At 47.5% G+C, this 115,343-nt stretch carries 103 protein-coding genes, 1 tRNA gene and 1 pseudogene (1 of these 105 running past the window's edge); 69 read left to right on the forward strand and 36 right to left on the reverse strand.

Annotated features, from left to right (window positions below; all coding sequences use genetic code 11):
• Positions 1 to 180: 180 nt before the first annotated feature.
• Both M4D81_RS03300 and gyrA read right to left on the reverse strand, forming a co-directional pair.
• Positions 181 to 1,293, reverse strand: coding sequence for an HD-GYP domain-containing protein (locus M4D81_RS03300; protein WP_260064456.1), 1,113 nt, complete (start codon positions 1,291 to 1,293; stop codon positions 181 to 183).
• A 172-nt stretch (positions 1,294 to 1,465) separates the two neighbouring features.
• Positions 1,466 to 3,961 (reverse strand): DNA gyrase subunit A, encoded by a 2,496-nt coding sequence (gene gyrA / locus M4D81_RS03305; RefSeq protein WP_071219296.1) that lies wholly within the window; start codon positions 3,959 to 3,961, stop codon positions 1,466 to 1,468.
• Positions 3,962 to 4,371: 410 nt separating this feature from the next.
• On the opposite strand from gyrA, the gene M4D81_RS03310 reads away from it, so the two are divergent.
• A complete protein-coding gene (locus M4D81_RS03310) occupies positions 4,372 to 5,184 on the forward strand; it encodes a YheC/YheD family protein (RefSeq protein WP_260064457.1) in 813 nt (270 codons plus the stop codon).
• A gap of 135 nt (positions 5,185 to 5,319) precedes the next feature.
• On the opposite strand, the gene gyrB is transcribed toward M4D81_RS03310, so the two are convergent.
• From gyrB to dnaA, 6 genes are all read right to left on the reverse strand, one after another.
• Positions 5,320 to 7,230, reverse strand: coding sequence for a DNA topoisomerase (ATP-hydrolyzing) subunit B (gene gyrB, locus M4D81_RS03315; RefSeq protein WP_071219298.1), 1,911 nt, complete (start codon positions 7,228 to 7,230; stop codon positions 5,320 to 5,322).
• 26 nt (positions 7,231 to 7,256) lie between these two features.
• The gene (gene remB, locus M4D81_RS03320; protein ID WP_071219299.1) at positions 7,257 to 7,508 is read right to left on the reverse strand and encodes an extracellular matrix regulator RemB; all 252 of its coding nucleotides are present in this window, start codon (positions 7,506 to 7,508) and stop codon (positions 7,257 to 7,259) included.
• Positions 7,509 to 7,521: 13 nt separating this feature from the next.
• On the reverse strand, positions 7,522 to 8,634 hold the full coding sequence (gene recF, locus M4D81_RS03325) for a DNA replication/repair protein RecF (protein ID WP_260064459.1): 1,113 nt from the start codon (positions 8,632 to 8,634) through the stop codon (positions 7,522 to 7,524).
• Between the two features lie 56 nt (positions 8,635 to 8,690).
• Positions 8,691 to 8,906 carry a S4 domain-containing protein YaaA gene (gene yaaA, locus M4D81_RS03330; RefSeq protein WP_009591516.1) on the reverse strand — a complete coding sequence of 72 codons (216 nt, stop codon included), beginning with the start codon at positions 8,904 to 8,906 and terminating at the stop codon, positions 8,691 to 8,693.
• Between the two features lie 38 nt (positions 8,907 to 8,944).
• On the reverse strand, positions 8,945 to 10,087 hold the full coding sequence (gene dnaN / locus M4D81_RS03335) for a DNA polymerase III subunit beta (RefSeq protein WP_071219301.1): 1,143 nt from the start codon (positions 10,085 to 10,087) through the stop codon (positions 8,945 to 8,947).
• Positions 10,088 to 10,290: 203 nt separating this feature from the next.
• Positions 10,291 to 11,637, reverse strand: coding sequence for a chromosomal replication initiator protein DnaA (gene dnaA / locus M4D81_RS03340; RefSeq protein ID WP_269468904.1), 1,347 nt, complete (start codon positions 11,635 to 11,637; stop codon positions 10,291 to 10,293).
• Positions 11,638 to 12,194: 557 nt separating this feature from the next.
• Here dnaA and M4D81_RS03345 point away from each other — a divergent pair.
• A complete protein-coding gene (locus tag M4D81_RS03345; protein WP_260064464.1) occupies positions 12,195 to 12,491 on the forward strand; it encodes a hypothetical protein in 297 nt (98 codons plus the stop codon).
• A 272-nt stretch (positions 12,492 to 12,763) separates the two neighbouring features.
• On the opposite strand, the gene gntK is transcribed toward M4D81_RS03345, so the two are convergent.
• The 4 genes from gntK to gnd all read right to left on the reverse strand — a co-directional run bounded on the left by gntK (position 12,764) and on the right by gnd (position 17,636).
• A complete protein-coding gene (gene gntK / locus M4D81_RS03350) occupies positions 12,764 to 14,311 on the reverse strand; it encodes a gluconokinase (RefSeq protein WP_260064465.1) in 1,548 nt (515 codons plus the stop codon).
• Positions 14,312 to 14,400: 89 nt separating this feature from the next.
• Complete coding sequence (locus M4D81_RS03355; RefSeq protein WP_260064466.1) at positions 14,401 to 15,762, reverse strand: GntP family permease; 1,362 nt, start codon at positions 15,760 to 15,762, stop codon at positions 14,401 to 14,403.
• A gap of 162 nt (positions 15,763 to 15,924) precedes the next feature.
• The gene (locus M4D81_RS03360) at positions 15,925 to 16,602 is read right to left on the reverse strand and encodes a GntR family transcriptional regulator (RefSeq protein WP_100541339.1); all 678 of its coding nucleotides are present in this window, start codon (positions 16,600 to 16,602) and stop codon (positions 15,925 to 15,927) included.
• A 134-nt stretch (positions 16,603 to 16,736) separates the two neighbouring features.
• On the reverse strand, positions 16,737 to 17,636 hold the full coding sequence (gene gnd, locus M4D81_RS03365) for a phosphogluconate dehydrogenase (NAD(+)-dependent, decarboxylating) (RefSeq protein WP_071219307.1): 900 nt from the start codon (positions 17,634 to 17,636) through the stop codon (positions 16,737 to 16,739).
• A 452-nt stretch (positions 17,637 to 18,088) separates the two neighbouring features.
• Between gnd and rpmH the strand changes: the two genes are divergently transcribed.
• The 12 genes from rpmH to M4D81_RS03425 all read left to right on the forward strand — a co-directional run bounded on the left by rpmH (position 18,089) and on the right by M4D81_RS03425 (position 30,929).
• Positions 18,089 to 18,223 (forward strand): 50S ribosomal protein L34, encoded by a 135-nt coding sequence (gene rpmH / locus M4D81_RS03370; RefSeq protein ID WP_006207379.1) that lies wholly within the window; start codon positions 18,089 to 18,091, stop codon positions 18,221 to 18,223.
• A gap of 235 nt (positions 18,224 to 18,458) precedes the next feature.
• The gene (rnpA, locus tag M4D81_RS03375; RefSeq protein ID WP_009591465.1) at positions 18,459 to 18,809 is read left to right on the forward strand and encodes a ribonuclease P protein component; all 351 of its coding nucleotides are present in this window, start codon (positions 18,459 to 18,461) and stop codon (positions 18,807 to 18,809) included.
• 75 nt (positions 18,810 to 18,884) lie between these two features.
• Entirely contained in the window at positions 18,885 to 19,772 is an 888-nt protein-coding gene (locus M4D81_RS03380) for a YidC/Oxa1 family membrane protein insertase (protein ID WP_071219308.1), read from the forward strand.
• Positions 19,769 to 20,557: an RNA-binding cell elongation regulator Jag/EloR gene (jag, locus tag M4D81_RS03385; RefSeq protein ID WP_071219309.1), complete on the forward strand. Its 789-nt coding sequence runs from the start codon at positions 19,769 to 19,771 to the stop codon at positions 20,555 to 20,557. Before M4D81_RS03380 ends, jag begins: the two co-directional genes overlap by 4 nt.
• A 189-nt stretch (positions 20,558 to 20,746) precedes the next feature.
• Entirely contained in the window at positions 20,747 to 22,123 is a 1,377-nt protein-coding gene (gene mnmE / locus M4D81_RS03390) for a tRNA uridine-5-carboxymethylaminomethyl(34) synthesis GTPase MnmE (protein ID WP_260064467.1), read from the forward strand.
• Positions 22,124 to 22,233: 110 nt separating this feature from the next.
• Positions 22,234 to 24,120 carry a tRNA uridine-5-carboxymethylaminomethyl(34) synthesis enzyme MnmG gene (mnmG, locus tag M4D81_RS03395; protein WP_071219310.1) on the forward strand — a complete coding sequence of 629 codons (1,887 nt, stop codon included), beginning with the start codon at positions 22,234 to 22,236 and terminating at the stop codon, positions 24,118 to 24,120.
• Positions 24,121 to 24,123: 3 nt separating this feature from the next.
• Entirely contained in the window at positions 24,124 to 24,846 is a 723-nt protein-coding gene (rsmG, locus tag M4D81_RS03400; protein ID WP_260064468.1) for a 16S rRNA (guanine(527)-N(7))-methyltransferase RsmG, read from the forward strand.
• A gap of 1,479 nt (positions 24,847 to 26,325) precedes the next feature.
• Positions 26,326 to 27,144, forward strand: coding sequence for a nucleoid occlusion protein (gene noc / locus M4D81_RS03405; RefSeq protein ID WP_071219312.1), 819 nt, complete (start codon positions 26,326 to 26,328; stop codon positions 27,142 to 27,144).
• A 266-nt stretch (positions 27,145 to 27,410) separates the two neighbouring features.
• Positions 27,411 to 28,172 (forward strand): ParA family protein, encoded by a 762-nt coding sequence (locus tag M4D81_RS03410; protein WP_071219313.1) that lies wholly within the window; start codon positions 27,411 to 27,413, stop codon positions 28,170 to 28,172.
• Positions 28,165 to 29,004 carry a ParB/RepB/Spo0J family partition protein gene (locus M4D81_RS03415; RefSeq protein ID WP_260064470.1) on the forward strand — a complete coding sequence of 280 codons (840 nt, stop codon included), beginning with the start codon at positions 28,165 to 28,167 and terminating at the stop codon, positions 29,002 to 29,004. The genes M4D81_RS03410 and M4D81_RS03415 overlap by 8 nt, the downstream gene beginning before the upstream one ends.
• Positions 29,005 to 29,241: 237 nt before the next feature.
• Positions 29,242 to 30,390: an aminotransferase class V-fold PLP-dependent enzyme gene (locus M4D81_RS03420; RefSeq protein WP_260064471.1), complete on the forward strand. Its 1,149-nt coding sequence runs from the start codon at positions 29,242 to 29,244 to the stop codon at positions 30,388 to 30,390.
• 38 nt (positions 30,391 to 30,428) lie between these two features.
• Positions 30,429 to 30,929 (forward strand): DUF4446 family protein, encoded by a 501-nt coding sequence (locus tag M4D81_RS03425; RefSeq protein WP_194540272.1) that lies wholly within the window; start codon positions 30,429 to 30,431, stop codon positions 30,927 to 30,929.
• On the opposite strand, the gene yyaC is transcribed toward M4D81_RS03425, so the two are convergent.
• Positions 30,904 to 31,509, reverse strand: coding sequence for a spore protease YyaC (yyaC, locus tag M4D81_RS03430; protein WP_194540271.1), 606 nt, complete (start codon positions 31,507 to 31,509; stop codon positions 30,904 to 30,906). The genes M4D81_RS03425 and yyaC overlap by 26 nt on opposite strands.
• 239 nt (positions 31,510 to 31,748) lie before the next feature.
• Between yyaC and M4D81_RS03435 the strand changes: the two genes are divergently transcribed.
• The 4 genes from M4D81_RS03435 (at position 31,749) to M4D81_RS03450 (ending at position 33,423) form a co-directional block, all read left to right on the forward strand.
• The gene (locus M4D81_RS03435; RefSeq protein ID WP_397376655.1) at positions 31,749 to 32,024 is read left to right on the forward strand and encodes a putative Se/S carrier protein; all 276 of its coding nucleotides are present in this window, start codon (positions 31,749 to 31,751) and stop codon (positions 32,022 to 32,024) included.
• A 16-nt stretch (positions 32,025 to 32,040) separates the two neighbouring features.
• Positions 32,041 to 32,937: a mechanosensitive ion channel family protein gene (locus tag M4D81_RS03440; protein WP_260064472.1), complete on the forward strand. Its 897-nt coding sequence runs from the start codon at positions 32,041 to 32,043 to the stop codon at positions 32,935 to 32,937.
• 67 nt (positions 32,938 to 33,004) lie between these two features.
• On the forward strand, positions 33,005 to 33,226 hold the full coding sequence (locus M4D81_RS03445; RefSeq protein ID WP_071219319.1) for a DUF951 domain-containing protein: 222 nt from the start codon (positions 33,005 to 33,007) through the stop codon (positions 33,224 to 33,226).
• A 106-nt stretch (positions 33,227 to 33,332) separates the two neighbouring features.
• Positions 33,333 to 33,423 (forward strand) — tRNA-Ser (locus M4D81_RS03450).
• A 578-nt stretch (positions 33,424 to 34,001) separates the two neighbouring features.
• On the opposite strand, the gene M4D81_RS03455 is transcribed toward M4D81_RS03450, so the two are convergent.
• Entirely contained in the window at positions 34,002 to 34,196 is a 195-nt protein-coding gene (locus M4D81_RS03455; protein WP_071219336.1) for a YjzC family protein, read from the reverse strand.
• Positions 34,197 to 34,434: 238 nt separating this feature from the next.
• Here M4D81_RS03455 and rpsF point away from each other — a divergent pair, with 238 nt between their 5' ends.
• The 20 genes and pseudogenes from rpsF (at position 34,435) to M4D81_RS03555 (ending at position 56,605) form a co-directional block, all read left to right on the forward strand.
• On the forward strand, positions 34,435 to 34,719 hold the full coding sequence (gene rpsF, locus M4D81_RS03460) for a 30S ribosomal protein S6 (RefSeq protein ID WP_009591503.1): 285 nt from the start codon (positions 34,435 to 34,437) through the stop codon (positions 34,717 to 34,719).
• Positions 34,720 to 34,768: 49 nt separating this feature from the next.
• Positions 34,769 to 35,263: a single-stranded DNA-binding protein gene (gene ssb, locus M4D81_RS03465; RefSeq protein WP_071219337.1), complete on the forward strand. Its 495-nt coding sequence runs from the start codon at positions 34,769 to 34,771 to the stop codon at positions 35,261 to 35,263.
• Between the two features lie 21 nt (positions 35,264 to 35,284).
• Positions 35,285 to 35,557 (forward strand): 30S ribosomal protein S18, encoded by a 273-nt coding sequence (rpsR, locus tag M4D81_RS03470; RefSeq protein WP_006207333.1) that lies wholly within the window; start codon positions 35,285 to 35,287, stop codon positions 35,555 to 35,557.
• Positions 35,558 to 36,369: 812 nt separating this feature from the next.
• Positions 36,370 to 37,044, forward strand: a complete 675-nt coding sequence (locus M4D81_RS03475; RefSeq protein ID WP_260064473.1) for an SOS response-associated peptidase — start codon at positions 36,370 to 36,372, stop codon at positions 37,042 to 37,044.
• Positions 37,045 to 37,765: 721 nt separating this feature from the next.
• Positions 37,766 to 39,529, forward strand: a complete 1,764-nt coding sequence (locus tag M4D81_RS03480; protein WP_260064475.1) for an ABC transporter substrate-binding protein — start codon at positions 37,766 to 37,768, stop codon at positions 39,527 to 39,529.
• Positions 39,530 to 39,595: 66 nt separating this feature from the next.
• Positions 39,596 to 40,558, forward strand: a complete 963-nt coding sequence (locus tag M4D81_RS03485; protein ID WP_220687052.1) for an ABC transporter permease — start codon at positions 39,596 to 39,598, stop codon at positions 40,556 to 40,558.
• 12 nt (positions 40,559 to 40,570) lie between these two features.
• On the forward strand, positions 40,571 to 41,494 hold the full coding sequence (opp4C, locus tag M4D81_RS03490; protein WP_260064476.1) for an oligopeptide ABC transporter permease: 924 nt from the start codon (positions 40,571 to 40,573) through the stop codon (positions 41,492 to 41,494).
• A gap of 11 nt (positions 41,495 to 41,505) precedes the next feature.
• On the forward strand, positions 41,506 to 42,480 hold the full coding sequence (locus tag M4D81_RS03495; protein ID WP_071219342.1) for an ABC transporter ATP-binding protein: 975 nt from the start codon (positions 41,506 to 41,508) through the stop codon (positions 42,478 to 42,480).
• The gene (locus M4D81_RS03500) at positions 42,480 to 43,445 is read left to right on the forward strand and encodes an ABC transporter ATP-binding protein (protein ID WP_216534863.1); all 966 of its coding nucleotides are present in this window, start codon (positions 42,480 to 42,482) and stop codon (positions 43,443 to 43,445) included. The genes M4D81_RS03495 and M4D81_RS03500 overlap by 1 nt, the downstream gene beginning before the upstream one ends.
• Before the next feature lie 213 nt (positions 43,446 to 43,658).
• Positions 43,659 to 44,630: a D-alanyl-D-alanine carboxypeptidase family protein gene (locus M4D81_RS03505; RefSeq protein ID WP_260064477.1), complete on the forward strand. Its 972-nt coding sequence runs from the start codon at positions 43,659 to 43,661 to the stop codon at positions 44,628 to 44,630.
• A 239-nt stretch (positions 44,631 to 44,869) separates the two neighbouring features.
• Entirely contained in the window at positions 44,870 to 45,856 is a 987-nt protein-coding gene (locus M4D81_RS03510) for an LCP family protein (RefSeq protein WP_071219345.1), read from the forward strand.
• 223 nt (positions 45,857 to 46,079) lie between these two features.
• Positions 46,080 to 46,514, forward strand: coding sequence for a CBS domain-containing protein (locus tag M4D81_RS03515; RefSeq protein ID WP_071219346.1), 435 nt, complete (start codon positions 46,080 to 46,082; stop codon positions 46,512 to 46,514).
• Between the two features lie 261 nt (positions 46,515 to 46,775).
• Complete coding sequence (locus tag M4D81_RS03520; RefSeq protein WP_174819218.1) at positions 46,776 to 47,078, forward strand: MazG-like family protein; 303 nt, start codon at positions 46,776 to 46,778, stop codon at positions 47,076 to 47,078.
• Complete coding sequence (locus tag M4D81_RS03525) at positions 47,075 to 48,001, forward strand: DUF2232 domain-containing protein (RefSeq protein ID WP_235613045.1); 927 nt, start codon at positions 47,075 to 47,077, stop codon at positions 47,999 to 48,001. Before M4D81_RS03520 ends, M4D81_RS03525 begins: the two co-directional genes overlap by 4 nt.
• A gap of 11 nt (positions 48,002 to 48,012) precedes the next feature.
• Positions 48,013 to 50,012: pseudogene (locus M4D81_RS03530) on the forward strand (DHH family phosphoesterase).
• Positions 50,009 to 50,452: a 50S ribosomal protein L9 gene (gene rplI, locus M4D81_RS03535; protein ID WP_071219349.1), complete on the forward strand. Its 444-nt coding sequence runs from the start codon at positions 50,009 to 50,011 to the stop codon at positions 50,450 to 50,452. Before M4D81_RS03530 ends, rplI begins: the two are co-directional and overlap by 4 nt.
• Before the next feature lies 1 nt (position 50,453).
• Positions 50,454 to 51,818, forward strand: coding sequence for a replicative DNA helicase (dnaB, locus tag M4D81_RS03540; RefSeq protein WP_071219350.1), 1,365 nt, complete (start codon positions 50,454 to 50,456; stop codon positions 51,816 to 51,818).
• A 376-nt stretch (positions 51,819 to 52,194) separates the two neighbouring features.
• Positions 52,195 to 53,484 (forward strand): adenylosuccinate synthase, encoded by a 1,290-nt coding sequence (locus M4D81_RS03545; RefSeq protein ID WP_260064478.1) that lies wholly within the window; start codon positions 52,195 to 52,197, stop codon positions 53,482 to 53,484.
• A gap of 593 nt (positions 53,485 to 54,077) precedes the next feature.
• Positions 54,078 to 54,764 (forward strand): hypothetical protein, encoded by a 687-nt coding sequence (locus M4D81_RS03550; protein WP_260064479.1) that lies wholly within the window; start codon positions 54,078 to 54,080, stop codon positions 54,762 to 54,764.
• A gap of 272 nt (positions 54,765 to 55,036) precedes the next feature.
• On the forward strand, positions 55,037 to 56,605 hold the full coding sequence (locus M4D81_RS03555) for a M23 family metallopeptidase (protein WP_260064480.1): 1,569 nt from the start codon (positions 55,037 to 55,039) through the stop codon (positions 56,603 to 56,605).
• Positions 56,606 to 56,901: 296 nt separating this feature from the next.
• Here M4D81_RS03555 and M4D81_RS03560 read toward each other — a convergent pair whose 3' ends face one another.
• Positions 56,902 to 57,171 (reverse strand): hypothetical protein, encoded by a 270-nt coding sequence (locus M4D81_RS03560; protein ID WP_260064481.1) that lies wholly within the window; start codon positions 57,169 to 57,171, stop codon positions 56,902 to 56,904.
• A 657-nt stretch (positions 57,172 to 57,828) separates the two neighbouring features.
• On the opposite strand from M4D81_RS03560, the gene yycF reads away from it, so the two are divergent.
• The 5 genes from yycF to M4D81_RS03585 are packed head-to-tail and all read left to right on the forward strand — an operon-like array spanning position 57,829 to position 63,262.
• The gene (yycF, locus tag M4D81_RS03565; RefSeq protein WP_071219355.1) at positions 57,829 to 58,560 is read left to right on the forward strand and encodes a response regulator YycF; all 732 of its coding nucleotides are present in this window, start codon (positions 57,829 to 57,831) and stop codon (positions 58,558 to 58,560) included.
• The gene (walK, locus tag M4D81_RS03570) at positions 58,560 to 60,389 is read left to right on the forward strand and encodes a cell wall metabolism sensor histidine kinase WalK (protein ID WP_260064482.1); all 1,830 of its coding nucleotides are present in this window, start codon (positions 58,560 to 58,562) and stop codon (positions 60,387 to 60,389) included. The genes yycF and walK overlap by 1 nt, the downstream gene beginning before the upstream one ends.
• The gene (locus M4D81_RS03575) at positions 60,386 to 61,666 is read left to right on the forward strand and encodes a YycH family regulatory protein (RefSeq protein ID WP_260064483.1); all 1,281 of its coding nucleotides are present in this window, start codon (positions 60,386 to 60,388) and stop codon (positions 61,664 to 61,666) included. Before walK ends, M4D81_RS03575 begins: the two co-directional genes overlap by 4 nt.
• Positions 61,667 to 61,701: 35 nt before the next feature.
• A complete protein-coding gene (gene yycI, locus M4D81_RS03580; protein WP_071219358.1) occupies positions 61,702 to 62,451 on the forward strand; it encodes a two-component system regulatory protein YycI in 750 nt (249 codons plus the stop codon).
• 7 nt (positions 62,452 to 62,458) lie between these two features.
• On the forward strand, positions 62,459 to 63,262 hold the full coding sequence (locus tag M4D81_RS03585; RefSeq protein ID WP_071219359.1) for an MBL fold metallo-hydrolase: 804 nt from the start codon (positions 62,459 to 62,461) through the stop codon (positions 63,260 to 63,262).
• A 225-nt stretch (positions 63,263 to 63,487) separates the two neighbouring features.
• On the opposite strand, the gene M4D81_RS03590 is transcribed toward M4D81_RS03585, so the two are convergent.
• Entirely contained in the window at positions 63,488 to 63,751 is a 264-nt protein-coding gene (locus tag M4D81_RS03590; protein WP_194540257.1) for an alpha/beta-type small acid-soluble spore protein, read from the reverse strand.
• A gap of 1,123 nt (positions 63,752 to 64,874) precedes the next feature.
• Between M4D81_RS03590 and M4D81_RS03595 the strand changes: the two genes are divergently transcribed.
• The 3 genes from M4D81_RS03595 (at position 64,875) to M4D81_RS03605 (ending at position 68,130) form a co-directional block, all read left to right on the forward strand.
• Positions 64,875 to 66,242: a S1C family serine protease gene (locus M4D81_RS03595; protein ID WP_071219360.1), complete on the forward strand. Its 1,368-nt coding sequence runs from the start codon at positions 64,875 to 64,877 to the stop codon at positions 66,240 to 66,242.
• A 416-nt stretch (positions 66,243 to 66,658) separates the two neighbouring features.
• Positions 66,659 to 66,826, forward strand: coding sequence for a CxxH/CxxC protein (locus tag M4D81_RS03600; RefSeq protein ID WP_006207301.1), 168 nt, complete (start codon positions 66,659 to 66,661; stop codon positions 66,824 to 66,826).
• A 269-nt stretch (positions 66,827 to 67,095) separates the two neighbouring features.
• Positions 67,096 to 68,130, forward strand: coding sequence for a GTP-binding DUF697 domain-containing protein (locus M4D81_RS03605; RefSeq protein ID WP_260064486.1), 1,035 nt, complete (start codon positions 67,096 to 67,098; stop codon positions 68,128 to 68,130).
• A gap of 107 nt (positions 68,131 to 68,237) precedes the next feature.
• Here the strand turns inward: M4D81_RS03605 and M4D81_RS03610 are convergent, their stop codons facing one another.
• From M4D81_RS03610 to M4D81_RS03620, 3 genes are all read right to left on the reverse strand, one after another.
• The gene (locus M4D81_RS03610) at positions 68,238 to 68,531 is read right to left on the reverse strand and encodes a hypothetical protein (RefSeq protein ID WP_071219362.1); all 294 of its coding nucleotides are present in this window, start codon (positions 68,529 to 68,531) and stop codon (positions 68,238 to 68,240) included.
• A 108-nt stretch (positions 68,532 to 68,639) separates the two neighbouring features.
• Positions 68,640 to 69,092, reverse strand: coding sequence for a HEAT repeat domain-containing protein (locus tag M4D81_RS03615; protein WP_397376658.1), 453 nt, complete (start codon positions 69,090 to 69,092; stop codon positions 68,640 to 68,642).
• A gap of 57 nt (positions 69,093 to 69,149) precedes the next feature.
• Positions 69,150 to 69,311, reverse strand: a complete 162-nt coding sequence (locus M4D81_RS03620; protein WP_074961815.1) for a DUF3934 family protein — start codon at positions 69,309 to 69,311, stop codon at positions 69,150 to 69,152.
• A gap of 264 nt (positions 69,312 to 69,575) precedes the next feature.
• Between M4D81_RS03620 and M4D81_RS03625 the strand changes: the two genes are divergently transcribed.
• The 5 genes from M4D81_RS03625 to M4D81_RS03645 all read left to right on the forward strand — a co-directional run bounded on the left by M4D81_RS03625 (position 69,576) and on the right by M4D81_RS03645 (position 73,003).
• A complete protein-coding gene (locus M4D81_RS03625; protein WP_113058505.1) occupies positions 69,576 to 70,154 on the forward strand; it encodes a TetR/AcrR family transcriptional regulator in 579 nt (192 codons plus the stop codon).
• Between the two features lie 77 nt (positions 70,155 to 70,231).
• Positions 70,232 to 71,356, forward strand: a complete 1,125-nt coding sequence (locus tag M4D81_RS03630) for a cytochrome P450 (RefSeq protein WP_260064488.1) — start codon at positions 70,232 to 70,234, stop codon at positions 71,354 to 71,356.
• 269 nt (positions 71,357 to 71,625) lie between these two features.
• On the forward strand, positions 71,626 to 72,105 hold the full coding sequence (gene rlmH, locus M4D81_RS03635) for a 23S rRNA (pseudouridine(1915)-N(3))-methyltransferase RlmH (RefSeq protein ID WP_071219366.1): 480 nt from the start codon (positions 71,626 to 71,628) through the stop codon (positions 72,103 to 72,105).
• Between the two features lie 171 nt (positions 72,106 to 72,276).
• Positions 72,277 to 72,735: a hypothetical protein gene (locus M4D81_RS03640; RefSeq protein ID WP_260064489.1), complete on the forward strand. Its 459-nt coding sequence runs from the start codon at positions 72,277 to 72,279 to the stop codon at positions 72,733 to 72,735.
• A gap of 49 nt (positions 72,736 to 72,784) precedes the next feature.
• On the forward strand, positions 72,785 to 73,003 hold the full coding sequence (locus tag M4D81_RS03645) for a hypothetical protein (protein ID WP_260064490.1): 219 nt from the start codon (positions 72,785 to 72,787) through the stop codon (positions 73,001 to 73,003).
• 198 nt (positions 73,004 to 73,201) lie between these two features.
• On the opposite strand, the gene M4D81_RS03650 is transcribed toward M4D81_RS03645, so the two are convergent.
• From M4D81_RS03650 to M4D81_RS03700, 11 genes are all read right to left on the reverse strand, one after another.
• Positions 73,202 to 73,567 (reverse strand): hypothetical protein, encoded by a 366-nt coding sequence (locus tag M4D81_RS03650; RefSeq protein WP_260064491.1) that lies wholly within the window; start codon positions 73,565 to 73,567, stop codon positions 73,202 to 73,204.
• Between the two features lie 373 nt (positions 73,568 to 73,940).
• Positions 73,941 to 75,590: a recombinase family protein gene (locus tag M4D81_RS03655; RefSeq protein WP_260064492.1), complete on the reverse strand. Its 1,650-nt coding sequence runs from the start codon at positions 75,588 to 75,590 to the stop codon at positions 73,941 to 73,943.
• A gap of 2 nt (positions 75,591 to 75,592) precedes the next feature.
• Positions 75,593 to 77,146, reverse strand: coding sequence for a recombinase family protein (locus M4D81_RS03660; protein WP_260064493.1), 1,554 nt, complete (start codon positions 77,144 to 77,146; stop codon positions 75,593 to 75,595).
• Between the two features lie 9 nt (positions 77,147 to 77,155).
• Positions 77,156 to 77,320, reverse strand: coding sequence for a hypothetical protein (locus tag M4D81_RS03665; RefSeq protein ID WP_260064494.1), 165 nt, complete (start codon positions 77,318 to 77,320; stop codon positions 77,156 to 77,158).
• A gap of 41 nt (positions 77,321 to 77,361) precedes the next feature.
• A complete protein-coding gene (locus M4D81_RS03670; protein ID WP_260064495.1) occupies positions 77,362 to 77,835 on the reverse strand; it encodes a JAB domain-containing protein in 474 nt (157 codons plus the stop codon).
• Complete coding sequence (locus M4D81_RS03675) at positions 77,832 to 78,218, reverse strand: hypothetical protein (protein ID WP_260064496.1); 387 nt, start codon at positions 78,216 to 78,218, stop codon at positions 77,832 to 77,834. Before M4D81_RS03675 ends, M4D81_RS03670 begins: the two co-directional genes overlap by 4 nt.
• A 249-nt stretch (positions 78,219 to 78,467) precedes the next feature.
• Positions 78,468 to 81,503 (reverse strand): bifunctional DNA primase/polymerase, encoded by a 3,036-nt coding sequence (locus M4D81_RS03680; protein ID WP_260064497.1) that lies wholly within the window; start codon positions 81,501 to 81,503, stop codon positions 78,468 to 78,470.
• Positions 81,504 to 81,616: 113 nt separating this feature from the next.
• Positions 81,617 to 82,639 carry a hypothetical protein gene (locus tag M4D81_RS03685; protein ID WP_260064498.1) on the reverse strand — a complete coding sequence of 341 codons (1,023 nt, stop codon included), beginning with the start codon at positions 82,637 to 82,639 and terminating at the stop codon, positions 81,617 to 81,619.
• A gap of 218 nt (positions 82,640 to 82,857) precedes the next feature.
• On the reverse strand, positions 82,858 to 83,814 hold the full coding sequence (locus M4D81_RS03690) for a helix-turn-helix domain-containing protein (RefSeq protein ID WP_260064499.1): 957 nt from the start codon (positions 83,812 to 83,814) through the stop codon (positions 82,858 to 82,860).
• 286 nt (positions 83,815 to 84,100) lie between these two features.
• Complete coding sequence (locus tag M4D81_RS03695) at positions 84,101 to 84,787, reverse strand: hypothetical protein (RefSeq protein WP_260064500.1); 687 nt, start codon at positions 84,785 to 84,787, stop codon at positions 84,101 to 84,103.
• Positions 84,788 to 84,832: 45 nt separating this feature from the next.
• Entirely contained in the window at positions 84,833 to 86,410 is a 1,578-nt protein-coding gene (locus M4D81_RS03700) for a hypothetical protein (protein ID WP_260064501.1), read from the reverse strand.
• Positions 86,411 to 86,835: 425 nt separating this feature from the next.
• On the opposite strand from M4D81_RS03700, the gene M4D81_RS03705 reads away from it, so the two are divergent.
• Complete coding sequence (locus M4D81_RS03705; protein ID WP_260064503.1) at positions 86,836 to 87,201, forward strand: helix-turn-helix domain-containing protein; 366 nt, start codon at positions 86,836 to 86,838, stop codon at positions 87,199 to 87,201.
• A gap of 406 nt (positions 87,202 to 87,607) precedes the next feature.
• On the opposite strand, the gene M4D81_RS03710 is transcribed toward M4D81_RS03705, so the two are convergent.
• Both M4D81_RS03710 and M4D81_RS03715 read right to left on the reverse strand, forming a co-directional pair.
• Positions 87,608 to 88,645 (reverse strand): hypothetical protein, encoded by a 1,038-nt coding sequence (locus M4D81_RS03710; protein WP_260064504.1) that lies wholly within the window; start codon positions 88,643 to 88,645, stop codon positions 87,608 to 87,610.
• Between the two features lie 87 nt (positions 88,646 to 88,732).
• A complete protein-coding gene (locus tag M4D81_RS03715) occupies positions 88,733 to 89,611 on the reverse strand; it encodes a hypothetical protein (protein ID WP_260064505.1) in 879 nt (292 codons plus the stop codon).
• 303 nt (positions 89,612 to 89,914) lie between these two features.
• On the opposite strand from M4D81_RS03715, the gene M4D81_RS03720 reads away from it, so the two are divergent.
• The 4 genes from M4D81_RS03720 to M4D81_RS03735 all read left to right on the forward strand — a co-directional run bounded on the left by M4D81_RS03720 (position 89,915) and on the right by M4D81_RS03735 (position 98,475).
• A complete protein-coding gene (locus M4D81_RS03720) occupies positions 89,915 to 92,698 on the forward strand; it encodes a class I SAM-dependent DNA methyltransferase (protein ID WP_260064506.1) in 2,784 nt (927 codons plus the stop codon).
• Positions 92,695 to 94,779 carry a DEAD/DEAH box helicase gene (locus M4D81_RS03725; RefSeq protein ID WP_260064507.1) on the forward strand — a complete coding sequence of 695 codons (2,085 nt, stop codon included), beginning with the start codon at positions 92,695 to 92,697 and terminating at the stop codon, positions 94,777 to 94,779. The genes M4D81_RS03720 and M4D81_RS03725 overlap by 4 nt, the downstream gene beginning before the upstream one ends.
• On the forward strand, positions 94,780 to 95,961 hold the full coding sequence (locus M4D81_RS03730) for a GIY-YIG nuclease family protein (protein ID WP_260064509.1): 1,182 nt from the start codon (positions 94,780 to 94,782) through the stop codon (positions 95,959 to 95,961).
• A 297-nt stretch (positions 95,962 to 96,258) separates the two neighbouring features.
• Positions 96,259 to 98,475 carry a hypothetical protein gene (locus M4D81_RS03735; RefSeq protein WP_260064511.1) on the forward strand — a complete coding sequence of 739 codons (2,217 nt, stop codon included), beginning with the start codon at positions 96,259 to 96,261 and terminating at the stop codon, positions 98,473 to 98,475.
• Between the two features lie 344 nt (positions 98,476 to 98,819).
• On the opposite strand, the gene M4D81_RS03740 is transcribed toward M4D81_RS03735, so the two are convergent.
• A complete protein-coding gene (locus M4D81_RS03740) occupies positions 98,820 to 99,371 on the reverse strand; it encodes a sugar O-acetyltransferase (RefSeq protein WP_260064512.1) in 552 nt (183 codons plus the stop codon).
• Positions 99,372 to 99,733: 362 nt separating this feature from the next.
• Here M4D81_RS03740 and M4D81_RS03745 point away from each other — a divergent pair, with 362 nt between their 5' ends.
• Positions 99,734 to 100,138: a VOC family protein gene (locus M4D81_RS03745; RefSeq protein WP_260064514.1), complete on the forward strand. Its 405-nt coding sequence runs from the start codon at positions 99,734 to 99,736 to the stop codon at positions 100,136 to 100,138.
• 471 nt (positions 100,139 to 100,609) lie between these two features.
• Positions 100,610 to 101,272, forward strand: coding sequence for a DUF998 domain-containing protein (locus tag M4D81_RS03750; protein ID WP_260064515.1), 663 nt, complete (start codon positions 100,610 to 100,612; stop codon positions 101,270 to 101,272).
• Between the two features lie 253 nt (positions 101,273 to 101,525).
• On the opposite strand, the gene M4D81_RS03755 is transcribed toward M4D81_RS03750, so the two are convergent.
• Positions 101,526 to 102,062 carry a dihydrofolate reductase family protein gene (locus tag M4D81_RS03755; protein WP_260064516.1) on the reverse strand — a complete coding sequence of 179 codons (537 nt, stop codon included), beginning with the start codon at positions 102,060 to 102,062 and terminating at the stop codon, positions 101,526 to 101,528.
• A 195-nt stretch (positions 102,063 to 102,257) separates the two neighbouring features.
• On the opposite strand from M4D81_RS03755, the gene M4D81_RS03760 reads away from it, so the two are divergent.
• Positions 102,258 to 102,617, forward strand: a complete 360-nt coding sequence (locus M4D81_RS03760; RefSeq protein ID WP_397376659.1) for a winged helix-turn-helix transcriptional regulator — start codon at positions 102,258 to 102,260, stop codon at positions 102,615 to 102,617.
• Between the two features lie 523 nt (positions 102,618 to 103,140).
• On the opposite strand, the gene M4D81_RS03765 is transcribed toward M4D81_RS03760, so the two are convergent.
• Positions 103,141 to 104,247 (reverse strand): PRK06851 family protein, encoded by a 1,107-nt coding sequence (locus tag M4D81_RS03765; protein WP_260064518.1) that lies wholly within the window; start codon positions 104,245 to 104,247, stop codon positions 103,141 to 103,143.
• A gap of 310 nt (positions 104,248 to 104,557) precedes the next feature.
• Here M4D81_RS03765 and pnuC point away from each other — a divergent pair, with 310 nt between their 5' ends.
• The 5 genes from pnuC to M4D81_RS03790 all read left to right on the forward strand — a co-directional run bounded on the left by pnuC (position 104,558) and on the right by M4D81_RS03790 (position 108,764).
• Complete coding sequence (pnuC, locus tag M4D81_RS03770) at positions 104,558 to 105,235, forward strand: nicotinamide riboside transporter PnuC (RefSeq protein ID WP_260064519.1); 678 nt, start codon at positions 104,558 to 104,560, stop codon at positions 105,233 to 105,235.
• The gene (locus M4D81_RS03775) at positions 105,232 to 106,266 is read left to right on the forward strand and encodes an AAA family ATPase (protein WP_260064520.1); all 1,035 of its coding nucleotides are present in this window, start codon (positions 105,232 to 105,234) and stop codon (positions 106,264 to 106,266) included. The genes pnuC and M4D81_RS03775 overlap by 4 nt, the downstream gene beginning before the upstream one ends.
• Before the next feature lie 54 nt (positions 106,267 to 106,320).
• Positions 106,321 to 107,205 (forward strand): NUDIX domain-containing protein, encoded by an 885-nt coding sequence (locus M4D81_RS03780; RefSeq protein ID WP_071219374.1) that lies wholly within the window; start codon positions 106,321 to 106,323, stop codon positions 107,203 to 107,205.
• A 3-nt stretch (positions 107,206 to 107,208) separates the two neighbouring features.
• Entirely contained in the window at positions 107,209 to 107,760 is a 552-nt protein-coding gene (locus tag M4D81_RS03785) for a riboflavin biosynthesis intermediates N-glycosidase (protein WP_260064521.1), read from the forward strand.
• Between the two features lie 224 nt (positions 107,761 to 107,984).
• A complete protein-coding gene (locus M4D81_RS03790) occupies positions 107,985 to 108,764 on the forward strand; it encodes a hypothetical protein (protein WP_260064523.1) in 780 nt (259 codons plus the stop codon).
• A gap of 181 nt (positions 108,765 to 108,945) precedes the next feature.
• Here M4D81_RS03790 and M4D81_RS03795 read toward each other — a convergent pair whose 3' ends face one another.
• Positions 108,946 to 110,121, reverse strand: coding sequence for an ROK family transcriptional regulator (locus tag M4D81_RS03795; RefSeq protein WP_260064524.1), 1,176 nt, complete (start codon positions 110,119 to 110,121; stop codon positions 108,946 to 108,948).
• A gap of 329 nt (positions 110,122 to 110,450) precedes the next feature.
• Between M4D81_RS03795 and M4D81_RS03800 the strand changes: the two genes are divergently transcribed.
• The 5 genes from M4D81_RS03800 to M4D81_RS03820 form a co-directional block, all read left to right on the forward strand.
• Positions 110,451 to 111,035, forward strand: a complete 585-nt coding sequence (locus M4D81_RS03800) for a YdcF family protein (protein WP_194540231.1) — start codon at positions 110,451 to 110,453, stop codon at positions 111,033 to 111,035.
• 194 nt (positions 111,036 to 111,229) lie between these two features.
• Positions 111,230 to 112,705 carry an ABC transporter substrate-binding protein gene (locus M4D81_RS03805; RefSeq protein WP_260064526.1) on the forward strand — a complete coding sequence of 492 codons (1,476 nt, stop codon included), beginning with the start codon at positions 111,230 to 111,232 and terminating at the stop codon, positions 112,703 to 112,705.
• Between the two features lie 106 nt (positions 112,706 to 112,811).
• The gene (locus tag M4D81_RS03810) at positions 112,812 to 113,762 is read left to right on the forward strand and encodes a carbohydrate ABC transporter permease (RefSeq protein WP_260064527.1); all 951 of its coding nucleotides are present in this window, start codon (positions 112,812 to 112,814) and stop codon (positions 113,760 to 113,762) included.
• A gap of 29 nt (positions 113,763 to 113,791) precedes the next feature.
• Entirely contained in the window at positions 113,792 to 114,628 is an 837-nt protein-coding gene (locus M4D81_RS03815; RefSeq protein WP_071219381.1) for a carbohydrate ABC transporter permease, read from the forward strand.
• Positions 114,625 to 115,343, forward strand: the 5' portion of a protein-coding gene (locus tag M4D81_RS03820; RefSeq protein WP_260064529.1) for a Cof-type HAD-IIB family hydrolase. Its footprint extends 43 nt past the window's final position; the window shows 719 of its 762 coding nt (coding positions 1-719); the start codon lies at positions 114,625 to 114,627; the stop codon falls past the right edge of the window. Before M4D81_RS03815 ends, M4D81_RS03820 begins: the two co-directional genes overlap by 4 nt.

The following is a 115,343-nucleotide window of genomic DNA, read 5'->3' on the forward strand; positions in this document are numbered from 1 at the left end:
TGTTACTGGCGAATCTCGTTCGCACTAGCAACTCTTATAATATATCACATTCTCAATTATTTAGCAAGCTTTTTTTTGAAGACTTTTATTTCATTGAAAGCTGCGATATATTCCCGCTCAGAAGCGGCAAGAAATAATATATCACAGCATTCCTATGTAGGTCAACCCTTTTTTTGAAAATCAATAAATAACTTCTTCTATATAGAGCTGGCGCTGTTGCATCAGGTTAATGATCTCTCCCTGAACCGATACCATCGGTCTCGTTGGATGCTGGGCGTCCGTAAATACGATTTCTCCCGAAGTGCCATTGCTCAACCGGACTCGAGTACCTGAATGCAAGGCCGTTACCTTTTGGATAAAAGTCTGAACGATCTTTGGATCCAGCTTGCCAAAGGCCTCTAGTTGAATTTGTTCCAGCACAACATAAGGAGATTGAGCATTCCGATAGAACTTATCCAGTGTCATCGCATGAAAGATATCCGTAACAGCAACAATCTTGGCGTAGATATGAATCTTGTTCCCTTCCAGCCGCAATGGATACCCCGAGCCATCTACTTTCTCATGATGCTGGAGAGCTGCGAGCCGAACTCCTTCATTCACCGCCGCAACATTCTTGAGAATCTGATAACCGTAGGTCGTATGCTGACGTACTTCTTCGTTCTCTTCTTCGGTAAGTTTGGAAGGTTTGTTCAACACAATCGGATCAATCTTGGCATTTCCGATATCATGCAGCAGTCCTGCAAAGGCAACCTGCATCCAATCTTTCTGCGGGAGCCCCACCCATTGTGCCAGCTTATAGGAGGAAAGGGCACATAGCACGGCACTGTGATACCGATAATCATGGCGATTGGTCATGCGAGGAATGAATTTAAGGATATGATACTCATGTTGGTGTTTTAATAAGTTGTCCATTTGATTACGAACTTCATACATTCGCAGTTCGCCCGTTATGGCGGACTGGTAACAGTTTTTGACCAGGATCATGGTCTTGTCGTATTCCTCATGCAAGGCCAAGTCTTTTCGGACAGGCGCCTCTTCGTTCCCACTGCCCTGTTGATTCCCCGTAAAGATCAGCGACGGCTTCTTTCCGGCAGATTTTACGGTCGGTATTCTTGTGCTATCTGCTTCAACGGATTCTACAATTACATGGTCCACCATGAAAGCTTTCAATACCTCTAGATCCCGGGGAAGCAAAACCTTCCCTTTTTGAAGCAAAAGGCCCCCCAGAGGTGTATGCACATCTTTGGCCAGCTTCACACCAGCCACCACTTCATTCACGGCTTTGATCGTCATGATCAACCCTCTCCATCTATTAAGCTGCGTCACGGCAGCAAACTTCACCTTATATTATATATATTATAGTTTGTCTTTCGCGGCCTGTACAATACCATTTCCCTGAATTTGTAATCCGGTAAGACAAAAAAGAGCATGAATGCAAATCTGCATTCATGCTCGATACTATCGTTTACTCTTCTGTCGGCTCAACCGGCTCTGTGCCGTCTTGACCTTCTTCTTCCTCTTCACCCGCTTCAGGCTCATCGCTCTTGTCCGCACGGCACACGGTACCGACGGAATCATCCTCACGGATGTTGATCAGCTTCACGCCCTGAGCATAACGGCCCATGGTAGAGATGCCCTCCATGCTCGTACGGATGATGGTGCCGCTAGCGGTAATAATCATGAGATCCTCTTCCGATTTCACGACCTTAAGTGCCACAACCGGTCCATTTTTCTCCGTAATATTGATGGTCTTGATCCCTTTGCCGCCACGGGTCTGACTGCGGTAGTCGCTTGCAGGCGTCCGCTTGCCGTAACCTTTGGTCGTTACAATAAGGATATCAAGCTCCTGGTCCACCACGTCCATGCCAATGACTTCGTCATCGTCATCGAGCGTAATCCCTTTAACTCCAGTCGCGCTTCTTCCCATCGAGCGAACATCGCTCTCCTTGAAGCGGATGGACATGCCTTGTGCCGTTCCCATGATGATCTCCTGCTGACCATCTGTCAGCTTAACCTCGATCAGGGAATCATCATCGCGCAGGTTGATCGCAATCAGACCGCCCTTGCGGATATTGACATAATCCTCAAGCGGAGTTTTCTTAACGACACCCTGGCGCGTGGCAAAGAACAAGAAATTATCGCTGTCAAAGTTCTCCACCGGGATCACGGCATTGATCGACTCGCCCTGTTCAATCTGAATCAGGTTGATGATCGGCGTTCCGCGGGCGGTACGGCTAAGCTCTGGAATCTCATAGGCTTTCAACCGGTACGCCTTCCCTTTGTCCGTGAAGAACATCAGGTAGTGGTGGGAATTCGTGACGAAGAGATGCTCGACAAAGTCTTCGCTCTTCGTATCCATCCCCACAACGCCGCGGCCGCCCCGCTTCTGGCTGCGATAGGTGTTCGCAGGCAGACGCTTGATGTAACCGGTATGCGTAATGGTGATGATCACTTCTTCCCGTGGAATCAGATCCTCATCCAGGATGCTGTCTTCCCCGACCGTAATTTCGGTACGGCGTTCATCCGAGAAGCGCTCTTTAATCTCTTGGAGCTCATCATTGATAATTTGAAGCACAAGATGCTCATTAGCCAAGATCTCGCGCAATTCCGCGATTCTGGCAAGCAATTCTTGGTACTCGTTCTCAATCTTCTCGCGTTCGAGTCCGGTCAGGCGCTGCAAACGCATATCCAGAATGGCCTGCGCCTGCTCATGACTGAGACCGAAACGCTCCATCAAGCCTTCGCGAGCTGCCTCTGTAGTCTGCGACGCGCGAATGAGGGCAATAACCTCATCGAGATGATCCAGCGCAATCCGCAAACCTTCGAGAATATGAGCGCGAGCTTCCGCCTTCTTCAGTTCAAACTCGGTCCGGCGACGGATAACGATGACCTGATGCTCCAAATAGTAGAACAGCACGTCGCGCAGGTTCAAAATTTTCGGCTCATTGTTTACGATGGCCAGCATGTTAATACCGAAATTAGACTGCATAGCCGTATGCTTGTACAGGTTATTCAAAACGACATTCGGGTTAACATCCCGGCGCAGCTCAATAACAATCCGCATACCGTTACGGTCCGACTCGTCGCGGAGATCCGTAATGCCGTCAATCCGCTTATCGCGAACCAATTCCGCGATCTTCTCAACCAGTCGAGCCTTGTTCACCTGATACGGAATCTCGTGAACGACAATGCGCGCCTTGTTGTTATTCTCTTCTATGGTCGCTTTCGCCCGCATCGTAACGGATCCACGGCCCGTACGATATGCTTGACGAATCCCCTCACGTCCCAGAATATATCCCGCTGTCGGGAAATCCGGTCCTTGAATATATTCCATCAGCTCCATCGGCGTGATATCAGGATTTCGAATCATCGCCTGAACGCCATCGATAACTTCACCGAGATTATGAGGCGGAATATTGGTAGCCATACCTACTGCGATCCCGGAAACGCCGTTTACCAGCAAGTTAGGATAACGCGCAGGAAGAACGACCGGTTCCTGTTCCTCACCATCATAGTTAGGAGCAAAGTCTATCGTCTCTTTATTAATATCACGCAGCATTTCCATAGCAATCTTCGATAAACGAGCCTCGGTATAACGCATAGCCGCTGCCATATCACCGTCAATGGAACCGAAGTTTCCGTGTCCATCAACAAGCATATAACGCATGGAGAAGTCCTGCGCCATCCGAACCATGGATTCATAAACTGCGGAATCACCATGAGGATGGTACTTACCGATAACCTCGCCAACAATTCTTGCCGATTTCTTATGCGGTTTATCCGGGGCCATTCCAAGTTCAGACATCGCATATAAAATACGACGGTGTACTGGCTTCATTCCGTCCCGTACATCCGGCAAAGCCCGGCTGACAATGATACTCATCGCGTAGTCCATAAAGGACTCGCGCATCTCGGTACCAATGTCACGATCTTTGATTTGGGAGAAATTTTCTTCCGCCATGCTGGACCTCCTTCATTTTCCTATCAACCATGCCTTGATCTATGTGAAAAAAGCAGAATAGTGATCAGAAACCTAAAAACGCACTAACCTTTATTATATTACTTTCACAAACCGTGCACAATTAAACACGGGATGGATCAAGTGAAAGAATGATTTTTGCCCGGAAACCGGGATATACGCCCTGTCCTCCGTGCCCCTTTTCACATACAATGCATTGCACAGGACTTTTCGTAGCATCACATCTTTATATTATACCACTGTTTGTCATACTTGTCCTATGTTTTCCGGGTTTAAGCTCTCTTGCTGGAGATGCCCCGATTCTTTCAAATCAACCGGATGGACACGAGTTTGTTAACGAGACAGGCCAAATCCTGTCACTCCCATCATACAGCTGGAAAGGATGAAGATGGTTGACTATCCAACGTGTTGCAAGCAAGTGGGCGAAAACGAAAATACTCTTGAAGAATAAAGGTCTCGCCTCATATGTTCCCTCTACCCGCCAGTATTCATTGGAGGCGCTTGGTGACATGCTGGGCACACATACGCTTGTGTATATCAAGCCTGACCGGGGGACCTATGGCGTCGGCGTCATGTCAGTCGAGCAGCTCCAATCCAAAATCGGTGATGCCGACGAAACCACGACCACTTCCTACAAGCTTCGTTATGAACAGAAAACCGAAATATTTACCTCCCTGGAGAGTCTCGATAAAACACTGAGCTCTTTGTTTCAGGGGAAGGAATATCTCATTCAGCAAGGCATCCATCTGCTTCGCCATAAAGGCCGCCCCTTTGACCTACGTGTACTTACTCAGAAGAGTCCTTCTGGCCAGTGGGTGAGCACAGGAATAATCGGGCGGGTAGCGGCCAAGAATAAAATCATTACCAACCACCATAGCGGTGGGGTAGTCCAGCACTATAAACCGCTGATGACCGAGCATATGACGGCGGAAGAGGCAGAGAACATCCGTAAAGAGCTGAATGTGCTTGGGGTGAATGTCGCATCGCAGCTGCAGAAATCCTATCCCAAGCTGAAAGAAATCGGCCTCGATATTGCCATCGACGGTCGCTGGAACATCTGGATCTTGGAGGTTAATACCAAACCTGCTCTGTTCCCGTTCAAGAAATTTTTCAAGGATCCCAGCATCTACAATCAAGTAAGAAAATATGCAACCGCTTATGGGCGTAACTTAACCGGCAAGAAAAAAGCCAAAAAGACCGGTTAGCCTATGCGATATATAATTTAATGCCTAAATTCAGGATATATGGCGAACACACCAAATCGCATCAATCGTAAAAATAAAGGGGCAGTCCCTGAGGCCTTCTCAGACCTTGGGATGCCCCTTTTTGGATTATTAACTTTATACGTCCAGATTACGGACTGACTTCGCATGCTCTTGAATGAAATCCCGTCGCGGTTCAACGTTATCGCCCATCAGGGTATCAAACAACGTATCAGCCATGATCGCATCTTCGATGGTCACCTGAAGCATGGTACGGCTCTCTGGATCCATCGTCGTCTCCCACAGCTGTCCGGCATTCATCTCGCCGAGACCTTTGTAACGCTGTACGTTAATTTTGACGTTCTCACCGAATTCCTTAATGATCTCGTCGCGTTCTTTCTCGCTGCCGGCATAACGAATCACCTTATTGCGCTCGATCTTGAAGAGAGGCGGTTGGGCGATATAGATATAACCCGCTTCCACCAGCTTACGCATGTAACGGTAGAAGAACGTCAGCAGCAAGGTACGAATATGCGCGCCGTCAACGTCGGCATCGGTCATAATAATGATTTTGTGATAACGGGCCTTGGACAGATCAAAATCTTCCGCAATCCCCGTGCCCAGCGCCGTAATGATCGCCCGGATCTCCGCATTGGAGAGGATGCGGTCAAGCCGCGCCTTTTCCACGTTGAGAATTTTACCCCGAAGCGGCAAAATGGCTTGGAAATGCCGGTCGCGTCCCTGCTTGGCGGATCCGCCGGCAGAGTCGCCTTCGACGATGTACAGCTCACTGATGGAGGCATCCTTGGAAGAGCAGTCTGCCAGTTTACCTGGCAATGCGCTGACTTCAAGCGCACTCTTCCGGCGTGTCATCTCGCGGGCTTTACGCGCCGCTTCACGAGCACGTGATGCCTGGAGCGCCTTCTCCAGGATCCGACGGGAAACCGACGGATTCTCCTGCAGGAACTCCTGCAGCTTCTCCGCGAACAAGGATTCCACAATACCGCGCACTTCACTGTTGCCGAGCTTGGTTTTGGTTTGTCCTTCGAACTGCGGCTCCGGTACCTTGACCGAGATGATTGCCGTCAATCCCTCACGCACATCGTCACCCGACAGGTTGTTGGTGTTATCTTTGATCAATCCCGTTTTGCGGGCATAGTCATTGATAATCCGAGTGAGCGCACTCTTAAAGCCGGATTCATGCGTTCCGCCTTCGTGCGTGTTGATATTATTTGCAAAAGAATAAATATTCTCGGTATAGCTGTCGTTATACTGGAGCGATACTTCGACCTGAATATTATCCCGTGAGCCCTCAACATAGATAGGGTCTTCGTGCAGTGCTTCCTTCTTCTCATTCAGGAACTTGACGTATTCAATGATTCCGCCCTCGTATTTGAAATAGTCGGAGGCACCTGTACGTTCATCCGTCAGCGTAAGCGCAATGCCCTTATTCAGGAACGCCAGCTCACGAATCCGTGTAAGCAGCGTGTTGTAATCATATTCCGTTGTTTCCGTGAAAATCTCCGGATCCGGCAGGAAGGTTACGGTTGTACCCGTATCGTCGGAATCCCCGATGACCTTGATATCATATTGAGGTACGCCGCGATGATACTCCTGTTGGTAGATGTGCCCGTCACGTTTGACTTGAACCACGACTTTCGAAGACAGTGCATTCACGACCGAGACACCAACACCATGCAGACCGCCGGATACTTTATATCCGCCGCCGCCAAATTTACCGCCGGCATGAAGGACGGTCATAACGACTTCCAGCGTCGACTTCTTCAGCTTGGCGTTCTCGCCGACCGGAATTCCGCGCCCGTTATCGACAACGGTAACACTGTTATCCTCATGGACAATGATTTCGATATGGTCGCATATTCCCGCCATCGCTTCGTCAATACTATTGTCCACAACTTCCCATACCAAATGATGCAAACCCTTGGCACTGGTAGACCCGATATACATCCCGGGACGTTTACGAACGGCTTCCAATCCTTCCAGTACCTGAATCTGATTCTCATCATATGTCGGTTGATTCATAGACATGCCTTCACCTACTTCTACAGATTCTGTTATGCCTGAGCTACAAAATGATTTGCTCGTTTCTTAAGCGTTGCAGAGGAGATCGGAGAGTAATAAACGATCGACTTCGTCACCACAATGGATTTCGGATCCTCTTCGCCAATCATCTCCACGACTTTATGCTGCTGGGCATGCGTGACGAACTGCTTGGAGATTTTTGAAGATTTCTCTATCGAGATATCAAAAATCCCAACCAGCTCCGACGAACGGATGATCTTCTCTCCGCCCAAATGAATATACATATGGAATCACTCCTTAAGAGCCCACCTGTCCGTCATGGACATGAAAAATGCTGGCACCCTTCAATTTGTCGGTATTCAAACTCTCAATGCCCGTCGCCGTGATGAATGTCTGCACTTTGCTCTGGAATGTCTCGATCAATTGTGTCTGCCGGTACGGATCCAATTCAGAAAGCACATCATCCAGAAGCAGCACCGGATATTCACCGATCTCTTCCTGTATCAGCTCGATTTCAGCCAGTTTCAAAGATAGCGCCGTCGTCCGCTGCTGACCTTGAGATCCATACGTTTGGACTTCTTTGCCATTAATATAAAAAGCCAGATCATCTCGATGAGGACCTGCCAATGTCATACCACGCCGTATTTCTTGCTCTTTCATTTGTGATAATTTTATCATAAATGTCTCAAATAAGACAGCTTCATCTTCTTCCTCCGCGTCAGCAAAGGACGGAAGGTAGTGCAAAGAGAGATCTTCAAGGCCGTTGGTGATCCCCTGATGAATGCTCTCAGCCCACTTTTGCAGCTTTTTTATAAATTGTTTCCTCTTCTTGACGATTTTAACACCATGTTCTGCCAATTGGCTGTTCCAAATGTCCAGCATCGCTTGTTCGGCGCTGCCCTTCCCCCATAATTGCTTCAGCAGATTGTTGCGCTGCACGAGCACCTTCTGGTATTGCTGCAGATGAAACAGATAGCTTGGCGCGACCTGCCCGATCTCCATGTCAAGAAACCGGCGGCGAACCCCCGGCGTGCCTTTGACAATCTCCAGATCCTCGGGCGCAAACATCACGACATTGAGCGAGCCGATGAAATCGCTAAGCTTCCGCTGCTCGAGTCCGTTGATTTTTGCCTTCTTCCCCTGCTGAGACAAACTCAGCTCCAGCCTCAAAGGGCCGTACTTGCGATCAATCTCGGCTGATATATGTGCACTGGACTGCTCGAATCCAATCAATTCGCGATCCTTGGAGGTACGATGGCTCTTCGTTAAAGCAAGCACAAAGAGCGCCTCCATCAAATTCGTCTTTCCTTGGGCATTGCGTCCGATGATCAAATTGACATCGCCAAACGCCTCAAGCTGCAGCTTCTCGTAATTTCGATAATGCTGCAGGCTGACATTTTTGACAAACAAGCTTATCCTCTCCCTCGTCTTCCGCGCTTAGCGCCAAAGCGGCTGCGGGAGGCTGTCTATTGTGCTGCCACCTGAAACGTCCCGCAATCCTCTACCTTGACGATGTCGCCGGGAACCAGTTTGCGTCCGCGCCGCTCTTCCTTCTCGTCGTTGACCAGAACCGCTCCTTCCGCAAGCAGCGCCTTCGCCATCCCACCTGTGGATACGCAATCTGAAAGCTTCAAGAACTGATCCAGCTTGATATATTCACTGTGGATAAATATTTGTTTCATGACCTCGTCCTTTCATCCCTATCAACATGGGGATAACTTTAATTGGCCGTACGGTACGGCAGAATAATATATTGGCTCTTGCTGTCGTCGAGCGGTTTAAGAATGATCGGGCTCATAACCCCCATGAAAGCGATCATCAGCTGTTCGCTTTCAACCACCTTTAGCACGTCCAGCATGTATTTGGAGTTAAACGAGATGCGCAGCGGCTCCCCTTTGAAATCGATCAGATCCAATTCTTCACGCACTTTACCAAGCTCGGAGGAGCTGGAAGAGATCTCAATGCCGCCTTGTTCCATCGTTTGCAGGAGAACAATGTTCGTTTTCTCCTCTTTGGAGAGCAGGTAGGCGCGGTCGATCGACTCGCTTAATTTTTTTGTGTCCAAAACGAGTTCTGTTTTATGCGATGTTGGAATAATTCTAGAAGTATCGGGATAAATGCCGTCCAGTATACGGGAATAGAACAGAACACGGTCAATTTTAAATAATACCTGATTATCGGCCACAACGATATCCACCAGCGTATTTTGGTCCGGAATAATTTTGCTCAGCTCATTCAGCGTTTTACCCGCAATGACGACATTGTTGAACGAAATATCCTGTGCATTGTCCAGCTGTGCGGAGCGAGTTGCCAATCTGTGGCGGTCTGTTGCGGTAAATTTCAATTCATTATCGTTCAAACTCCATAATACCCCGGTCAAAATAGGCGTTGTTTCATGGGTGGAAATGGAGAATACCGTTTGCTTGATCATGTTTTTCAGCAGATCTCCAGGCAAAGAAACGGTTTGGCTGTCTTCAATGTTAGGCAGTACCGGGAATTCTTCGGGGTCCAAGCCCACCATCTGAATTTCCGTAGCTCCCGAAGAAATAAAGGTATGGAAGTTCTCTTTTACCTCCATCTGGATTTCTTGGGAAGGGAGTTTCTTGATGATTTCAACAAAAAATTTGGCCGGCAGCACAACGCTACCAGGCTGCTCTACCTGGACGATGGTGTGCTTCTCATCTTCCGCAGGAATAAACGATTGAATGGAAATATCAGTATCGCTAGCAGTTAGTGTGACACCCGAATACGTGACATCCAGTTTAATGCCGCTGAGGATCGGAATCGTAGTTCGGCTGGAAATCGCCTTGGATACGTGTTGAATGGATTCGTTTAATACATTTTTTAATATGCTGATTTTCATCAATTTCACTCCTTACGGAAAAATGAGAGGGGTTTTTTCACCTTGGCGAATGCCAAGAGGATCCCCCTCTTTATGGTTAAATTATTTATTAATTATTATTAGTAATAGTAATAGGGGCACTGAATATGTGGATAAGCCCCAGAAATGCCATAAAATTAAGCCTATCCACATGTGTATAGATTGTGCATAGGCTTTGAACTTGTTCAGGTTGGATTTTTGATTTTCTCCGTAATATTATTGACCACTTTAAACAGCTCCTGGTCGTTTTTCAGAGATTGGGTAATCTTCTCATGGGCATGGATGACAGTGGTATGATCCCGGCCTCCGAATGCTTCTCCGATCTTGGGAAGGGAATAGTCGGTTAATTCGCGGGACAGGTACATGGCAATTTGCCGCGGAAATGCGACGGCTTTGGTTCGCTTGCGGGCTTTGAAGTCTTCCAGCCTGAGGTTGTAATACTCGCCGACCTTCTGCTGGATGTCCTGAATCGTAATCATTCGCGGCCGGCTGGACGGGATGATATCCTTCAGGGCTTCGGCTGCCAAATGCGTTGTTACGTCCTGATTGGTCAGGGAGGAATAGGCAACGACACGGATCAAGGCACCTTCGAGTTCACGAATGTTCGTATCGATCTGATTGGCGATATACATCATGGCTTCGTTCGGAATATCCAGATTCTCGGCCTTCGCTTTCTTGCGGAGAATGGCAATCCGCGTCTCCAGATCCGGCGGTTGAATATCGGTGATCAATCCCCATTCGAACCGGGAACGGAGCCGTTCTTCCAGCGTCGGAATCTCCTTGGGCGGACGGTCACTGGATATGATAATCTGCTTCCGCTCTTCGTGCAGGGCGTTAAACGTATGGAAAAATTCCTCCTGCGTCGATTCCTTGCCTGCCAAGAACTGAATATCGTCAATGAGCAGAATATCGACGTTGCGGTACTTGTTGCGGAAGCTTTCAGCGCGGTTGTCCCGAATGGAGTTGATGAACTCGTTGGTGAATTTCTCGGAGGAAATATACACGACTCTGCTGCTGGGATTGTGCTCCAAAATATAGTGGCCGATGGCATGCATTAAGTGGGTTTTTCCAAGTCCAACTCCACCATATAGGAACAATGGGTTATACGCCTTAGCCGGAGCTTCGGCAACAGCGAGCGAGGCAGCATGGGCGAACCGGTTGCCTGAACCGATGACAAAGGTATCAAACGTATACTTCGGATTCAGCATATGAGACTGAATTTCTTCCCCGGATATTTCAAGCGGCGGCGAGATCTGCTGCGGCACAGGTTCGTGTCCTTTGGCCTCCTCAATGACGAAGCGGACATCCACCTGCTTGCCCACCACCTCCAATACGGTTGCACTAACCAGCTTGGTGTATCGGCTCTCCAGCCATTCCACAGCAAACGTTGTCGGTGCGGAAATGACGACGGAGTGATCGGTAATGGTCAATGCCTTGGTAGCTTTAAACCAAGTGTCAAAACTCGGTTTACTCAGCTTGGTTTGTATGATCGATAATATTTCTTGCCATAATTCGGAAGTATGGCTTTCCAAAACTGTCACTCCTTTAAATCTTCCAAATGTGGCTAGAGCCATGTGTGGAATTGTCGAAAGAAAATGAATGATGTCTAATTATCCCCAGAACTAACTCCTGTGGAAACAAAAAAATATGGATAAATTGAAATTGTTCACAACTTTATCCACAGCCTGTTGATAATATTATAGCTTCATTCACATATTCACAACCAAAAGTAATATCATCATAGCAAAAGAAGGCCTTATTTTCAATGTATGTCGCTAATTTATCCACAAATTCAATACGTTGTGCATAATTTTTATTCACACCACTATATATTGTTTATAATTTGTTTAGCCTTCGACATCATTGGCCTCAAAGCGCAAAAAATTATTCACAGGTTGTCCGATTCGCAAGCAGAATTTTCTTCTCTCACCATCTGTTCATAACTTATGGTTGAATGTTCTAGCAGTCAATAAATCGACCAAAGGTGAAAAATGACTGTGGATAGTCTTCAATTGGAATCGATAGATTGCCAATTGAGGACTTTTTTTCGGAGCGGGGGGAACCACGGATGCGGACGGAAGGGAAGTCCATGAGTTGGAGAAGAATAGGGGTACTACTCGCTCTTGCCGCCACTTTGGTTCTTATTACCGTGTGGGCCCAGGGCTATTATTCGAAGAAAGTGTTTCATATGGAGGGACTAAAGTACGCAAATATGCCGATTCGGGAAGCGGGAGCATCGAATATAGGGCTTCATTTGGCCGCGGCGAGCCGATTTATGTTCATACTTATGAAGATGAGAAACGGGTTGAGAATGTGGGCTAGGTATATGAAATCCGGGCATATGGAAAGGAATCAGGCCTCGAAATGGATATATGATAATCCGTAGCACAGCGATTTCTACTTTTTTATGTGTAAGGCAGCGGGAATTTTCGGTATGGGATTCTCACTGTGGATATTTTTTTCTCAGGCATTAAGACAAAAAAAGCCCGTTTTCGCAATGGATCGGATCCATCGAAAACGGGCTTTTTTTAATAGATTTCAGAAAATATAAACCTCGAAGCATGACCTACCTTATATCGCAAGAAAAACAATATCTTCACGAGGTCTGCTTCTTCTAAGAATATTCGTCGAATCGAGGTTTTTCCTTCTATAGTAATCTTACGATTGCTCGAATCGGCGCTGGAATTCGGTAATGGCTTCATAATCTTCTTCCAGCTTCCGCGAAATGCGGATAAAGATCGGCAGCAGAGCCTTATAAACATCAGAACTTTCCTTCACAGGCTGGTGTTCATGCGTACCGCCGACCATCGTCTCTACAATGTCGAGCGAATCCGCTCTTCCTGTAGCGTACAGACCGAGGACTACGGCGCCAAGGCAAGAGCTCTCGTAGCTCTCCGGCACGATCACCTGCTGGTCAAAAATATCCGCCATCATCTGCCGCCAGATCGGTGAACGGGCGAAACCGCCGGTGGCGTGAATTTTGGCCGGTCGGCCGATTTGTTCCTCCATCGCCAGCAGAACGGTATACATATTAAAGATCACGCCCTCCAGCACGGAGCGGATCATATGCTCCTTTTTATGATTCAGGGTTAAGCCAAAGAACGATCCGCGGGCATTCGGATCCCATAACGGCGCGCGTTCTCCGGTTAGGTACGGGTGGAATAGCAGCCCGTTCGAGCCTGGCGGAATACGGTCCGCGATTTTGGTCAGTACATCATAAGAATTGATGCCGAGCCGCTTGGCGGTTTCGACCTCAGAGGCGGCAAATTCATCGCGAACCCAGCGGAAAATCATGCCGCCGTTGTTAACCGCGCCGCCGATTACCCAGCGCTTCTCCGTTAATGCGTAGCAGAAAATACGACCCTTCGGATCGGTCATCGGCTTGTCGACAACCGTACGGATCGCACCGCTCGTACCGATGGTAGCGGCAACGACTCCCGGCTTGATGGCATTCACGCCGAGGTTCGACAGGACGCCGTCGGCAGCTCCAAGCACGAAAGGTGTGGAAGTGGAGAGCCCCATGGCTGCGGCATACTCGCTTTTCAGGCCTTCCATGATATGTGTAGTTGGTACTATCCTAGATAAATGGTCCTCCGTGATGCCAGCGAGCTCCAGCGCCTGCTGATCCCAAGCCAGTTCCTCAAGGTTCATCATCCCGGTACTGGAGGCAATGGAGTGGTCTACAATATATTGGCCGAATAGTTTGAAATAAACATATTCTTTAATCGAAATGAATTTGGCTACTTGATTAAAGAGGGAGGGCAGCTCATGACGCATCCACATCAGCTTTGTCACAGGTGACATCGGATGGATCGGAGTTCCGGTTCTAAGGTACAGCTCCATGCCGCCGAGTTCTTTTTTGAGCTTCGCAGACCAGGCAGCACTGCGGTTGTCGGCCCATGTAATGCAGCGAGTCAACGGGCTGCCTTGGCTATCAACGGCGATGACGCTGTGCATGGCCGCGCTGAAAGAAACGAATAGAACTTGAGCAGGATCTATCCCGCTCTCCGTCATGACCCCTTGAACAGAGGAAATGACAGTCTGAAAGATTTGCTCCGGATCTTGCTCCGCCGTAGAGGGAGTAGGGGTGAGCAGCGGATATTCACCGCCGGCCTTGGCTACAACCTCACCATTCTCTTTGAAAAGGACGGCCTTGGTGCTGGTTGTTCCGATATCGACACCGATCATATAGTTCTGAGTACTCATGAGACATACCTTCTTTCTACGTAAGGGCACCCGGTTCGCAACTTAAAATATCAGCATTCCAAGGAGCCCCCATGTGTCTTATTGCTTCATTATACAATTACATTGAGAACGAGAGCCAACACGAGTCCGGTCAGGGACAGGATCGTCTCCATTACGGTCCAGGACTTCAGTGTCTGGGCTACCGTCATGTTAAAGAATTCTTTTACCATCCAGAAGCCGGCATCGTTCACGTGGGACAGTACGATGGAGCCTGCTCCGGTAGCGAGCACCACTAGCTCAACGTTGGCGCCGGGCGTCATCGCGAGCACAGGAGCAACGATTCCTGCGGCGGTTGTCATGGCTACGGTTGCAGAACCTGTTGCGATCCGAATGAGTGCCGCGACAAGCCACGCAAACAGGATCACGTTGATATTTGCACCGGTTGCAATTTCGGCGATGGCATTGCCGACGCCGCTGTTGATCAGAACCTGCTTGAAAGCGCCGCCTGCGCCGATGATCAGAATGATCGTAGCGATTGGAGCGAGACATTCGCTGGTGAAGCGGGACAGATCATGTTTGTTAAAGCCGCGGGCGAATCCAAGCGAGAAGAAGGAGAAGACCGCAGCAATGAGCAGGGCAATGATTTCATGGCCGATAAATTTGCAGAACAAGGAAATGAAGCTGGTAGATTCCGGATCGATAATATCAGCTGCGGAACCGATAAGCATCAGTATGACCGGCAGCAAAATGGTAAACAACGTGATGCCGAAACCTGGCAAACCGCGCTCTGCTTTGCTTGAAAACTGCTCGGCAAGTTCCTCGGGCGGTTCGGTTCGGATTCGTTTGCCGATGAATTTGCCGAACACCGGGCCGGCTAGTATCGCTGCGGGGATCCCGACCAGGAACGAGTAGAGAATCGTCATGCCAAGGTCGGCATCATAAGCTTCAATAGCAATCATTGGAGCAGGATGCGGTGGTACCAAACCGTGAACGGTGGACAATCCGGCCAAAATCGGAATGCCGATGTGCAGCAGGGACATTTTCGTTTTCCGTGCAACTGTGAAGACAATGGGAATCAACAGGATGACCCCAACCTCGAAAAATACGGGAATACCGACAATAAAGCCTACAATCATCATGGCCCAGTGGACGCGCTTCTCGCCGAAGCGGTCCACGAGGGTGGTGGCGATTTGTTCAGCGCCGCCGGATTCGGCCATCATTTTTCCGAGCATGGTACCTAGGGCGATAACGATTGCAATCGTTCCAAGCGTTCCGCCAAGACCACCGGTTATCGAAGTAATCACATCCGCAGGCTGCATACCCGTCAATAGACCAAGGATCAGTGCGGAGATCAATAAAGTTACGAATGGATTCCATTTATATTTGGAAATCAGCACGATCAGGAAGACGATCGTCAGCAGTGTCCAGATCATTAAGGTAGCATTATGACTGAGACCGAATAGTGAATTCATATCTTGCTTCCTCCTAAAGATTACCCATTTTGAATTGGGAAATGGTTAATATCGAGCTGTTCTGCGGTAGTATACCCAAAACAAAGGCGAATTCTATTGTATACTTGTCGACAACTTAGAGCATGCACAGTGTTTCGTAAGACGGAGGAAGGGAGGATTAAGCTAACCCTCCGGAAAACTAAGATGAAGCGTCTGACGGGAATCATCGAAGTAATGTTGAACCGCCGTTTGGATCCGTGCCGGATCCAGGGATTCCATCTCTGCAATTAGCTGAAGATGCTTGTCCATGACATACCGAATCTTGGTGCCTCCGCCACCAAACACCTGACGGGTCGTAATTAACATGACTGTGATTACGATAGGGCGAATGCTCTTCCACAAATGAAGAATCCGTTTATGGTTCGCCTCCGTAATGATCCGTTCATGAAAAGCCAAATCCTGATAGGAGAATTCAACCGGGTCCTGATGTTTGGCTGCAAGCTCCATCCGATCGACGATTTGTTTTAAATGCTGGATTAATTCCGGCTGGGGATTCGCAAACACCTGGCCTTGTACAAAGCTCTCGATAAGGAAACGAACATCGTATAATTCCTCTACTTCTTTAAGCGATAAGCCCATGACAACGGCGCCCATGCGCTCCAATTGGATCAATCCTTCGCTGGACAGCGTTTTCATTGCTTCCCGCACAGGAGATCGGCTGGTGCCGAATTCACCTGCAATCCGATTCTCGGACAGGATTTCTCCGCGCTTGATGGTGCCACTAATAATCTGCAATCTCAGTTCACTGGCGATGGCCTCTCCTAGAGAGGCTCCCTGAAGCCATGTTGAGGGAAATTTCATAGCATAATTCTCCAATCCGTACTGATTCTAATTTTCTCTAGTGGTAATGATACCACATCGAAAGGAGAAGGGACCATGATGAGGCTATGACATGATGCCCTTAAGAAGCAGCAGGTTATAGAAGAGAATCAACGTTATTCCGACTTCTCAACCGCATGGCCGCCGAATTCATTACGCAGCGCTGCAACGACTTTGCCGTGGAACGTATCTTGGTCAAGGGAACGATAGCGCATAAACAGCGACATGGCGATAACCGGTGCGCTGGCTTGTACCTCAAGTGCCGTTTCTACGGTCCACTTTCCTTCGCCGGACGATTTCATCACGCCTTTGATGCCATCCAGCTTCGGATCCTTGGAAAATGCGTTTTGCGTCAGCTCCATGAGCCAGCTGCGAATGACGGATCCATTGGACCATACCCGGGCGACATCCTCATAGTTGAAGTCGAATGCGCTTTTTTCCAATACTTCAAAGCCTTCCGCAATGGATTGCATCATGCCGTATTCGATTCCGTTATGGACCATCTTCAGAAAATGGCCGCTGCCGCTTTCACCGGCATACAAGTAACCGTTCTCGACAGCCATATCCTTAAACAGGGGCTCAATGCTGGTGAATATGTCGCGATTGCCCCCAATCATAAAGCAGCCACCATGATGGGCGCCTTCCATGCCTCCGGAAGTGCCGGCATCAAAATAATGAATGCCTTGGTCCGCCAGACGTGCTGCACGGGTTTTGGAATCCTTATAATGCGAGTTGCCGCCGTCAATCAGAATATCACCGGACTCGAGGAGCGGAGTGAGAGAATCAATGACGGAATCCACGATATTTCCGGCAGGCACCATCATCCATACGATGCGGGGTTTATCCAGTTTCGCAACGAGCAATTCAGTTGATGCTGCGGCTTCGGCACCGCACTGGGCAGCCTGATCGACCAATTGCGTATTTAAGTCGTAAGCTACGACCTGATGCTGATGATGAATCAGATTCTGAACCAGATTGAGGCCCATTTTCCCCAGACCGATCATGCCTATTTTCATAAAACAATGCAGCTCCTTCTTAGGTGTATACTTGTATACAACTTAAATTCAATTATTTATACTACTCCTTTATAGCTCTTGTGTAAATAAGGGGCATGCGAGGGATGAAAGGCGTTACATGGATCGAAAAATGCATCCACAACGTGTTCAAATAGGTTATCCCCATGTGGATAATTCAAAACTAGCAATAATGACTACTTGTGGAAAACTTAAGTGCTTGCCGAGGTCAAGTAAGGTTTGACTTTTGGGCCTGAACGTGATTAAATGTATAAAGGCATTTTCTGTGAAGATGAGAACATTATCCGCTACCATTTAGCGGTCTGTTTACAAGAGATACGTCCATAGACGTCGGTTCAACAAATCGCGGTCTATTCTTCCGTGAAAGTGCGTCGATTGACGTTATGATCTTAAAATATGGGTAAGACATATTCCTGTAAGGGGGTGCATTAATCATGAGACCGACTTTCAAACCGAATGTAAGCAAACGTAAAAAGGTACATGGCTTCCGTAAAAGAATGAGCACGAAGAACGGACGCAAAGTATTGGCTAACCGCCGTCAAAAAGGCAGAAAAGTACTGAGCGCGTAATATTGTGCCACGAAGACCACCGAGGTGGTCTTTTTTTCGTAATATCTCCTACAGTGTGAGGAGTTTCCTTATGAAAACGGCGGAATATAAGCTAAAGTAGGCTTAAAGTATTCCAATTGGAATGTTTATCGCGGTTTTGGCATGACTATACTATTATAATAGAAGAGATGCCGAAGAGGCTTATGATGAGGCTTATGATTATTGAACTTGATTAACGGCAGGGCGGGAGAAACTTGTGCATAGAAAACTTCGTTTACGGAACCGCGCTGATTTCAGCCGGGTATATCGACACGGAAAGTCCTTCGCCAATCATCAATTTGTTGTATATTGGTCACGCAAAAAAGAGGTAGAGCAGTTTCGCGTTGGCGTTTCATGCAGCAAAAAGATCGGCAATGCGGTTGTCCGCAACCGGATGAGACGGCTGGTTAAAGAGATTGTCAGGCACCATCAGCACCAGATTATCGAGCATATCGACCTGATCTTTATCGTTCGAAAGGGAGCGCTCGACAAGTCTTACCAGGAGCTGGAGAAAAGCGTGCTTCATGTATTGAGGAAATCGTCCCTTCTGAAAGCGAAGAGGGGCTGAACCATGTGTTTATTTGTCCATATAAATATGTTATGATTTACCGTGGAATGGAATGGCGAAGAGAGGGGTTTTGAAGTGTCGTTCATGAAGACAAGACGAGGAAAATGGTTCCTCCTCACCGCTGTAATACTTGCAGTGGCCGTTATATCAGGTTGTGCGCCTGGAGCTGACCAAACGCGTACCATTGAAGACTTGAAAAATGGAGGCTTCTGGCAGAGCAACGTTGTTTATTACTTTACATGGGCACTTGATACGTTTGCTACATGGTTTAACGGTGAATACGGATTGTCCGTACTCGTGATGGTGCTTATCGTCCGTACCTTGATTTTACCGCTGACTCTGAAACAGGTCAGAAGCTCGAAGGCAATGCAGGCCATTCAGCCTGAAATTCAGAAAATTCGCGAGAAATATAAAGATCAACCTGAAAAAGTTCAAATGGAAACGATGAAGCTCTTCCAGGAGAATAAGGTTAATCCGATGGCGGGATGTTTGCCGCTGATCGTACAAATGCCGATATTTATCGCACTCTATCATTCGATTTACTATAACAATCTCCTTCGTGATCACGAATTCCTGTGGCTGCAATTAGGTCAACCGGACAAGCTGTTTATTTTGCCGGTGCTTGCCGCTGCAACGACTTATTTCCAAACGAAAATGATGATGAAGATGAACCCGTCTCCACAAATGGGGATGATGCAGTTCATGCTGTTCGTTTATCCGATTCTGATCTTTGTAATGTCCTTCCAGTTCCCTTCAGCACTTCCGTTGTACTGGTTCTACAGTAACCTATACACCATCGTGCAGAACTACTTCTTGTACCGCAACAATGACAAGGCTGCTGTCGTGGCAAGTGTTGCCAGCGCAACCGACGGTCAGAAGAGTAAGAGCGGTAACAAGGGCGGGAAAAAGAGTGGCAGCAAAGGCGGGAAAAAAGGTTCGAAGGGAGCCAAGAAGTCGAGATGAGTAAAATCGTCGCAACAGGAAAAACCATTGAAGATGCTGTCGCACAAGGGCTGGCCCGATGGGGTGTAAGTCAAGACCGTGTATCGGTTCAAGTATTGAGTCAGCCATCAAGAGGATTCCTGGGCCTGTTTGGGGTCAAGGAAGCGAAAGTCGAACTAACGCTCCTGCCTGACGGTGCCGGCGGCGATTCATCTGTGAAGGAAGTACTTCCTACAAACGCGCAAGCTGTTCCGGCCAAAGTGGTTCAGGTCTCCAATACCTCTGTCATGACGCAGGAAGTTCCTGCTGTCAGCAGTGATATAGAGAACCCTGCCACAGCTTCGTTTGAAGGCAAGGATCCTTACCAGGAAGCCATCACCTTTCTTGTTGATACCGGACAAGCCATGGGGCTAGATATTTCGGTTGAGGTTGAGAAGGGGAGAGACTTTACCACGCTTCAAATTTCTGGCGCCGGACTCGGACTTATGATCGGGCGTAGAGGTCAGACTCTGGATGCCCTTCAGTATCTGGCGAATATCGTAGCTAACCGTTATTCCAACAGCTATCTTCGCATCGTACTGGATGCGGAGAACTTCCGAGACCGTCGCAAGAAGACGCTGGAGGATTTGGCGGATCGGTTAGCGGGACGGGTACTGAAGACACGTAAAGAGATTGTGCTTGAGCCTATGCCTGCTGCTGAGCGGAAGGTGATTCACGCTAAACTCCAGTCACATGGAGCCGTGAAGACGTACAGCAAGGGCGAAGAACCGAACCGGCGGGTTGTCATTACACCCAAGTCGTCCTAAATGAGTTGAAGAGTATATATAAACAATGACTCCTTAAGCTTCAAGAGGGAGTCATTGTTTTTTAAAGAGACCTATAGGGAAAGACCCCGTTGGAGGTTTTCCTTTCAAGTTGATAGATGTAGCAGCCGGATTGTACATGGTATGGCTGTAATTCTGATGTTTTTTACAAAGAAAGAGGTGAAGGAAACGATGTTTAGTGATACGATTGCAGCTATTTCAACAGCTGTCGGTGAAGGCGGCATTGCGATTATTCGCGTCAGCGGGCCGGACTCCGTTCAGGAAGTGGAGCGTATATTCAAAAGTAAAAACAAGTTAACACAAGTGGATTCCCATACCGTTCATTACGGTCATATTGTGGATCCAAAAACGGGAGAAAACCTCGAAGAGGTTCTCGTAACCGTGATGCGTGCTCCTCGATCGTTCACGACTGAGGATGTCGTCGAGATCAGCGCTCATGGCGGCGTTATCTCCGTAAAACGCGTCATGGATCTGTTGCTTCAATTAAACATCCGTTTGGCGGAACCCGGTGAATTTACAAAGAGGGCTTTCTTAAACGGCCGGATCGATCTGTCCCAGGCGGAAGCCGTTATGGACCTGATTCGTTCGAAATCCGATCGCGCCTTCTCCGTTGCGCTCAAGCAGGTCGAAGGAACGTTATCCCGTAAGATCAACGAGCTGCGGCATACCCTAGTCGAAACTCTGGCCCATATCGAAGTGAATATCGATTATCCTGAGCATGACGTGGAGTCGCTTACTTCAGAATTCATTAAAGAGAAAAGCCAGCTTGTCATGGGTGAAATTGATAAGCTGCTGAAGACCGCGCAAGAAGGGAAAATCCTGCGTGAAGGGATTACGACAGCTATTATCGGTCGCCCCAATGTGGGCAAATCTTCGCTTCTGAACACGCTGGCCCAGGATAATCGGGCGATTGTCACGGATATACCCGGTACGACTCGCGATGTGATTGAGGAATTTGTCACCATTAACAACATTCCGTTGAAGCTGCTTGATACCGCGGGTATCCGGGAAACGATGGATGTGGTCGAGCAGATCGGCGTTGAACGATCCAAGCATGCGGTTAACGAAGCGGATCTCATTCTGCTCGTGCTGAATGCCAACGAACCGCTGCATCAGGACGAATTGGAATTGATGGAACAAATACGCGGTAGACAATGTATTGTCATTATGAATAAAATGGACTTACCGTCTAATCTCGATCTGGACATTCTCCATCGATACTATCCCGATGAGTTGATTGTTCCGATGTCGGTGAAGGCGCAAGAGGGTATTGACCGGCTGGAAGAGGCCATATCCAACTTGTTCTTCAGCGGCCAGATTGAAGGCGGAGATCTGACGTATGTGAGCAATGTGCGACATATCGCTTTGCTGAAGAAATCCAAGCAGTCGCTGCAGGATGCATATGATGCGGCTGAACAGCTCATTCCGATCGATATGATCCAAATCGATGTGAGAATGGCCTGGGAGCAGTTAAGTGAGATATTGGGTGAAGCGGTTGGCGATTCGCTCATTGATCAGATTTTTTCACAGTTTTGCTTGGGTAAATAAGCTTCAAGCCTTACTATATATAGTAGGAACAGCTCAACAATTTCAGGGATATCCGAGGTGGAATCCCTTTGATTACGTATATAAACACAATTAGAACAGGAGGGTGAGCTATGAGTTATATGGGTGGCACTTATGATGTGATTGTAGTCGGTGCAGGACATGCCGGCTGTGAGGCTGCACTCGCATCTGCACGAATGGGTGCTGAAACGTTGATGGTTACGATCAACCTGGATATGGTTGCTTTTATGCCATGTAACCCGTCCATTGGAGGGCCTGCAAAAGGCCATGTCGTTCGCGAAATCGACGCACTGGGCGGAGAAATGGGACGCAATATCGATAAAACCTTCATTCAAATGAGAATGTTGAATACAGGTAAAGGTCCGGCTGTCCACGCGCTGCGTGCTCAAGCGGATAAGTTTTCTTATCAGCATACCATGAAAGAGACGATGGAGAAAGAAGAGAAGCTTACCCTTCGTCAGGGTATGGTGGATCAGCTGATCGTAGAAGATGGCGTATGCGTGGGGATCGTGACGCAGACGGGTACGGAATATCGTGCGAAAGCCGTTGTGCTGACAACCGGTACGTATTTGCGCGGTAAAGTCATTATGGGTGAATTGATGTACGAGAGCGGTCCGAATAATCAACAGCCGTCGGTAAAACTGGCGCACAACTTGCGCGAGCTTGGATTCGACCTTGTTCGATTCAAGACAGGTACACCACCGCGGGTGCATAAGGATACGATTGATTTCTCCAAGACCGAAATTCAGCCTGGGGATGAGAAGCCTAAGTTCTTCTCTTATGAAACAAAATCCTCCGACAATGAGCAGCTTCCTTGCTGGTTGACGTATACGTCGGTGGATACACATCAGATTATCAATGACAACCTTCACCGCGCACCGATGTTCTCTGGTGTTATTGAAGGTACTGGACCACGTTACTGCCCGTCTATCGAAGACAAAATCGTTCGTTTTGCCGACAAGCCGAAGCATCAGATTTTTCTTGAGCCTGAAGGTAAAAATACGAAAGAATACTACGTGCAAGGGCTATCCACCAGCATGCCTGAGGATGTTCAGCTTGCGGTTCTTCGTTCCATTCCCGGAATGGAGAAGGTAGAAATGATGCGTAACGGGTATGCTATCGAGTATGATGCGATGGTGCCAACGCAGCTGTGGCCGTCTCTGGAAACGAAAAAGCTGCCGGGTCTGTTCACGGCTGGACAGATCAATGGAACCTCGGGATATGAAGAGGCAGCAGGTCAAGGCATTATGGCGGGTATCAATGCGGCACGTAAAGTGCAGGGCAAAGAGCCTGTTATATTGGATCGCTCCCAGGGTTATATTGGAGTGCTGATTGATGACCTGGTGACCAAAGGGACAAATGAGCCTTATCGTTTGCTCACCTCCCGTGCAGAATACCGTTTGCTGCTTCGCCATGATAATGCCGATTTGCGTCTTACCGAAATCGGCCATAATATCGGACTGATTTCGGAAGAGCGTTATGCCAAATTCGTGCTGAAGAAGCAGCTCGTTGAGCAGGAGATCGAGCGTCTTCGCCAAACGAAGGTGAAGCCGGTTGAAGTAAATGCGATGTTGGAAGCAGCTGGATCAGCACCCATTGTGGACGGAAGCAATATGCTGACGATTCTGCGCCGTCCGGAGATTACGTTTGCGATGATTGAGTCGCTCTCCCCGTCTCCATACGAGCTGGATGAGGAAATGAAAGAGCAAGTCGAAATTCAAATCAAATATGCGGGTTATATTGAGAAACAGCTGGGACATGTGGAAAAGCTGCAGAAGATGGAGAAAAAACGGATTCCGGAGGATATCGTTTATGACGAGATCAACGGACTGGCCATGGAAGCCCGGCAGAAGCTGAACAAGATCCGTCCGATCTCCATCGGTCAGGCATCGCGTATTGCCGGCGTAACACCGGCGGATATTTCGATACTTCTCGTTTACCTGGAGCATTATAACCGGGTAACCGCAGCGAAAGGATAAGGAATGGACGACATTCAGAAGGCTTTTGTTGACCGGCTCGGAGAGCACGGGATCACGATTGATGAGAAACAGCTCCAGCAGTTCGAGATGTATTACGAAATACTGGTGGAGTGGAACGAGAAAATGAATTTAACTGGAATTACGGAACGGGAGCAAGTCTATACGAAGCATTTTTACGACTCGATTACGCTCGCCTTTTATGTGGATATGACCCAAATCGGCAATCTGGCGGATATCGGATCAGGTGCTGGCTTCCCGGGTATTCCTCTGAAAATATGTTTCCCGCATGTGCACCTGACGATTGTGGATTCACTTAACAAACGGATTAACTTTCTGAAGCATGTCGTGGATACGATTGGCCTGACGGGGGTTGAACTGATTCACGGGCGTGCGGAAGAGGTTGCTCGCAAGCAGGGATACCGTGATGGGTTCGATCTGGTCACAGCGAGAGCGGTTGCTCGCATGGCTGTGTTAAACGAGTTCTGCCTACCTTTTACGAAGGTAGGGGGGCGATTCGCAGCGATGAAGGGCAGTGACCCTACGGAAGAGGTGAAGGAGGCAGCTCGCAGCTTGAAAGAGCTGAGAGGGGCTTTGAACAAGGTTCACTCATTCTCCTTACCCGTAGAGGAATCAGGCCGGCATATCGTGGTGATCGATAAAAAGGGAGCCACGCCTTCCAAGTACCCCCGTAAGGCGGGTACGGCCAGTAAAACGCCGATCGTGTAAGCATTTTGCCATCGATCTAGATACTGTCAATCACGCCGGTCTCCCTTGCAGAGACAAGCTTTGCTAGAAGACATGCAAACCATTCAAGAGAAGGACTCTATGGAGTCCTTCTCTTTTTTATTGTCTTTGTAGATTTGCCTTTAGAGGGAAGTGGGGACGTTAATACTAGTTTTATTTACAATTGAAAAATATAGAAAAGTGATTTGTTGTATTTTCGTTGATTAAGCCCCCTCTTATCGACTGTCATTATTTTAATAGAGAGGTGAAACAAGAAAATATACATCTCAGATTACCGACTGAAAGGAAACCCTTAAGGATTCTCGTAAGAAGCTTTATACGACTCGATGGCACGCTCACTTTTTACGTTTTCTTATCAAATGGAACCGAGGGTTACCTCTAAAGGGAGTGGGTTGATTAAAGCTGAGCTTTTAAACAAGAATGGACATCCACGCTGTGAATGTATCTGATAAACTTTGAATGTTTCACGTGAAACATTTGAAGCATGTTGTGAGTTATAAGTTAGGTATCTTTTATGGAAGCATTATATTCTTTGACAAATTATTATGATAACAACCATGTTATCTAATTTGAATAATGAAGAATGAAAACCTCATGAATAAAGTTAGTGTGCAACTATCCATCACATTCATGCACTGGACAGGGGAACTTGCAGGGAGCAGTGAACCATCATGTGCATCATTCGAGTGAATCTACTAGCCAATTTAGATTCGTTCTTCTTAGACTTTGGTGATAATGGTTGTTCAACAGATTTAATCTATTGGCAAATCCTACAATTATTCTGAATCTAGAATCTCAAGAAAGGCTGCTGGGTAGATGATGTGGCTCAATAACATGATTTCGACGCCAAAACTTTGGAACTGTGCACAAATCATGTATAAAGCAAACGAGAAATGAAGGAAAAAAGGTGATATTGGAGAATAGAGTTATAGGACAAAAAGTGGTAGAATAGAATCGTAGTATCCATTTGGACAGAAGGGCCGGTTTGCCCGTTCTTTAATTGGATGAAAGAGTATAAATCCTGGTTTGGTCACTTTTCCATCCTTGCTTCGTGCAGTCATCAACTTTGATCGTTGTGGCTGCTGTTTTTTGGAAGGTACCATGCCATCCCATGGGATCATGGCCTTAAGCGAAATAGAAAAAGATATATACCACTTGTGAGATATCGATCGATCGTAAGCATCATGATAAAACCTCCTGTTATATCTCTCAAGAAGCAACCGCTTCATGCAGCGGTTTGATCAGAGAAATACGGCAATGATCACCATAGGCGTTTTTCTCCGATCAGCATGAAATCTGTTTTTGCAGGGAAATGCCTGGCACCACAGTGGATTTTAGCGCCAATGGATGGTTGGACTATCCGTGTATGACTCCATGTTGTGGTTATCCAATCGTATAACCGATTCCGGGATATTCGGAGGCTTATCCGTGCTATCATGAAATTAGGTGGTAATATACGGAATGAAAGAACAATTTTCGAGATTGTTTGGCTTAGCGGCAGAGCGGAACCAAGGGGATGAAGTGAAACAAATCCCGGTAAACGAGGTTGTCAGCAGCCCATACCAGCCACGGACGATTTTTGATGACGAGAAGATTGATGAATTGCTTCAGACAATTAAAACCCATGGAGTCATTCAACCTATTGTCGTTCGTGTCCGAAATGGCATGTATGAGATCATTGCAGGGGAACGCCGCTGGCGTGCGGTTAAGAAGCTGGGTCTGGACACGATTCCGGCCATTGTTCGGGAGTTCAACGATTCACAAGCTGCCTCCATTGCGTTAATCGAGAATCTGCAGCGTGAAGGCCTTACTTCGATTGAAGAGGCAGTGGCTTATCAGAAGTTGATTGATCTTCATCAATTGACGCAAGAGAGCTTGGCACAGCGGCTAGGCAAAAGCCAGTCCACGATTGCAAACAAGATTCGTTTGCTGCAGCTGCCGGAAGCAGTCAAGGTGGCATTGATGGAACGCAAGGTGACGGAACGCCATGCGCGTGCGCTGCTTTCATTGGATAATGAAGAAACCCAGCTTAAAGTGCTGGACGAGATCATTACCAAAGAACTGAATGTGAAGCAGACAGAGGCACGAATTGCCTTTTATAAAGAAGTAACAACAATGAAGAAGGCCAAGCGTATATCGTACAGCAAGGATGTTCGCCTGGCTCTGAATACGATCCGCCAATCGATCGATATGGTCTCAGGCTCTGGGATGGCTATTAAAACAACAGAGAATGATCATGAAGATCACTATGAAATCGTTATAAAAATACCTAAACGTTAAGATATGGTGTGAAGCGGTATGCATCGTACCGCTTTTTCTGTTGATCAAGAGATAATGCTCTGCAGCGGTCTATGTTGCTTAACGAAGGGTTTTAGTTTGATGTTGCAGATGAGAAACATGTAATTTATTATTACTCATTTTCATCGCCGATATATCCTGGGCATCCCGAGATCATCGGGATCGTTCGCTTATTACATATACAGCCGATGCTGTATATCATCTATTGCGACTACTTAGAAGAGTCTTCCTACATTGAGGTGAAATGAGTGTCAAAGATAATTGCCATAGCAAATCAAAAGGGCGGTGTCGGCAAAACAACGACTTCCGTCAATCTGGGAGCTGGATTGGCTTCGCTTGGCAAACGGGTGCTTTTGGTGGATATTGACCCCCAAGGTAACACGACGAGTGGGGTTGGCATTAATAAAGCCGATGTTGCAAATTGCATTTACGATATTATCATCAATGAAGTACACCCGAAGGACGCCATCTGTGGGACTAACATCGAAGGCCTGGACATCATTCCGGCAACCATTCAATTGGCTGGTGCTGAGATTGAGCTTGTTCCTACGATTTCCCGTGAAGTACGATTGAAGAAATCACTTCAATTAGTCAAACCCCAGTATGATTATATTTTGATTGATTGTCCTCCATCGCTTGGCATTTTAACGATCAATTCATTGACCGCAGCCGATTCCGTGATCATCCCGATTCAATGTGAATACTACGCACTGGAAGGTCTGAGTCAGCTGCTAAATACGGTTCGCCTTGTTCAGAAACATCTGAATACATCGCTTAAGATTGAGGGTGTATTGTTGACGATGCTGGATGCGCGCACGAACTTGGGCATTCAGGTAATTGAAGAAGTGAAAAAGTATTTTCAGGAAAAAGTGTACAGAACGATTATACCTAGAAATATTCGTTTGAGTGAAGCACCATCTCATGGACAGTCGATCATTACTTATGATCCTCGATCTAAGGGAGCGGAAGTATACTTGGAGCTGGCAAAGGAAGTGATCTCGTATGAGTAAACGATTGGGAAAAGGGCTGGATGCGCTTATTCCATCTTTGTCTATTCATGATGATGACAAGGTAGTGGAAATTCCGCTTAGTCAATTGCGAGCGAATCCGTATCAGCCGCGCAAGACATTTAACGATGAGGCTATCCAGGAATTGGCGGAATCGATCCGCCAACATGGAGTTATCCAACCGATTATCGTCCGCAGTGTGCTGAAAGGGTATGAGATTATTGCCGGGGAGCGCAGATTCCGGGCATCTCAATATTGCGGCAAAGCAACGATACCGGCAGTGGTTCGATCTTTCAGCGATCAACAAGTCATGGAGATTGCCCTGATCGAGAACCTGCAGCGGGAGAACCTGAACGCCATGGAGATTGCTGTAGCTTACCAAGGTCTGATGGAACAATTTTCCTTAACGCAAGAAGAGCTGTCATTGAAGGTGGGTAAGTCTCGTTCACACATCGCTAACTTTTTGCGGTTGCTGTCTTTGCCTGAAGAAGTGAAGGACAATGTTTCACGTGGAACATTATCCATGGGACATGCCCGGGCGATCGTTGGAATTAAGGATCCCATTGTTGTTAAACAGTTGGCAAAACAGTGCGTGGAGCAAGAGTGGAGTGTCCGTGAATTAGAGGAAGCGGTTAAGAATCTGGATCGTAAACCAACGGATAAAGCAAAGCCTAAGGTTAAGAATAGAGATCCTTATATCGATCATCTGGAAGAGGATTTAAGAGAACGTTTTAAAACTACGGTCAAAATTAAGCACAATAAGGATAAAGGGAAGATTGAGCTTAATTACTATAGTAAACAGGACCTGGAGCGATTGTTGGAACTTCTTCAATAAAGAGCCGTGATTCTGTTGAAGAAGAAACTATCATACGTAATGGGTTGAGTCACAAACGGTTGAACAGCAAATGAGTGCGATTAAAAACCAAAGACATGTCGACGTTCCTGTAAGGGGAATGAGATATGTCTTTATTTAACTAAACATGAAGCCATAGCCTTGATACTCCGAACTTGAAAATATTTGAACATATCCTGTTAAGAGACACCAATACGGCAAAGATGAAGGTGAAGTATCATGGACCCGATCGTTTATCTTGATCATGCAGCCACTTCGTGGCCAAAGCCGCCTGAAGTATTTGAGGCGATGAGAAAGGCGATGGAAGAGGCGGCTGCAAACCCGGGACGTGGGAGTCACCGGATGGCGGTGAAAGCTTCTCGTGTGCTCTATGGAACACGGAGGGCGCTCGCAGACTTGTTTGGGGTAAAGAATCCTAATGATATTGCGCTGACATCGAATACTACAGAAGCGTTGAACTTAGCGATCAAAGGGTATTTGCGTGAAGGCGATCATGTGATTGCAACCATGATTGAGCATAATTCAGTGCGCAGACCGTTAGAGTATTTGAAACGCACCCGAGGGGTACAAGTAGACTATATTCCTGTCGATGAGGAAGGTCAGCTTGATGTGCAACTAATAGAGGGAGCATTTCGTTCTAATACTAGGCTTGTTGTGTGTAGTCACAGCTCCAACCTTCTTGGTTCCATCATTCCTCTCGTTGAAATCGGTGAACTGGTGAAGAGAAAAGGGGCTGTACTGCTCGTGGATGCTGCCCAGAGTGCCGGTATGCTGGATCTTCATGTGGAGGAGATGCATGTAGACATGTTGGCTTTTCCGGGGCATAAAGGGCTTCTGGGGCCGCAAGGAACAGGCGGGTTGTATATCTCGCCTGATATTGATCTGGAACCATTACTGCACGGAGGCACAGGAAGTCAATCAGAGGCTGTTGAACAGCCGACGGTACGTCCGGATCGATATGAGGCAGGGACGCCTAACACGATTGGATATGCGGGACTGCAAGCGGGTGTGAAGAAGGTGCTTGAATGGACACCGCAGCATATTTACCAACACGAATGGGAGCTAACCCAATATATGATTGAGGGTCTGCAAGAGGTAGGAGGCCTTCGTATATTAGGTCCTGCACTTGGTCAAGCGAGGACAGGTATCGTAGCTTTTGTGTCAGAGCGATACAGCGCGTCCGAGTTAGCTTTTCGACTGGACCGGGAATATGGGATTGCCGTGCGTGCTGGTTATCATTGCACACCGCTTGCTCATATGGCATCAGGCACGGAACAGACAGGTGCAGTCAGAGCGAGTGTGGGGATATCTACTAGCCGTGACGAAGTAGAGCTCATACGAAAGGCGATTGCAGAAATTCATAGATAATCAAATAGATCAAGATGGAGAAGAGGAAGGAAGAAAGCATGTCTGAATTAAATGAATTGATCATGGAGCAGCTTCATTGGTTTGTCGTCGGAATGGTCATGATCATCTTGATCTTATGGATAACTTTAATTGTTCAAGGGACAAAACTGCGTAAAATGAAGCGTCGTTATGATGCGATGATGGCAGGCAGTGGGGTAGAAGATATTGAATCACTGTTGGTCCAACTGAAAATCCAAATGGATGAGATTGAAGAGGGCCATGCCCATCATCAAAAAATGCTGGATACGATCAGCGGCAGTTTGAAAGGAATGAAGTCCAAGGTTGGTATCGTACGATACAATGCGTTTGGCGAGCGGGGGAACGAAATGAGCTTCTCCCTGGCTATTCTCAGTGAACAAGAGGAAGGGATCGTGCTGACCGGTCTGCATAACCGGGAGAGCTCCTATGTGTACGCTAAACCACTGAAGGATGGGCAGTCCAAATATCCATTGTCTCCGGAAGAAAAAGAGGCCGTCACTCTTGCGCTGCAAGAAGGGTAGAACGGTTCCACTCTTTAATGCCTGCAAATAGGCAGGTTGCAATAATATCGGACAACCGCATGACCAAGCTTAAGCGAGTGTTCTGCAATACGAAGTATTCCATAAAGCCGCCGACATTGACGATGCCCGTTACGTGGATATCGCCGACCGGCGGTAATTCTTTATGTACGCCAGCTCCTGGCTTTAGAGGGCCATCGGATATCTGGATAGAGCCTACACTTGATGATTGCCCCAAACACGCGTCAATGCCGATCACAAAAGGGTTGTCGAATTTTTCATATATCGCCGTTAGTGTATCCTTCAGATTCATGGCGTGGACAGGCTCGTCCAGCGTGCCATAGAGATGAAACAGGGGACTGTTGTAGCGTGCAAGTGAGGTGCCGACAAGGGGTCCCAGACAATCGCCGGTAGAACGGTCGGTACCGATGCAGACAATGACAAGCGGACGATGCTGAATACGGGCGTCAGAGAGATGGAAGAGCAGGCGATGTATAATAGCAGAATGGATATTAGGGTCCGTGTGTGGTATTTTTAAGCTGGAAGCCTCCGGGCGAGACGTGATTTTAGATAGACGGTTCATAGAATCTTCCTTTCGTCTGCATTTGGTAGTATCAGTATATGGATGAAAGACTGTTTTTATACTTTGGGATTCGCTTAAAATGTGATTTAAATTCAACTCGGACAGAAGAATGTTCTCAGGATAAGGAATGTGCCTGGACAGAATGAGGTATATGAATATACTTGATCTATGAAAAGGTTTATATAAAACTCTTAATCATTGGGAATGATGATGAGAAGAAATAAGAGGAAATGATAGCCATGATGGAGGGAGACGGGGCAGTGGAAGGCGCGATGTTGATCGCATTTGATTCCACCCAGCAGGCGCTGCGTGCAGAAATGCTGCTGGAGTACGCGGATATCGAAATTGATCTTTTTCCTACACCAAAAGAGATTACGGCTGGCTGTGCATTATCGATTCAATTCCCGCCTGATGCGTTAAATGATGTTCAAGCGATCATCCGACAGGAGCATGTGGAGATCCGGGGCATCTTTGCGTTGGATAACAACGAGAAGTATATCAACATCGAAGAGTAAGGGGAGGACATCAGGGATGAGGGGCTTTAGTTACTTATCTGGGGAAACAGACGGAGTCGATTTGGGGAGTATGACTAAGGAGGCTAAGGGTTTGAAAGATCAGATATGGAGATGGTTAACGAATGAAGAGATGTGGATGAATGTTCTGTCATCCGGCATTCGGGTCATTATCATTTTTATTCTGACGCGTCTCGTAATACGAGTTGTGTATAAGATGATTGATCAGTTTATCCTTAGGCAGGAGAAGAGCCGAATTCAAGTGAACTCAAGACGGTTTGTCACGGTAGGGGAGCTGCTAAAAAATGTAACCTCTGTTGTGTGCAACTTTGTCATGATTTTGATCATTCTCTCAGAGTTCAACTTCGAGTTAGGACCACTGTTAGCCGGTGCCGGGGTACTTGGCCTTGCAATAGGTTTTGGTGCACAGAGTTTAGTGAAGGATGTTATTACCGGATTCTTCATTATATTCGAGGATCAGTTTGCAGTAGGCGACGTAATCAAGAGTGGTGAGTACCGGGGAACTGTCGAAATGATCGGACTTCGCACATCGCGAGTTAAGGGATTGAATGGGGAGACCTATATTATTCCGAACGGAATGATTACCAGCGTCACGAATTACTCCCTTTCCAATTCATTAGCCATTGTAGATTTACCCGTAAAGAACGACCAGCAGGTGAAGGATACGATTACGCTGATTCAGTCGGCCCTTACGGGAATCATGGACCGTCGCCCAGAGGTCCAGCGGACACCGGATGTATTAGGAATCCAGTCATTGAATACTTCTGAATATGTTGTTCGTATTGTGGCCGAATGCAATCCCAATGCAAGGGAAAACGTGGAGCGCCAGATATTTACGGATATCAAACAGGCTATTGAAGCACGGGATATGGGACAAGAACGCGTTCAGGCTTGATCTAATCGGTTATCCAATGATATATAATAGATAGAAGAAGTAATAGAAGTAAAAGGGAGCGATAGCCATGGAGCGCAAGGTATTTCAGTTAGGGGATATCGTTCAGATGAAGAAGCCTCATCCCTGTGGAAATAATGAGATGGAGATTATTCGCATGGGGATGGATATTCGGATCAAATGTACCAAGTGTCAGCACAGCGTGTTGATCCCCCGTGTAAAGTTTGAGAAGAATATGAAGAAGGTTTTGCGTTCGGCTCAGGAGACGGAAGGGGCAGGAGATACACCGTAATATCTCCTCTCCTAAGCGTTCCAAACGGTCATTGAAATCCAAGGAACAGTGAGATCGACAAGCTATTGACCAGATAACGTTTCCATGATATAATCAATTCTGCTGTGGAAAGGTACCCAAGAGGCCCAAGGGGGCTGACTCGAAATCAGCTAGGCGTCGCAAGGCGTGCGTGGGTTCGAATCCCACCCTTTCCGCCACCAATCGTTTAAAGTTCCGCTGTTATGGATATAAACGATGCTTGATACATAAGTTAGGGTTTAAGCTGTAAAGCGCCCTTGAATAAAACACCCTCATGCAGACGATCTCTGCGGGGGTGTTTTTCGTTGCTAACCAGCTTGAGCTAAGCCCCGAGCTTTGAACGAAAAAAGAAGGGCCCGATTGGGCCCTTCTTTCTGGGTAGGCGGTGCTTGTGAATTGGAATCATTTTATCAGCACTTCTGCGAACCTTGTCAATAGCTTCACTTGTCCAAGCGGTCAAGCATTCGGCTCATTTCCTCAGCTTGCAATCCGTGTGACGATCAGAAACCTCATGCGTCGTTCTGCTGCAACGTTCAACGGAACCACACCTCTCTCATGCACCGCCTGATTATAATGTGCGCATAAAGGTCGGTTTGTATACATGCGAATTTCACTGGATAAAAATCCCAACTTCGAACGTTTAGTTTTCATGGATTAGCTGACAGTTTTCAAGCAATGCTCTGATAATTCCCTGCGCAGAAGATGCGGTAAGCACGATGTACAAAGCTCCTTTAAGCTGATTGATCCATTCAGGCGATTACTTAGGCTGCACTCGGCGTTTGTTTAACCATACACGATCGTCATTTTGGGTTTCGGGGAAGGTATCGCCTTTGCTCATTTTAATTTGACGCGGGTTTTCGATCCCCATGATGTGGTCTCTGACACCCACTTCCATATAAATGCCGTTGTTTGGGGCTTTGTCACCCGCACGAAATTCGGACTGTTCTCCCATTGTGGAATTCCTCCTCATTATGATGGATGGACTGCATGTATTATCATGCGCCATTGGACCCTAAATCATTGCAGGGAAAGTGAGAAAGGCGCGGGAATAAAGGGAAGAGCACAGATTCAGCACCGAAAAGAAACTTGCATCCGATCACCCGTTCTGATATAGTATTATGGTGCGAGTTAGACTCGCTCCTTGCTCTCAACAGAGATTGAGGGCCGAAGTCCATAAGGAGGTGAAACATATGCGCAAATATGAAGTGATGTACATTATTCGTCCTGACATTGAACAAGAAGCTGTTCAAGCTGCAGTCGATAAATTCCAAGGCATCATCTCCAACGGCGGAGAAATTACAAAGCATGACGTAATGGGTAAACGCCGTCTTGCGTATGAGATCAAGAAATTCCGTGATGGCGTCTACGTTCTGGTAAACTTCAACGCAACACCTGAAGTTGTAGCTGAGCTTGAGCGTCTCATGAAGATTTCTGACGAAGTTATTCGTTATCTCATCACGAACGACGTTGCTTAATACGTGTAAAAAACTTTGTAATTGATTTCGTTCTAAGGAGGGGATTGGATTGTTGAACCGTGTCATTTTGATTGGCCGACTGACTAAGGATCCCGAGCTGCGATATACTCCTTCAGGTGTTGCTGTAACGCAATTTACACTTGCTGTCGATCGTCCGTTTACCGGACAAGGCGGGGAGCGCGAAGCGGATTTCATTCCGGTCGTGACCTGGAGACAGCTTGCGGAGACTTGTGCAAACTATCTGCGTAAAGGCCGTCTGACGGCTGTAGAAGGGCGCATTCAAGTGCGGAATTACGAGAATAACGAAGGTAAGCGTGTATACGTCACCGAAGTCATTGCCGATAATGTTCGCTTCTTGGAGTCAAACCGTGAAACAAGCGGTGGCGGAGGAAATCGTGAGGAATCATCGTTTAGCGGAGGAAGCAACAGCAATAGCAGTGGCGGAAACCGCGGGAACAATAACTACTCGCGAAACAACAATCAGGATCCTTTTTCCGATGAAGGAAAACCGATCGATATTTCGGATGATGATTTGCCATTTTAATACGGAAAGGACTGACAACACATGGCTTTTAAACAAAGAGAAGGCGGAGACAACGACAAAAGACCGGCACGCCGCGGCGGCCGCAACAAGCGTCGTAAAGTATGTTTCTTCACTGTGAACAAAATTACTCACATTGACTATAAAGATACAGACCTGCTCAAGAAATTCATCAGCGAGCGCGGAAAAATCTTGCCTCGTCGTGTAACAGGTACTAGCGCTAAATATCAGCGTGCTCTGACGATTGCGATCAAACGCTCCCGTCAAATCGCATTGCTTCCATACACAACTGAGTAATCATTTGTGTCAAAGCGGACCAGCCTAATCATAGGCTGGTCCGCTTTTTTATTATGGAAGAGCCCAGGGTTGGCTTAATGAGAGATGTGATGAGAATTGTTAGAGACGAGGGCCATATAAGTAAAACCAAGCGTACCTCACAAGTATGAAAGCTCAGGGCTTTGAAGCAATATTCATTTCGGCATTAAACGGGATCATCCAAATGTTGGGACACATAATGTCTCCACGGAAGAATCGTGTCTCCCCACAGTGTACACTGAGGAAGAAAAATAGCCGTCGACAAATACAAGCCTGGTGTAAAGCTTTCCAGTTTTAAAGCCCTGAAATCATGTCTGCTTCAAGCGGACAATGTCTATTGTAAGCAATACAATTCTATACATAGTGGAGTACTTCCTGTAAGAAATAAAAAACCGGTTATGAAGGCGGAAAAAGAAGCAATCTGAAAAAATTCCTTCTATTATATATAGGTATGTATCAGCTCATCAAATGAGCACTGGGACGATCTTCACTTTGAAAGTAATATACCCTCCAAAGATGCCTCAACAAAGAGAACGATTTAAACAGATCTCCCATACTTACACAATCGAGAATGATGTCTATCGTATACAAACATGATAGAAGAACATTGCCACGACAGAGTGGCACAGAAAATTTAATATTGTGATTACATAAAACTTGCAGAAACCTTTCAATTATATGATGTCCACTCCAGGGATACAAGCGTACAAGCAGTGGAAGCTCCATGTTGTTAGTCTTATTATGCATATTCCGCCTCCATTATCCAAACGATAAAGGAAAAAGGAGGTAGTTATATGTGTAGACGATTCTCGCTGTCCGCAGGGATCGATGAAGTGAATCAACGCTTTGGCATTAATCGGGTAATGTATTACTACAAGAGCCGGTACAACATTAGCCCTACCCAAACCATGCCGGTCATTATACAGGAACAGGGAGAACGAGTGCTCGATGAGTATCGATGGGGATTAGTGCCCTATTGGGGTAAAGACGCAGTCAATGCTGATATTACAACGGTTGATCAAAATCCCACTTACCGTAAAGCGATTGACACAAGACGCTGTGTGATCCCTTGTAACGGTTTATATTACTGGCGAACGGTTGGTAAACGGAGTTATGCGGTACGGACCGTAATCGGGGATCATGACATATTCGGTATGGCTGGTTTATACGAGACATGGCGGGATGCCAGGGGAAATGAAATGAGAACATGCACGGTTCTAATGACAGAGGCCAATGAAGCGATTCGAGAGTTCGAAACACGAATGCCGGCGATTTTATCAGAGGAAAACTTGGAAAAGTGGCTGGATCCGGAGATCCAAGGGAGACATGCGGTGCATCCGCTGCTTCATACGTATCGCGGGCAGATGCGAATGTACCCGGTGACGCCGTTAGTAGCTGACGATACGCATGATCACCAGCAGTGCATTGAAGAGATGGATTTAAAGCTTGCTTGGGTAAAGAATCTGTAGTTCGCAAGTATGAAAGTGTAAGGTTGATTTATCTGACATGGAATTCAACATAAAAGCAATCCGGACCACAGTCCTGGATTGCTTTTTTTAAGCGTTAACGCTGTAGGAGGCTAAACTATGAGAAAGCAGAACCATAAATACACGTCATCTAATACCGAATTGAAGCATAACGTAAGGATAATATATAACATAAAAATAGTTTCTAGTTGTAATCAAGGAAGACAACGTCAGTATACGTAAAATAATATAACATATACATAACTTACAGAACCCAACGAATGAATAAGTAGATGAAATTTTAGATCTCGTGTAATAAAATATTACACAGACCCTATTAAACCACAAGTGATTTTAGTTATAAATTGTAAATAAATCTTGATATTACATACATTTTCAGTAAACTAAGGATATACAACGGAGATAAACTTAATTATTAACCTCAAAAACGACGTTAAAAACATGATTTTTGAGAAATATGAAAAAAAGTAATTGACGTTACCTAAATTTACACGTATCATAACATTAATTTTATAGGCAAGAAGATTTTGCTAGAGACTTTGGCACTAATTGACCAATGGTATATTTTCTGTAAAACTTTCAAATTATTTCACATCATGCCATGACATCCTGGAGAACTTCAATCCGAAATTATTTAAGGATGATTTCAATATTCGTCCTGATAATTTATAATGCAACAACATTTTTTAAGAGGAGGATTCGCATGAAGAAAAGAATGTCACTCCTGCTTGCAATCATGCTTTTGGCCATCACGGTACTGGCAGCATGTTCGAGCGGAGGAACAGCAGAACAGCCAAGTCAAGGGGAGCAAACAGAGCAAACACCACCAGCTGAAGGCGACAAAGATACTACAGAACCGCCGGCTGAAACTGGAGACGACAGCCAGGGTTATTTCGAGGCAACAGATCCATCTGCTAATCCCGCGACTGCGTTGGCACGTAAAGACACACTCGTGGTTGGTATGACAGCACCTAAAGGGGTATTTAGCCCATTCTACTGGCAAACAGCGTACGACCGTTATGTTGTAGACGCAATTTTCGATTCTTTTTTCGCTCTGAATGGGGATGGAACTTACAGTAATCGCCTGGCTGAGAGCGTTGAAGTGTCGGAAGACAAATTAAAATACACGTTCAAATTGAAGCCGGGTGTGACATACTCCAATGGCGATCCGGTTACTGTAAAAGACTATGCTTTCGCCATGAAAGTTTTACATGACAAAAGCTATGACGGACAATCCGACATTCTGTCTGTTAACATTAAAGGCGGAAAAGATTATTACGATGGTAAAGCTGACGAGATTTCCGGTATTAAAATCATCGATGACAATACCGTTGAAATCGAAGTTACAGAAGCAAATGCCATGACCAAGGATAATCTGGGTACTGTATATTTTGTTCCAGAATCCGTTTATGGCAAAGATTACAAGCAAGGAAACCTGGAGTACATGAAAGACCTGCATGCCAAACCAGTCGGCAGTGGTCAATATGTACTGAAAAGCTTCTCTCCTGGACAAGAAGTAGTATTGGAAGCTAATCCCAACTATTTCTTGGGCGCACCAAAAATTAAGAACGTCATCTACAAGACTACAACCGACGAAACCAAATTGGCTATGTTCCAATCCGGTGAAATCGATATGGATATGATTTCGGTGAGCGAAGATAACGTAGAAGCTGTTAAAGAAATGGGCTTCTTGGACTATAACATGTTCCCATACAATGGTTACGGCTATGTTGCACTTAACCATAAAAATCCTAAATTCCAAGATCCTAAAGTTCGACAGGCTTTGATGTACGGTTTGAATCGTGCTGAAGCTGTTGAAATCATCTATGGTAAATATGCGAACGTAATTAATATTCCACAATCCAGCGAATCATGGGCTTACACGAATGAAGGTATTGAGCCGTACGAGTTTGATATGGAGAAAGCGAAGCAGCTTCTTGATGAAGCAGGCTGGGCTCCAGGTGCTGACGGAATCCGCGAGAAAGACGGCGAGAAATTCGAAATTCATTTCTCAGCAACTGCTGACAACCCGGTAATTGATGCTTTGATTCCGATTATGACAACGAACTACCAAGAGCTGGGCATCAAATTGACAGCTGAAACTTTGGACTTTAATGCAATCATGGATAAGAAGGATAAAGGCGAGTTCGATATGTTCTTTGCTGCTTGGGGCTTGACTCCAGACCCAGACTCCACGGTGTATATCACAGATGGACAGCAAAATGACCTCGGATATTCCAATCCTGACTATGATGCAGCTATGAAGAAAGGTCTGAATGCCTTTGATTTGGAAGAGCGTAAAGCGGCTTATGCGGAAGCATACCAAATTCTGAACAAGGACGTTCCAGATCTACCGATCTACCAAAGACGTGATATGTGGGCAATCAACTCCAGATTGAACGGCATTGACATCACACCTTACAAAAACTTCGTAGTTGACCTGTACAAAGCAGAAATTCAACAATAGCATCAAGAAACATATGCTCAGCTCGCAAGAGCTGGGCATATGCACTTATAAGCCGGGAGGAATATTATGAAGCAGTACATTATCCGGAGGCTGCTGCAGATCATCCCGACCATGATCGGGATTTCGATTCTCATATTTGCTATATCATCTTTGGTACCAGGTGATTATATCACTGCAGTGAACAACCCGACGATGACTGCTGAGAAAGCAGCTCAGCTTCGGGAAATTTATGGTTTGGATAAGCCGCCTGTTGAGCGTTATCTTACATGGGTCGGTAATATGTTAAAGGGTAATCTCGGAGATTCCCTTGTGCACAAACAACCTGTCACAACCGTAATGAATAATTACGTATGGAATTCCTTTTTTGTTGCGATTTTCAGTTTAATATTGAGTTGGATTATAGCTGCTTTTGCTGGCGTGTTCTCAGCGAAGTTTCAGTATTCGTTGTTTGATAAGATCGTAACTTTATTAGTCTTCTTGTGTATGTCACTGCCGTCTTTCTTTATCGGACTCTTACTTATCAAGTTGTTTGCCTTGGATTTAGGGTGGTTTCCTGTTGGCGGAATGAAGACTTCAGGACTGAACGGAAGCACATGGGATCAACTCATCGATATTGCATGGCATATGTTCTTACCAGTTACCGTACTTACGATGCTGAGCACAGGTAGTTTGACGCGGTATTTCCGTACAAGCATGCTGGAGGTTATTCGTCAGGATTACATCCGCACAGCCCGTGCAAAGGGATTGAAGGAACGTACGGTAATATTTAAGCATGCGCTGCGCAATGCGATGCTTCCTGCTATTACTCTCATGGGTTTTGAGCTCCCATCCTTGTTTGGTGGAGCCATCATCATGGAGAAAATTTTCATCTGGCCCGGGGTCGGTCAAGTTTATTTGGAATCGATCAGTATGCGGGACTATCCGTTCATGCTTGGGTTCACAGTATTCATATCCGTACTGACACTTCTGGGCAACCTGTTGTCTGACGTTCTATATGGAGCTGCAGATCCAAGAATTCGCTTAAAGTAGGAGGAGATTCACTTGTCCGCAGAGACTGCACCATTAAAAACGAATCTACCAGTTCCGAAGAAGCGGCCGGATTCCCCATGGCGAATTGCTATTCGTCGTTTTTCCAGAAACCGTCTCGCTGTCATCGGACTTTTCATAATTGTATTTATGTTTTTACTGTGCTTTATTGGCCCTGTCTTTTCACCTTATTCCTTATATGATTACAGTGTGCTCGACAAGAATTTGCCTCCAAGCTCGAAGTACTGGTTAGGAACCGATAAACTGGGACGCGACATTCTCCTGCGCATGATGCTCGCAGGTAGAATATCCCTTACTGTTGGACTTGTAGCCACAGGTATTTCCATTATTATCGGTGCTACCCTTGGCGCTTTGGCAGGATTTTATCGTAAATGGGTAGATACGCTGATTATGCGTATGGCCGACATCTTTATGGCATTGCCTACGCTCCCAATCCTAATCATCTTGGGCGCTATTTTGTCAGACTTGAAGGTAGAACCGTCAGATCGTATCTATTTCCTGATGTTAATTATCGGGGTACTCGGCTGGAGTAGTATATCCCGTCTCGTTCGCGGTCAAATTTTGGGGCTCCGCGAGCAGGAGTTTATGCAAGCGACCGAAGCTTTGGGACTTAAAGATCGCCGAAAAATCTTCCGCCATCTGCTTCCTAATACGATTCCAATCATCATTGTATCTGCAACCCTTGGTGTAGCAGGGGCTATCCTGTATGAATCGGCACTGAGTTTCCTAGGAATTGGGGTTGTTCCACCAACACCATCCTGGGGAAATATGATTTCTGCGGCAAACAACTTGATTGATTTCCGGAAGAGACCATGGCTATGGATTCCGCCAGGTATGTGTATTCTGGTTACCGTAGTTGCAATCAACTTGATCGGTGACGGGCTTCGCGACGCACTTGACCCGAAAATGAAGAAGTAGGAGATGCGAATATGGCAAAAGAATTAGTTGAATTCCGCAATTTAAAAACGCATTTTCAAACCTCCGCAGGCACCGTGAAAGCCGTCGACGATGTAAGCTTCAAAATCCGTGAGGGTGAAACACTGTGCGTGGTGGGTGAGTCGGGCTGTGGTAAAAGCGTAACAGCCATGTCTCTTATGCGTTTAATTGATACACCTCCAGTAGGAGGAGAGATTCTATATGAAGGCAAGGACCTGTTGAAGATGAGCAAGCGCGAAATGAGTTTGATTCGCGGTAACGATATCGCCATGATCTTCCAGGAACCGATGACCTCACTGAACCCGGTATTAACGATCGGGGAACAGATTGTAGAGCCGATTCTGCTGCATCAGCTCGTAAACCGCAAAGAAGCTAAACAACGTGCCATCGACCTCATCAATCTGGTAGGAATACCGCGTGCGGAGAAGATTTTCGACTCCTATCCGCATGAGCTCAGCGGCGGTATGCGCCAACGGATTATGATCGCGATTGCACTTAGCTGTAATCCCAAGCTTCTGATTGCTGACGAGCCAACAACAGCGCTTGATGTTACAATTCAGGCCCAGATTTTGGATCTGATGCGCGACATCAAGGGGAAGTTGAATACATCCATTATGCTGATAACGCATGACCTGGGTGTCGTAGCGGAGATGGCGGACTATGTTGTTGTTATGTATGCAGGAAAAGTTATTGAGGAAGCCCCGGTCATTGAGCTCTTCAAGCAGCCGAAGCATCCTTATACCAAGGGGCTTTTGAAAGCTAAGCCCATCATTAATCAGACCCAGGAACGTCTGTATTCGATTCCGGGTCAGGTACCCAATCCGGTAGATCTTGGAGACAACTGTCATTTCCATGATCGCTGTGAATCATGCATGCAGATTTGTAGAGAGAAGACGCCTCCGCTCGGTACGGATCCTAACGGCCATAAGGTCGCTTGCTGGTTGTATGAAGAGGAGGGGAAAGCGTAATGAGTCAAGCACTGATCGAAATCGATGGATTGAAGAAATACTTTCCCATCACCGGCGGCATATTGCAGCGGACGGTGGGTAATGTAAGAGCAGTTGACGGAGTCAGCTTTTCCATTAACAAAGGTGAATCCTTCGGGCTTGTAGGTGAATCCGGCTGCGGCAAAAGCACCATTGGCCGAACCATTCTCCGTCTGCTGGAGAAAACGGAAGGTAAGGTTATCTTTAATGGTCAGGATATCCATACCTTGTCCAAAGAGAAAATGCGTGCACTGCGTCCGAAGATGCAGATCGTGTTTCAGGATCCTTTCAGCTCCCTGAACCCAAGAATCAAGGTTGGCGAAGCGATCGGCGAAGCACTCATTGACCATGGCTTAGTGAACCGTAAGGATCTTAAGGCTCGCGTGATTGAAACACTTGAGATTTGTGGCCTTGCTGCCTATCATTATGATCGTTATCCGCATGAATTCTCCGGTGGACAGCGTCAACGGATCGGGATTGCCCGCGCATTGATTCTGAATCCAGACTTTATTGTAGCGGATGAGCCGGTTTCCGCGCTGGATGTATCGATTCAAGCACAAATCATCAACTTGCTTAGTGATTTGCAGCGGGATAAACAGTTGACCTACTTGTTCATTTCACATGATCTCAGTGTTGTAGAGCATTTGTGCAACCGAATTGGGGTAATGTATCTGGGATCGATGGTGGAAATGGCCAGCAAGGAAGAATTGTTCCGCAACCCGCTGCATCCATATACGAAAGCCTTGCTATCGGCTGTGCCAGTACCGGATCCAACGCTGAAGCGCGATCGGATCGTACTGCAGGGAGACATCCCAAGCCCGGCGAACCCGCCTTCCGGCTGCAAGTTCCATACTCGCTGTCCGCTGGCTTCAGACCTGTGCAAGCAGGAGATTCCAGAGTATCGCGATATGGGTAACAATCACTTCGTTGCTTGTCATTACGCATAATATGACTCTTCATATCTAAGGTTTCTGACAGCAACCAGAGCGATTATTAGATAAAAATTTCTAGGGGGACTTCCTCCGTCTGCGGACGGGTGGGGGTCTTTTTCATTTCAGAGGACCAACGGACCATTTTACAAAAATTCCTAAATAAAATTTTCGAAAAAAAGCAGACCAAAAGCCCTTTTTATCCGTCTATTATTATGGAGGGCTAATTCTATGAAAAAACGGTGGCTTTGGTTGGTCATGATGTTGTTAATAATCGTCCCGATTGGGGCGGTTGTCATAGGAAATATAGAACGAGCGGGGTTTAAACCGAAGGTGGACGCGCGAGCGGTTGTCTTGATGGATTTAAACACCGGGCGTATTTTGCTCAGCGAAAATGGCGATGTACCCTTACCGCCTGCAAGCATGTCCAAGCTGATGACCGAGTTGGTCATCTTGGATGATATTAAGACCGGAAAGAGATCCTGGGACGATGAAGTCAAGATAAGCGATACGGCAAGCGACGTAAGCGGCGTTAAAATCGCCTTGAAATCCGGTGAAATTGTGACGGTACGCGAATTGTTCCAGAGCATAACGGTTTATTCGGCCAATGATGCGTCCGTAGCGCTTGCTGAGCATTTTGCAGGCTCCGAGGAAGCGTTTGTCCGAAAAATGAATGCCAAGGCAAAAGAGATTGGCTTATCCAGCGCGACACGATTCGTGAATGCGTCGGGAGTCGAGCGAAACACAGCCAACGATCAAGCCTGGTCATCGGATGGAGAAACGGCGATGACCGCGGAGGATACGGCCAAGCTGGCAGCGCATTTGATTCGAAGCCATCCGGATATTCTTAGCACCTCCAGCAAGACCCAAACCAAGATCAGCGGACGGAATTTATATTTAAGCAATACCAATTGGATGCTGCCATCGGTAGGAGGTCCTTATTCCTATGAAGGCACTGACGGATTAAAGACAGGGTATACGGCAAATGCAGGATACTGCTTCACGGGTACTGCGGAGAAACAAGGCAGTCGGCTTGTTGCCGTTGTCATGGGTACCGAGTCCAAAGAAGCAAGATTTGAAGAGACGCGCAAGCTATTTGACTACGGATTCGCCAAAACGTTAACATGGAGAGAGCGGCTGGATGACTGGTTTCAATATTCGGGGATCTCAGCCGCTCTTACGCATGATAAGAGACCTGTTTAGGAGATCGCTGTAGATTTGGTAGATTTATAGAACTGCCCGCGAAGGGTTCACATTTGACAATAATCTGGTTTACAATAGATGATGTGCGAAACTGGCCTACTGATATGAAGTGAGTCAAGGGGAGGAGTTCCCGTTTAATAAGGAGAGGAGGGGGAGCCAAGTAGCTTGGGGTGCAAGCAAGGACCTTTAACGATGACTTATCTATTAATTTATTTTATAATAAAGAAGGAATTGAACTCATGAAGAGGAAATCAATATATATTACTCTTGCTTTGGTCATACTGCTTGGCTCAACCGCATTTTTGTTCAGAACGCAGCTAGCGGTTGTTGCATTTGATCTGTTTATGGCAAAGGATGTAGAGGAATCTTTACAGAAATCGTATAAACCGCTCCAGAGCGACAAGACACCCGAACCTGTCGTACTTCAGAGCGAGCCGTTCTCGGTTATGCTGCTCGGGAGTGACCAGCGTGAGGATGAACCTGCGCGTTCGGACACGTTGATCTATGCGGTTGTGCGTCCCATGGAATCCAAAGTGCTCTTAATTTCGGTTCCAAGGGACACGTATGTCGATATTATTGGCAAGGACAAGAAAGATAAGATTAACCACGCGTTTGCATTTGGCGGTCATCAAATGGCCAAAGATACGATGGAGGCATTTTTCGAAGAAGAACTTGATTATTATGCTTCCATTAATTTTCAGGGCTTGAAGGATGTTGTTGATGCCATTGGGGGCGTGGAGCTGCCGATCGGCAAGGATATCGTCAACAAAGGCAGAGACCATGAGAAATTCACGATTGAAGCCAACAAACCGATTTATAACGGCGAAGAAGCTTTGAATTATGTCCGTTATCGGGAAGATAGCGACTTTAATCGTGCGAAGAGACAGCAAGTGTTTTTGGACGTAGCGGCCAAGCGGGTGATGAAGCTTGATCAGATCGGCAAGGTGCCTGAATTGATTGAGATCATGGGTGATAATTTCCAGACCGATATGCAGCCTAAGTTCATTATTGACCTGGCGAAGCAGATGCTGACTGGTGGCAAAGTGGATATGACCAGCTATACGATCATGGGGGAAGGCATGAAAATTGGCGGCGTCTATTATAACGAGCCCGACATGGAAGACGTGCAGGAAGCCCGGGATCTAATTGACAACTGGATGAACCCCGATACGCCGGCTGATCAACTGCTGCAGCCCAAAGATGCTGAGAAGCAAAAGTTGAAATAAATAAATACCGGTACACCCGGATGATGTCATAGTACGTTGCTTCATCTCAATCAGCAGTCGGATGGCTGCTGATTTTGTGCCCTATATAAGGAATCAGAATGGCGAAGTTAACGTATGTATGAGTATGGATAGGGGAAGGAGTAACCTGCATACCTAGGCTTTAAATCAGGAAGGTTACTTAACATGACTTCAGAGGTTGGAGTCATAAGGAGGATAACGCATTATGAATATCGCTTTTTTTCTGTTACCGAAGCAGGAAGTGATCTGTTTAACACTGGATTCTACGCTCAGGCAGACGCTGGAACGGATGGAGTTTCACCGATATACAGCTGTGCCCGTACTGGATAAGAACGGTCAGTACGCAGGGACTGTAACGGAAGGTGACCTGTTATGGCATATGAAGAATTCGGAAGGCAAAATCACTTTTGAGAACGCTTCGAAATTTTTGCTGAAGGATGTTCCTTTTCGTATGGATATCAAGCCGGTGTCGATTGACGCCCGGATGGAGGATCTGATCAATCTGGCCAAGGTGCAGAACTTTGTACCTGTCGTGGATGATATGAACCGCTTTATCGGAATTGTACGCAGAAGCCTCATCATTGAGTACTGTGAACGAATTGTCTCCAAGGAGACGATGGAGTCCCACGGGGCATCATAATCAAGCGGGCTTGAAAATAAACAAGGGCGTGGGACCACGATGACAATGTGGGTAACACGCCCTATTTTTATCGAAACGAGCTGCAGCGAAAAAGCGGGGAGGAATAACCGGGGCCCGAACGGAGTACAAAGAGAAGGTGGGTTACCGAGTGCCAACTGGGACTAAGGATGTACAGGGTGCATGGGCCTTTGTGTGGGCGGCTTTTTTTTATGCTATAATGGAGAATAAAGCTGTTTTCAGGGAGAGATGGATATGCCAAATATGCCGAAGGACTTGGATGTAGCTAAACGTGCCAAAGTGATTGAATGGCTCAAAACCGAAGTAATTGACAATGTATCCCGCTTATTCAAAGCTCTATGGGAAGGCAGCACTACAAAGGTTGGAGACAGTTTGGTAAGCCTGATGATGAGCTCATACATACTGGGCCGAAGGCTCGGCTTGACCTATCGGGATTTGGACGATCTCTTGTTAGAGAAATTGAAAAAGCATAAGCAGGAAGGACATCAGCTGGAAGATTGGTACCAGGATATTTCCGCGCTCGAAGAACATTTGCGTAAGAGGTGAACATATTGAAACTGCGCTGGACTACGGCGGTATGGAGCGTTATTTATTTGCTTCTGCTGCTATCATTACTCACACCCTTTTCGATCGTAACGGCTTTCTTGTTAGTTCTACCGGTTGCGATTCTGTTTACGGCTTTGAATACAAAATCATTTATCATGCATGTGGTGCCAGTGTGGCTGATCGCGCTTCTGATTCATCCCATTTATGTGTTATTTGCGATCTATTTTGCCATTCCGGGGATTGTCATGGGGTATTTGTACCGGAAGCGGAAGGCAGCTATGCAGGTATTGAAGTATGGAATGGCTGTCATGCTTGTGGAAATGCTTCTTCTGCTCATGATCAGCACCGCCTTCTTCCAATTAAATCTGTCGGAGTATGTGGATGAGATTGTGAAGATGACGACGGCTCCGCTCACGGAGATGGGTGTAGAAGGAGGCCTGGGAGGACAGTTCCTTGGTACCGAACTCGATACACAGTTAATAAAAGATCAAACGATGCGCTTGGTTCCATTTGCGATGATTATCAGCTCATTCCTCATGACGGTGGTAACCCATGCTTTGGCTCGTCCTACACTGGGCAGTATGGGCTTGACCGTGCCGCGCCTGAAGCCAGCTAGAGAATGGATGCTGCCGCGTTCCCTGATCTGGTACTACTTGCTCATCTTCTTCATCAACATAGCAACCGTTAATTCGGACAATACCTTCATGAAGATGATCGTGGCAAACGCTACGCCTTTGCTGCAGATCTGCTTCATGATTCAAGCGCTGGGGTTCTTCTACTATCTCACTCACGAACGGAAGTGGCATCCGATTGTACCGCTTTTGACGGCTATACCGATTGTTCTGTTCCCGCCGGCTATGATTATCGGAATCCTGGACCTGGCATTTCCACTTCGTCAGGCGTTTAGTAAAACCAAAAGATAGGGTGATGAGTCATGCCTAAATTTCTGCAGAAGCGCTGGCACGGCTATCATACCGTCTGGGCGTTTGCGCTGGTGCTTCTGCTTGTTATATTTCTGTCGTTCTACAATACCATTCTGGGGCTGGTCGGTCTGCTGCTTGCGGTTGCAGGCGGCTATGCCATGCTAAAGACGGAGATGAAATTCCGCCGCGAGCTGGTCGATTATATTGGGGATCTGTCATTTCGGATTCAGCGGGTCGAAGGCGAAGCAGTCAGCGTGCTGCCTTTTGGCATTGTCCTGTACAGCGAGGACAAGACCGTGGAGTGGCATAACCAATTCGTGGTCAATATGTTTCCGCAGCAGTCGTTGGTCGGCGTATCCTTAGAGGAGCTGTTTCCCCAGCTGGTTGTCGCGATAAAGGAAGCTCAAGAGAAGAAGGATAACAAGGAGAAGCTGCCGAAAGAAATTCGTCTGGAGATCTCCCACGAGGATAAGTTCTATGGAGCAACGGTCATTCCGGATGAGCGATTAATCTATCTGGATGAGATTACCGAGCTGGCCGTGCTAAGGCAGCGGTATGAGGATGAGCGATTGGCCTTGGGCATTATCATGATGGATAACATCGATGAAGCCTCGCAGGGGATGGATGATCAACAGCGGACGGCACTGATTGCGAAGGTAACCAGTGAGATTACCGATTGGGCGCGTGAATTTAACGTCTATTTGCGGAGACTTTCCTCGGACCGTTATTTGATGATGCTCAACCACAGGTCGCTTGATGCGCTGGAGAACAGCCGTTTTCTCATTTTGGATGAAGTCCGGGAGATGACCGCCGATCTGAAGGTACCGCTGACGCTAAGCGTTGGTCTTGCTTTCGGTTCAGACGACATCACGGAGCTTGGGCAGTTGGCACAATCCAGTTTGGATATGGCACTGGGCCGCGGCGGAGATCAGGCAGCTGTCAAAGCGGGCCAGAGGCTCTCCTTCTATGGCGGTAAATCCAATGCAGTGGAGAAACGGACGCGCGTAAGAGCACGCGTTATCTCCCATGCGCTGCGCGATTTGATGCAGGAGAGCGACAAAGTGATCATCATGGGGCATAAGCTGCCGGATATGGACGTGGTCGGCGCTGCAATCGGTATACTGAAAGCAGCCCAGATGTATAAAGTGGAGGCTTATATCGTGATGGAGGGGATGAATCCGTCCATATCGAGGCTGATGGAAGAGGTCCGGAAGGACGAAGCCTTGATGAATCGATTCATCTCCACCGAACAAGCGATGCAAATCATGACAGAGCATACATTGCTCGTTGTAGTTGATACGCATAAAGCCTCCATGACGATGGAGCCGCGGCTGGTTCATCGCGCAAGCCGGGTCGTTGTAATGGATCATCACCGGCGCGGAGAAGAGTTTATTAACGATGCGGTGCTGATCTATCTTGAACCGTATGCCTCATCAACCTGCGAGCTGGTTACGGAGGTGCTGCAGTATATTCACGAACGGGTATCCCTTACACCGGTTGAGGCAACGGCCTTATTGGCGGGGATCACGGTGGATACGAAGCATTTTGCCCTCCACACGGGATCGAGAACGTTCGAGGCTGCCGGTTTCCTGCGTCGTCACGGAGCCGATACAATGATGATTCAGCGGGTACTCAAGGAAGATCTGACAGAATTTATAGCGAAGGCAGAAATCGTGAAACATGCTAGAATGGTATATGACCATATCGCCATTGCGGTTTCGAAGAGCGGGGAGCCCATGCCGCAGCTATTGATCGCTCAAGTGGCGGATATGCTGCTGAATATGACGGATGTGCAGGCATCGTTTGTCATAAGCGAACGCACAGACGGCAAGATTGGCATTAGCGCCCGCTCCATGGGCAAGATGAATGTTCAGATGATTATGGAACGTCTCGGGGGAGGCGGCATTTAACGAACGCCGCAGTACAACTGGATACGACGCCTGAGAAAGCCGAGGAGAAGTTGATGGAAGTACTGAAGGACATCGAAGCGAAAGAGGGGTTATTTGAATGAAAGTCATTTTCATAAAAGATATGAAGGGTCAAGGCAAGAAAGGTGAAGTAAAGGAAGTTTCGGAAGGATATGCAACAAACTTCCTGATTCCGCGTGGGGTCGCTCGTCCGGCAACCGACGGCAACATGAAAACGCTGGAGCAGCAGCAGGCTTCCGAGGAGAAGCGCAAGGCTCAGGAGAAGGAAGAAGCACAGGCGCTCGGCAAAAAGCTGGAAGAGATGACGGTTGTCCTGAAAGCTAAGGCTGGAGAAGGCGGCCGTCTGTTCGGCGCCATTACCAGCAAACAAATTGCTGAAGCGCTGGCAGGACAGAAGATCAAAATCGACAAACGCAAAATTGAACTTAGTGATCCGATCCGCAGTCTGGGTGTTACCCAGATTCCGGTGAAGCTGCACCCTGACGTCAAGGCGACGCTCAAGGTTCAAATTACGGAGGAGTAATATGGGAGGAGAACTCTATTTCGATCGGGTCCCCCCGCAGAACCTTGAGGCAGAGCAGGCGGTGCTGGGTGCCATTCTGCTGCAAAGTGAAGCGCTGATTACAGCGATGGAGCGGGTGCAGGCCGAGGACTTCTACGACAAAACGCATCAGATGATCTATGAAGTTATGGTGCAGCTCGGGGAAGGCAATCAACCGATCGATCTGGTGACCCTTACATCTCTCCTGCAAGATAAAGGGCAGTTGGAAGAGGTCGGTGGTGTCAGCTATTTAGCAAAGCTGGCCCATGCGGTTCCGACGGCTGCGAACGTGGATTATTACGCCCAGATCATCGAAGAGAAATCGATGCTGCGGCGGTTGATTCGCACCGCAACACAGATTGTCAGTGAAGGATATACCGGAGGAGAAGATGTATCCGGTATGCTCAGCGAGGCGGAGCGGCGCATTCTCGAAATTTCCAATCGACGCACGGGCAGCGGATTTATTGCGATCCGCGACGTGCTGATGGAAGTATTCGAGAAGGTGGAGGTTCTCCATCAGAACCGGGGGAATACAACGGGAATTCCATCCGGTTTCGTGGACTTGGACAAAATGACAAGTGGATTCCAGCGCAACGACTTGATCATCGTAGCTGCCCGTCCTTCCGTAGGTAAAACCGCGTTTGCATTGAATATTGCTCAGAACGTGGCCATTCGCGCCAAAGAAACCGTGGCGATCTTCAGTCTGGAGATGTCAGCGCCGCAGCTCGTACAGCGTATGATCTGTGCGGAGGCTAACCTGGATGCAGGAGTCATGCGTAACGGTGATTTCAAAGGTGATGAGGATTGGTCCAAGCTTACGATGGGCATCGCAGCCCTGTCGGAAGCCGAGATCTACATTGATGATACACCGGGTGTTACGGTTGCCGATATTCGTGCGAAGTGCCGTCGTCTGAAGAAAGAGAAGGGTCTTGGCATGATCCTGATCGATTACCTCCAGCTCATTCATGGACGCGGCAAGGCCGGGGAGAACCGGCAGCAGGAGGTATCCGAGATCTCGCGTACGCTTAAACAAATCGCCCGTGAGCTTGAAGTGCCGGTTATCGCGCTGTCACAGCTCAGCCGGGGCGTGGAGCAGCGTCAGGACAAGCGTCCGATGATGAGTGACCTTCGGGAATCCGGTTCGATCGAGCAGGATGCCGATATCGTTGCGTTCTTGTACCGGGATGATTATTACAATCAGGAAACCGAGAAGAAGAACATCATCGAGATCATCATTGCTAAACAGCGTAACGGTCCTGTAGGTACGGTGGAACTGGTCTTCCTGAAGAACTTTAATAAATTCGTCAATTACGAACGAACGCATGCCGATGCCTTTGCTGCCGGATGACGCGTTACAGATTAACCGACCAGGCAGACATCTGCGATATCAAGTATAAACTTCGAAGCTTGGGCCTTCCTGATATCGTAAGAAAAGCTTCCTCTAACCGCGGTCTGTCTTCTGAGAAAGTACGTCGACAGTCGTTTTTCTTATGGCGGTTCCCCGAATAATGCTGCAATCATTCGATAATCTTGTCCTAATTCCGAACAATCGTACACACTGATGTGCGATTGTTCGTTTTTGTATTTGACTTTAAAAATGGGGACTGTTACACTGGTATTGCTGCTTTAGTGCAGTGAGGTTGAAATTTAATCAGTTTGTAAAGGTTATTTCACAGTGTTTCGCGAAATATTAAGGGTGTAACAGCCCGAGCGGAGGAATGAATATGTCAACGGTAGTCGTTGTGGGAACACAATGGGGAGATGAAGGGAAAGGGAAAATCACGGATTATTTAGCTGAAAGCGCTGACGTGGTAGCCCGTTACCAAGGCGGCAACAATGCCGGCCACACCATTCTGATTGACGGTAAAAAATTCAAGCTTAGCTTGATTCCATCCGGAGTATTCTATAAAGATAAAACCTGTGTGATCGGAAACGGTATGGTCGTTAACCCGGCTGCACTTATTGAAGAGATTAATTATATTCATGATAACGGGTTCAGCACGGATAATCTGGTAATCAGTGATCGTGCTCATGTTATCATGCCTTATCATATGGTATTGGATGCTCTGGAAGAGGACCGCAAAGGTCCGAACAAAATCGGTACAACCCGCAAGGGGATCGGCCCTTGCTATATGGATAAAGCTGCACGTAACGGCATCCGGATCGCAGATCTGATGGATGCTGAAGAGTTCGAACTGAGGCTTCGCCATCTGGTGAAGGAGAAGAATCAAGTCATTACCCAGGTGTATGGCGGGGAAGCACTCGATGTTGAAGAAATTTTAACGCAATACCTGGAATACGCCGAAATCATTCGTAAATATGTGCGTGACACTTCCGTCATCCTGAATGATGCGATCGATGAGAATCAAAAAGTATTGTTCGAAGGCGCGCAGGGCGTCATGCTGGACATCGACCAAGGCACGTACCCGTTCGTTACGTCTTCGAATCCTTCTGCCGGCGGTGTATGTATCGGCTCCGGTGTAGGACCATCGAAGATTCAGCAGGTGATCGGTGTGGCTAAATCCTATACGACCCGTGTAGGGGATGGACCTTTCCCAACGGAGCTGGACAATGAAATTGGGGCGTATATTCGGGAAAAAGGGCATGAATACGGCACGGTAACCGGACGCGCTCGCCGCGTAGGCTGGTTCGATAGCGTAGTTGTGCGCCATGCCCGCCGTGTGAGCGGAATTACCGGCTTGTCCCTGAACTCGCTGGATGTGCTGAGCGGTCTTGAGACCGTTAAGATCTGTACCGCATATAAATTCCGCGGCGAAGAGATTACGCATTACCCAGCAAGCCTGAAAATGCTTGCCGAGTGCGAAGCGATCTATGAAGAGCTGCCAGGCTGGAGTGAAGACATTACCGGCGCCAAAACGCTGGAAGATCTGCCGGAGAACACCCGCCGCTACGTAGAGCGCGTATCCGAACTGACCGGCATTCCGATTGCCATCTTCTCTGTGGGCCGCAACCGGGAGCAGACGAATCAAGTGCTTCCGATTTACGAGAAATAATCTAGCGTTGGACCAAGAGTAGAGAGACTAGAAGTTCAACTTCAACGATTAGATAGGTTTATGAACCTGCCGATGATAGTATCGGCGGGTTTTTCTTTTTGGCAAAGAAGGTGGAGACCAGAACGCATCCTGCGATAACATTGATGCCTAAATGTGGAAGAATTTGTCCCTTCCTTTGAAGAATATTATCCCTTAGCCGGTTGTCCATCCACCCTATAATGGAGAGAGACATAGAGGACAGCACGCTGATAATTTGGAATTGGGGCTAAAGGCAGCGGGTATATGCAGTCAGATCAATATAGGGGGACAGAAACCATATGAACTCAATGAGGCGTGTGGCCTTCTTGAGAGCTGGACAAGGTACACGATCCAGCATAATAAAAACCGGATTCATCTACTAGGTTTGCTAGGGATGGTTCCGGTTTTTTCATTTTGGAATGGGCCTAAAACTAACGGAATCATGAAATATATCAAATGGAGGTAGAAAAAATGAAGGAAAGAGGATTGAAGCGATTCTGAGCCGTCAATACTGGAAAAAGAAAGCAATTATCGCCATGTCATTTCAGAACATGTAGGAGGAAGGAGGAATACGGATGAAGTGGACGAAATGGCTGTTGAAAGTTAGCTTGACCGCCATCCTGGTGAGCACGCTCACGATTGTGACAACAGGCATCGTGGTCAATGCCTATATTCAATCGGTGTTGTCCAGTTTTAACATTCAGCTGGAGACGGAGCCGATGGGGGTTGGAGGTATCATGAAGTCGATGCTCGGTATGGGCTCCGGCACCAAGCCAGATGTCGGTAGTGTCAACCCCGCGGTGGATAACAATAGGGCAGAAGATAAGAATGCCACGTCTGATGAACCAACGCCAGGGAGCGGCTTGGATCGTGATGGAGGGGCACAAGAGGATGACGAAGCGAATTCGAACCCGGCGGGAACGACGGGTGAGCCGCCAGCTGATGAAGAGGCACCTGACAATTCCTTGCCGGTAATGGGCACGAACACGACAGAGCAGCCTAACGATACCTCGCTGGAAGATCAGGAGATTGTGATGACGCCGGGGGAAATTGTGGATCGGAAGGACAGTTTGCCAACAGAGGAGAAAGAAGAGATTTTTACCCTGCTGATGAATAAACTGCCCCAATCGGAAATGCAGAAGATCTCTGCGGCGATGGAGGATGGACTGACTGCAGCGGAACTTGCGGACATCGAGCAGGGCATATCCAAATATTTGAATGCCGAGGAATTCGATAAACTGATCACCATGCTTAAAGAATAACGGTATAACGACTATCAGGCCCATACTGTCACTGTTTTGTCACTGACTTGCGGAGGTTATAAAGTAGGGAAAATCAGGAAACCCGTGCCCAGCGCGGGTTTTTCGCTGTTTTCGTAAACTTGAAATGATTGTAATGGCTATGTTAAAGTATACGAAGATCGAAAAGGTTAAAATTTTGATACCTTTTGACAGGTTGTGTCATAATCAATACTAAGTCAGCGAGTTCAAATGAACAGATTCTTACATATGAACAAGGCTTAAAGGAGAGAGACATGAAAGGTTCTAAGGGGAAACGGTGGATGGACAGCCTCTTGCGGAAGCAAGCAGCCGATTATTCTGCCCACAATAACAACTCGAATCGAGAGCCCTCGGAGCCGTCGAATCCACAAAAACGGGGATGGACTTCACCGCGCAGGTGGATTTGGATATCGGCAGGGGCATTGCTCATAGCAGGAACGATATATACGGGCGGAAAAGCGTATGTGAACGCGAATACGGTTCCGTTCTATCATGTGTATGTAGATGGAAAAGCGATCGGTACCATTCAAGATGATGCCCAGCTTGACCAGCTGCTCAAAGAGAAGCAAAAGGAGTATCAGCAGGAGCACCCTGACGTACTTATGGTGCTTCACACCGACGGCATTACAACGAAGGCTGATCGTTCCTTTAAACCAGAGGTGAACAGCGAGGAGACTCTCCAAAAGCTGGATAACATGCTGAAGGCATATGCCCGCGGCGTAGAGCTGAAGGTGAACGGCAAGACAGTTGCCATCGTGAAGGATCAGCAGGCAGCCAAAGCTGCCGTCGAAGCGGCCAAGCTGAAGTTCGCTCCCGCAGCTGCCCAGGAGGAGAAGACCCAGAGGGTCGCTTTCACGAAGACGTCCGCATCGGCATCGAGCAAGAAGAGCGATGACGGAAGCGGGCTTCAGTCCGTGGAGATTAAGGAGAAGATCTCGCTTGCCAACACGAAGGCCGACCCGAACAAGGTGCTGGACGTGGAAGAAGCGGTTAAAGTGCTTACGGGCACGAAGGACAAGCCGGTGGTATATACGGTGAAAGAGGGAGATACGATCTCCTCAATTGCGCAGCATTTTGGCATGAAGTCTGCTGACGTCATGGCGCTGAATCCCGGACTGGAGGAGAAATACGTTCAGATCGGGGCCGAGCTGCAGGTAACGAAACCGGAAGCACCGCTGACGGTAAGAACGGTGGAGACGGTGTCGGAGAAGCAGCCAAGCAAGCCGGAAACGATTGTCCGCAAGAGCAGCGAGCTTCCTTTGGGGAAACGAAAGGTCGTTCGTCCCGGGCGGGATGGCGTCAAAACCGTGGATTACATCGTAACCAAAGAGAACGGCAAGGTCATCTCTAAGCAATGGACAGGCCAACAGGTGGTTCAGGAGTCCCTGCCGGAAGTGGTGTATAAAGGCACCAAGGTAGCGCCCAAGAAAAAAGCGGCAACGGTGACCCAGAAATCCAGCGGCAGCATGTTCGCATGGCCGGTCAGCGGGGCACGCATTACGAGTTCCTACGGTCATCGCTGGGGAAGAAGCCATGAAGGTGTCGATATGGTTGGCGGAAGCACGATTATGGCTGCCGCTTCGGGCAGAGTGGTCTTCGCCGGTCAGCAGAGTGGTTACGGCAATGTCGTCATTGTCGATCACGGCAATGGATACCGCACCCTGTATGGGCATATGAGCAGGATTTCCGTAAGCAACGGACAATCTGTTGGACAAGGCTCCAAGCTGGGCGTCATGGGCAATACGGGCCGTTCTACTGGAACTCATCTCCATTTCGAAGTACAAAAAAATGGAGTTGCTCAAAATCCGATGAATTATCTGTAGTTCTGTGTTATACTAGATAAACCAATGCGACATAAGCCATTATTGGTTCATATATCATAATAGTGAAGATGGCCGCTCCTTAACGGGGGCGGCCATCTTTGCGTCTTAAACAGGTGGATGTAATGGGGATGTGGGACAGAACGGGAAATATCCGCAGTGGTGGCGCAAGCGGTATCCTTCTCCGTCGCTGTTGAATTCGGAAAATAGGAATGTTGCGTAAGCTGAGATTTTCCGAATCCAAAGGCGATCGCTATCGCTCTCCGAATGACACCGCTCGCTGCTGCGAAGGTTTTCCCTTATCTGTCGAATCCATCCCCGTGCTTTCCGCTGCGAAGCGGGTGGCCGCCCCCTGAATCGGGGCGGCAGTTGGGAGGTGGAGTGGGTGGGACAGAACGGGAAATATCCGCAGTGGTGGCGCAAGCGGTATCCTTCTCCGTCGCTGTTGAATTCGGAAAATAAGAATGTTTCGTAAGATGAGATTTTCCGAATCCAAAGGCGATCGCTGCCGCTCTCCGAATGACGCCGCTCGCTGCTGCCGAAGATTTTCCCTTATCTGTCGAATCCATCCCCGTGCCTTCCGCCGGGAAGCGGGTGGCCGCCCCCTGAATCGGGGCGGCCGTTGGGAGGCGGAGTGGGTGGGACACATCAATAAAAACTATTCTCTTCTATAGGCGTAGACTAGGAGATTAACCAACGATAGTATCGCTACTGCAATAAACATATTAAAGGATACAGCGTCGCCGCTGGTTCTCAATTCATCTGCAAGGTAACCTATTTGAAAGGTCAGATGAGCGGATACTGCCAAACTAATAAGGGTAATTATTGCGATTGTAAAACCATTGATTACTTTAGGGCGATTCCGAAAAATCATGATGAACAATGTGATGATCAGAATGAGGATAAACAAAATATATATGGGTCTAAAATGAGTAACTATATTTGTACTTTCCATCCAAACAACTCCTCCCTGTACTAATAGATTGAGCTCTCAATTTTAACTTAAATAAGATGGAAGAACACCCTTCGAAAGCTATATTCCATCATAATCCAGTATAGTTATAAACTTCAACCGCTGAAAACCACCACTGAATCGGGTCAGCTAGGAGCGGTGGGTGTGTAGCGGCGGCAGGTGTGGTAAAATGGGAAGAAGACCGTTTAAGTGTGAGTTCGAAGAGGGACTTTTAAACATCCTCTTTATGTGAAGGTATGAGGTGAACAGGACAATGCAGGGAACCATTCTGGTGGTGGATGACGAACAACCCATCGCCGATATTTTAAAGTTTAACTTGGAAAAAGAGGGCTATGAGGTCATCTGCGCTTTTGATGGCATTAGCGCGGTGGAGATTGCGCTTACGAAGCGGCCGGATTTAATGCTGCTTGATTTGATGCTGCCCGGAAAAGACGGAATGGATGTGTGCCGCGAGGTACGTGCCGCGAACCTGCAGATCCCGATCATCATGCTGACGGCAAAGGACGGGGAGATTGACAAGGTGCTTGGACTTGAGCTTGGCGCGGATGATTACGTGACGAAGCCGTTCAGCACCAGAGAAATATTGGCACGCGTGAAGGCGCATCTGCGCCGTCAGCAAAAGCCGGACAACTCAGCGGATAACACAGGCGGCACAAGTGCAGGCGGACAAGGCCTGCGGCTGTTTGAGCTGTTCATTGATACCGATATGTACATGGTATATAAAAGCGGGGAAGCGCTAGATCTGACGCACCGCGAATACGAATTGGTGTATTATTTGGCCCGGAATGCCGGTAAAGTGATGACTCGTGAACATTTGCTGCAGGCGGTATGGGGGTTTGAATATTTCGGCGATGTGCGGACCGTGGATGTTACGATTCGCCGACTTCGCGAGAAGATTGAAGAGAATCCGAGCAAGCCGGAATATATTCTGACTCGGCGCGGACTGGGCTACCTGATGCGCAGCGCTAAAAACGGAGGCCTGTAATGAAGTGGCTGTCCTTCTTCCGCACCATTCAGGCGAAGGTCATCATCATTTATGTCCTTCTCATACTGATCGCGATGCAGCTGATCGGGGTGTATTTTGTCAGTGCGATGAAGAACTCGCTGACCAGCAATTTCACGAAGGACTTGCAGGAACGCGCAGAGCTGATGTCGGTTCTGGCGGCCAAGACCCTTGGCGGCGAGAATGTTACGGAGGAGAACCCGTATGATAGCCTGCGCGTCATGGTGAACAATCTGTTCAATCTGAACGGAGCCGAGATTCAGGTACTGGATTCCACCGGACGGGTATTGACGACCTCGCTGCCCTCCCATGCCGATTACGTGAACACGAAGAACACGCAGACGGTTGTCAGCCGGGCATTGCAGGGTATACAGGATAATGAAGAGTATATTATCGATGATGATAACATCCGCAAAAAAGTGGTGGCCAAGCCCGTCATGTACAACGAGAAAATCGTCGGCGCGATTTATATCGTAGCCAGCATGAGCGAGCTGTACAGCACGATGCAGCGGATCAACAATATTTTTATATCGGGCATTCTCCTGGCCCTTGGCTTGACGGCGGTGCTTGGCGTCATCCTGTCGCATACGATCACCAACCCGATCAAGGAGCTGACCAAGCATGCCCGGGCCGTCGCGGACGGCCGGTTTACCGAGAAAACGCCGGTGTTCGGCAGCGATGAGATCGGCCAGCTCAGCCAGGCGTTCAACTATATGACCAGCCGTCTGCGCGAAGCCCTCTCGCAGAACGAAGAAGAGAAAGAGAAGCTGGCATCGATTCTGACCAATATGAGTGACGGCGTTATCGCAACCGATGAAGCGGGACGTGTCATCCTGATGAACCGGCGCGCCGGGGAAATGCTGGGCGTGGAGGGAGAAGAGCTGGCAGGACACGATATCGTTTCCCTCCTGGGTCTTGAGGAGTCCGAATCGGAGGCGCTGGCGCGCAGCGAAGGGCATGATTCCAAGCTGCTGGAAATTGTGCCGCGCGAGGGCAGCGAACCGTTCATGATGCGTGTGACCTTTACTCCGATTCATCGGCGGGAAATCGGCATCACCGGTACGATTGCAGTGCTGCAAGACGTTACGGAGCAGGAGAAGCTGGAAGCGTCGCGGCGGGAGTTCGTGGCGAATGTATCCCATGAGCTGCGTACGCCTCTGACCACCATCAAGAGTTATACCGAAGCGCTGGAGGATGGGGCGCTGGAGGATAAACAGATGGGGCCGCGATTTGTCGGCGTCATCCAGAATGAGACCGGCCGGATGATCCGGCTGGTAACGGACCTGCTGCATCTGTCACGGCTTGATTCCAAGGAGGCCGCTCTGCATAAGGAGCCGACGGACATTGTGGAGATGCTGGAGGACGTTGAGGACCGCTTCTCATTCCAAATGAAACAAAAGCATATCCGCACCATTATTGAGGTGAAACCGGGCGTATCGACAGCTATGCTGGACCGGGACGGTATTGATCAGGTTCTCGACAATCTGATATCCAATGCCCTTAAATATACGCCAGACGGAGGCACTATCACCATGGATGCGAGCATAACGGAGGAAGGCATGCTGTCCTTATCGGTAAAGGATACCGGGATCGGAATTCCGAAGAAGGATCTGGACCGGATCTTCGAGCGCTTCTACCGGGTGGATAAGGCCCGGACGCGCAATTTAGGCGGAACAGGTCTCGGATTATCCATTGCCCGGGAAATTGTCAGGGCACATGGAGGTTTTATTATTCTTCAATCCGAGCTGGAGAAAGGCACCACGGTGACCTTCACCTTGCCCCTGGATAACGAGGGGAGGGCATTAACGTGAAGGAGCGATTAAAGACCATTCTGTTGGTTGTGCTGGTCGTGGGCAGTTTGCTGCAGAGTTACGTTTTGATTTTCCGCTTTCCGGGCAGTGATTCGGTTGTGCAATCCAAGAACGCCTATATCCGAACAGAAGAAATGGGCCCGGAGGAAAAGGCCGAGAATCTGCTCTTCCCCGACAAGATGGTCATTCATCTGGGCGAAGACCAACACACGGTGTTCTATCCGAACGATACGTTCTACAATCTCGTGTATAACCGGCTCAAAGGCCGAACCTTTGACAATTTCCAGCGTCGGATGGTCAGCAACATCGACTGGGCCAAGGTTCGCTCGGAGAATCGGGGCATTGAGCTGAGCTTTGATTCGGGCATTCCGGTTACGCTGCTCCAAAGAGTGATGCAGATCGTCCCGGATACCCTGTTTGAAGGGGAAAGCATCAATAAAATATGGCTGTACAGCGTGGAAGGCGAAGCGAAGATCCATGTCATGTTTTTCAGTACAGAGGGCGATGTGGTCTACGAAGCCGCGCAGGCGGATTTGACTGTTCAGGATGTGGATCAGCTGGTGGACTTCGGGCTGAGCTGGACGCCGTATAAGATGGTGGATGGCCGGTATTATACCCCGGCGAAGGAACTGAATATGGTCAGCATGGAACTGCCCATTGGCGAATATACGGTAGAGCAGATGCAGCGGAGCCTGTTCTTTGACCCTAGCATCACGCGCAATATCCGGGAAAAAGACGGCTCGGAGATTTATACAGACAGTAAGCGGAGCCTGCAGGTGGATCAGGGGCAAAAATGGATCAGTTATACCGATCCGGCTGCGCCGCCATCCGGTGAGAGCAGCCCCGGCAAGGATGTGCTGTCGGCCATCGATTTCGTGAATCAGCACGGGGGCTGGAATGGCACGTACAGGCTGGCTAAGGCGGGTGAATCCGAGGATCGAACGCTGGTAAAGTTCCAGCAGTACTATGGCGGATTCCCGATCCTGAATACACCGGGCTTCCAGTATGGCGTCATGGAATTGGATTTACAGCAGGGGACGGTAACCTCGTATGAGCGCTCGCTGTTATATCTTGAGTCTGCTGCCTTGAAGAAACAGATGGTGAAGCTGACAGGTGGCGAGGCCTTGGAGGCGAAGCTGAAGCCTTATATGGAGGGAAAGAATGTGGTTATCGGTCTGGATCCTGCCTATTTACCGGTGCGTGCGGGAGAAGGGTTGCTGCTTAAGCCTGTATGGGCCTTGGAGCTCCAGAACGGGTCAGTTATCACATTCGAATAATGATAGAGATCGTTATTGAATAAGGAGGGAACATCATGGATTGGGGCCGTGCCAAAAATGTATTGATTTACGCGTTTTTGCTGCTGAATCTGGTGCTGGGCTATCAGCTCTGGATGGATTACCGCGAGCAGGTCGGCTCCAATCTGGATTTCACCTCGCTTTCCGAGAGCACGCAGCAGGTGATTGAGGAGAATAGGATTCAATTGCTGAGCCCGATTCCGACGGAAACGCCGCAGCTGCCCAAGATTAATTATATCTACAGCGCGGAAGCGCAGGGAGGGCCGGTAGGGCTGGAGCAGCCCATTGACACGGAGCTGATTTATGCCGATGAGAAGGAATTGCGGAATGCGCTGGAGGGCAAGATCAAGGATCTCGGGAATTATCGCCATGATCCGCAGTCGGATAAAGAGAATATCATTGTCTTCCGGCCACTGGTGCAGAAGGAATGGCCGCTGTTCAATGTGGAGCTGGAGTTCATTTACGAATCCCAGAAGATCCATGCGTACCGGGAGCCGGTGTTTGAGATTATGCCAACCGACGATATGGAGGAACAAAAGGTTCTGCCCGCATCCAAGGCTTTGGAAACGCTCATTGAACGTAACTTCATCCCGCCCGATTCGGCGGTAAGGGACATTCAGCTGGGCTATTACGGACAGTTGTTTAATACGGAGGACCAGTTAGCAGCACCAACTTGGCGGTTTACATTGGATCATGGCGAGATGATCTATGTACAAGGGATCAGCGGGGACGTGCTGACGCCAAAAAGCGATACGACAAAGGAGTAACAAGACTATGGGGATTTCATTTTCCGTGCTGTCGAGCGGCTCAACGGGCAATGCGACCATTGTCCGCAATGAGGATACGACACTGTTGATTGATGCGGGCTTAAGTGCACGGCGCATCGATGAGTTGTTGAAAGAACGCGAAATGATGGGGGAAGAAATCGACGGGATCCTGGTCACGCATGAGCATTCGGATCATATCCGGGGGCTTGGCGCGGTGGCGCGCAAATACAATCTGCCGATCTATGCGAATGAGAAAACATGGGAAGCGATGAGCAAGTCGCTGGGCAAGATTGCGGAAGAGAACCGGATTGTGCTGGAGAGTCATGAGGTCAAGGATTTTGGCACACTGCGGGTGGAGCCTTTTGAAATATCCCATGACGCTGCGGCACCGGTCGGTTATTGCTTCTATGACGGCGACGAGAAGCTGGGCGTCGCGACGGACCTCGGTTATGTCAGCGATAAGGTGAAGAAAGCGCTGGATGGATCGGATGTCCTGGTGCTGGAAGCCAATCACGATATCGAGATGCTTCGGATGGGACGCTATCCGTGGAATACCAAACGCCGGATTCTCGGCGATATGGGACATTTGTCGAATAATTCGGCAGGCGATGCCTTAAGCGAGCTGCTGACGGGGGATACCAAACGAACGTATCTGGCCCATCTCAGCCTGGATCACAACATGATGGAGCTGGCGAGAATGACCGTCCGCGATACGATGGAGGACCGAGGCTGCTTCTTCAAGGATAGCGAGTTTAAATTGTGTGATACGTATTATGACCGCCCGACCCCTTGGGATAAGGTCGGCGAATAGGCATATGGTCGACAGCCATCCAAGGCATGCCCCGGATCATACACCGTACGCACAGGGAGTTTAGATAACGACATTCTTACCAATGAAGCATTCCTTTTTGAGCAATTTTACTATTAGTTATCAATATATAGGCATAACAAGACCAGCCCCACGATCATAGGGAACTATGGCGTGGGGCTGTTTTGCAGTTTAAGGGATACTGAGTTCCGAGAGACGAGGCTCGTTCTAACGCTTGCTAAGACTCTCTTGTGCCATACGCACCATCTCCCGGACCATGGAACCGCCAATCGCACCGCCGACTTTACCGGCCTGCTCGGTGGTCAGGTCCCTGTTGTCGCCCGGTTTAAGAGGGACACCGAGTGACTTGGCCACCTCATATTTGACGTCCTGCTGTCTCTGCGGGTCCACTTGATAGCCTTCGTTCCGCATGACGTCGGTCATGAACTGCTGCATTTCGGGACTCCGGCGCCGTCTTGATCTTCTTGCCATCCCATAACCCTCCTTGCAATAGTTTCCCCTTCATAACATTCCCTGCGGGGCACCGACAGATGAATGGATAACCTAACCAGTTCAAACATGAGGGAGAGCTGAAGAGAATGGAACCGAGGCATTCGAGTAGTGGAAACGGGATAGGCCGATCTTGTCTGTAGGAGCAAAGCGTAAGGAGGCGGCTGGAAGTATTTTTTCAATGGATGGTGTAGGAAGAATAAGTTGCGGGGAATCCAAATAGGAATGATGTGTGGGTCCCGGAGATTCCTTCAACGTTGCGGTTCAAAAGGGATCGATTTCGTCATGCAAGACCGACGGTTTTTGCCATTTTCTTTACACAATTGTCCGGTAGTATGTTAGGGGGGGAGTGCGCGAATGAGGGTGGCAGGCAGTTGGGAATAGCGGATATGCCGGAAGAGAGGAATTTGGATCATTAGAGAAAATCCCTTCATAATGGAACCGTTTGGTCGGCTGTTACGTATACAAGGTTAATATGTTCATCCTGACTATTCGTTGTTATGGATTGAAGAATCTGTCATTGTACCGACCCTTAAAATTGCCATCAATTTGGCATTTGTTTTTATCAAAGAAAGCTGACGTGAACCTCTGTTCGTGTGGTACAATAGGAAGACTAGAAGGTCTGAATGCTTCTGTTAAGCACTTGCATCGAACAAGGCACCAGGCATTTTGCATTTTTAAAATAAGGATGGCCCAAGTTTTCCCATCTCTTTTTAGAAAAAACAGATGTTTCGCGCTTAAGTCGCCCTGTTTGTGGTAATAGAAGAATACAGGGTTTTTTTTGAACTGTCGGGTGGGAATACATACCTTTTATGGAACCAGATTTCAGGCAATGGATTGAAATATGGTTGGTAGAGCGATATTTCGATAAAAGTTCAAATAGAATGCCTAAAAATGCAACTTTTTGGGCCGCTGAATAGTCTTTACAGTAGAGAGATATTTAACAGGTGGCACGCTGCCGATTTCATAGGAAGCTAGATACACTCGGTATAGGGCAGGTTGTTATGACGACAAGATGATTTCATAGGTCAGTCGGTAATGGCGGAGGGTCTGAAGCTGGTAAAGTATCTTGACGCGTAGCAACCAAGGGGAGAGAGGGATCGCAATGGGATTATTTGACGATGATTTCTATTCAACTAAAATTTCCAGACGGAGCAAAAATACCAGCGAGGACCGACCTGAGCGAACGAAGTGGCGGACGACCCGCCGTAAAAAGGGTTTATCCACATTCCAGATTTCCGCGATCAGTTCTGTGTGCAGTGCTCTGATTGCGGTGATGCTGTTTAGCTTCATAACAGGCCATCCTGCGACCTCTTCACCGGTTACCTTGATTAATGGCAGCCATCAGCTGTCCAAGTCCGATGGGGATCCCTATGAACGGATTGTTAGCGTTGCTCAGAAGGTGCGACCGGTTGTTGTCAGTGTGCTGACACATAAAGAGACCGCAATGCCAGAAGAGGAAGGTCTTGAGGGAGAAGGGTTGGAAGAGGATTTCGGTGCCCTGCCAGAGGAAGAAGGGGATTTTGAGCTTCCGGAGGGATTCGACTTCGGTGAGGATTTTGATTTCGGAAATGATTTCGGCGGCTCACAGGAAGACACCTTGGGCTCTGGCGTTATCTTCAAGAAACTCGAGGGCAAAGCCTTTGTGATTACGAATAACCATGTGGTTGATGGTGCCGATTCCCTGGAGGTTGTGCTGGTAGGCGGCGAGAAGAAGAAGGCGACCTTGGTCGGCACAGACAAAGTTAGTGATATTGCCGTTCTGTCGATTGACAGTAAAGGCATCGGAGAAGTTGCAGAGTTTGGGGATTCCTCCAAGCTTCGCCTCGGTGAAACCGTCATCGCCATCGGCAACCCGCTCGGCCTGGGTGACACGCTCACATCCGGGATTGTCAGCTACACGAACCGCGTAATACCGGTATCCCTGAATCAGGATGGTATCTATGATTGGGAGCAGGAGGTCATTCAGACCGACGCCGCCATTAACGAGGGGAATAGCGGGGGCGCTCTAGTGGATTTGAACGGTAAAGTTATCGGCATCAATACGATGAAAATCGCGGACACCGGCGTAGAAGGGCTTGGGTTTGCGATTCCGGTCAATGAAATTACGGAGATTGTAACCGAGCTGATGCTGAAGGGGCATATTGCACGCCCTTATCTCGGCGTATATACCGTGGACTTGGGTAATCCGTATGCTCCGCTGAGCAAGAAAGAGAAAGAGGACCTCAAGTTGCCGAAGACGGTAACCGAAGGCGTGGTCGTGCTGGATGCGCTTGGACCTGCGCTGGATGCGGGTCTGCAGCTGAATGACGTGATCGTCAAGCTGGATGGCAAGCCGATTACGACGACGCTAGAGCTGCGCAAGCACCTTTACTATAACACGAAGGTAGGCAAAGACCTGGACGTGACCTTCTATCGTGACGGCAAGCTGCAGTCGCTGAAGGTGAAGCTGGAAGAAAAGCCTGGAGAATAAGGCAGGCTGGATCGGTGACGTGGTTGGCCCTGAATCACTGCGGATTTTTTAGGGTGAACGTGCTTGTCCATTGTTTCGTGCATCATTTCATGGGTATATATAATGGTTAGCGTTGAATAGTATCCAATATAGAGAGATTTGAAAAAGGTTAGATAAGAGCCGTGAAACGGTCGCGAAGAAGAGCGTGGATTACGCTCTTTTTTTGCTGTCCGCATAGAAATGATGGTGGGTCATAAGGACTTTTGATGTGAAATCCATGGATAGACAGGAAACTTTTGTGGATTGAGATCCGGCCGGGATGAGCAAATGGGTTAAAAACATTTCTTTTTCTCGTAGAGTGTGGTAGAACAGAAGAGTGGCTATACTGGTTTGAAGATAAACACAACATGAGGCGAAAGATAGAAAGGATGCATAGAATGTACGTCGTATGCAAGGAACATGTGGAACTAGCGATCGAAAATTTCGTGGATGAATATGAGGATGCCCCGGATATTGTTGATCTGAAGGAGACCGAGTTTTCGGACTGGGACCCACCGGTGAAGTGCGCGGAGTGCGAGAAGCATGCTGAGTTTTTAGTTGTGTAACGTGATTATTTTAATTAAATAAATAATGCAAATAAGAAAGCGTGATGATTTCACGCTTTTTTTGTTTGGAATTTCTGTGTTCGCGCTATCCTACATGAGCAGCCTTTTCATTGAGGGGGCGAAGAGGTAAATAATAAGTACGGCCAAACATTCCGATCATTGTCTCTGGAATGAGCAACCGGCTTCGTTGTACAGACCTTCATAGTGTATGATGGATGTATAGATTACAACGAGGCGCGATAACCTATCGTGAATGGAGACGATCAGAAATGGGTGACTACAGAAGATCATGGGAAGACGAGATCAACCGGGCAGCTGATGAGGCCTATGAGAAGGAAATGGATGAAATCAACCGTCAGCTGAAGCAGGAAATTCTCATCGCTCTGATTGGTGATGTGAACACAGGCAAGTCCTCTACCATGAACCGGATCGTGGGTGAAGAGGTCGCTGGCGTCGGGGCAGAGCCTGGAGAAACGACGGAAATTAAACCGCATAAGTACAAGGAACATATTTACTTCATAGATACACCCGGGTTGAATGATGTGAACATCGCGAACTCGGAGATAACCTTGAAATACTATAAACAAGCGGATATCGTTCTATTCTTCCTGAACGCTGCCGGCACTGTCTTCTCCGAGGCGGAGAAGAAGTCCTTCGAGATGATTCAGGCCGTGAACACGAACATCTTGATCGTGCTGAACAAAATTGACGCTGCAGATGAGATCGACCGTCTGGTGGCGCGGATCAAGAAGGAGACCGGAGGTCGCTATGAGGTTGCGCCGGTATCCTCACGGACGGGTGAGAATATCGACCGGCTGCGAAGCAGCATTCTGGAGATGCTTAAAAAAAAGTCTAAAGACATTCTCTTTGCCAAAAGCATCAAGGAGAAGTCTGCTACTGCCAACGGATGGATCATCGGAGCCTCGATCTCGGCAGGAGCGGTAGGCGCATCACCTATTCCGGGATCGGATATTATTCCGATTACCGGCATTCAGGTGAGCCTGCTTACCAGGCTTGCGGTGCTGTACAATAGGCCGATCAGCAAAGAGACGGCGAAGGAACTGGTCATCGCTACGATATTCGGCAATATCGGCAAGAGCATTTTTCGGCAGATCGTGAAGGTTTTCCCTGGAGCGGGATCGGTTGCCGGAGCGACGGTAGCGGGCGCCACTACCCTGGCGTTGGGATATGCGGTCAAATACGCTTACGAGCACAACATTGAGATCAATACGGCGAATATTACGAAGCTCTATAAGAAGTTCAGGGATAAGGCGGAGACGGAATCGGAATCCAAGTCCGAGTGAGCGTGGAGAATCATGTCATATCCTAGTACAGATGGCGAATGGAATAGAAAAAGGGGCCTTGGGGCCCCTGATCATAGCTGCGAGATAGCAGCGACATTATCATTGATTTACTTAATGGCAGCCGCGTAATCGGCTTTTGCCTGCTCCAGCATCGATTTCCAATCCGGAAAATCGGTTTCTCTTGAAACATGACGGTCAAACAGTTCATCCGGAATGTTATCGATATCTTCGTGCGTTTCCACTTGGAAGTTACCTTTTACGACAAAATCCCCAAAACTGCTGTGGGATGAATGTTTACGCATAAACGATTCATTGAACAGCTTTTCCAGAGAGATGTTATCCGGATCCTCCTGTACCGATTTTTGGCCTTGTAATTCCTTCAACAGATCATCAAACGACATGGGCTTTTGCTTTCTCAGAGTACCACTCCTATAACTAATATTTGTGTTCAGTATAACATAACCGGATTTCTCATATACATAGTCAGCTCCGGAAGGCTTGACGCGCTGTTATCGTCTTAATAACGAGGACCAGGTTTGCTCCAGCCAGTGATCAAAATCAGCGCCTTTGTCACCTTCGTACGTGTCGTAGATGTCGACCCTCATTTTTTTTAATTTCTCTTTGAAGTCTTCATACGAGTGGTCACGGGGAAGACTTTTTTTGATGCGCAGCAGCACCTTCGAAACGTCCTTCATCAGCTCGCCTTTGGGTCTTTCCGGCATCTGCACGTCCTCCCCAAAGGCCAGAAGTTTACGATAGGCTGCCTCTCGCACCTGATAAACCGCATCCGTATTCAGTCTATGCAACAAAATATCAATGGATTTCTGATTTTTCCAATTTCCTAACGCTTCCACCGCATCTAAACGTTCTCTCCAATTGGCGTTCCGGTTGGCGGAGCTTTTGAGCTCCTCATAATTCTCGGGCATATCCGCTATCAATTCTTGATTGTCCAATCCGTTCATCTCCTTCATTATGATGTATCAGGTCGATCTGTACCATATGTTCATTATGGGGTACCTTTATGATTCTCGGCTTTCCGATGTACCGTCTGCCTGCTTGGCCCCTTTACTGGTATAAGGTTTAGGTTTACTCTTCGCTCTTCTCGCACTTGCATCCCAGCGGCTCCAGCCCTTCTTGCCCGTGCCTCTGCCTGTTCCGCCCTTGCCCTTGGATTTACTCAATCAATCACTCCGTTACGGTATATTCTTGTCCCTATATGCTGATTGTTTACCAGCACTGTTGAAATATACACTGTATTGGGCCATATGTATAGGATACCACGGAAATCAGCATAAGAATCGAAATATAAGGGCAAGAATTCCGGTATTGGTGTAGGTAGTCTTTCGGTTGACTAATTTTTCCCAGCGTGGTATGTTATTTTTGAACTGACCAGTCAGGACAAGAACAATGAACTGAAATATAGATGTGAAAGGGCCGATCCAACTGTGAGCAAAGATAAAATTATCCAAGCAGCCATTGAAGTATTCTCCGAGAACGGATATCACCGCGCAAGCATGGACGAGATTGCCGCCCGCGCACAGGTCGCCAAGGGGACTCTGTACTATAACTTCCCGGGTAAATCCCAGCTCTTCAAGACGGTGGTGAAACAGGGCTTCGAAGATATCATGCAGCGGACGGAGGCAGATCTGAATTCCTCCCTGCCAATGAAGGAGAAGATGGAGCGCACGATTCGCCATCATCTGGATCTGTTTCTCGAATCCCGCCATTTCTCGCACATCGTGTTTAATGAGATCTCGAACGGTATCGAGCAGGATGTCCTGGATGAGTTAAAGGAGCTGAAAAGGAATTATTTAAGCTTTCTGGCAAGGATGATTGAGGAAGGGCAGTGTGAGGAGAACCTGTGCCGTGCCGTTGATCCCGACTTGGCCGCTGCCAGCATAGTCGGTACGCTGGAGAGTACCTGCAATTATTACCTGAATCATCAAGATCGGTATTCGCGGGAGGATCTGGAGCGGTTTGCCTTCACGATGATTACCCAAGGCCTGTTTATATCGCTTGAATGAGCAGGGCCTTCTTTTTTTAATTATGTATAACTGACCAGTCAGTTCAAATTTTGCGATGGAAAGCGAAGGTGTTAAGCATGGAATGGAATAAGAACGGTTTACTCCCGCTGGAATGGTTCCGCCAGATGCGGACGGAATCCCCGGTAACGACGATGGATGGCAATGGAGCATGGAATGTCTTTAAGTACGAGGATGTCAAAGCCGTCTTCACGAATTATGAAGTGTTCTCTTCCCAAGGGGGCTCTTCTACCGATGATCCCATTGAATCCAGTGTTCTTCGGCAGGATCCTCCGAAGCACCGTCAGCTGCGTAAATTGGTATCCCATGCTTTTACGCCTCGCATGATCGAATCGCTTGCTCCCAAGATTCAGGAGATTACGACATCCCTGCTGGACGAAGCGGAGAAGAAGGGGAAGATGGATATCGTGGCCAATCTCGCAAGCCCGCTGCCGATCACGGTGATCGCGGAGATGCTCGGCGTATCGATGGAAGATCGGGAACGATTCAAGGCCTGGTCGGACGCGTTGGTGGGTGACAATGGGGATGCTTATTATCAGTGTCAGCGGGAGATGAGCGAATACTTCTCGGAAATTGCCGAGGACCGCCGTCGCCATCCACAGGAGGATCTGATTACCAAGCTGGTGGAGGCGCGTATCGACAATGAACACCTCACCGAACTGGAGATTATCGGGTTCTGTATTCTCCTTCTCGTAGCGGGTAATGAAACGACAACCAATCTGATCTCATCGGCCGTGCTCGCCTTCGACAGTCTGCCTGAGGTCCGTGCAGAGGTGCTTGGAGACTCAGCGCTGCTTCCAGGGGCATTAGAGGAAGTCTTCCGTTACTTCTCCCCTGTACAAGTGATGTTCCGCAGCGTAAAGCAGGACACGGTGCTGCGGGGGCAGGAGCTGAAGCAAGGGCAGTACGTTTATATCTGGATGGCCTCGGCCAACCATGACGAGGATGTGTTCGATCAGCCGGATGTATTCAACATCCACCGCAACCCGAACCCGCATCTGGGCCTTGGAAGCGGCATTCATTACTGCATGGGCTCCCAGCTGGCCCGTATGGAGTCCCGCATTGCCCTTCAGACTTTGCTGGACCGTTATCCCGAATTTCGTCGTGATCGCTCGGTAGAACTGGCACGGATGGATAGCACGATGATGTTCGCGCTGAAAGAGCTGCCGATCATTTTAAAATAGATAGGAAGAGAAGAGCCACTCTTAGGGAGAGTGGTTTTTTTTCGATAATTGATGTAAGTTGGTCAAACTCGGTCGAGCAAGCTTAGAAGTAAACGAGTTGGCGATTCTCAAAACTCTAATGCTCCGCTGGATTGATTTTGTATTGAAAAGGAAATGTGGGAGCTTGCTGTAGGAAGGCGGGTCGGGGGCTGTGTATGTCCTTTAATTGGTGGCGGTACAATGTTAGAATGAACGACATAACAGCAGAGTTTAAGGAGCGAAAATACGCCATGAATATACAGATGGTATGCGTAGGCAAGTTGAAGGAGAAGTATCTGGTGCAGGGCATTGCCGAATACAGTAAGCGTCTTGCGCCTTACGTGCGCCTGTCCGTGCACGAAGTGCCGGATGAGAAAGCGCCAGAGAACATGAGCGAAGCGGAAATGCGCCAAGTGCAGGAGAAGGAGGGCGTGGGCATTCTCAGCCATATCAAGCCAGACACCCATGTCATCGCCCTCGCGATCGGCGGCCAGCTGTGGTCCAGCGAGGACCTGGCGGCCCATATGGACAAGCTGGGCACGTACGGGACCAGCAACGTGGCTTTTGTCATCGGCGGCTCTAACGGCCTCTCCGAGGACGTCTTGAAGCGCGCCCAGACGAAGCTTAGCTTCGGGCGGATGACCCTGCCGCACCAGCTGATGCGGCTGGTGCTGGTGGAGCAGATTTACCGGGCGGTGAAGATTAATCGGGGGGAACCGTATCACAAGTAGGGCGAAATTTCATAACTTCACTTGCTGAGCAGATCATATCTTGGGTCGTAAATCATCATTCTAAATGTTCTAGATTTTCAAAATGATAAAATATAAAAATTAGAATTGACTAGAACAAGCAAATGAATTAATATAACATCAGAGGAACATTTTGAATCTGGAGGTAAGAATATGCAAACGACATTCCAAGTGGATCTAGACAACGAAAGGGAAGTGGAGAATTTAAGGCAGTTACTGGAGTTGAGACTTGAACAGCTCCGAAGTGAACGCGGTGAATCGCTGAACGGCCAGGGTGGAATTGGAGAAAGTGCAAACAGAGCAAATGAAAATTTTAATAACATTCAAATTCTCCAGAAGTTTGTTAGCGAGGCTTCACCAAATCAACACGAAGTTCTCAAATGGATGAAGGAGCACCCTGGTGAGGTTTCGGCTCATGTCCTGAAGCGTGATTTGCCGTTCTTGGCACCCCAGGGGGCACTTCCCGGTGTTTTTCGACCCGGCAGATGGCAAAGGCTCTCTGGTGGAACAAAGGATGGTTTTCCATTCTTGCAAATTGCTTGGAACCATGTTGAAGGTTGCGGGATTTATAGAGGCCTAACAGTAGAAGAAGCGGAGATTCTGGATTTGTGAGGATCAAAGGCATTTATTGAAGAATTGTAGTTATGAAAGGATGGTAACGATGAGCACTCTACCAAAAAACTACCGTAAACGTTGGACCCAGGAGGAGAATGAAAAAGTAAACGAATTTGCTGACAGTTTGGGTTCTCAACAAGAGCTTGCTGAACGCGGTCCGGATTTTGCTGCTTTGATTGGAAGGCCGGTAAGTACAGTACAATTTAAAGTTGAGAAGCGAAGAGGATGGTACAGTAGAAATACGAATAAACCTTCGAAAGAGTGAATTTAAGCTGGTGTCGTGCCAGAGGGGCTTTTCCGGGTAAAGGAAAGGCCCCTCCATTGCTCAGTGCTTTTTGCAAAGGAAAATCTCTGCTGCTATATTGGAGGTGTTAAGGTGAGGGCTACTCTAAGAAACGTGTTTCAGGTTCTCAATAAAGAAGAGATCGCCGCTACTTCAATCGATCCTTCACAATTAGAATGACTATATACCAAACTTCCTATCAAGTTCTTTTGCAATAGACCACCCTGCGGCTTCAATCATTGTAATGCTGATTGTTGGGGCAACAACTTGACCAAGAAAGGGAACAAATTTGGAGAGTTCTTTAGTTAATGTCTTGATCGGTTGCTTCAACATTGTATTTTTTATTGCAGTTATTGCAATTCCTTTAGCAGCCTCCTCTGTAAGATTTCCGCCAAACACACCAGCTAAACTCATTGTCATTGTTGTCATAGCCACTATGTCTGCAGCAATACCAACTCCAGGTACAGGTATTAAATTACCCCCGCCTGCTCCGATAGCGGAAGTATGAATAATTGCATGACACTTTTTTTCTTGATCACTAGTCAATACGTTCACCTTTTCTTTGAAATTGTCAATGATACTATGGAATTATCTTCTTTCGGCAGACTAATCCAAAAATCCTTCTTAAAGGAATAAATTTCCCGAATTTAGCTCTAAGAACTAGATTTAAGATTGAAAAAGGTTCCCCAACTAATTTGGTGGGCTGTGGGTTTCGATAAGCTGTTTTGGAGGTTATCATGTGAATCCGGTAAATTGGTGTGGTCAAGAAAAAGATAAATCGAAGTAAAAGAAGAGAGTATTTTGAAGACGGGGATTTTAGATTGGTTCTACTGGCTGGTAGGAAATCAAAAGAAGTTCAAGCCATTATTTAAGGAGACATATTTTTATTTATCAGAAATGCTGTTGTTTGTAGTTATTTCTATATTGTAAATACAAGAGATTGCTTTTTAATAGGGGCCTTTCCATATATGGGAAAGGCCCCTTCCACTGAAGCGGCAGTGGAAGGGGCTAGGCTTAAAAAATACTTATCAGTATCGTCATTAAATACAAGCTCAACACTTTCAACGCGTCGATTGCTATCCAATTTTATCTTCTTCACGATAAGGTGAAGAAGAGTCTTGCGTTGCTGGAATGGTGAATGACGGAGCAGGGCATCGAACTTCCCCATCAGGGCTCTAACAGACTCATAGGATACTGGGTCAGCCTGGTCGTCTCGTAGTTCCAGTTCCAGCTTTGACCGGAGGGTGAGCTCGGCGTCGAGCTCCTTGTTCAGGTCGTTCAGGCGGCCCACGAAAAGGTCACGGTCGATCTCGTCCATCTCGTAAAGTCCGAGGTACTTCCGCTTCTTCTCCTCTAGCTTGTCGATCCGAGCCTGTACTGCTGCCAGCTCGTCGCGGAGAGGCTTGATCCGGCCTGACCTGTGTTCGTTGACGCTGCGGACGACTTTCTTGAGGATGTCAGGCTTCGCGACCGCCTGCCGGATGCGCTCCGTCACGGCTTTTTCGGCTTCATCCTTGCGGACGCTGTTCGCGTGGCAGACCGAACTGCCCTGGCTTCGGAAGCGCCCGCAGGAGTAGTACATGCGGACGACCTTCGTCCCGTCCTTTGCCCGGTTTACCGTGCGGCTCGCGGTCATCGCCGCGCCGCACTCGGGGCAGCGCATGAGCCCGGTTAGGAGATACTCGCCTTCGAAGCGCTTCTTGGGCATGGTGCCCTTCTTCCGTCGAAGGAGCTGGACTTTCTCCCACAATTCGTCCGAGATGACCGCCGGGTGATGACCCTCGACAAGAATGAGTTCGGAGGTCTTGCCCTTGCGCCGTCGTTCCGCCCAATTTTCGTAGCGGTTGTATCGGATCTTTCCTACGAACATCGGATTGTCGAGAATGTCCCGGACGGAGCAAGTGGAGAAAGGTTTGCCAGTCCTGGTCTTGTGGCCTCGGTGGTTCAGGGCGTTGGCGATCGCCTTCAGACCGTGACCGGCGGCATACTGCTCGAAAATGTTGCGAACGAGTGCTGCTTCCTCCTCGATGATGATGATCTTGGATTCCCTTCCGCGTTCGTCGACCTTGACGCTCCGGTAGCCAAGAGGGACCTTGCCATTATGCTTGCCTGTTCGAGCGCGTTGCTTGTGACCCATCTTCACATTGTCAACGATCGTGTTCCTCTCAAGTTCCCCCACAGCGCCCATCATTTGCAGGGCAAACTTCCCCATGGACGTGCTCGTGTCAAAATTCTCGGAAAACGAGCGGAAGGCGACGTTGTTTTTTTCTAGCAGATCAACAATATGAAGAAGGTCGATGTTCTTGCGAGCCATCCGGTTGAATTTCCAGACGAACACCTCGTCAAACTTCCTGTCCTGGGCGTCGCGAAGGAGTCGTTGCAGCTCATATCGACCTTCTATGCTCTTCCCGCTGACGCCCCGGTCCACGTACTCCCCTACGATCACCCAGCTGTACAGTTCGCAGTACTTGCGTAGGGTGTCAAGTTGAGCGTCGATGGAGTAACCGTATTCGGCCTGTTCCTCTGTGCTGACGCGGGCGTAGATGGCGACTCTTATCGTTTGGTTCATGCTTACTTGTCCCTCCTTATTGGAATCAGCGGAATCTCCAGGTTGAGCAAAGCTGCCGTACCCTGGATGGTTGCCCTTGTGATGTCCCGGTTATGCGGGACGACGATCTTGTCGATGAGGCTTCGGTAAAGTTTCTTTCGCTGCTCAGCCGAGGCGCTCCGCAGCAGTGGACGAAAGTTGTCCAGCGCTTGCCGAATGTTCGCCGCAGGAATAGAGCGCTCGGTTTGCTCTGCTACAGATCGCTCTAATTGCTCCCTTTCTTCCTTCAGAAGGGCCGATTCGGTCCGTATCTCGTCAAGTCTTTTTCTGAGTTCCTGGGCGTCTATATACCCGTCCTCAAAAAGTTCGTAACAACGGAGGCTCCGGCTCTTTAGAGAAGTGAGCTGAGAATCAATCTGTCTCATCCGCCGCCGGGTAGGCAGCAGCTTCTTGTCTCGCCTGTGGTTAATCTCGGTAACTAACCGTTCAGCAACGGAAGGATGAGCTACGAAATGCTGGACCTGAAACTCGACCCAGGTTTCGGCCTCGTTCGCCCGGATATGATTCGGCGGGCAGACGGCACTTCCTCCGGAATTGTAGCGGCAGCATACATAATAAAAACTTTCAACTTGTGCGCCATTTTTTCGTTTCCGTGGCACATGGCACGGAATCATGCTGCTACCGCAGGTCGGACATTTGAGCAGCCCCGCGAGTGGGAAGGGTCGGGTAATTCGCTTGATTGGCTGGTGTGAGCGTCCGGTAAGCTGACGTTGCACGTTTTTCCAAAGTTCCTTTGAGACGATAGGTTCGTGTTCACCGTCCACGATTTTTCTATTGCCATTTTCGTCCGTGTATGTGATCTTACCGATGTAGTTCACGTTGGTCAGGATGCCGCGCACTGAGGCGCTTTGGAAAGCTTTATCCCGTTTGGTCTTGTGTCCATCACCATTGAGTCGGTTGACGATGGCTTTCAAGCCGAGACCGTTGGCGTACAGCTCGAAAATGGAGATGACACGCCTGGCTTCCTCGGGTACGATTTCCACGTAAGAGAGGTGTGGGTCGACGGGATGAGTAACCCAGCGGTACCCGAGTACCTGATTGCCGCTATTCCACTTGCCGAGCCTGCTGCGTCGCTGCATGCTGTGGCGTACGTTCTGCGCGATTTGCCGTCTTTCGTGCTCGGCCACTGATCCGGCCATTTGGAGGGCGAATTTGCCCATCGGCGTGTCTGTCTGGAGTTCCTCCGTCAGACTGCGCAGGGCAATGCCGTTCATGTTCAGCAGCTCGACGATGTGCAGGAGGTCGGAGAGCTTGCGTGAAAGCCGGTTCAGTCGCAGGCACACGACTTGCTGGAAGCGTCCGCAGCGGGCGTCCTCCAGAAGTCGCCGGAGTGCCGGTCGACCGTCGATGGACTTACCCGAGCGTCCCGCGTCGACGTAGACCTTGTGGACATCGACACGAGCCCTTTGGCAGTAGTCAAGCAAAGCGGCCCGCTGGGCGTCAAGACTATAACCTTCGACCTGTTCTTCAGTCGAAACGCGAATGTAGAGGGCGGCCAGTTGTTGTTTGTGATTCATGGGCCACCCCTACGCGACAATCTGCGCTTCGATGCCCACATTCTCGAAAAGATTTAACCAGTAATCCGCGCGCTGTTGCCGCTCTTGTTTGGCATCAAGGTATTGGCAGATCATATCGGCCAGAACATCAATGAAAAGGTCTTGCCCGTTTGATTTTTGCATCGTTGTTTCCATGGTCAGTCCCCCTTGTTGTTAGTGGCCTTCGGTTTGATAATTTACATCAATCCTTTTTCTTTCAAGCTGACGAAGTTGTCGTCACCTAAAATAATGTGGTCCAGGAGTTCGATACCGAGCAAGTATCCGCTATCCCTCAGCCGCTCCGTAATCTCAACGTCCTGTTGGCTAGGATCAGGTTGGCCGGAGGGGTGATTGTGACACGCGATAATTGAAGCGGAATTTGCTAAGATTGCCAGTTTGAAGGTCTCACGTGGATGAACCAGTGAAGCGTTCAGGGTACCGGTGGACACTAGATGAAGTGCTGTAGGTTCGTTCTTTGAATTTAGGCAAAGGATGCAGAATGATTCCCTGTCACAGTCTCCTATGAATTGTCGGAACAAGTCGGCGGCATCCTTCGCCATTCGAATCACCCGACCAGGGTAGAGAATTGAAGTGGATTCACGCACCATTCGCAAACCGACTACTTGAACACGCTTTGCAGGCGAATTTGCCTTTGAGGTCTTGGTATTCAAAGATGATCACCGTCCTCAATCAAGCTATCCAACCATGTTTCTACGTCCTCAGCTTGTGTGCCTGTTTTTGAAAACAAGAAAGTGAATGATTCATTGCTTTCCATGAGGCAAACTTTGAAAAGCTGGCAATCGCCAAGGTCGATTCGTTCAACATATTCAACGTTGACTATCATGCTCTTTAGCTGATCGGTGGAAAGTTCGCCGGGCCCCAGAACAAACAGAGCGTATCCGTGGTTGGACAGTCGGACGGGATCATTCTCAGAATCGAGAGACAGTTGGAGCAGACCGAGAAAATCTGCCAGAAACCGACAGGCAGACGCTGGAAGCATGTCTTTTTGCTTGCAGATGACTAGCATGTCTTGAAAAGTATCAATGTTAAACAATTACATCACCTCCATGAAAATTTCCATATCATGGATATATTAAATGAACGAAAAGTGGACAAAGACGTTTTTACAAATAGGGAATTACACGCCCATTGGGGCATTAGGATTGGATTTCCGTGCCTCACCAAATCCTTCCATTACGCCCCCGCTGCCCCCGCGAATTCGAAGGAGAGACGACCTTTTTTTACTGTCAGGGTGGGGGGGGGTTATTTTATTTAGTTTTTTTCAGGGGGCAATGGGGGCGAGCTAATCCAAAACCCTTGCGCCGCTTGACTTTTGTCCTGCCCCCGCTGTTGTGTTTTCAGGGGGCGTGGCCCCCGTCTTTAGGGGCTTGATCGCTGCACGCCTGCGCGGTTTCCCCTCCCCTTTACCCACGTGTTCTTCCAGAGAATCTCGTTTCACCCAGAGTAGCCTCGATCGATGCCCCCTGACTGTTTTTTTCACGAGCATGTGCCGTCGCTCCTTGTCTTTTTCTTTTGTGATCTCGGTGTTCGTCATGCCTGAATCGGCTAGTTGCCTCCAGAGCATGGATGCCGAAATCGGGAACTTCTCGCCTTGCCTGGACAGAAACTGACTCACCTGGTTGTAAATCACTTCCGGAAGTAAGTAGTAATATTTATCATCATGCCAACCTACGTGGCAACTGTTCTTCGGTACCATTTCCGGCTGGGGCTCCCTGTGCACGTCATCTGTATGAATGCTTTTATTCCTAAGCATCTGGGATACAATTGCTGCAAAACGCTCTGATGGTCTGACCTCCGATACTTGCTGCCCTTGCTCACTAGCTATGTCAAGGAATACGTTCCATGCTTCGGTCCGAAGCTCGTGTCCCTGTACTTCCGCTAAAGCTCCAACGCTCTCGGCATATAGAAGGCCCATGTGAAGGCCCAAGTACAACCAACTCGAGGCTTCTACAAGTCTTCCGTGAACTCCCAGTTTGGTGGCCTCGTGTCGTTTTTCAACGAAAAGCTCCCTAAGATTGCCTTCCTCAAACGTAGCCATGGCCTGACCAACCCACTCCAGGTAGCCCTTCATTGCTGAGCTTAGTTTCTCGGCATCAAGCTGTGCCTTTGTCAAAGGAGTGAGTGCAACATCCGTTTTGAGCAGTTCGACAGGAAACAGTCGTGCCACACTGGATCCTACGCTCAACGTGTCCTCCGCTGTCACAATCGCCATACCGCGTGGGGGGTAGTCTGCTCTGAGGGTGGTATCCTGTTTCATCCGCCCTCGTGCTACTCTGTCCCCGTAGCCTCTCAGGATCTGCTGTGCGAGCAGTTCCATACTAAGTTTCTCCTTCGGTGAGCTTGTGGGATGGTAATCATCGATCAGAAGAAGTGAATCTTTAGCATCGAAACCGCGCTTTTCTACCGAGTTTGCAGTGTCCTTGAAGCTGGCGGGGGGATGCTCCAGCAGATCTCCAAAGTGACTGAGAAATAGTTTCGCCAAGGTAGTCTTGCGACTTCCTGTGTATCCGTACAGCCACACCAGGAACTTTGGCTCTAATCCTATCCTTCGCAGCCATTCACATAAAGGTGAAAGGTACGTTAACCCCCACAGTGCCAGCGTTACCCGATGTGGTGCTACATCCAGCAATTCCAGGCTTGCCTCCATGTCCTTTTTTGGGTTACTTGGGCTCTCGGTAAGTTTGTAGTTTTGAAGCCGGGGGTCCAGTTCAACTTTTACGTTAGGGGCGCCCATTGCTCCGCCTGCGTGAAGGTACCTCCATTTTCCTTCAATTGTAATCCAGCCAAGGTGAGCGTAGGTCTGTTCATGAATTGCTGCCACTGCGGTTGACTGAATGGCGAAGCGAACGCTGTCTCGAATCAGATTGCCCGGAAAGATATTCGGTTCTGGCCCCCACATGGGTAACCACTTCATACTCTCGAATTCATTGGCCGGAACCTGGACCGGGGGAAGAGGCTTTTCCGAACCGAGTAGTATGCCGTCGACCTCATACAGGGTTACACGCTCTGCTCCATTGTCCTTCGTGATGAATTTGGCTATCCGCGCTATGAAGTTTGCTATCGGTTTATAGTCGGGTTCGCCTTCTTTGTTGAACTTGATATTGCAGAGATTATTTCCGTTTATTCCGTAGTTTTCCGTGAGTAGCATTGTGTACTGTTCCACGGAAAGTTTATTGGTTGAAATTGCTTTCTTTCTGGCAGACAGAAGAAAGGCAGCAGGCGAGTTCGAGGGCTCTTTGGTTTGCGGATCCAAACGGACGGTACGGTGGCATTTTGAGATTTGTCCTGAATCACAACCAAACGTTGCACACCGAGTAGGGCCGTAGGTTGCTCTGCTGCCTTCAGAATCCATCTCAAGAATACGCTGCTTACTGCGGCTGTCGTGTTTCCCGCTTAGCTGTGAAAAGGCGAGAGCGGCGTCCGTGAATCCGGCACGGACAAGCATAGACACAATCTGATGCCAACGATCCTCGCTGCATCCTTTATGTTGTTGTTCGAACATTGCTCCCTTGAATACCTGGCAGTTCTTCGAAAGTTTTTGAAGTTCGGAGTTGGAAAGTGAGATGTCCGAACCCAAAGATTTGCGGGTGGAAAAACCTGCCCCAGGCTTGGCAGGCTTTGACCGCTGGTGGGCTTCTTTTGTTCCTGTGAAGGTTTTCGACGGCGAAAGTTTGGAAGAAGACTGCCCTGAACGCATCCTTTCAATTACATTTTCCGGAAGTTCCGCCAGTGGAACGTCCCCAGGACCTCTGCCTGCGACCCAGCGGTATTGCCCGCCATTTTGGTGTCGAGAGGGGGGGATGACCGTCATTTGGCCGTCGGCCAATAGAGCAAGTTCCTCATGGTCAGCATCCGGGTTAACATCGGCAAGCTTTCGTAGAAGTTTCCCCTTTGGTACAGCAAACAGTAACCGTGAACCGCCCCCCGGGGTAGTGAATTCCCAGGTAGGAGTGATTAAGCCTCTGAAAAGCTGCTCCATTTTGGTTCTTCCGTACTCGCCGTCGATATCAAATCCAACTACACCAACTTGAGCGCCTAGTGTCATTCCAAGGTTCATGTTAGGACGCCGAATGAACCAACGGTTTATCTGGTTTGGATCGTCCGATGCTTTGTCACGCCATTTGGCCAAAAGAGGAGCTTTTCCAGGTCTATTGCAGTCTGCCTTGTGCTGCTGAGCAACGCCTTTATGATCGGGCGGGCAAAGAGGCAGGTACTTAGGGCCGAGTTTTGCTTGGGCCATTACCTCCGCAGCATTACCTGTTGTCATGGTGTTTAAGGCTTCAGCCGTGAGCTTATTCTCTAATCTAATTTGCGTCATGTTTGATCACCGTTTTCCTGTCTATTAAGGGGGAGCATCGCCCCCCTGTTTAATTGTTTTTCACTGGTGTGGAAAGTTTGCGATCCGTAAGGCTTTCGATTGGAACGTCATGCTCAACGACGACGTCTGCGACTCGTTGGAGCTATGGGTTGGTGGTTTGATCGGGTACCATCAAAGTCCTGATCTTCGGAATCGTAGTAGACATCGTCGTCCACGTCCAGGTCCTGGTCGTCAGAGTCATCGAATGCATCATCGTCCACGTCCGGGTCCTGTTCGTCGGAGTCGTCGAAGGCATCATCATCCATATCGAGGTCCTGATCGTTGGACTCGTCGGAGACATCGTCGTCCTCGTCAAGGTCTGGATCGTCAGACTCGTCGGCATCGTCGTCCGTGTCGAGATCCGGATCGTCGGAGTCGTCGAAGGCATCGTCGTCCACGTCAAGGTCTGGATCGTCGGAGTCATCGAAGGCCTCGTCGTCCGTGTCGAAGTCGTCCTGATCGTCGGAGTCATCGAAAGCCTCGTCGTCCGTGTTGAGGTCCTGGTCGTCGGAATCTACAAAGGCTTCGTTGTCCACGTCGAGGTACGGATCGATGGCATCGGCTTTATCGTCCATGTTAGGGTTCCGACCGTCGACGTTGGGATTATTAACATTATGCGAGGGACTGCTTGCCGCACCTGTATTTACCACTACATCTCGAATCATTTTAACAATGGCTATATCCCGGGATCCTACTTTCTGGTAAGAGACATCCTGAAACGAGACAGAAGTGGTTTTAGTGAAGTCAAGCTCAAAGGCTTCTGTCAATTCAGCTACCAATTGACTGGAATAGATAACCGCTTTATTAGCGGCCTTTCTCAGATTGAAGTAATTGTCATCGGGGGTGAACCTTTCACCGATGGCGATTGCAACATCATTTAGAGCGATCTGTACGCGTTCTGGGGAGCCAATCTTATTAATGACCTCCTGGTCAATAGCGACTCTCTTACCGTTACCTTTTGTGCTAACAACTGTCACGGCTCCTTTTTTAGAGGTAGTTCTGCTTGACTGTCTGCTGACTGAAGGTCGATAATCTTGGCCGAGGATGTCGAGCACCGTGCTTGGCTGTTTTGTTTGGGGATTCTGTTTTGCGTTCATGTGTCATTTCTCCTTTTGGTTTAGTGTTTTTTTCTTAACGCTCACTAAGATTACTAAAAATCTATATCTGCCCTTTTATATGAAGGAGGGCTTTACGTAAGCTTGTGCTCACTGAAAAAAATCCACATTGAGGAGAGTGTAGGGTTTACTAGGGAGTTAATTTAAATTTCAAATCAAAATAAAAATGTCGTTTATTATTTGAAAGGAAGCTAAGCACTTTAATCCGTGCTTAGCTTTTCGAGGAGTCTTATTAAATCATTTTGCTTTCTCTTACTCAGCGTCTTTTCTTCAGTATTTTTGAGGGGAAGATTTAATTTATCTAGGATGTCATCTTTTACATTTTGGATGTAATGGAGGCCCGAGAGACCATTCGGGAGGTAATCAATACAAAGCTTTTTCTGATTTAAGTGGGTAAAGCGAGAAGCGACGAACTTAGTATACTGGGATTTGGGAAGGAACAAAAAAAGAGTCTCCTGGTCCGATTTTTTTATTACAGCCTTAATAATGTCTTCCCACTGTTCCTTTTTGTCACGATAAGGGTTGACAAAATGACAAACCGTACTGGCCTCATCATATTGCTGTGCCGACAGGACAGTCGCACGTCTTCTTTTGGATTTGTTTTTTGTCTTGTACGCCGCCCTGTATCCAACGTAAAATTGACCGAAGATCCAGACAGCTGATTTAGGTTCGGTAAGAAGCTGATTGATTTTATCTTCAAACACCTTCTCTGCGTCACCCTCAGAATCTATGGGCTGAGGGGGCAGAATATTATCAGGGACATGTTCTCTTAACATGATCCTACATGATTCTAAAGACATAGTTATCCTAAATTTATCCTCTATGTGCAGAGCCAATGTAGCAGGAGTCCATTCTGTAAGGGCGTATCCGAACTTAGTTGGGGACTCTCCCAGGTCTTGAATGAGTTCATCCTTTTGTGACTGACTGAGTAAGGCCAAATTACCCGGAGTCCGCTTTTCGAAAAAGCGGTTTTGGCCCACCTCAATGTATTCCTTAATGTAGCGTTGCACGCTTCTTAACGAAACTTCAATCTTAGTGGAAATTTCACCTGGAGCAGCTCCATCTAAATAGTATTTTATGGCTAAAAGGCGATTTCGTTTATACTTAGGAATGCTGTCATTTAAAAGCTCCGTTTCTATGTAGGCACGAACATCCACTTATCCATCTCCTTTCTGTGAAAGTCTTAGAATGAATTAAACGACGTATTTTTGTAAGGGTCAAGTGATTAATTTCCTCGTTCCTTTCTCTTTCTATGTTCCTACGTGCCGAAAACCGAGCTTATACATAGATATAATATACATTTATACTTCCATTTGTGGGTTAGGCATCAATTCTCATCCATTGAAGATTATTAACATGTCACAAAAAAAGAAAGGTTGCGAGGCAACCTTTCTTTAATTCCTTTCATTATGCTCTGTATGGTTCAGAAGGTATCAAATAACACTATTTGAAGATGTTTTTAAAATTTGAAATCGCATACCAGAGTGTTTCTAATACTAACCATAAGGAAGGGAAGAAGTTAATTACGCTTTGAACAGGGTGGAAAATCAGTCCAACAATGCTTCCTAATACCAACATAATAAAGGCCACAAATATACCACTTATTGCATGAAGGACATCCCAAACAGCAAAGATCAAACGTTCTGAACTACTTGCTTCAAGAGAGTTACTAAAATTGAGTGTCAGGTTATTGACCAGTTTGCTCGGTGTATTTAGTATATACGAAGTGTTATAAAGAACATTTGTAGAGAAGTCTAACGTCGTTGGCATCCATGCCCCTTTAATAATACGAAGATGGTATCTGAGATCAGTTTCACCATATGCAGTCGCTATCGTCCTTTTAGATTTAGCAGAGGTTTTTCTGATTTCTTTTGCCAGTAATTCCGAATTGAATGTCTCCACAAAATTTACAAAGAAGGCCTTACCGTAATTTGTTATTTCGGAATCAATCGACTCTTTATTTTTTGTTAAAGCGGATAAGTCGTTGGTCTCACCTGAAATGGAAAACGTCGAGGCTGATATTTTTATATCATATTTTTCTTTTAAGCTGGATATTGAAGTCCATGAGTATAAAATAATCGCCGAAATAACTGCTATCGTAGCAAAGTAGTCAAAGAATTTATTTTTCAAGATGAACGCTTCCTCCTACACCTCTAAATGTATTGAACGAGGTGTTTACTTGGTAAAGATACCATTAGTATATGTGTACTCCTCAAAAAGGCCTTGAGATCCATACGGCAGTGTAATCTTATTATTACTTATATAAATATCAGATTGTCCTTCTGCATTCATCAGAAGCTCTAGCGGCGAAGTTCCATATTCAAGCGCGACAAAGTTATAACCGAACACCCACACAAATGTTTGATCAGCTTGATTACTGGCGGCGACAACCACCTCTGGTGTGCCGTCGTTATCGAAATCATGTTCTTTAAGATACAAGCTGAATCCGGACTTGAGATCGCCAAATTCATCGAATGGCCCATCTTCATTAGCAGGTAATTCCAGTCTCCAACCTGTCTCCATACTGTCAATAAAGACACGTAGATTGATTCCGTTTGGTGTATCAGAGCCGATGACTACCGAAGCCTTCTCTCCGTCCAAATTCAGAGGGATTTCCTTGTCTTCGTCCAACGTATCCCAAATTAAAAAGTTCATAAGTGAGATGTCAGATGTATTCTGTACAGTGCCGGCATCTTCTTGTGAGTTTGTTTGTTTTGTGGGAACAGTTGATTGGTTATCCTGAGGCGCCTCTTGTATTGTAGAAGCGCTTGGCTTCTGTACAGGGTCTTCAGTCTCAGTCAGTGGTTGTTTCCGTTCATATGTATCTGCTGCTTCTACTAGTAGCAACGTCCAATCAGGAAGTTCGTGCTTTTCGCCATTCACTGAGAATTCGACAGGCTCAAACTGATCTGGCCCAAAAACTTGCAAGATGGACCGGATGTGTACACTAACGCCTTGATCAGAGTATGTGGATTCGTACTTAACGAACTTGTCAATATCATCCTGATTTCCGTTACGTACTACTTGGGACCATTCAACATTACTAAAAATCTCTTTGTTTTCAAGCACTTCTTGCATTGCGTAAGGTTTGCCGGGAATCGCCGTACCTTCTTTAACCCATTGGACATACTTGTTGTCAAAGCCGCCCTTTGAAAAGATTGCGACGACTAAAATAAGGAGGGCTAAGGCTGCTGCTGAACTAATCATAAAGATGGTTTTCTTTTTGTTACTCTCTCTTAATGGAGTGAGAGGAGAATTCAAATCATTTGTTTGTAATTCATTTGAGCTGGCTGCTTCGGTGCATTGATTTACTGTTCTCGTCAGGACTTCTGCAAACTGATTGGCGGCACCTTTAGAACCGGATAGTATATTAACTCTATTACCTAAGCTATCTGTTATGGAAATGGTAGTATTGAATGTGCGCAGTAGGAAAAGAGCGGTTAACAACAATGGCCAGAAAGACATTGTTATTAGTGTGACTATTGCAAAGAGAATGGCGAAGACCATATCAAACCAATTTAATTTAGAGCCTACCGATACCTTTCTTATATTGGTAAGTGGTAATTCGCTGGTCTTTGGGTTGCTAGGGAAAGCACCTAAAATATAATTTTGTGCTCTGATGATGAGATTATCATTTGAAAGGGTGACGTGGCTCTTTTTCTTGAGATAAGTAAGGTAGCTAAAGCCACCATTCCAGACAAGGGTGAAATCCCTATTTGTAACCTTCATTTGATTTGTTTCTTGACTGTTCATTGGACACCTCTTTAGTTTTTCGTGATGACGATGTGCAGACCCATTTTGGGTGTTCCTTGGACTAAACTGAGGAAACTCATCGTGCATTCGCTTTCACAAACTTTTTGTACATAGCGGTAGCGTTAATTAAAAATAGGCAACTAGACTCATATATTAAGAGACCTAAGAACTATATATATTGTCCTAATTATAAGCAACTGAAGATATATATGGAAGTGTTTCTTTTTGAAAAATTGTTGTTTTCAAAAAACTCATAGGTATTACCTAATCACTTTCTATAGAATTTATTCAGACCAAAAGAACCATCGAGGTAATATATACCTATTATAGTTATAAAAAGTATTAAAAACAACGAAATATATAGTTTGTTGGTCTTTATTGAGTTGCCACTTCACCCATACTTTTATTTGTAAGGGGTGAGTGCAATGACGGCTTTACTGAAACTGGTAGGTGCAAGAATTAGACAACTAAGAACATTGCAAGGGCTGTCCCAAGCAAAATTAGCAGAGGCAGCAGATTTGCAGGTTTCTTACATTGGTGGTGTGGAACGGGGAGAGCGTAATATCTCTCTGAACACATTAGAAAAAATTACAGCGGCTTTGGGAGCCACCCCGGTAGACGTGTTCAGTTTTGGTCAGCTAGATGAGGTTGAAGGTGTAATCGAGAAGCAGCATATTCTTGAAATGCACTTATCACTCTTAAGAGATAGAAGTCTCCCGGAAGTTAAGCTGGTTCAAAGGATGACAAGAGACATGATAGGTACTTACGATAAAGAAATGGGACGAGATTAAAATAAAACTAAGGAGGCGAGCGGGCGGCGTAGGTCGCAGCGCTCGCCTTTCTATCTATTCTCACGACCTGACCGTTCATAGATGAGACGAAGCCTGAACTTCAAAAGCCTGCGGTCCGCATTTGTGAACTGCCTATAAGCTCCGAGTGCAGCGGTAAATACGGTGTGATGATGAGGCTAATGGAATGCTTGTAGACATGACAATGGATGTTCAGCAGGTTTTGTGACGCCTCGACATGTTCGAGCGGCGATCTTCCTGTTCTGTCAGTTGTGCGATTCGTTTTGTTTTGGACATGGTTGGATCTCCTTTTCAATGGAAATTGATGTTGCTCAAGATTTGTTGTTGTTCCCAAAAGCGTCGGTACGTCCTTTTTTCTGTCGACGCAAGTGACGCAATTTCTGTTGGGTCAAGGGCGGACGTATTTTGGGTTAATCGTAATGACCGCCTCCGAGTGCTTCCGGTAGAAGCGCATGTTCCGGCTCGACTGGTTAGCCTGGTCAGTGAATGCAGCCCTCAGTTGCTCATCGTCGAAGGAGAAGAAGTCACGCCCCTTCTGGCCTCCGAACAGAGCAATCATGGCGTAGTGGTAGCTACTCGGATTGCAGATAGCCCCGCTTCCGAGCGGGACAAGCTCGGCGACTTCCCCGACAGTCAGCTTTTTCTTACGTTCCGGCTTTTCTTCGAGCGCAAGAAGAAGGCAGGCAAACAGCACGTCCGCATTGGCCCTTCCCTCGATTCGTTCCGGAGCGAAATGACTGCAGTCAATAGCTTCCCAATCCAGTGATCGGATCGTTGGCTCAATTGTGGGAGGAATCTTGCCCGCCAGCTTGGTCAGTGCATGCCGATTGCCGTATGCCTTCAGGAAGCGGTCGAGTTGTACTCGTGCCCCCTCCCCATGTTTGGCTTGGATCTTGGGGAGCAAGGCCTTGAAAAAGTCTGAGTATAAAGCGAGCCCATTAAGGCTGGAGTCAACCTCTCGTTCACCTTCCTTTTCCTGCGTTTCTTTAAGAAGATCCTGCATCGCTACCAGCCTGTGTTTGTCGGCCAGCTCCAGTGCGTTGGGGTGAAGCAGGTGGGCGAGGAAGGAAACGGTCTCGAAGGCCAAGAGATCGCTCGGGAGCCTTTCCATCCAGAAGTCGAAAGTTCGGGCTGGGTCGGGTGCTTCTTCACGCGCGAACTCCGGCCACGACTTGACGACGCAAAGGGCAGCCTGTCGATGAGAGTATGGTGCGTCCATACGCTGCCAGTAGCCGCCTCGCCAGGACAATGCGGCACGAAGCACCTCGGGTCTGACTGTTTTTGGATCGGTGAACGTGATTCGCCACTGTTCGAGCGGCTCAACGGGATACTTGGCATAGGGGAAATGGGACATATATTCGTTAAAGTGGCCGTTGATGTAATTGGCAATGGTCTTTTTCTTATTTTCACTGATGGTTAAAGTCATCGGAACTTCCTCCTCGTTTCGCTTCTTGACGGACTCACATCAAATAGAGGCCTCTCTAATAAGTAGAATGATAAATACTTGGAAGTACTAAATTTCTTGGTTAGCTCTGCTTAGAAAAGGGTCATCGTATTGAACATGACGAGGAATAGCGAGTTCATTGACCCAATGGACGGCAGAAGTAAGGTCGCCGCCTTGGAAAAATGGAGTATCGTTGAAGGCTTCGTCTTCCCAGAGCAATTCGGCTTTTCCGAGCACCCGATCTACCCTGAAGCAATAGTTGTTGCCGTCCATGTATTCGTTGGGGCCGTCAATCAGGTCGTTGGTACGAAGTACAACCCGAACGATATGTGTGGGAGGAAGCGGTGCTTGAGGGAAGGGGCCATTGTCGAAGAGTTGATCACGGGCGTAGGAGGGGAGAAAATGACTGGGAGTTTCGTGGGTATAGGGGCGGATCGACACCAGCATAAGCCAAACGTTACAGCGGTAATCATCCGGATCAAGTTCGGTGTCATCTTGCTCAAAGAGTTCTCTGAGGGCTTGCAGGATAAGCTCGTTATCGGTTTGTGTTCGGCTAGCTTGCCGCTGCAGCCACTGTTCGATACCTTCATCGTGTGAGCCAGAGATTGAATAGAACGTTGTAAGACAGTCGTTGTTGTAACCGATGCCGATCATGTAGGCTGTGCTACCGTCTTCTGGCAGGTCGATGATTTGCACGTATTCCGGGGTGCATCCGAGTAGGCCCTCATCTTCTCGGTTGAGACCGACGATGGATAGGTCGTAGAGGTTGTCGCCAGGCTCCAGAATGATGATTGCGCCGTGTTGGTCAAGAGAGAAAGACATGTCGTTCACTCCATTGAAAGTCATGTGAAGATGATTCAACTGCAGCTGGATGTGAGGGAGTAGAGCGGAGAAGAGATTGGCGGAGTGTAGGCTGTCGATGTCTTGCTGGGTTTGAATAATTTTCATGGTTAAGCCTCCTAGACAAAAGAATAAGCCGCTTCACGTAAGCAGCTCTAAAGGTATAATATTGGCTTGAATTTTCGGTTGTTTCGCTGGGGAGCGGTTGTATCGGCTAAAGAAAAACTGAATCACATTTAGTATTTTAATAAAACGCTCCTTTTGAACCGTATGATATAATCTTAGGAGAATCTTTTAAGATGAAAGCTGTTGTTTTTCGAGGATGAATGTTATTAAAGGTTTCTACTTTAGAAATCAAGAAATAATAAGTTCTATATAAGAAATAGAGTGGAATCAGAAGGAGAAGGGATTATGAATCCAGTTGAAATCGAAGTAGCTGTATCAGAACTAGCGGCTCAGCCTTTTGATAAGGAGGAGTTTCCGTTCGCATTTCTTCGGGCTTTTGGGAACAAGGAGACGACAATCAGACGTCTGCGTTCAGGTGAATCGAATAAGTCGGACGTAGGCGGAGTCCTTCAAACGAATAATATTCATATTGCAGTCGCCCAATTTGGCGAAGTGGCAAAGGCTCTTGATGCATTAAGAGAAAGTAGGGCAACGGCTAAAGCTAAAGCGCGATTCATCCTTGCTACTGACGGAATACACTTTGAAGCAGAAGATTTGGAATCAGACGACCCGCCAATTGTTTGTGAATTCAAGAATTTCCCTGATTATTTTGGTTTCTTTTTGCCACTTGCAGGGATTACAACCGTTAAGCAGGTACGCGACAGTTCTTTCGATATCCGGGCAACGAGTCGGTTAAATCGGCTCTATGTAGAGTTATTGAAGGACAACCCGGATTGGGGGACGACCGAGCGGCGTCACGAGATGAACCATTTCATGGCACGACTCATCTTCTGCTTTTTTGCTGAGGATACCGGTATTTTCAGCAGGGCGCGCCTATTCACTGACACCGTCGAGCAGATGAGTGTGCATGATGCCTCGAATACACATGAGGTAATTAGCGAAATCTTTCGGGCGATGAATACGAAAGATTCTAATCGTATAGAAGCAAAATTACCACGCTGGGCTGATGCGTTCCCTTACGTGAATGGTGGACTCTTTTCGGGTAATGTGGCTGTTCCAAAGTTTAGTAAAATTGCACGCTCTTATCTTTTGCACATCGGTAACCTAGACTGGACTAAGATTAATCCTGATATTTTCGGATCGATGATTCAAGCAGTAGCAGATGATGAGGAACGTGGAGCATTGGGCATGCACTACACTAGCGTGCCAAACATCCTTAAGGTACTCAATCCTCTATTCCTGGATGATTTGCGGGCTCAGCTTGAAATGGCGGGTGACAATCCTCGAATGTTGCTCAACCTACGAAAGCGATTGTCAAAAATCAGGGTTTTTGATCCGGCCTGTGGATCAGGTAACTTCCTAGTCATCGCATACAAGCAGATGAGAGAAATTGAAAGCATCATCAACGAACGACGAGGTGAACTCGAACGAGAGAGTGACATACCGTTGACTAACTTTCGTGGTATTGAATTAAGGGATTTTTCGGCTGAAATTGCACGTCTTGCCCTCATTATTGCCGAGTATCAATGTGATGTGCTTTATCGAGGGCCAACACTTGCGCTTGCTGACTTTTTACCCCTCTCTTCTGATAATTGGATCACCTGCGGCAATGCTCTGCGACTGGATTGGCTTAGTATTTGCCCCCCGACTGGAACAGGTGTGAAATTCCATGCCAATGATCTTATCAACACGCCATTGGATCAAGTGGAGGTCAATTTCGAAAATGAAGGCGGTGAGACATATATCTGCGGGAATCCGCCTTATCTTGGGAATCAAGGACAGTCGAATGAGCAAAAGTCTGACCTTAAAATGATATTTGAGGCCCGTACTAACAATTGGAGATCGCTCGACTATGTTGCTGGTTGGTTTATGAAAGCGGCCGATTATGGTGCAAACACCAATGCGTCTTCGGCATTCGTGTCTACTAACTCCATCTGCCAGGGGCAGCAGGTGCCCATTCTTTGGCCGCTGATATTGAAAACTGGGCACGAAATCGTCTTCGCTCATACTAGCTTTAAATGGGCAAACCTAGCAAGCCACAACGCGGGTGTCACCGTTGTTATAGTAGGGATTTCGAATCAACCTGTTAAAACACGGCGGTTGTTTTCGGTTGCAGGTGACGGCAAAGCAATAGTCAAGGAAGTGGAGCACGTCAATGCTTACCTGGTTCCAGGGCTCGATGTTTGGGTAGAAAAGCGTCCAACTCAAATTAATGGACTAGACGTAATGACTAAAGGTAACCAACCTACGGATGGCGGACATTTGCTGCTTTCGCGCGATGAAGTTGAAAGCCTTGATGTTACAATAGAGCAGCGGTCTAAATTTGTGCGACGTTTTTTCGGTTCCGCCGAATTTATTCGAGACCTAGAGCGTTATTGTCTTTGGATTGATGAAAAGTACGTCGATGAAGCAATGACTATAATTCCAATCCGTCAGCGTATCGAAAGAGTCCGTTTAATGCGGCTAGCCAGCCCAAAACAGGCAACAGTCGAGGCGGCGGACCGACCTTATCGTTTTGGAGAGGTTAGACAGACGGGAAATGAAATTTTAACTATTGTTCCAAGTGTATCCTCGGAGAACCGCGAGTACCTTCCGGTGGGAATTGTGCCAGCGGGATCTATAGTAAGTAACGCCGCTTTTGCACTCTTGAACGCTCCTCTATGGAATATGGCCTTGATAGCTTCGCGCCTTCACTTGGTGTGGGTTGCTACTGTTTGTGGAAAGCTGAAAACCGATTTCCGGTATTCAAACACAATCGGATGGAATACTTTTCCGATTCCGAAATTGACGGAAAAAAACAAGGCCGAGCTAACTCGCTGTGCCGAGGACATACTTCTGACTCGTGAGGCGTATTTCCCAGCAACGATTGCCGAACTCTATGACCCTGAAAGCATGCCAACCGGTCTTCGTCAGGCTCATGAACGGAATGATGAAGTGCTAGAACGTATATATATCGGCCGCCGTTTTCGCAATGATACAGAACGGCTAGAAAAGTTGTTTGAGTTATACAGTAAAATGACATCATCCAAGAAACCAACCAAGAAAGGTGAGGGGGAGGTTGCGTTATGAGCAGAGAAAATAAATTAGTGCCCACTATCTCATTGTCCTACGCTCGTCATGGAAGCTCGACCAAGGCTAATGAATTTGGAATGCGGGTAATGCAAGAGCGCGCCTATGAGCGGCGTGGCGAACAGTACTTACTTATAAAGTCTCCACCCGCATCCGGCAAGAGCCGGGCTCTAATGTTCATTGCCCTAGACAAGCTTCAGAACCAAGGACTCAAGCAGGCAATTATTGTTGTGCCAGAAAAATCAATCGGCTCCAGCTTTAATAACGAGCTGCTGAGTCAGTTTGGCTTTTGGGCCGACTGGATTGTGGACCCAAAATGGAACCTATGTAATGCCCCTGGCTCGGACAATGGGGGCAAGGTAAAATCGGTTGGTGCGTTCCTTGAAAGTAACGATAAAGTTTTGGTCTGTACACATGCTACCTTTCGATTTGCCGTTGATGCTTATGGAGCGGAGGCATTTGATAACAGGCTGATTGCGGTGGACGAATTCCATCACGTCTCTGCGAACCCGGACAATAAACTGGGTTTGCATCTTGGTCAGTTTATCGCTCGCGATCGAGTGCATATTGTTGCGATGACGGGTTCCTATTTCCGTGGCGATGCTGAGGCGGTGCTAGCTCCGCAAGACGAATCAAAGTTCGACACGGTCACTTACACGTATTATGAGCAGCTTAATGGTTATGAATATCTGAAACAACTCGACATCGGTTATTACTTCTACTCTGGTTCATACACAGATGACATTCTTAAAGTGCTAGACTCGTCTGAGAAAACAATCATCCACATCCCAAATGTTAACTCTCGCGAGAGTACAAAGGACAAGATCAGAGAAGTAGAGCACATCATTGAAGAGTTGGGGGAATGGCAAGGCACAGATCCTGTAACTGGCTTTCAGTTAGTTAAGACATCAGAAGATAAAATTCTTAAAATTGCCGATCTGGTTGATGACGATCCGACTAAACGTGACCGTGTATCAACCGCATTGAAAGATCCTGCTCATAAGAATAATCGCGATCATGTGGACATCATCATCGCTCTTGGCATGGCGAAGGAAGGTTTTGACTGGATTTGGTGTGAACATGCGCTAACAGTTGGTTATCGGGCGAGTCTAACTGAAATTGTGCAGATCATTGGCAGAGCTACCCGTGATGCTCCGGGTAAAACACGTGCTCGATTTACCAATCTGATTGCCGAGCCGGATGCTTCCGAGGATGCGGTAACTGAAGCAGTAAATGATACTCTGAAAGCCATTGCTGCCAGCCTACTCATGGAACAGGTCCTTTCACCTCGCTTCGAGTTCAGATCGAAGAATGCAGAAAGTGGTCCGGTTGAAGGATTCAATTATGGAGATGAGGGCTATGATCCGGAAAAGTGTAATGTAGGCTTTAATCATGAGACAGGGCAATTGCAAATTGAAATCAAAGGTCTCTCCGAGCCGAAGAGTGAGGAGGCTGCACGCATATGTCGAGAAGACCTAAATGAAGTAATTGCAACATTCGTTCAGGATAAAAACACTATCGAACGAGGCTTGTTTGATGAGGAAATGGTGCCGGAAGAGCTAACGCAGGTTCGTATGGGAAAAATTATCAAAGAGAAGTATCCAGAGCTTGACACCGAGGATCAGGAAGCGATTCGTCAGCACGCTATTGCTGCCCTTAACTTAACACAACAAGCAAAGCAGACTGCGACGAAGAGCGCTGAGGGAAGCGATGAGCCAGTTGCCAACACTGCACTGATCGATGGAGTTCGTAAGTTCGTAATGGACGTTCGGGAACTAGACATTGATCTCATCGATCGTATTAATCCATTCAGCGAAGCGTATGCAATTCTATCTAAGGCTTTAAGTGAGGATAGTCTGAAGCAAGTTGCGGCTGTCATCGCGGCAAAGCGTGTAAGTATACCTTATGAAGAGGCCAGAGCGTTGACTGAACGGGCTGTTCAATTCAAAAAAGAGCGTGGACGGCTGCCAGATATAAATTCGCAAGATCCGTGGGAAAAGCGAATGGCCGAAGGAGTTGCAGCCTTACAGCGTTATTCCGCGAAGCAAAAGGCCGCTCAAGGCAGCGGAGGTGGAGTATAGATGACTAACCTTTCTGATGACGATCTTCTCCGAGAACTTGGTGTAGAGTATGAAGTAGCAAAGGCACGCTCTTACACGCCGCGTGAAGAGCGCATCATTGCAGGCTTTGAAGAAATCCAGCAATTTGTCAAAAAGCATGGTCATATCCCTCTACATGGTGAAGAGAATGACATTTTCGAGAGACTGTATGCAGTGCGGCTAGATCGACTGCGTGCACAGGAGGATTGTAGAACCCTGCTTGCTTCCCTGGATAGCCAAGGCTTGCTAAGTGAGCAAGTGACTAAACAGATCGGTCAAGTAACCACATTGGACGATGATGAGCTGCTTGCAGAACTTGAAGGAATGCTCGCTACTTCAGACATTACAGAATTACGCCATGTTCGCTCTCAAGTCGAAAAACGAGCCGCCGAGGAAATTGCGAATCGTGAGAAATGTGAAGATTTTGCTCGTTTCCAACCTCTGTTTGAGCAGGTTGAGAGGGAACTTAAAGCCGGGGATCGAGAAACGCGTCTGTTTGGTAAGGATGCGAGCATTAATATGGGGAACTTCTTTATTTTGGGAGGGCAACTTGCCTTCGTGGCTGAGAAAGGGGATGAATTTAAGGCCCCTAATGGTCATTCTGATGCGCGACTTAGGGTCATCTATTCTAATGGTACAGAGAGCAATCTTCTCCTCAGATCCTTGCAGCGTGCGTTGTACAAAGACGAGGCTGGACGCCGATTGACTGATCCAATTAGTGGAGGGTTGTTTAGCGCAGACTGGGAAGATAACGACATCCAGAGTGGGACCATCTATGTGCTGCGGAGCTTTTCGGATCATCCTTTTGTCGCGGAACACCGTGAGCTCATTCATAAGATTGGTGTGACCGGCGGTAAAGTTGAAACCCGTATCGCCAATGCATCACATGATGCTACTTACCTGCTGGCAGATGTGGAAGTCGTAGCGAGCTATAAGCTAGCCAGCATCAATCGAACGAAGTTGGAGGGCATATTCCACCGTATTTTCGCTCCGGCTCAGCTTAACATTACGATTAACGACCGCTTTGGGCACCCTGTACGTCCGAAAGAATGGTTCCTCGTGCCTCTAAATGTAATCGACGAAGCAGTGAGTCGTATTCAGGATGGTTCGATTGTTAATGTAGTATATGATCCTAAGACCGCTCGTTTGGTCGAACGATTGTGAATGTAGTGAAAGTTTTATTTTGAATATGCTATTGCATTAATTATGAAGGACACCTTAACCGGTGTCCTTCATTTTTTCAAAGTTGACACGCTGAAAGTTCTCATGAATTGCTTTACTGTTAGTGTTGCTATTAAATCATGCGATGTTGACGGTAAACGGATTAGATTATTTAGTACTTCAATATAAGATGTGAAGGAGAGCAATAAAAATAGAAGAAGGAAAAATAACCCTTTACAATGTTCCTGGATGTTCCTATAATTAGATCAGGAACAACGAGGAACATTGGAGGGGTTGAGGATGGTTACATATTCGGCAAGGTTGACAAAAAGTGGAGTGAACAGTTGGGCGGTTGAGTTCAGACATCCTGTTTTGAAGGACAGGGAAGGGAAACAAGGAAGGAAAATCAGACGGGGACTCGGAGTTAATCAAGAAGAGTCTCAGGCTGTTGTAGATGACCTGAACCAGCTGTTGGCTGACCAATCATACTGGTCGTTAAGCGAGCAGAAGAGGGCGGCCAAAGAATTCAGATCTAAGTCAGTTGATATTTTCTACGATCAAATGGAAGAGGAACTTACGCTTGACCCATGGGATCGAAGGGAAAAGAAAATTAAATTACCTGACCACAAAGATGGTTACTCACGGGTTATGCTTCTTGGAACTACTGGGGCCGGAAAGACAACGGTTATACGACAGTTGATAGGCACTGAACCGGATGAGATCAGTTTCCCTGCAATTTCTGCAAGTCGAACAACAACCTGTCATACCGAGTACGTATTCTCTGAGGGAAAATGGTATGGTGTTGTAACATTTAATTCACAAGCTCAAACAATAAAACTAATTGAAGAGTGTGTCTGGGAAGCATTCAGAAGGGCTGTTTTAGGTGAAAACGAAAAAACCATAGCAAAGGCTCTATTATCTCACCCTGAGCAACGTTTTCGGCTAAGTTACTTCTTGGGACAATATCGGACAACAAACCGTACCAATTCAAAGGATGCTGCTCAGTCGGAGGATATCCCATATCCTGATCAACAAGAGTTGCAGGCAGACCTTGACTATATAATTAATGAGGTCCGGGCTTTAGCGGAGGAGGCAAAAGCCCAATGTCCCCCAGAAGGGGATGATATTGATGAGGTTATTGACCTTCTTTATGATGTTTGGGTTAGAGAAGACACGGAGCGTTTTAATGATTTGGTGCAGTATATTTTAGTATTAATAAAAAAACGTTTCGATGTCATTGACCTTGGCTTGTTATATCGGGATACACGAGGCTGGCCTGAATATTGGTATCACGAATCAGAGGATAAAGCGCAAGTACTAAAGACGATGAGATGGTTTGCCGGAAACGAAGGAAGGAGGTTTGGCCAATTACTTGCACCTGTTGTAAATGGGGTTCGTCTCCAAGGGCCGTTTAAGCCAAGTTGGTGGGAAAACGATAGCTCTCCGCAAATGGTGTTGATCGACGGGGAGGGAATCGGTCATGACTCAAATATTACCACAAGTATTCCAATGGATGTTACTGCCCGATTCAAGGATTCAGATGCAATCATACTTGTAGATAACGCAACTCAACCAATGCTTGATATTCCAAAAGTTATTCTACGAGAAGCTGTATCCCGCGGTCAGTTGGACAAATTAATGGTCGCGTATACTCGATTTGATCAAGTTCAAGGTTCGAACATGGTTGACGATGAAGACCGGATTGATCATGTGATGGGTATTCAAACCGGGGCCATCGAGGCTATGCAGGAAGCTTATAATTTAAACTCTGGCATGATCCGTCAATTGAGAGATCATCTTGCCGATCTAACATTTTTCTTTCCTAATGCAAACGAACTCCAAAGTCCACCTGAAGAACTCGTCACTGAAATGAATCGATTTATTGAAGCTTTGGAAAGTAAGTCGAGTAAAGTACAGCTACACTTCACAAATGGGGATAACTCCTTCCCTGAGTATGACTTTGGAAGGTTAGTTCTTGTTATAAGCGAGACAGAGGAGTTATTTATGCAGAAGTGGCTTGGACTCTTTGGCCTGAGAGCTTCCCAATTTCCAAAACAGCATTGGATGCGCATTAAAGCTTTATCCAATCGGCTAGCGAACTGGCCCAAACTAGCTGAGTACAATGATTTGAAGCCGGCAGATGACTTGGCTAGCTATTTAATGCAAAGGATAAATGAATTTCTTTACGCTCCGAAGGCATGGTCAGCCACTGTTCCTGACCAAGAGAAAACAAGGATTGTGCAAAAGTTGTCAAGTCTGATTTCAGATAAGATTGATGAGCTAATTTATAAGCGAATGAAAATTGATAACCATGCACAATGGATTTTGGCGTATAACCTTAGAGGGAACGGGTCCACATTCCAAAGAGTGAGCGAATGCAGGAGTATTTTTGAAAAGGTGATTCCTCAACCTAGAATTTCGTATGATACCGATTCCGGTGATCTATTAGATGAGATTAAGGGAATTATCGTTAAGGCTGTAGATGAAATCAAAGCAGAGGGTACTTCTATTGAATAATTATAATTTAGGAGGCTGTGATGAACAAAAAGCGAGGATTTTTGAGGCTCGGTCACTTAATATAGCGATTTGAAGAATTCTCTCATGCACCAATCTAAGCGCTGCAGACGTCTACATGTTGAAGTTCTTTTTTGAATTTGCTATTTATGAAGGACACCCGCTAGGGTGTCCTTCATTTCGCCATATAGATGTTACGGTGAGCCGTATCATAAATAGGGCGAAAATAGGAGGGAGTGTGTACGCCCTCCCTCCTTGCTAGCACTGATTCTTATCAAGTATCTACTTCACCTTATGCCACAAAGGTTCAACTAAAACTATGCGGCATAATAAAGTCTGTGTGACAATTAAAGTGAGCGGATTGCCGTACAAGGGTTGCCGACAGCCAAAGTGTTCGGCGGAATATCCTTAGTAACAACACTGCCTGCACCGATTACACTATTCGCGCCGATCGTTACGCCTGGCAATATGATGGCTCCAGCACCGATCCAGACATTGTCGCCAATCGTGACAGGAGCTGTGTATTCTAGTCCCGCCAAACGTTGCTCCACATCCATCGCGTGATTTTCCGTTATGATACAAACATTGGGGGCGATAAATACGTTGTCTCCAATCGTAATGAATCCGCTGTCCATAAGTTTGCAGTTGAGATTAATGAAGCAATTATTGCCCAGCGTGGTATTATACCCATAAGTACAAAAAAGCTGCTGCTCCACAACACAATTTTCGCCGACCTTACCGAGTAATTCGCGTATAGCGGCACGTCGTAAATCGCGCTCCAGTGGGTGTAGATTGTTGTAGTCGTACAGTTTCTTCACAGTGACATCACGGTCCGCAACAAGCTCTGGGTCATTAGGTTGGTATAACAAGCCAGCATGTGATTTTTCTTTTTCAGTCATTTCGGACACCTCGTAAAATATTTGATTTTCTCTCGATAATTCTGTGCTTTTTCGGCAAAATGTGTCATTTCGTCATACTTAATACTATAGGTACAACTTCTAGACTGCAATCGTGAACTCCATATTGTTATAAGTTAGGAACACAAAAAGACCTCTCTGTTTCATCAGTAGAGGGGTCAATGGCTTAAAAGTACTCTTCGTGAGGAAGCCCAAAAAATTCTAAAACGCTACTGACATAACGTTGTCAGTAGCGTTTTTTTATAATTGGACATGTAAATGTAAAGGAGATAGATAAGGAAAAAGTATGTTTTACAACGGCTGTGGGACACAGCCAAACCTATTATTAGGAAGGATGATATCTTGTGAATTTCGCTTCTGTACGCATCATTACGGACGACGTGGATCGTCTCGTCGAGTTCTATGAGAAAGTCATGGGGGTATCGGCGGAGCGACCCGCGCCCGTATTTGCCGAACTCGCCTTGCCATCATGCACCCTTGCAATCGGCCACTCCCAGACGGCGCAGCTATTCGGCGCCGGTTCCGTAGTGGGGGCCAATAATCGCACTATCATTATTGAGTTCCGCGTCGACGATGTCGAAGCCGAATATGTGCGCTTGAAGCCATTTGTCGATCATTGGGTAAAGGAACCGACCATGATGCCGTGGGGGAACCGTTCTATGCTGTTCCGCGATCCCGATGGCAACCTACTTAACCTCTTCGAGCCGGTGACCGAGGATGCGATTAAACGGTTTAGAGGTAGACATTGACAGGCAGTAAAGGATGGCCTTCAAACTTGCCGTTGTGTAATTTGTGAAATCAACGGTGTGCCTGGAATACGATTACGCTTGATTATTTACAGGATCTGCTTCAAACGTTTATGTCGTGATGAATCCGGAAAAGTTGTCGCATTTTAATAAGATGAAGTAACCGAGTATTAATTAGTGGAGGCACCTCTGAATTTGACGAAACACATTTCAGGGGTGCTTTTTGATTTTTTCAGAGAAAGGAACTAATTTGGACGATATTTTGAGAAAAGGTCGGTCCAATTGTCGATCATACCGTCACTAATTCGTTGTATTAACAGAGCGAACGAATTCATGCCGTACAAGGCACAGAGTCTTAGATCGAATTGAGGTGTGAATGATTTAATCTTCGCGAACTTATGGTCAAATGATAAGGAGTTCTAAAGATGAACGAAGAAGTAACCTGTAAATCAAATATAAAAAGGAGGTTTACGTATGCAACTCAAGTTGGAGCCTAACAAGAAGCACAAGAAGCCGGCCTCAAAGCGATTGTTGACTGCCGGCGTGATCTCCGCACCTTTTTTCTATTTCGTGTGGGTCGTTCAGATCTTTACGCGGACTGGCTTCGATATCCGACGGCATGCAATCAGTACGCTTACGCTCGGAGATTGGGGGTGGATCCAAAGCATCGCATTTATCATTACCGGCCTTCTGGCATTGTTGGGTGCTGCGGGTATGCGATCATTATTGCGCAGTGAAACAGGAGGATTGTGGGGGCCGATATTGATCGGACTGTATGGTGTCGGCATGGCGCTGGCTGGCTTATTCCGCCCAGATCCGGGACTCGGATTCCCTGAGGGTGCTCCTGAAGGGATCCCAGTTACAATGAGTCCGGAGGCAGCGATCCATTCCTTCGCATTCTTTACGGCTTTCATTTGCCTTATAGCGGCCAGTATTATACTCTCCATTCGATTCGCGCGTTTGGGGGAGAAAAGGTGGCAGTGGTATTCGGTTGCAACGGCGGTAGTTGCGCCGCTTCTAATTGCGGGAGGAATGGGGACAGGGGTGTGGACCGGTGTCATCATGGGGTGCGCAGGACTGGTTGCGTTCGGATGGGTCTCGGCATTGTCAGGTAAACTTCTTAGCGAACTCGCTTGATTGATATGCCATTGCTTAATTATTCATAATCATACTAGCATACTAGAGGACGAGGAGATTGGATGGTTGGTTTACAGAATCTAAGAGATTATGAAAGGCATCGAGATATGAGTTGCACATCAGTCCCCCTCTGCAATTTGGCAGAGGGGGACTGATGTTATTTGTAGTCCAGAGGTCAAGGTTACAAACATTAGTGGTGGGCCTAAATAAACGTGAATAATTGTTAAGTAAAGAAACTGAAGGAATTTGGCATCTATCGGTCAATCGCATATCGCAGCTGAACGACATCGCTGCCGAGAGGTTTGCAGTCTAGCAATCGCACAGACTTGAAACGATAATTGTCCTTGTCGATTAGCAGATTTAACCCTTTACCCTCTAATACAGGCGCCACATTGAAAATCACTTCGTCTACAAGACCTTGTTCTAAAAACGAATTGTGAATATCCGCACCGCCGCCAATGAGAGCGGTTAGGTGTCCTTTCTGTGAGAGGTAGCTTATTGCTGCTTGTGGCGACTTTACCACCGTTACGCCGGGAATGTTTCCAATGTTCTTAGACAATACAACGATGTCGATCCCCGCGAAGGGACCCTCCGTGTTTCCCTGTTCCTCTTGGGAGACTCGGCTTGGGTCTGACATTTCCTGAAACGTCTTACGTCCGACAATGAAATTTCCTGCTGCTTTTGCTTGTGCTGCGAAGTCTTCCAACGCTTCCTTTTTCGGTGGGTTATCCGGGCTAGATTGTGCATAATTGCCGTTCGCAGTTAGGGTTGCCCATAAAGTGGTTTTCATTAAACGTCCTCCTCATTTTCGATTCTGTTAACTTCAGGTTAGCACGATTCCCCGATTTGGATGTTCGTATGGCTTTAATCATCCTTCAGGGTCTCACCTTTCCATTCACATGGTAATCGATTTATGGTACATTTGAAAAGTAGTTACATTTATGTGCAATAGTTTCAAAAAATGAACTATGGAGTGATCGCGATGATGGATCGTACCTGCCCTGGTACCGTTGAACCGATTCTGGAGATTTTGGACGGAAAGTGGACGCTCCTACTTTTATTCGAATTATTTAACGGAACCAGGCGTTTCGGGGAATTACGCCGGAAATTGCAGCCCATTAGTCCGAAAACTTTGACAGATCGCTTGCGACTGTTAGAGGAAAAAGGAATCATAACACGTACGCTCTACCCAGGCATACCACTACATGTCGAATATGAACTTACGAAGAGTGGGTTAGGTTTGCAGCCGATTTTCGCGGCAATGTGGACGTGGACACAGGAGCATGGCGCATATTTACGGAATAAGACTGATGAAAAGGGCCAAGGTGGGAATGAAGTAATGTGATTGTGCTAACAAGTATTAGAAAGGGCTGAATTTGGAATCGATTTCCTGCCCGGACTTGCGTGAACCGTGCGGCAATCTCTATAGTAGAGGGAACGATCGAGCGGGAAATTGCTGCATCCGGCTGATATTGCGGATAATCCGGCGAATATGCGGCAGGAGAACGAGAATAAATCTGACCGACGTTGACCGAGAACCTCGCGTCGGGAGTCGCGAGTGGTTCCCGATCAGCCGACTGAGCCGTCACTTTTATACTTAAATGTCTGCAATAGGATACAGCACGAAAAAGAGCTGGCGGTACGTTTCCGCTAGCTCTTTTTTAATGCTCTTATTCCCCATGACATGGCCGCCACCCTAGCATAACGTCCGGCTTCCGGCCGAAAAAGCCGTATCCGGGCTCCTAGGAGAAGCCCGTCTTAGACGAGGTCACCCGCCGAAGAAAGGCAAGATGCTTAAACTTGCCGGTTGTTCTCCAGTTCGGGACAGATCACGTTGATTTCTACCAGATTCATCATTGGGATCTTTATTATGAAGGCTGAATAGAGCCGATTAGCTCATTCAATTCGGACTGTAATTGCAGATGGAGTTTCTCCACGATCGAAAAATCGGTGGCCGCAACATAGTAGGCCTTAATCTGAGAATCGATGGCTTCGGCTTCTGCCAGATGGGAGGTGGCCTCTTTCATTTTTGCCGAATAGCGCGCTTTGATACCGGCTATTTCGTCAGCATGGGCTTCATCGGTTCCAGGAGCTATAGTCCGTGTATACATATCTAGGATCTCATCCCCGTCCCGATCGGGGAAATATTCATGCGGAGCGGTACTGTCGAAGATCGCTGTTCGAAGCTCCGGGAATATCAGCATATCCAGACTGTTCGGGTCAAAGCCGCAATGAAACACTTGAACGTCGATTCCTTTCTGTTCGGCAGCGGAGGCAAGCTTTTTCAGAAGTGTCGATTTGCCGGAGCCCGCCCTTCCTTTGATGAAAATCCGTCTTTCCAGCTGAGCGGTCAAGCTTTGAATAAAATCGAATGCTCCCCTTGGAGTCGCAGCTCCGAAAAATAAGTGACGCGAAGCTATTGCCGAATCGCTTTCATGACCGGCGTATAATTCTTGAATCAATTCCAGCGCAATCTGGTCGGCCTTCGCAAAATCCATATTTTCAATGTAATATTTTTCCCACTCGTCATGAATCCGTAGTGCCGTTGCGAATGTTTCATACACATTTGAATAGGCGTTCTCAAGCTTGCCTCTAAGTTCTTCTATCGTGATGAAGTCTGCCGGTGAAATAAGGCTGTTATCGAACGCTTCCCCAAAATCGATAAAGACGATGTCACCGGCCCCGCTTTCCGAAATCCCCTTACAGACTCGCCCGTCGACAATACCAACCTTCAATTCCGTAAAAATGATGCCATCGAGTTCGTCGGGACGGAGAGGGGAGTGGAAGCATTGCACATGCAAGCCTTGGTCCAGCCGGCTATCCGCCAAGCTTTGCATGACCGTTGATTTCCCCGTGCCTTGGGGCCCCGTAAGGACAAATATCTTGTTCAGCCCACCAAATGCGGATTCATACAAGAAATGTGCCCCGCGCGCAGTGTTGCCGCGGGCAAAATAGTGAGATGATTTTAGTACCAACCTAAACCCTCCTTTGTGCCTATTCCGATTCGCAAAGTAGACAGAATAAGCATGATTGGGATAGTGCCTATTCATTTGTATATTCCGCATTGTAACAAGTGGTGTTCGTCCTCTCCCATGATTTTTGCTAATTGTTGAAGGGACTACAGAAGTTAAAAGATCAAGCCTGCGATAAATGGGGAGATTTCACTTGCCCTGCGCAGGTTTTTCTGTTAGTTTGATAGTAACAAAGTGTTATTAACAAAATAGTACTAAGTGTAATTATGTGTCTTCGTTCTATAAATAAGTGGAGAAAGCGGAGGGATGTAATGTGAAAAAGATTGCGCGTGGCTGGAACCTGTTCGAAATAGCGTGGTTGGCACTGTTTACCTCGATTGCTGTGGGGTTTACGGTGATTTCTAAGGACTCTTTATTCGGTTTTACCGTTTTTATTACTGGGGTGCTATGCGTGGTGCTTGCGGCGAAGGGCAATCTGATGAGCTATGTTTTCGGCATGTACAATACCATCGGTTACGCTTATCTGGCCTATATTAACGGGTTGTTTGGAGAGGTTATGCTGAATCTGCTATTCTTCGTTCCGATGAACGTCATTGGCTTCTACACGTGGAAAAATCATCGCCAAGACGGCAAGCTGATCATGCGCCAAATGGAACTTAAAGGTTTGCTTCTCGTTGGGACAGTTTGCATTTTAGGCTGTTTGCTGCTGGGATTTGGGCTTTCGTTCATCCCGGGACAGAACTCGCCTTACATCGACGCTACTACGACGGTGCTGTCCGTTGTGGCCACCTTTTTAATGGTCCGCAGATTCAAGGAACAATGGCTGGTCTATATTGTGTTGAATTTGTTTACGGTGCTGCTGTGGGCGATTCGATTGCTGGAGGGCAGCAGCGAAGGCATGCTGATGATCGTCATGTGGAGTGCGTATTTGGTTAATGCGGTATACGGCTATTACAATTGGAACAAAGGGGCCAAGGAGGTGGCGGCATGAAAACGCTCGGATTAACGCTGGGGAAGTTTGCCCCGCTGCATAAAGGGCATCAGTTCATGATCGAAACGGCACTGCGGGAGGTCGATGAGTTAATCGTGGTCATTTACGAGACAACGGTCACGCCGATCCCGCTTCATATTCGGGCGAATTGGATTCGACGACTATACCCGGCAGTCCGGGTCATCGAAGCTTGGGACGGACCGGATGGGTATTCGGATGACAGGGAGCATGAGATTCGGGAAGAACAGTATATCCTCCGTTTACTGAACGGGGAGCAAGTAACGCATTTTTATTCGAGCGAGTTTTACGGCAGGCATATGAGTCTTGCTTTGGGCTCGGTCGACCGGCGGGTCGATGAAGCCCGCGAGCGGGTTCCGATCTCTGCAACGATGATTCGTTCCGACCCATATAAGTACAGGGAGTTCATAAGCGATATCGTGTACCGGGACTTAATCACGAAGGTGGTATTTGTCGGGGCGATGTCGACGGGGAAGTCGACGATCACCGAAGCGCTGGCACGGCGGTATAACACGACCTACGCGAGTGAATACGGGCGCGATTATTGGACCGAGCATCAGGTGGACCGCAGAATAGGCCTGGAGGCGTTCGATGAAATCGCTCTGGGCCATATCGAGCGTGAAGAGCAGGCTTTGCTTGCGGCGAACCGATTTCTGTTTGTCGATACCAATGCGATTACGACGTATATGTTCGCCATGGATTACCACGGCCGTGCGCCTGAGCGATTAACGCGGATTGCCCTAGAGAACGCGCAGCGCTACGATCTGTTCTTCTTGTGCGACGACGATATTCCTTACGACGATACGTGGGATCGAAGCGGGGATCAGAAGCGGCATGTTTTTCATAAACAGATTATCGCGGATTTGAAGGAGCGGCGCATTCCCTACATTACGCTGCGGGGGAGCCTGGAAGAACGTATACGCAAGGCAGACGAGGTGCTGGCGAAGTTCGAGCCCTATCGAAACTATTTCGGGGAGCTAAAACGGTTAGAATTAGATGCAGGCAGGGAGTAAAATGAACCCATAACCACAACCCATTTAGAATCAAAAAACAAGGAGGCGCCCCCATTGGACTTGTTGGATCGGGACGGACTTACGGAACGCGAATTTTTGGAGCAGTACCGGGCAGGAGATTACGAGCGACCTTCGGTGGCAGCCGATATGGTGATCTTCACGGTTACGGATGAGGCGGCTGACAGTTATCGGAAACTACCCGAAAAAGAGCTCCGCATCCTGCTCATCCGCAGGGGAGGTCACCCCTTCCTGGGTAAATGGGCGCTGCCTGGCGGCTTTGTCCAGCCGAGCGAGACGACTGAGCAGGCTGCGGCAAGGGAACTGCGCGAGGAAACCGGCGTGGACGACGTTTATTTGGAACAGTTGTATACGTTCAGTGATATCGGGCGAGATCCCCGAACCTGGGTGATGAGCTGCAGCTACATGGCCCTGATCAACAGCGATAAATTGGAGCTTAAGGCGGGAGACGATGCGGCCGACGCCGCTTGGTTCAAGGTCTCCTATCGGCTGCTGCGGGAGCAGAAAGAGCTGATGGAGGACGGATACGTCAAGACGCTGGAGTATGAACTCAAGCTAAGCGGTGAAGAGGAGCTTTCGGCGATCGTGGCGAGGACGTTGACCGTGAAGACGACATCGACCAGCACGGAATATAAGATCGTATCGAATAACGGTTTGGCCTTCGACCACGCGAAGATTATAGCATGCGCGATCGAGCGGCTGCGGGGAAAAGTGAGCTATACCGATATTGCGCTGCACTTAATGCCAGAGCTTTTTACATTGACGGAGCTGCAGCAGGTTTATGAGGTCATTATGGATAAAGAGCTATTGAAGGCGGCCTTCCGGCGGAAGGTGGCCGATCTCGTGGCGGAGACTGATCATTACACCGAAAATGCGGGACATCGGCCATCCCGCTTGTATCGGAGAAAACTGGGGGAATAACCGATGATTTACAATCTCGATGAGCTAAGAAAAGCTTATAACGAAGGAAAAACGTTCAAGTATGTATTCTTTTGGGGCCATACGCCGCCTAAGGACGGGAGCGTCGACAAAAGCTGCTTCAGCCAGTGGTGGATGTGCCCGTTCACGGTAGAGGGGACGGAGTATTCCTGTGCCGAGCAGTTTATGATGGCTGAGAAGGCAAGGCTGTTCGGCGACAACGAAATGCTGGAGTCGATCCTTACGGCTAAGCATCCCAAGGAGATGAAGGCTTATGGGCGCGCGGTCCGAAACTTTGACAAGGATACTTGGGACAAGGAATGCTATGGCATCGTCAAAAGAGCCAGCTTGGCCAAATTTTCGCAGAATGCGGAGCTTGGCGACTATCTCAAGTCGACGAAGAACCGTATCCTCGTCGAAGCCAGCCCGCAGGACCGCATTTGGGGGATCGGCATGAGCCAGTCCAATCCGGATGCGGAGAATCCCGTGAAATGGCGGGGCCAGAATCTGCTGGGGTTCGCGCTGACCGAAGCGCGGGATGAGGTGCTGCAGAGGTAGTTTTTTGGCAGGATTGAGGGTGACTGTTTGAAAGTCATTTTTGAGAGTGAGATTACGGTACTTAATGACCTTATCATAAGTGACGGCAAGTTTTTCGATTGACAGCAATTAGAATACGTGATAATTTCACGGTAGGATAATAAAGGCAATGCAACCTTCGGGTTCAACCTCGCTGAGAAGTGGGTTGGACCCTTTTTGCATTCCAAAACAAGGGAGGATTCGTAATGTTGAGAACAGAATCGCTGTTACAGCGGCTGGGCGAGATCGGCAAGTCGCTCGAACGCAAGGGGGGAGCTCTTTTATTACTGGGAGTTGGTTCCGTTGGAGTCGAGACAGAACGGTTGGATGAATATTCGGATTTAGATTTCTTTGTCATTGTAAAGCCCGGGGAGAAAAACAGATATATAGACCGGTTGGATTGGCTCGAGGACGTACACCCTCTTGCCTATTCATTTAAGAATTCGGATGTTGGTTACAAGGTCCTGTTCGAGGACGGTATTTTCGGGGAATATGCTGTATTCGAGGAATGGGAGCTTGTGAACGCCACCTATACGGAAGGTCGGATCATTTGGAAGGACCCTATGTATGCCAATACGGCAATCGCCAAACCTTCCAACCCGATCCCCAGCCTAAAAGTGGATTCCTTGGACTTTCCTTTGAATGAAGCCTTAACCAATCTATACGTGGGGCTCGGTCGCTATGCTAGGGGAGAGCGTCTATCCGCGACGAGGTTTGTTCAAGGATATGCAGTAGACAGGATTCTATCCGTGCTCCATCTGCTAGAGCAAGAGGTGGACTACTATCCCGACCCATTCGGCAATGAGAGGCGGTTAGAGCGGAGATACCCCCGTTTTGCCGAAATCATAGGAGACATGATACAGGGATACGATCATGTTCCCGAATCGGCACTTCGCATTTTAGACTTCATAGAAGAAGTGTATCCGGTCAATCGAAGGTTAAGCGATGAGATACGGCGACTGGCTAATCTAAACTTGCCGAGTTGATACGCAAACGGAATCGACCCACTAGCGCACAATAGCGTCTATTAGGGGTAATACCAGCGTACTGTCGATATGGGCGAAGTATCTGGATAACAAAGAAAGAACTCTCCGAGTCTGGAGAGTTCTGTTTATTGCGTACGATCGACGTATCCATTTTAGGAATGACATCCAAAAACGGGGTCAATTAAAGAGATAAAGTATCCAGCGGTATTTCAAATGCGCGTTTAATAACTAACCCGGCAGCAAGCTTGGTTTCATCCGGTTTGTTATGAAGGTAGATCAATTGTACGTTATTAACTGTTACAGGCAACTGGTGCATGACCCTGGCTCTAATCTCGTTGAACATTTCGGGACTGATGGTATGAATGACTCGGCCTGTTATAAGCAGACTGTCTGGATTTATAAATGTAATGATATTGGTAACGGCGATCGCGATGCCATCGACAATTTTTTCGTATAAGCTAAGGAACTTAGGATCTCCTGTTCTTATGCCTTCTGCGAACTCCTCTAGTGTGCATTTGATGGAAACACTAAGTCCGCTGCTGGAAGCCAGCGTCGTTAAGCATCCGGATCTGCCGCAATGGCATGGATAGGCATCTTCTCCATAGAAGCCTTTATAATGCCCGAATTCACCTGCAACAAAGCTTGATCCTGCAATAATTTGTTTATCATGGACGATCGCGCCGCCTGTACCATAATCAAACTTGATGGTGATATTGTTATGGGAATCCTTCAAGCTGCCGTTCATATTCTCGTTGACGGAGAGAAGATTGACATCGTTCTCGATATACACAGGGATGTTATATTGGTCTTCAAGCAGCTGCTTGAGCGGCAGGCGATGAACGCCTATGCCGGGTGTCCGCAGAACGATGCCATGCTGAGAATCTACCAGGCCCTGCATACTGATTCCGATCCCTTTTACTTTGGAGGTGTTGGGCACCTGGGTGAGCAGCTCGTCGATAACTTCATGCAACAGCTGCATCAGCACATCGATAGAACCATATTTGTTGCTCGTGCGTTCTGCGGATGCAACAGCTTCTTGACGCAGGTTGAACACTTTTCCGCGAATGTATTTGCCGGCGAGCTCAAGCCCGATGGCATAAAAATGGCCGCTGTTGATATGAAGGCCGACTCTTTTCCTTCCGCTTCCTGCCTCCAAGTCGATAAGCTCCCCTGTCACGATTATTTTCTCCTTCAACAGGCGATTCACGATATTGGTTACTGTTTGTCTGCTTAGTCCAGTCTTTTCCGCAAGCTCTACGCGAGAGATCGGCCCCTCTGAATAAATGAGAAAAAGAACCTTCTGCTGATTAATTGATTTTAATAACATATGGCTGGTTTGTTTAACCGAATCACTCACAATATGCATCCTCTTTCCAACAACGTTTTATATAATATAGATTCAAAACATTTGACAAATTAGGAACATACTTTGCTTCAAGTGTAGCATTAATACGAGGCGAATAAAAGTTGCAAGTTCGTTTAATTCAACGAGCATATCATTTAAATTTTCATAAAAACGACGATAGATGGCGGTATTATGCAGAAGAACACAATCAATGCGAGAAGTTATATTCCAAAAATACTTAAAAAACGAAACAGATTGTATTGACATTGTTATAAAAAAAGATATTATATTTGTAAACTGATTTGATTAAATACAGAAAATGACGCCTAGAGGAGTAAGTAATGGTATGGATCGGATGGATAATTGCAATCGCAGCGATGACGGTGCTGGCTTACATATGCTGGCTGCATGCAGTTATATTACAACCTGGTAAAGCAGATGCGATTATTGTACTTGGCTATGTATCTAAAGACGGCCGAATACACCCTTTGCTTAAGGAAAGACTGGATGAGGCTTACAAACGATTTCAGCAGTATGGGCACAAATACATCATTGTATCGGGGGGAGCCGTTGGTTCACGTCGCTCGGAGGCAGAGCTCATGAAGAAGTATCTGGTTGAGAAGGGCGTTCCGGCGAAAAGAGTATTAAAAGAAGACAAGTCACACAACACCGTTCAGAATTTAATCTTTAGCAAGCAATTGATGGAGCAGTACCAGCTAAAATCTTTTATGATCATAACCAATTTATTTCATGTCCGCCGCACGAAGTATATTATGCATCGTCTTGGCATGAATGGCGGTTTCAGCGCTAATCGAAGTCTTAGAAGCATTGTGGGATTCCAGCTCAAATTAACATTTTTGGAAATTCGGGCGTTTCGATTAACGCTCCCCATTATCAGGCGAGAAATCAATGATCAAAACAATTGACAAAGTGGTTGACAACCGGCCGATAAGTGATTAAAATGTAAGCGTTTACAGAATATATGGGAGGTGAGACTTAAGTGGCTATAGGCCAAAAGTTGTTTACAAATTATTTACCCGGACTTGATTGGTAATTAACAAAACATAATTATGCTTAAATAGTTAATCCAATTTATTTATTAATTAACGGGGGCGAAATAATGTTTAATGGCAAAATGAAACGATTCATGAGCACGGGTGTTGCAGCGGCGTTATCTTTAGCCATGTTGGCTGGTTGCGGTGGAAACAGCGGGAAGAACGAGGCTAGCCCAAGTACAACTCCTGCTGGGTCGGATAAGCCAGGTGTATCTGCAGAGGTAGAGACTTACGAGAATGGATTGCCGAAGAATGAGGAAGTAACGCTAAAGGTAGGCTTCTTTGTAGGAGGATATGGCCGGGAGTGGTTCGATTATGCAGTTGAATCGTTCACAGCCAAGTATCCAAATGTCAAAATAGACATCACAGCTTCAGCCGATATGAAGACGATTCTTTCTACAAAAATCTCTGCAGGCAATGATAATGACATGTTTGATCTATTTAATACGGATCCAGCGGGAGGTATTGTGGGGCTCGCTGAAGCCGGCAAGCTTGAACCAATGGATGACATTTGGGAATACCCTCTTCCAGACGTGCCGGACAAAAAGGTCAAGGATCTTATGATGCCGGGCATGTACGAGTCAACGCAGCTAATCAATGGGAAAAGGTATGAATTTACGACGGCGAGCAGCTTTGGCGGGTTGTTTTTTAACAAAAAGCTATTCGAAGAGCATGGCTGGAACCAGAACCCGAACACATGGGATGAATTTAAAGCACTTCTAGCAGACATTAAAGCGGACGGCATTGCTCCCATAACGTTCCCGGGTATTCATCCAAGCTACCATAACTGGGCTTTCGGAACAGCCAAAAATTTTGAGCTGGCTGATATCAATGGCCATGTCGATGAATTTATCGAAAATTATAGAACCTATGGTCTGCCGCAATACACAAATCCGGAGACGGTTGAAACCTGGACGCGCATCTACGAGCTTGGCCAACAAGGATATTTTGCAGAAGGACTTCCGGCATTGAACCATACGCAATCGCAAATGCAGGTTATTCAGGGGCAAGCGGCGATGGTATCGACAGGGACTCATGTCGAGAATGAGATGAAGGAAGCAACACCCGAGGATTTCGATTGGGGCTTCATGGCTGTTCCTTTCAGAGATGACACCAATCAAACGCTTTGGATTCGAAGCGGAACTTCAAACTTCAACTATATCTGGGCAGCTAAGCCGGAGCTTAACAAAAAGTGGGCCAAAGAGTTGATCACATGGATGGTTACGCTTGAAAATCAACAATTTGCAGCTGAAAAAGCAGGCGCTTTGCCAATGCGCAAGGATTTGACGGAAGACCCTGCCAGAACAGCTAATCTTTCCAGCTCCGCCCAATCTGTTCTGAAATACATTGCGGATAATAATGCTCAAACTTATAAAGCAAGCCGGTCTATCAGTATTTCGGATCCGAATCTTGCTCAAGCGGAAAAATTATTAAATGAGAATATTGTTAAATTTGCTATGGGTATGCAGGATCCGAAACCGATTCTGGAGCAAGCTGAAGAGCTGCTGAAGAAAGCTGTAGAGGCTGAAAAGAAAAAATAAGACGTGATGGAGCGGGGAGGATTCATCTCCGCTCTTCCGTTTTAACTTCTGCGACCCATGGGCTTAGTGACTTATAAACGTCTAGTAAGATAGGAGTTGACCTCTCGTGTCTGATTCAACCGTTGTGACGACACCAAAAGCCCCTATGCGCAAGCGTATGGGTCTAGATAAAGCGAATACGCAGAAGTGGATATTTCTGTTCATAGCCATCGTGCCTCCCTTTGGCGGATATTTGCTTTTTACGTTGTTTCCGAACATTTTATCCGTTTATTATGCGCTGCTCAATTGGGACGGGTTTACGGATGCAACGTTTGTGGGGCTGTCCAATTTCGTCACCGCATTTCAAGATAAATACGTGTGGCGCGCGCTTACCCACAACTTGATTTTAATGATAACGGTGCCCTTCTTTGTTATTATCATCTCTTTGATACTTGCCTATTTAATTACAAATAAATCGTATAAAGAAAATAAGTTTTTGAAGATATTGTTTTTCTTTCCGAATGTGTTATCTACGGTCGTAGTCGCGCTCCTCTGGGCTTTTATTTATGACGGATCGTACGGTTTGCTGAATGGGCTTCTAAAGTTCATTGGCATGGATACCGGTAATTTCTATTGGCTGGGCAATGAAAACACGGCGCTTGCAGCGATTATCCCGGCATGGGTATGGGGCGGCGTCGGCTTGTACGTCATTATCTTTGCCAATGCGATGCTGGCGATTCCAAAGTCATTGTACGAGGCGGCGATTCTTGAAGGGGCCGGACATATGTCGCGCTTGTTTAAAATTACAATGCCGCTTGTTACGCCAATTATTCGGGTCAGCGCTTTGTTTCTGATCGTTGGCACGATGAAGGGCTTTGAAATCATCCTCATTATGACAAATGGGGGCCCATTCGGGTCGACGGATGTCATCGGCCTCTACATGTTTAACTTGGCTTTTGGCGTAGAGTATCGGAATTACGGCTACGCTTCCGCAGTCGGTATGATCCTGTTCGTCATATTAGTAACGGCAAAGCTGTTAATCGATAAATTTGTGCCGAACAAAGGCTACGAGTATTAGTTTCCATATGAAGTTCGGAGGGATAAAGTTTGAAGGAAAAACGAACGTTTATGGACGTTGTGTGGCGTGTGCTGCTTTATGCTTGGTCGTTGACCATATTATTTCCTTTAGTCTGGGTTATCTATGAATCGTTAAAAAGCAATCCTGAGTTTTTTAAAGATATATGGGCGCTGCCTTCGGAACCAAGATGGCAGAATTATTCGAAGGCTTGGAATCAATACGGTTTTGGGCAATCACTCTTAAATACCCTTTATTATGTCGGCGGAAGTCTGGTGCTTGGGCTTTTCTTTACGACAATTAACGCCTATGCGCTTACTCGAATGCAATTCAAAGGTAGAAAATTGATTTGGGGCTTGATTATGTTGTCCCTGTTCCTGCCTGGCATCAATGCGCTTGTACCCCAGTATGTAGTGATGAGGGAACTGAATTTAACCAATAGTTTGACCGGATTAATTCTCCTGTCCAGTCTGGGGGAAAGCGTGTTCTACCTTATGCTGCTCGGAGGGTTTATGAGCTCTTTGCCGATGGAGCTTGAGGAGAGCGCAACGATGGATGGTGCTACATTATTCCAAAAGTTTTGGCGTGTTATTGTTCCTTTGTCTACACCGGGAATTGTAACCGTTGGCGTATTCAAGTTCCTAGGGTTCTATAACAATTTCTTAGCGCCGTTTATCTATTTGAGCGATCCCAAGAAATATCCCATTGCGGTGCAAATGTATTCTGCGAATAAGCAAATGGAGTTTACTGCGGATTGGGTAACTTTGTTTGCCGGTGTAACCATTGCGATGGTACCGTCCATTATTATTTATATCTTATTCCAAAAGCTTCTGATGGAAGGAGCGACCATGGGAGCGGTGAAGGGATGAATACGGTGCAGCAAGTGAAGGCGAAATATAAGCTGATTGCCTTGGACCTGGATGGGACTCTTCTGACGGATGAAAAGCACATTACGGAAGAGACCAAAAAGTGGCTTCAATATGCCGAGGATCAGGGCGTTAAAGTGATGTTCTCCACCGGAAGAGGCTTGCAAACTGCACAGGGCTTCTGGGATGAGCTGGGGCTTGATTCCCCGATGGTGCTGCTCAATGGCGCGGAAATTTGGGAGGGGCCGGGCAGGCTTAAGAAGCGAGTCTTCCTCCCCCGGGATACGGTCCGCCATATGCACGCCATTGCTGCCGAACGGGCCGAGTGGTACTGGGGCTACAGCGTGGAGAGCTTGACGGGCGACAAGGATTGGACGCCTGAGATGTTCGAGAGGGATTGGATGAAATTCGGCATCGGCAGCCATGATCAACAGAAGCTCGCGGAAATTAAGGAGGAGCTGCTCCGATGGGGGACGCTTGAAGTTACCCGTTCGGCCCCTACGAATATGGAGATATCAGTTAAAGGAACTACCAAGGAAAGTGGAGTGCGTGAGGTTTGCCAGATGCTGGGCTTCTCGATGTCCGATGTCATTGCGATGGGAGACAGTGATAATGACGCGAAGCTGCTGAAGGCGGCAGGTCTCGGTGTGGCGATGGCCAACGGTGAAGAGCATATCAAATCGATAGCGGACGTTATGACGGCTACCAACAACGAGGA

This window comes from Paenibacillus sp. p3-SID867 (genome assembly GCF_025142895.1).
Classification (GTDB): Bacteria; Bacillota; Bacilli; order Paenibacillales; family Paenibacillaceae; genus Paenibacillus_AQ.

Coding starts and splice junctions, on each gene's coding strand:
- M4D81_RS03300 (WP_260064456.1), bottom strand. CDS start 1,293: ATGACGATCAAAGCCGTGAATGAAGTGGTGGCTGGTGTGAAGCTGGCC.
- gyrA (WP_071219296.1), bottom strand. CDS start 3,961: ATGGCGGAAGAAAATTTCTCCCAAATCAAAGATCGTGACATTGGTACC.
- gyrB (WP_071219298.1), bottom strand. CDS start 7,230: ATGTCTATGAATCAACCGACATATGATGAGAATCAGATTCAGGTACTG.
- remB (WP_071219299.1), bottom strand. CDS start 7,508: ATGTATATTCATTTGGGCGGAGAGAAGATCATCCGTTCGTCGGAGCTG.
- yaaA (WP_009591516.1), bottom strand. CDS start 8,906: ATGAAACAAATATTTATCCACAGTGAATATATCAAGCTGGATCAGTTC.
- dnaN (WP_071219301.1), bottom strand. CDS start 10,087: ATGAAAATCAGCATATTAAAAAATGTATTAAACGAATCCATTCAACAC.
- M4D81_RS03345 (WP_260064464.1), top strand. CDS start 12,195: ATGAGTTGGAGAAGAATAGGGGTACTACTCGCTCTTGCCGCCACTTTG.
- gntK (WP_260064465.1), bottom strand. CDS start 14,311: ATGAGTACTCAGAACTATATGATCGGTGTCGATATCGGAACAACCAGC.
- M4D81_RS03355 (WP_260064466.1), bottom strand. CDS start 15,762: ATGAATTCACTATTCGGTCTCAGTCATAATGCTACCTTAATGATCTGG.
- M4D81_RS03360 (WP_100541339.1), bottom strand. CDS start 16,602: ATGAAATTTCCCTCAACATGGCTTCAGGGAGCCTCTCTAGGAGAGGCC.
- gnd (WP_071219307.1), bottom strand. CDS start 17,636: ATGAAAATAGGCATGATCGGTCTGGGGAAAATGGGCCTCAATCTGGTT.
- rpmH (WP_006207379.1), top strand. CDS start 18,089: ATGAGACCGACTTTCAAACCGAATGTAAGCAAACGTAAAAAGGTACAT.
- jag (WP_071219309.1), top strand. CDS start 19,769: ATGAGTAAAATCGTCGCAACAGGAAAAACCATTGAAGATGCTGTCGCA.
- mnmE (WP_260064467.1), top strand. CDS start 20,747: ATGTTTAGTGATACGATTGCAGCTATTTCAACAGCTGTCGGTGAAGGC.
- mnmG (WP_071219310.1), top strand. CDS start 22,234: ATGAGTTATATGGGTGGCACTTATGATGTGATTGTAGTCGGTGCAGGA.
- rsmG (WP_260064468.1), top strand. CDS start 24,124: ATGGACGACATTCAGAAGGCTTTTGTTGACCGGCTCGGAGAGCACGGG.
- noc (WP_071219312.1), top strand. CDS start 26,326: ATGAAAGAACAATTTTCGAGATTGTTTGGCTTAGCGGCAGAGCGGAAC.
- M4D81_RS03415 (WP_260064470.1), top strand. CDS start 28,165: ATGAGTAAACGATTGGGAAAAGGGCTGGATGCGCTTATTCCATCTTTG.
- M4D81_RS03420 (WP_260064471.1), top strand. CDS start 29,242: ATGGACCCGATCGTTTATCTTGATCATGCAGCCACTTCGTGGCCAAAG.
- M4D81_RS03425 (WP_194540272.1), top strand. CDS start 30,429: ATGTCTGAATTAAATGAATTGATCATGGAGCAGCTTCATTGGTTTGTC.
- yyaC (WP_194540271.1), bottom strand. CDS start 31,509: ATGAACCGTCTATCTAAAATCACGTCTCGCCCGGAGGCTTCCAGCTTA.
- M4D81_RS03435 (WP_397376655.1), top strand. CDS start 31,749: ATGATGGAGGGAGACGGGGCAGTGGAAGGCGCGATGTTGATCGCATTT.
- M4D81_RS03440 (WP_260064472.1), top strand. CDS start 32,041: ATGAGGGGCTTTAGTTACTTATCTGGGGAAACAGACGGAGTCGATTTG.
- M4D81_RS03445 (WP_071219319.1), top strand. CDS start 33,005: ATGGAGCGCAAGGTATTTCAGTTAGGGGATATCGTTCAGATGAAGAAG.
- M4D81_RS03455 (WP_071219336.1), bottom strand. CDS start 34,196: ATGGGAGAACAGTCCGAATTTCGTGCGGGTGACAAAGCCCCAAACAAC.
- rpsF (WP_009591503.1), top strand. CDS start 34,435: ATGCGCAAATATGAAGTGATGTACATTATTCGTCCTGACATTGAACAA.
- rpsR (WP_006207333.1), top strand. CDS start 35,285: ATGGCTTTTAAACAAAGAGAAGGCGGAGACAACGACAAAAGACCGGCA.
- M4D81_RS03475 (WP_260064473.1), top strand. CDS start 36,370: ATGTGTAGACGATTCTCGCTGTCCGCAGGGATCGATGAAGTGAATCAA.
- M4D81_RS03480 (WP_260064475.1), top strand. CDS start 37,766: ATGAAGAAAAGAATGTCACTCCTGCTTGCAATCATGCTTTTGGCCATC.
- M4D81_RS03485 (WP_220687052.1), top strand. CDS start 39,596: ATGAAGCAGTACATTATCCGGAGGCTGCTGCAGATCATCCCGACCATG.
- M4D81_RS03495 (WP_071219342.1), top strand. CDS start 41,506: ATGGCAAAAGAATTAGTTGAATTCCGCAATTTAAAAACGCATTTTCAA.
- M4D81_RS03500 (WP_216534863.1), top strand. CDS start 42,480: ATGAGTCAAGCACTGATCGAAATCGATGGATTGAAGAAATACTTTCCC.
- M4D81_RS03505 (WP_260064477.1), top strand. CDS start 43,659: ATGAAAAAACGGTGGCTTTGGTTGGTCATGATGTTGTTAATAATCGTC.
- M4D81_RS03510 (WP_071219345.1), top strand. CDS start 44,870: ATGAAGAGGAAATCAATATATATTACTCTTGCTTTGGTCATACTGCTT.
- M4D81_RS03515 (WP_071219346.1), top strand. CDS start 46,080: ATGAATATCGCTTTTTTTCTGTTACCGAAGCAGGAAGTGATCTGTTTA.
- M4D81_RS03520 (WP_174819218.1), top strand. CDS start 46,776: ATGCCGAAGGACTTGGATGTAGCTAAACGTGCCAAAGTGATTGAATGG.
- rplI (WP_071219349.1), top strand. CDS start 50,009: ATGAAAGTCATTTTCATAAAAGATATGAAGGGTCAAGGCAAGAAAGGT.
- dnaB (WP_071219350.1), top strand. CDS start 50,454: ATGGGAGGAGAACTCTATTTCGATCGGGTCCCCCCGCAGAACCTTGAG.
- M4D81_RS03545 (WP_260064478.1), top strand. CDS start 52,195: ATGTCAACGGTAGTCGTTGTGGGAACACAATGGGGAGATGAAGGGAAA.
- M4D81_RS03550 (WP_260064479.1), top strand. CDS start 54,078: ATGAAGTGGACGAAATGGCTGTTGAAAGTTAGCTTGACCGCCATCCTG.
- M4D81_RS03555 (WP_260064480.1), top strand. CDS start 55,037: ATGAAAGGTTCTAAGGGGAAACGGTGGATGGACAGCCTCTTGCGGAAG.
- M4D81_RS03560 (WP_260064481.1), bottom strand. CDS start 57,171: ATGGATTCGACAGATAAGGGAAAATCTTCGGCAGCAGCGAGCGGCGTC.
- yycF (WP_071219355.1), top strand. CDS start 57,829: ATGCAGGGAACCATTCTGGTGGTGGATGACGAACAACCCATCGCCGAT.
- walK (WP_260064482.1), top strand. CDS start 58,560: ATGAAGTGGCTGTCCTTCTTCCGCACCATTCAGGCGAAGGTCATCATC.
- yycI (WP_071219358.1), top strand. CDS start 61,702: ATGGATTGGGGCCGTGCCAAAAATGTATTGATTTACGCGTTTTTGCTG.
- M4D81_RS03585 (WP_071219359.1), top strand. CDS start 62,459: ATGGGGATTTCATTTTCCGTGCTGTCGAGCGGCTCAACGGGCAATGCG.
- M4D81_RS03590 (WP_194540257.1), bottom strand. CDS start 63,751: ATGGCAAGAAGATCAAGACGGCGCCGGAGTCCCGAAATGCAGCAGTTC.
- M4D81_RS03595 (WP_071219360.1), top strand. CDS start 64,875: ATGGGATTATTTGACGATGATTTCTATTCAACTAAAATTTCCAGACGG.
- M4D81_RS03600 (WP_006207301.1), top strand. CDS start 66,659: ATGTACGTCGTATGCAAGGAACATGTGGAACTAGCGATCGAAAATTTC.
- M4D81_RS03605 (WP_260064486.1), top strand. CDS start 67,096: ATGGGTGACTACAGAAGATCATGGGAAGACGAGATCAACCGGGCAGCT.
- M4D81_RS03610 (WP_071219362.1), bottom strand. CDS start 68,531: ATGTCGTTTGATGATCTGTTGAAGGAATTACAAGGCCAAAAATCGGTA.
- M4D81_RS03615 (WP_397376658.1), bottom strand. CDS start 69,092: ATGAACGGATTGGACAATCAAGAATTGATAGCGGATATGCCCGAGAAT.
- M4D81_RS03630 (WP_260064488.1), top strand. CDS start 70,232: ATGGAATGGAATAAGAACGGTTTACTCCCGCTGGAATGGTTCCGCCAG.
- rlmH (WP_071219366.1), top strand. CDS start 71,626: ATGAATATACAGATGGTATGCGTAGGCAAGTTGAAGGAGAAGTATCTG.
- M4D81_RS03640 (WP_260064489.1), top strand. CDS start 72,277: ATGCAAACGACATTCCAAGTGGATCTAGACAACGAAAGGGAAGTGGAG.
- M4D81_RS03645 (WP_260064490.1), top strand. CDS start 72,785: ATGAGCACTCTACCAAAAAACTACCGTAAACGTTGGACCCAGGAGGAG.
- M4D81_RS03655 (WP_260064492.1), bottom strand. CDS start 75,590: ATGAACCAAACGATAAGAGTCGCCATCTACGCCCGCGTCAGCACAGAG.
- M4D81_RS03660 (WP_260064493.1), bottom strand. CDS start 77,146: ATGAATCACAAACAACAACTGGCCGCCCTCTACATTCGCGTTTCGACT.
- M4D81_RS03665 (WP_260064494.1), bottom strand. CDS start 77,320: ATGGAAACAACGATGCAAAAATCAAACGGGCAAGACCTTTTCATTGAT.
- M4D81_RS03680 (WP_260064497.1), bottom strand. CDS start 81,503: ATGACGCAAATTAGATTAGAGAATAAGCTCACGGCTGAAGCCTTAAAC.
- M4D81_RS03685 (WP_260064498.1), bottom strand. CDS start 82,639: ATGAACGCAAAACAGAATCCCCAAACAAAACAGCCAAGCACGGTGCTC.
- M4D81_RS03700 (WP_260064501.1), bottom strand. CDS start 86,410: ATGAACAGTCAAGAAACAAATCAAATGAAGGTTACAAATAGGGATTTC.
- M4D81_RS03705 (WP_260064503.1), top strand. CDS start 86,836: ATGACGGCTTTACTGAAACTGGTAGGTGCAAGAATTAGACAACTAAGA.
- M4D81_RS03710 (WP_260064504.1), bottom strand. CDS start 88,645: ATGACTTTAACCATCAGTGAAAATAAGAAAAAGACCATTGCCAATTAC.
- M4D81_RS03715 (WP_260064505.1), bottom strand. CDS start 89,611: ATGAAAATTATTCAAACCCAGCAAGACATCGACAGCCTACACTCCGCC.
- M4D81_RS03720 (WP_260064506.1), top strand. CDS start 89,915: ATGAATCCAGTTGAAATCGAAGTAGCTGTATCAGAACTAGCGGCTCAG.
- M4D81_RS03725 (WP_260064507.1), top strand. CDS start 92,695: ATGAGCAGAGAAAATAAATTAGTGCCCACTATCTCATTGTCCTACGCT.
- M4D81_RS03730 (WP_260064509.1), top strand. CDS start 94,780: ATGACTAACCTTTCTGATGACGATCTTCTCCGAGAACTTGGTGTAGAG.
- M4D81_RS03735 (WP_260064511.1), top strand. CDS start 96,259: ATGGTTACATATTCGGCAAGGTTGACAAAAAGTGGAGTGAACAGTTGG.
- M4D81_RS03740 (WP_260064512.1), bottom strand. CDS start 99,371: ATGACTGAAAAAGAAAAATCACATGCTGGCTTGTTATACCAACCTAAT.
- M4D81_RS03750 (WP_260064515.1), top strand. CDS start 100,610: ATGCAACTCAAGTTGGAGCCTAACAAGAAGCACAAGAAGCCGGCCTCA.
- M4D81_RS03755 (WP_260064516.1), bottom strand. CDS start 102,062: ATGAAAACCACTTTATGGGCAACCCTAACTGCGAACGGCAATTATGCA.
- M4D81_RS03760 (WP_397376659.1), top strand. CDS start 102,258: ATGGATCGTACCTGCCCTGGTACCGTTGAACCGATTCTGGAGATTTTG.
- M4D81_RS03775 (WP_260064520.1), top strand. CDS start 105,232: ATGAAAACGCTCGGATTAACGCTGGGGAAGTTTGCCCCGCTGCATAAA.
- M4D81_RS03785 (WP_260064521.1), top strand. CDS start 107,209: ATGATTTACAATCTCGATGAGCTAAGAAAAGCTTATAACGAAGGAAAA.
- M4D81_RS03790 (WP_260064523.1), top strand. CDS start 107,985: ATGTTGAGAACAGAATCGCTGTTACAGCGGCTGGGCGAGATCGGCAAG.
- M4D81_RS03800 (WP_194540231.1), top strand. CDS start 110,451: ATGGTATGGATCGGATGGATAATTGCAATCGCAGCGATGACGGTGCTG.
- M4D81_RS03805 (WP_260064526.1), top strand. CDS start 111,230: ATGTTTAATGGCAAAATGAAACGATTCATGAGCACGGGTGTTGCAGCG.